Below are 115,343 nucleotides of genomic sequence, written 5' to 3'. Positions count from 1 at the left end.
CGTTCCCGATACTCCCTAGGTGTTACACCAAGTATTTTTTTTACGTAACGGGTAAAGAAAGAACGGCTTGAGAAATTCATTTCATCGGCAATTTCGGAAATATTGAGGTTCTTATTTTGCAGGTAAAGGAGTATACGTTCTTTTGTGTACCGTTGTATCCATTCCGAAGCGGTGATCCGGGTGTTTAGTTTACAAATGGAGTTGAGATATTTCGGCGTGATATTTAGCCGATCACTGTAAAACTGTACTTCACGTTTGTTCATGCAATGCTCTTGCACCAACTGTACAAACCTTTCATACAGGCTACCGCTCTGCAAACTCCGCTTTCTTCTATCCAGTTCATCTTCAAAAACATGCCACATTTCGAACAAAAACAATTGCATTTGGAGTTTGAGCGCTTCCTTGTAAAACCGGTGGTTAATTCTACTGATTTATCATACAGCAATTCAAAATTCCGGAGGATTTTCTCCCGGTCTCTTTTATCTGGGTGTAAAATTGGATTTTCCCGTGCGTGAATATAGCTATCGATACTCACTGTCGCACTTGGTAAACTGGTAGTCAGTAAATCTTTGTCAACAAATAATATTGTTGCTTTAAAATTTGTTGAAACAGATAACTCTGAAATAGGCAGGCCTGCCAGCCAGAAGATAAATTCGCCTTTTTTACAATGGAATTTACGACCATCGAACACGAATTTTATCCAGCCACTTTGGCAATAAATATGGGTGTGAAACCGATTTTGAAAATCTTCAGGAAACTGAGCCTTTAACGGTGGTTTGTAAAGGATAACTTTTTGATTTACTGGCATATTTATTAAAAACTAAAAAAAACATCAATAATAGGTGATATGTGATATTATTTGCGACATAAATGTAACTAAATACCTTTTAATTTAAGTTATTTTTGCACAAAATAAGCGACAAGACAATGACTACTAAAGATATTTTCGAACGATTAAAAAATGGCGAGACCATTTTGGCCAGCGACCCCGAAGCCTATAAAATGCGTGAAGCATCGTACCATACACAAAAATTGCTTGTACAAATGAACAACTCCACCGAGCCTAAGGAAATTAGGAATTTGCTAAGCCAGATAACTGGTTCGGAGATTGATGAAAGTGTCGCCGTATTTACACCGCTGTACTTCAATTATGGAAAGCATACCAAAATCGGTAAAAACGTATTCATCAATTTCGATTGTACATTTTTGGATTTAGGTGTAATTACTATTGAGGATAATGTATTAATTGCACCCAAAGTAAGTTTACTATCTGAAGGTCACCCTATTGCCCCCGAAAATAGACACGCACTTGTACCTGCCGCAATTCACATCAAAAGAAACGCCTGGATCGGCGCAGGGGCAACCATTTTACAAGGTGTAACTGTTGGCGAAAATGCCATCGTGGCCGCCGGTTCGGTGGTTTCAAAAGATGTGCCTGACAACACGATTGTAGGTGGCATTCCTGCAAAGGTCATCAAAGATATCAACTCCTAAATCACAACTTTCATGTCAAATAATATCAAAAATTCACAAAGAAAATTTATTCAACAAACAGTCATTGCCGGTACTGCCTGTTTTTGTGGCAACATTCAACGACAATCCAAGTGCAAATTCGCTCAGAGCTATGTTACCACTTACAATTAATATGATCGAACTAAATAATAACGAAAAATATTACAATTTACCAACCAATTCTTCCGTCGGCGGTGATATTAAATCGGGCGACTTAACACTTTACGGAAGCAATACGCCCGTCCTTTTTTATAAAAACTTCAATACTCCATACAGTTATACGCAACTCGGGTATATTGACAATTCTTCAGGATTGGCTGCAGCATTGGGAAAGGGAAATGTGGTTGTCAATTTGAAAAATAATTAACATAAAATGGGGAGAAGCTGTGACGGATGAAGTGCATAAAAGTGTGGAATATTCTTGGCGCTAGATGAGACTCAGTTATTCTTGATGCAACAATGGGCTAATGGTTATTTCATTAGCACCCCTAATTATAATCAATATCCCGTAAATTCGAGGGATACGGCAAGTGTCGGTAATTGCGTCGGCCTGCCAATGTGCCCTGGAATTCAAGTCACATGGAGTCTTCAAAACCCGATCATTTATGACAGCCCGTATAGAATTTTACAATACGGAAACGAACAGCGATATGCTACGTATGGATTAACTCCCTCCAGAGACGAGTGTGAAGGTGGTGGTTGTGAACCGGGTGATCTCACCAAAAGAATGGCTTGTCCGTGGCAGGCAGATTTCTTCCAATGCACGATCCAGTTGATCAATTTCACAGACCCTTACATAAATAAGACCGGTGATCCGGCGGCTCCCCTGCCCCCCACCTACTATTCTTACTGGTGGCCGCCTCAAAGTCCATGGGACGTCTTGGTAGGTGAATTTACTGCGGATGGTCAAGTTGCAACTAATGTTCCTGCTGGTCAGCAAATGAATTATGCCCGTGGAATAAATAGCTTTACACAAATGGTCACATATTGGTATGCACTGGGTTTTATCAGGGATAAAAATTCACACAGTACTGGGTTTCCTTTCTTTGTAGAAACTGAAAGAAACAATGAAATATTTACTTATGACAACGTTCCTGTCAGTCAAATTAGCGGGAATAAAGAGGATGATGAAACGACAATTCCTGTTTTCTATATTGAAGAAAATCCACAGATTATAAAAAAGAGAAGCGAAAAAGGCCGATTATTGATGGCTCATTTGGAAGAAGTTGGATTTAAAAAGATTGAAATAGTGGGTGAACGTATGCCGTTACCGCGCTCGGGAACCCGAAATAGACGATAAAAGATGCAAAACACTCTAGAAACTGATGTTTTAATTGTCGGTGGAGGTCCCGCAGGGACTTCCGCCGCTTTAAGTTTACTTAAATATTCGGATCTACAAGTCGTGATTATAGAGGAGACGAACTTAGAATCAATAAAAATCGGTGAACAGGTCAATTCGAGTATTTTTGATTTGATGAAATATATAGGCATTGAAAAGGATCATTTCAAACAGGATAATTTTATCAAGGGATACAGTACAACTGCGGCCTGGGGAAGTGAAAGGATGTTAGTGAGAGACTCCATTTTTAATGCGGATATTGAGAGTTTTCAACTAAACAGGGAAGAATTTGATTATATGCTTTTGGAGAAAGTATCAGACCAAGGTGGTATTATTTTTCCAAGAACAAAATGTCTCAACTTTGATCAGGATGAGGAGAACTGCTGGACAGTAAGCTTAAAACACGATGCAAAAGGAAATTTTACTGTAAAGGCAACCTTTCTGATAGATGCTACCGGAAGACTAGCTAATGTCGGCAGAAAGCTAGGTGTTGAATCTAAAAGATATGATGAACTTACCGCAATCGGAAGGTTTCTTTATTTCAAAGAAGCGCAGCACATCAAACAAGACATTGTGATCGAATCTACCGAAGACGGATGGTGGTACTGTGCCACTTTGCCCAATCAAACAATGACACTAACATTCTTTTCAGACGCAAATATCATCCAAGAAAAAAGACTTAAAAAAATAGAAAACTGGAATGCATTATTGGCAAAAACAACCTATATCAATCGTAAAATCGCTGCTGCAGATTCGATAGGAAAACCGTGGATAAAAAATGCTTTTTCTCAAGTTACGGATATTCTTTCCAAAAAGAATTTTTTGGCTGTAGGGGATGCGGTAGCTTCATTTGATCCCATTTCTTCTATGGGCATTGGGTTTGCAATGACCTCTGGATGTAACGGAGCTAAAGCAATTATAGACGCCTATTTAGGACATACAATGACTTTTAACAACTACCAAGAAAATATAAACAAAATATACAATCAATATCTTAAAACCAAAAGATCTTTCTATGAGAAAGAACAACGCTGGAATAATTCTGCTTTTTGGAAAAAAAGATTTTGAGTGAAAATAAAAAGCCATTATTGATTTTTGAAAAAACAATAAAACTTGTTTTCGTTACCTTAGCACATATAATATATGATAAATATAAAGGTATGTCGAAATTAACTGAACAGCGGGAAAAGCTTCGCCTGACACAAGAAGAATTATCAGAGAAGTCGGGTATTTCTGTAAGAACCATCCAGCGGATCGAATCCGGACAAATACCGAAGGGGTTTACACTCAAAGCTCTTGCAAAAGCGCTGGAAGTGGAGGAGTCATACTTTGAATTTCAGGAAATTTCTGACAATAAAAATCAGGCTACGATGAGATGGAATAAAATCGTAAATCTCATTACGTTGCTATTTATCTGCCTTCCACCGCTGAACATTCTCATCCCCCTTATCCTGATTTTATGGAAGAAAAAAATGAACCTCATCAATAAAAAACTGCTGTCTATCCAAATCGTTTGGACCTTGATTGGAATTGTACTATGCATCTTTGTTTTGATTCTTAACGATTGGTTTGGAGTGGAAAGTAACGTAAAAATACTTATACCTATTCTTTGGATCGGTGTGAATGGATTGGTTATTATCCGAAATGCAATCTCTCTAAGCAAAGAAAACACAGACCGTATACTACCGAATATCAATATTTTATAACCTTTGTCGGGTATCTGTCGGATGCCTGTCGGGGCATTGGCGGGCATAATTTTCGTGTTTTACAGACAAGCTTCATTTCTTTGATCAAAAATGTAAAACATGAAAACAACAGGTATGAAACAGATCATTTCAATAGCTATGATACTGCTTATTTTAGGCGTAAACTTCAGCTATGCTCAACAAAAAATCAGGACGATAAAATCTACTTCGACAAAAACCTGGATAAATGATGGGGCTCACGTGAAAATGGATTGGCGTCTGGAACCGGAAGCTCATCCTGATATTTATTACGTGAATCTACCTTCACAAAAAAGTGTTATAAAATTTAAGACAGACCAAGAGCAATTGAACATCCTTACCAAGCCAGGTAAAAAATATGATTTTGTGGTATTGCTCAACGGGAAAGACAGCTGTCACATTCAGATTTCGTCAACACTGCCCCCAGATGTCTCTACCCTCAAAACCAAAGCGACATATCCAGTACGCATACCTTTCAAACTACTCAATTCCAAGATCTTTTTCGAAGGACAAATCAACGATAAAAACGTACTTCTACAGTTTGACTTAGGAGCAGGAACCAGCGTTGTTAACAAAAAATCTTCAGATAAAATCGGGTTGGAGTTTTCTTCATACAAAATGGTGAGCAATACACACGGAGTCAACAAAGAAAGGACAAGTCTGGATAATCAATTGACTATTTCTGATTTGCAGTGGAATGGAATTCCGCTGACCGAAGTTGGAAATATGGACGATTTCGAAGATATAATCATAGGAAACGGATTTTTTCGGGATAAAATTATCGGAATCGATTATGATAAGAACGAATTTACTATTTATGACGAATTGCCAAAACAAGCCAAAGATTATAAAAAAATGCCTGTATATTATGTGCAAAACCGCCCTATGTTTAAAGCTGATATTTTTCATAACAACAAAAGATACCAAGCTTGGTTTCTCTTTGATACTGGCAGAAACGGCGCTATGCTGATCGGGAATGATTTTACCGGGTTAGAAAATAATTGGGCAGATTTGCAGCCGCTGACTGTCGTCAACGGACGAAAAATAATTCGTCTAGATGCTCTCATCGCGGGTGTAGGATTCAAAGATATCGTGACCAATGCGTCCAATCCTGCAATACCAAATAACAAAGCAAGCTTATTTGGAAATCAGATCCTAAAACATTTTAATGTTATTTTGGACAACAAAACTGGAACGCTGTACCTAAAAGCGAATTCGCTTTGCAATGAACCTTATTTTAACTACGACAGCTATTTGAAACAAATGTCAAATAAATAGAATTTCGCAATATACGCTATAACATTTCTTAGGATGAGGCAAAGTCAAATTGAATTAGTTGGTCCATCCTCTTCCGATTCTAAGAAAGACCAACCAGGCGAGAAAAAGATAATAAAATACCTAAAAGCTTAGAAAAAGAATTAGATAATGTACTTGATTAGTAAAAGACGCCATACGGATTTTAAAGTTTGTACGTAAAATGTAACAGGATTTCGCAAGAATCGGATTTTAATATTTATTTGACATAGTTAGTTTTACAACATAATATGGGGATAATTAGAAAGAAAATCATTAAAGTAATTAGAATATGCATATTAAAAGCGATCCCGCTATTTTGTATTTCGGCACACCGGTAGCTCTTATCAGTACCAAAAATGCGAATGGTACCGATAATCTCGCTCCCATTTCCTCAATTTTCTGGTTAGGTTGGCGGTGTGTCATTGGTCTTGGTGCATCATCTCAAACAGCCAAGAACTTAATGGCTACAAAAGAAGCTGTTTTAAATTTACCTTCAGTAAATGAAGTAGAGGCTGTAAACCGGCTTGCTAGAACCACGGGCTCTAATCCTGTTTCACAAACTAAAATATTAAAGGGATATCGCTTCGAAGAAAATAAATTTGAAATTGCAGGATTGACAAAGTTACCTTCCGAAACCGTCAATGCCCCTAGGGTAAACGAATGCCCGGTACAAATGGAAGCTGTTGTCAAAGCGATTCATAAATTGGCAGCGGATGAAAATATAGAGCAGGGAAAAATTATCACGTTTGAACTAAAAATAAACAGGATATATTTGGATACATCAATTATTATGGATAGTAAACCGAACAGAGTCGACCCCGACAAATGGAAACCTTTGATTATGAGCTTCCAAGAGTTTTATACGATTGGAAATAAGGTGCATGAATCGACTCTTGCAGAAATCCCTGAACAGATGTACTATACACAAGATAGGGACTTGTTGAAAGAGTAAGAAATCCAGTCAAAGGGATTTGCTATTGCCACTATAATACCTCCTTCTGCCACCTCGGTAAAAGCTCTTTCTATAACCACACTCCCCGCTAAATATCGCTGGCAATATGGGTTAGTGCATAGTCAATACCCCTCATAATAGGCTGGCCGGTGGATTGCTATCTACAATATAGTGAGCTGATCCAACTGTCCACATCAGCTACCGTCAGATTACATTAGACAAGAAAATTGCCGTAGCCAACAACAGATTTCTGAAAGCGATACTGCAAAAATAAAAAAGGCCGAGTCCTTCAAACTCGACCTTAAAAAACTAATCTAACCCTCCCATAATCCTTAACTTCTATTCATTGGACGATATCGTGTGGCAATAGTTTAATAGATATCGTAAATAGTGAATCGAGGACTTCACAAATGGGTACTTGGATAACGTGCTTTACTATGACAGGCGATCTTACCGCGGGTCTATCCTTTGATTTTTCTGATATTTGCTTTTACAAATTGGCCTTGCAAATCGAATATTAGACTATCTCTACCCAGAATATCAATTCTGTAAATATTATGTTCTTTTTCAATGTATTGAATCAGACTTGCAGGGTGATTTTGGATAATGTATGATAAAATATTTTTTCTGATATCCTGGGAAGACAATTTTCCTTCCGTCCCTCTTATTAAATTCCAATTAGTCATATAACTCAAGTTTTAATTTTTAAATATTGTGATAACCTAAGCTAAATATCAATTTAGGAAAGAATTGGGAAACCTTCTTCAGTTCTGGAATTGGGATAAACAAAATTCAAATATAAGCGGTGCTTTGTCGTCATCATCGGTAAATATGAAGAATTTTAGATTAAATTGAATAGAAATTATTTTAAGAAATACAATTAATGATTTACTAATACTCAGTTAACTTAAGGCGTCGATATTTGTAGCACTACCATAGCATAATTACTATGAAAAAGGAAGTGTTAACCGTATTGTCAGATTCCATACTTTTGCGCCGCTTTATTAATGGCGATCAGGGGGCATTCGATACGCTGTTTAAGCGTTACCATAAAGCGTCCTTTCAATATTGCTTTAAGTTTATCCGGGATAAACCTATGAGTGAAGAATTAGCTATGGATGTCCTCTTCCGGATTTGGAAAAACAGAGAAAAATTACCTGAAAATATCGAGTTCAGCTTTTATCTCCGCCGGGCGCTCAAGAATGCGGTCTATAATCACTTCCGTTCCAAATTAACTGAAACAGTACACATAGATAATATACCCGAAGAAAAGCTGCTATCAAGCAGCATGGTAGATACAAATATCTTGGATGCTGAGATGATCAAGATATATGAAGAGACCATCAATCATCTATCTCCTCAAAAACAATTAGTCTTCCGTATGAGTCGGGAAGAAAACCTAACTTATGCACAAATCAGTGAAAAGTTGGGTATTTCGATCAATGTCGTGGAAAAATACATGGTTTCCGCCTTGGCCATATGCCGCCGCCAACTTGCGGAGAAACTGGTTTCAGTACTTGCCATCCTTTCATTGAACCTCTTTTTTTAATCATCTCTCTGGCAGCCCGCTACCCGATCTCAAGCTGCACTAAGGATAACCGTAAACGGACACCTATCCACGATTTTATTCTACTGATTTTCAATACACTACAATTTACTTTAAAGCTCATTGGGTGGTATGAGAAAAAAAATGTGTTTGTGTTTATGTATACGCATTCTTTTGTTGACAGCAAAAATAGTCTTAAAGATTGCCCAATAACGCACGAGAAATAATTTCAGTGGATGAATGTAAACCAACGGCAGCGTAAGCTGCTAAAAAAATACCTTTTAGGTGACATAACAGATCAGGAACGACAGGAAGTAAATCTCCTGATATCCGATCCGGAGAATAAAAGTTTGTTTGACGATGTCATGGACGAATTAATACCGGATCTGTTGCCTGAAACAAACACCGAACAAGACGAGTTGAATGACAAGTTATTGGCTTTCAAGACGAGGCATGCCATTCCGATGTCCCAGCAGGAATTTAGGACTGGATTTCCAAAAAAGTGGGGTCCCTATATAGCCGCAGCCGCAGTCTTGATCATGGTTTCTTTTGGCTTATTATTCCATCTTGACAACGGCAGTGAAAACCTGAAAAAGCTGGCGCAGAAAGATCATCAAATCGCGCCAGGTAGCGATAAGGCGTTACTGACCCTCGCCGATGGATCGACAATCGCGCTGTCTGATGCCAAGAGTGGAAAATTGGCCTACCAATTCGGTGTACATGTCGAAAAAACTGCCGCAGGTGAAATTGTCTACCATAGCGAAAATCAAGCTACAGTAAGATCGCTAGCCTTCAATAAGGTATCCACACCCAATGGAGGTCAGTATCGAATCATTCTCCCTGATGGCTCTAAAGCTTGGTTAAATGCAGCTTCTTCCTTAAGTTATCCGACCCGTTTTGACCAGCGCGAGCGACGGGTAAAAATGACCGGAGAAGTCTATTTTGAAGTAGCAAAACTAAAACGCCCACATAGCCACGAGGCGCTACCTTTCGTCGTTGAGACCGACAAACAACTGATTCAGGTCTTAGGTACGCAATTCAATATCAATGCTTATCAAGATGAGCCCACTATAAGAACCACACTGGTGGAAGGCAGCGTCCGTGTGACATCTTCCCTGGATGGTGCATCTGTATTATTAAAACCTGGGCAAGAATCCTTGCTCTCGGATAAACTAACTGTACATACTGCGGATATTCAGCGACAACTGGCCTGGAAAAATGGAGAATTTGTATTTAAAGGCGAAGATCTTGACAAGATGCTCAAACAACTCGCTCGTTGGTATGACCTTGAAATTAACTGTCCGTCGCAGTATAGTAAAATTAAATTTACCGGAATCATATCCCGTTCCATACCACTTTCTTCTATCGTAGACATGATCGAGTCTACAAAAGAGGTCAAAATAAAGATTGTAGGAAGGAGGTTGACAGTGAGCGATTAGTTACCTAAAAATGAGCTTGCTTAATAAAATAGCCAAAGGTGTTTGCACCACCTTTGGCCGAATAGTTAAGCTACCAAAGTAATGTCCTAACATCAATAGATAATTTAACTTCAACAAAAGTATGAATTTTTATCAAATCATGCGTGTTATGAAAATCACCATGGTATTAATGACCTGCTTTTTTGTACAGGTAAGTGCTTTTACATATGCCCAGCGTGTCACGCTGGAAAAACGTAACAGCAGTATATATCTTGTGCTGGAGGAGATCAGGAAGCAAACCAGCTTCAGTTTTCTGTATAATACAGCTATTTTTAACAATGCAAAACCCGTTAATATTCGTGTAACTAATGTCAGCCTAGACCAGGCATTAAAGGCTTGTTTTAGTGGACAGCCTTATACATACCTGATCAAAGACCAATATGTTAGCATTTCAAAACTACCTGACAATAAAACCAGTACACCGGACAGGTTTCAACAGCGGCAGGTAAAAGGTCGGGTCACCAATACGAGCGGTAAACCGCTTTCGGGTGTTTCACTGCGCGTCAAAGGTGCACAGGCTGCCACATCGACAGATGCAAATGGAAATTTCTCGATTACGATTACCGCAACCGGAGCTTCGCTCCTATTTACTTTTTTAGGTATGGAGCCCCAGGAGATCAAGGTCGGATCCAATGACAGTATCCTTGTAAAAATGAGCGAAGCGTCTGAAAGACTTGAGGAAGTAGCCGTAAGTGTACAAGCCCGTCGCCGCACCAATACGGAAGTAGCAGTACTCGAAGAGCGAAAAAATTCTTCTATCGTGCAGGATGCCATCTCGGCACAGCTGATCGAACGCACAGCCAGCATCACCACAACGCAGGCCCTTTCCCGGGTAACGGGTGTCACCGTAACCGACGACAAGTATGTCGCCGTACGCGGACTGGGGGATCGCTCCGTTATCGGTCAACTGAACGGTGTCCGTCTCGCATCCTCCGACCCTGACAAAAGTTCCATTCCTTTGGATCTGGTGCCGGCTTCGCTGTTGGATAATATCACCGTATACAAAACCGTTACACCCGATAAACCCGCCGATGCTGCCTCTGGGATTGTGGAACTTAAAACAAAGTCAGTACCGGATAGCATGACTTTTGAGCTTATCGCGCAAACGGGATTCAACTCCAATATTGGGATAGGTGGCCGATACAATAGTTTCTGGAACAGTGACATGGGCCTTCTCGGTACCAAGATCAATCATAAAAACTTGACATCAGATTTTCTGAACCTTTCCACTCAATACCCCAAAGGACTCGGTGATATCCATAATCTGATTGCAAACAGTGGCTACAGTCCGGCAGCAAGAACAGAGGTCCAACGGATCAACGGCATCATGCAAAGTTTTGATCCAGTCATGACCACCAAGCACCGACGTGCTCCCCTCAATCAACTTTACTCCGCTACGTTTGGAAATTCATATAAACTATTTGATGACAAGCATACCCTAGGCGTGATTCTCGGCGGAAATTACTACCGACGCACAACAGACATATACAATGGAGATCTCACCCAGTATAGTATCTACCAGGGAGTTGTCACAGGTAACCCTGATATCTACAGCTACCGTCATATCCCAAACTATATTACACCAAACAGCCTATATATGGGGAAATATCAATCCTATAAGGAGAATACGGGAGTAGAGACACTTAATTATGGCATGCTCGCCGGATTAACGTATCGGTTCAATCCTCGTCATGAGATCAGTGCACAGTATGTGGGAAGCTGGGGCGGGGAATCAAAGGCCACCAACATGAGGGGAGCGTATGAATATACTGGACTAACCGGAGATGTTTATAGTACCATCTATTCCTTGAAGCAAACGCTACGTGATTTGCAGACTTTTAATTTTCAGGGGGAGCACAAGTTCTTAAAATCCAGCTACTCTCCGCGACTGAGTTATAATCTCTCTATGTCTAAATCTAGCCAAAATGATCCTGATTTTCGCTATGTCTCATTGATAGACTATGTCCCAGTAGGTGGCACCTATTACATGAAACCAATCGTGGGTACGACAGGTGGAGCAAATAGCGAATGGGCGTACACCGAACATCTTTATGCCTTAAGCTCTGGTTATGTAAACGGCTTTGGTACTTATGGAACCATTCAGGCCGAACCGAATGGTCGACGCTGGAGAAACCTCAACGAAGATAGTTACAACCATAAAGCGGATCTTGTTATTCCCTTTCCTTTTCTCGGTCAAAAGCAAGAATTAAAAACCGGTGTTAACTACCTTTATAGGGAGCGCCATTTTACCGAAAATATTCTCTTTCTCCCTGGTTCTAACTTCAACGACCACGGACGGATTACACTTCTTGATGTGGAGGGTAACCTCAATCGGATGGTCAGCAATGAAGTAATCGGCGTAAAAGTACCCTCCGGCAGTACCGGTGAAGGTGAAATTCCCGTAGGTGGCTTTTTGTACAACAGCAAAAAATCACCCAATAATTATAAAGGTTTCTATGAAACCCGGGCGGCGTACGCCATGCTTGATCTGCAGCTGCCCCAAAATATCCGCCTGACGGGTGGTATACGGGTCGAAAAAACAAATATTCAGACGCGGGTAGACACCAAAGATGTTTACGTGGATCCCAAACTGGCTTCTGTCGACGAGGAAGGTAATATCTTGGTCACTCCTTTTGGAGATGCCAACTCGGTATATAAGACGAAATACGTTCCGTATTACTCGGCCAACCTGACTTATAAATTCAGAAAAGATATGAATTTTCGCCTGGCTTACAACAGTACCCTGGCACGACCTGAACTTCGGGAGATTACCAACGTCTTTGAATTTGACCCTTATCAAATGGGCTTAATCGTTGGTAACCGGGATCTGATCAATCAGAAGACGCAGAACCTCGATTTTCGATGGGAATGGTTTCCGGAGGCAGGTGAGGTATTTGCCATTTCAGCCTTTGGAAAACAAATCAACAATCAATTGGTCAAAGTATTCAGCCTGAAAACGGAGGGCCTCGCGGCGACCTATCCTGAATTTCCGATCATACAGTTTCAAAACGATAAAAATACTGGGCGTGTCTGGGGATTGGAATTTGAAGCCGTAAAAGACCTGAGTAAATTCTGGGGACAAAAAGATGTGCTTTTTTTTGGATCAAATCTGTTGATTGCGCAAAGCGAAATCAAAAAATCCGAAGAAAGACTTGCAGCAAACCGGTTTATCGACCGCCATGCTCCACTCAACAGCCCTTTGTTTGAACAGGCTCCTTATTCCATCAATGCTTGGCTAAATTACAACAATAAAAAAACCGGAACAGATCTGACCACGACATTCAATATGGTTGGTGAACGCCTGATCCAGATCAACCTGACCGGGGAACCGGATCTGTATACACAGCCGGCACCGACGCTTGATTTTGTCTTTAGCCAGAAAATAGTGCCCCGGTTGACCTTTAAGGGTTATGCCAAAAACATCCTCAACCCAGCGATCAAGACCGTATATGCCAACCCCAACACCGGTGGCAAATGGTATGGAAATGAATACATAAACCGCAGCTACAAACGCGGAAGTGAAGTGATGCTTGGTTTTACCTATAATCTATTCTAGCATATGAAAAGTAGTAAAAAAATATTCGTCCTGCTCTTGCTCGGACTCTTTGTATCCTGTTCTAAGGACAAATTTGTCGAAGAAGTAGATAACAGATACAGCACCGAGGCCTCCAAAAGTTCCAATGTGCGCATCGTTAACCTAGGCGGTTCAAATCAGGTAATTGTAAACGGAGACAGTATTACCAATTTCGTTATCCGAAACGGAGAAACGGATCCTATGGCTGAGAAGTACCCTCCTACCAAATATTTCCCCGTAGATGGTCGCCTCGGAATGCTGTGGAATGTCCCCCAGGACCTACTGAACGAACAAAACAGTGCGGATATAGAGGTTACTTATCTCGCCTATCAGGGAATTGGCATTGGTCTTCAGAAGAAATTTAAAATCCAGGATAAGGGGAATTCAGTAGATTATTACACGTTGTTGGGTGATTATTATAATGTAGGTCTCCCGGAAGTAATCGAAGTGCCTCGAAGTGTAGAGTCACCACGTACCCCCGAGAACTGCAAAATCCGAATTATCAACTTCACTGAAAAACCGGGTGAGAGCCAGGCCACACAGGAAACAATAGAAGATCTATACGGGCCTGTAAGCCTGGCATGGTCGGATGGAACAGCAATCAACAAAGCGCTCAGCCATGTTCCTGTGGGCAAGGTATCGGACTATGTGGAGATCCCTTATGGAACCTACCAGCTTAAAGTACTTACGGAAAACCAAAGACAATTACCCTCTACCGGAAGTCTTATAATGGACTATATGACTTCATCCATCAGTTATATTGAAAACAGAACAGCGGTCATCCCTACTTACCTCACTTACAATCCGATCGCCAATTTTAAACCTGGTGGTGTATATACAGTAGTGGTTTACTCTCAGCCTTTTGATTATCCAAATATCAATGACCCGGAGTATACGCACAAACAGGTGCAGAATGGATTCCAAATTATAGCGGATATGAACCCGCCAGTGAACAATACTTATGCGCGTATCCAGTTTGTCAATGCCAGAGCTGAAGCTGGGGCTGTATCCCTCAAAGTGGGCAATAAAAGTACAGATGCCGTCTCATTCGGCACATATAGTGGATACATCGCTGCCATCCAGGGGAAACTTCAGTTTGAAGCCTTACTCAACAATACAACTCTGGCAGCAGTAGACTATGATGTAAAAGCTGGCGACAACTATACCGTATGGCTTTATAGCACGGCAACAGGCAAAGACAGTCTGGTCGTATCGCACAACAACTTATCTGGTGTCACTTTTGGTGGGCAAAGCGGTACACAGGACGCTACTTATGAACGGTTTAAAACTAATTTTTATACTGATGTTCGTTTTTTCAATTTTAACACAGCTTTTCCCTATGCTACTTTCACCTCCGATAATGGAAAACCGTTTAGCAATAACGGATGGGCATTTGATGAACGATCTACAGAACAATTGACCCCGGGTTACATTCCTTGGGTGAATCCTTATGTCAGATTAGTACAAATGGGCGGCAACACCAAAATACAAACACAAAAAATAATGGTTTATCATGCCACCGAAAATACCACACCCGGAACATGGGCAGACGAGGTAGCCATCTATACAACCCAGGATCTGATTGCGAAGCCAGAGCTTTTCGCGATACGTGGCGCGTTGCCCAATGCCGATATCGGCTCCTACAGCATTGCCTTGATCGGCAAGCAAACGCAGGATCCACGCTATAAATCCAGAATGATGATCGTTAAACATACCAAATAAATGGGACTATTTAGACAAGTCGTTATGAGCAATGACACTTTTAACAACAACCTGGTGTCCAAAAAAAAGAAAGCACCTGGAAACGGAACTCCGTTCGGCATGAACAGAAATCCGATAGGCTACAAAAGCAAAGCATTTTTCCTGTTTTTTATCTTTTTATTTTTTGCTTCCTGTACAAAGATAGATTATTACGAGGTCGAAAATCCAGCTTACTTAAGGGTATTCAACAACCTCAACTATGAGGTTAACCTTGGTGACAAGGGGCTTCTCGTACCCTATTTGACTATGCTTATTGATCCCGAATTTGATCAAAACGGTATCCCGGTAAAGGCAGCTATCGTCGGTGATTTTTTGGATAAACGCGTACGATATGCGGCACCCTATCCCACGCACAGTGCCGGAAGCACCAAACGAAACAATCCCGAATATCCGGGCAAGGAAAATGTCTTGGTAGGTCCTATCATAAATGGATTTGATCTCTCCAGTTGGGCTCAGGTCCCTTCAGGCTCCCATAGGATAGTTTTTTACTTTAGACCTGTCAATGACATTCCATTTTTTCAACTGAGCGATGATCTGAAAAAAAATGTTGCCATTGAAGGCAACTATGACCTGAAAGATCGGGAAATCTATACGCTACATGTGATCCAAAAAGATTTCAAAACGAAAGAGAACGGGCTGATCTTGCGTCAGGAGAATTTCCAGAAACTGCCTTTCTCTGATTCATCGGTCTACCTCAATTTTTATAATATGAGTGCCAAAGGTTTTTTAACCTCTGAGGATAGAAAGCCAAATGGCATGATCACTCTCGCAGATGGCATAAAAGACGAAATGAATGTCTATCTATCCCTCTATCCACAGGAAACAACTACATATACGAGTGAAACAGCTTTACCAGGATATCATGCACGGTTTCTTCAGCCGCTGTACCGTAATACCGAAGAGTCTACCGTAGCTGATTATTTTAGTTTTCCATTATTTGCAGACAGCACAAAAACCATTACCACCAATATGGTACAGCAAGTCACTTTCCTGGCACCAGGGCTAACCTTCATTGAAATGGGGATCGGGGGAACTAGTATGCCCAAAGGCTTATGTTCCCACCTAAGCTTCTATGGCCTCAACGAACTTGTACAACTTCCAGGTGTAAGCAATTCAGCACGGTTCCCGAGTATGTTTATCAATACACATTCGGGCCTTAATAATCCTAAATCGTTTCCTGCTGTAAATACCATAGAAGTCGTCAATGGAGAGGCTTATCTCACAACAATTCAACGAAAGTTTGATCCACCTATCTATAAATAATTAAGCTGATGCAACTAACGAAAATAAAAACATATATCCTCTTTCTACTGAGCTGCCTACTCTTGCAGTCTTGTAACCACGATGAATTTATGGTGTATGAAGGAAACACAGAAACGCGGAACGTCGGGGATTATATCGGTAACAATTTCGATCTGAGCTTATTTCATGCCGCTTTGGTAAAAACAGATCTATTAAATGCGGTGACAGGAAGTGAAAAGGTCACCGTATATGCACCAACCAATGCAGCCTTTAATGCCTTAGGCATTTACCGTGCCTCGGATTTCGACAAGCTCAATCGGGACAGTCTGACGACCATGATTCAATACCACATGTTAGGTAAAATACTATCCAGCGAGGAGATTCCGGTCAAGACACTCGATGCAAAATATCCCAATATGGCAGGCAAAGATCTCATCATTTCAAAACATGCCGGAACCTCCCAATGGGATAAAACGCGTGTATTTATCAATGGCGCTGAAGCAATACGTATGGATATTGCCCTGACCAATGGTATATTGAATATTGTCAATGCTTGTTTCAAATATCAGGAAGGAAATGTACAGCATTTTCTTTCGAAACGACCTGAATATAGCGTTTTTGTTGCAGGCCTCAAAAAGTTCGGTTATTGGGAGCGGCTTGCGCAAGGCGAATGGTCTGTGGTGGCACCCGACAATCAGGCATTTGAGAAAGATGGCATCACGCTCGATAGCATCAGCCGAATGGATCCTAAAAAATTCTACAATCGCTTTATGGGGGTCTACCTGTTCGATACCCGTATTTTCTTAACTGATTTGGAATCATCTGGTCAATCTCTGGCTCCGTCCATAGAAGGGGATATCCGAATGAGCCGAACAATCTTTTACAATGTAGATATCCGCTGGTTTGCTGTCCATACACAAGAAGCGGGTCAATACGGACGATTCACAGCACTATCCCCCAATAATAAGGTCAATTATCTCACAGACAACGGTACCGTGCATAATATCGAAAAATTATTGTTCCGGCCGGATGAAGCTGTTTTAACAAACACTGGAAATTAAAAGCGTCTACTGATGAATAGAATCATAGCATTACTACTGCTGCTTATCGCGGTGATATCCTGTAAACAGGAAGAATATATGCCCGAACCCTATGGAGAAAAGGTTCCTTATGTGGAGAAAGATAAAAAGAGTCTCGATGCACTCCTGATGGACTCTAAAAGCCATTTGTTCAAAATAGCGCTGGATGGAAGTACCGTGCGTACCTTATTGGACAAGGAATGGAAAAGCCTCCCGCTTACTTTTTTAGTCCCAAGCGATGCAGCTTTTACGGCCACGGGTATGACACAGGAAAAACTGAAAAACATGAGTACTGCGGATTTGGATTCAATCGTCCTCTACCATGTGTTAGCTGATAAAATAGATACAGCAAATGTACACGTTACATACGGAAACATTCGGTTGAGATCTAAATTAGAGGATAAAGAACTAAGGCAAGGCAATCAATATGCTTCTTCAGCCTATAGCTATTACCATTATTTAGCCATTACAGCAAAGAAAATCTTGCTTAATGGAAAGACCGTGGGGGATTATCGTATAGAAAATGCGGTAGAGGCTGACGTCATCTTTATCGATACTTTTCTTAAAAAACCGGAGAAAACGCTCTGGCAAACCATGAAAGCAGAAAGCAGGCTTTCCATGTTTTTAGAAATTGTGGAAGCGAACGATGACTCCTATGCACAGTATTTTAATTTGGACGAAGATCCTTGGTTTGTCTACAATATGGAAGAAGCGGTCATGAAAAACCAATTGGACTTATCAGTTGATCCGTATAATCCGGGCGCTACATATATCAGCCATCAAACCTCTGTTTTTGCCCCTACCAACGAGGCTTTTATCAAAGCCGGTTATGAAACTGCTGCAGAGTTTATTCGATTAAATGATGCGCATTGGAAATATAGAGGGCAGTACCTCAGGTTTTCGGATGGCGCTCCCTATAATTACAGAACCTTCCACAAAAACGATTCTGTCCTGACGTATCACCACGGTTGGGGCCAGCGTTACTATCCTACAGACGGCGGAGGCAGTGGTTTCTCCACCGTATTTTTTTCAAATGACTTAACGAACGAATACCTAAGCGATTACATCCTGCAGATGGAGAGCTACGATCCCAACAGCCAACCTCGTATGACCTGTCCTTACCGCTTTTCACGCGAAAATGGTAAGCTGAAAATAGGTCTGAAAGATGCGCGAAAGGGAAGCGAGCCAGCTACAGTCATTGAGCAGGATATTTTAACGCTAAATGGACCACTCTATCTTGTGGACCGCCTGTTTATACCAAACAAATTTTAAGAAACTATGCAAAATATCATTAAATACGTGTTGATCGCTACTTGCTTCCTTGCATGTAGCGCCTGCGAAAAAGAGGATACCAATCACTATTCGTATGACGCCAATCTGATCAGTATGATTATTGCAGACAATGCAAACCTGTCTAAATTAAACGCAGCCAATAAGCGGACCGAGTTGTATGATATGCTGCTACAGAAAGGTCCTTTCACGCAGCTTGCCCCCTCTGATGATGCCTTTAAAGTCGACGTAAATTTGGTGGGGTTAAATCGCCTGACCAAAATCATGCGATATCATGTACTCAATGGGGTCTATGATTTCAACAAAATCCCTTTTCAGTTCAACCAGGAAATCTACTCTTACACCGGTGGAAAGATGTTTGTTACCAAATGGGTAAAGGATCGGGATACTGTCCTTACCATCAATGGTGCTATTGTTACTCCAGTAATGAAAAATGCCAACAATGGCAAAATACAGGTAATAAATCGCTTACTCGAACCTTATCTTTTTGACTATCTAAGCGACGCCGTAAAAAACGAGTATGACATCACCCTATTTAATCAAGCACTGGAAAGGGTCCCTGCGATCAAAAACTTGTTGCAAAAAACGGGGGCCTATACCGTTTTTGCTCCCAATAATGCTGCGATGATCAAGCAGGGTTACGGCACTTTGGAAATCATTAATAAGAAGCCTGTGGATGAGTTAGAAAGACTATTGCGCTACCACATCGTACCGGACCGTAGATTCTTATATGATTATGTGCTGACAACGCCTACAGATGGCAATACCAATATTAAAACAACAGAAACAATGCTGGATGGCGATAACCTCACAGTGACGCTGGTATTTAACATTGGAACAGGATTGTACAATACAATAACACTTTTAGGCACCCGAAATGCAACCGAAACAAATCTAATCAGAGAAAACGTACTGGCTGGCAATGGCGTACTGCACATCATTGACCAAGTCCTTTTAAACTGATCCAATCAAGTGTAACGGATTCATATATAGCGATGAAAATCGATACTTAAAAAATAACAATACACAAATGAATACTATTCAACACATCATAAGTCTTGCCGTCTTGTCAGCGTTGTTGCTATTTTTCTCCTGCAAGAAAGATAGTCCCGGTGATGAAGTCAGCGCAAACCTGTCGGTAGAACATTATTTCCCAAACAGTGGCAAAGCGGGTACCCTGGTCACCATTAAAGGGACCGGTTTTAGCGAAAATATCGAAGAAAACATTGTGGAGTTTGCTGGTGTACGAGCCGAGGTCTTTTCCGCGCAGTCAACATCACTGGTTGTCGTGGCTCCGGAAGCAGCCACTACCGGAAAATTGACAGTAAAAGCTGGTGGTCACACCATCGAGGTCGGTAATTATACTTACCAGCGCCTGAGTCTAAAGCGGGTATGGCCTGCCAATGGCCCTGCCAGCTCCAATATACGGATCACGGGTGAAGGGTTTGGAAGCTTGCAGCAACCTGCAAGAGTGACCATTAATGACTCCACAGCTTTGGTCGTCAATATATCCGATACGCTTATTGTAGCAAAAGTACCAGCCGGAGCAGGTACCGGAGCAGTCAAGGTGTTTGTGGATAATATGGTGTCCACAGGCGAGATTTTTACGTATCAGGAAATCAAGGCTATCAGACCCTTGACTGGTGGCAAAGGCACTAAGGTTACCATCAATGGCGAGGGGTTTGAAAGCGTAAAGGAAAATAATAAGGTCTATTTTAACGACAAACAGGCTACAGTGATCGAAGCAACGCCAAAGCAACTTATTGTACTCGCTCCGGAGGGGATCGAAAGTAATAAGGTATCTGTTATTATCAATGGACAGAAAACGGTGAGCGCGGCAATATTTAGTGTGGTTCCCCTGCCAAAGATCGCTGCAGTATCGCCTTTAAGCGGCCCAGTTGGTTCCATTATCACCATTAAAGGAAGTACGTTCAGTACGGTTAAAGAGGAAAACAAAGTATTGATCAATGGCAAGGAAATACCTCTGGAGACGAACCCCACCAGCACAGAGCTTGTGGTCCGATATCCGGCCAATATTGGAAGTGGAAAGATCGAAGTACTGGTCAATGATCAGAAGGTCGTAGGCCCTGAATTTGTGAACCAAGAATTGGGCATTACCAAGGTAAGTCCCGAAAGTGGTCTGGCAGGAACAGAAATCACCATTCAGGGAAGTGGCTTTTCCAAGGATTTACTCGGCAACAGAGTATCTTTCAATGGTGTACCGGCACAAATTATCTCTGCCAGCGAAAGTGTACTCAAAGTGATTGCTCCAGCGACATTGAGCACAGGTCCACTTAGCGTACAAGTAGGTAATCTATCTGCTCGAGCTCCCCTAGCCTTCCGTCGTTCAGGAGTAACAACCGTAGCCAAAAGTTTTATGACACTCGATTATAACTATTCAAAAATAGTCATTGATTCAAAAGGAAATCTATATGTAAATAATCCTACATCCATTATGAAGGTTACACCCGAAGGTGTAAGCGCTGTATTAGCAACTGGTTTTAATGGTATCATGGGAATGGACATCATGAATGATATAATCTATGTCGTCGAATCAACTGTTGCCAAGAAAGTGACGCTGAATGGTCAAGTGACTACCATTCCGACTGCAGCAATTGCTCCGAGAGGAATTACAGTCGACAAAAATGGTAATTTCTATTATCCCAATTCCTGGAATGGTATACTTAAGGTTGCCTTACCTACGGGTACGGTGCAGAATATGAATACAGGAGGAGCTTCTGACAAGTGTCGGATTGCAATCGCAACCGATGGAACCATTTACCACTCTTCTGATGACTATCAAGGAATGATTACCAGAACACTGCCTGGTGGTCGAGGCGTCAACTGGATCGGTCAATACGAAGGCTATGGTTATCAGGACGGGCCTATCTCTACTGCTCGGATCGGATACGGTCCGGCAGCACTAAAATTGAATGCCCAAGGCAACTTAATCATCATGGATGGCAATAACAATGCTATCCGAGAAGTGAATCTTCAAGAACAGATAATAAGTACGCTCGCAAAGGTAGAACGTGGTTTTGCGGATGGTGATCTGAGCACGGCAAAATGGGGTATCATTAGTGATATAACAATAGACAAGGAGGGTAATATTTATTTGCTCGATGTTACAGGAAGTGCCATCCGTAAAGTGATATTTAAATAGCTGGAATAAAAAATAGTGAGCCCAAAAGAAAAATAACGAAATGACAACGATATATTTAAAACGGTGGCGCGATCCGATTATGACGATCATATTCTTGCTGCTGAGCACGCTGTTTGCGACAGCGCAGGAAACATCCGGATCGCTAACGGGCCGGATAGTGAGTACCCATGGCCAAGCCATGGGCGGCGCAACGATTTTAGCGGTACATACCCCTTCTGGCACACGCTATGCCATTTCTGCCGATGCTGATGGCCGGTATACCATCAACAACATGCGCATCGGTGGACCATACAGCGTAACGGTCTCTACAGTCGGTATGCAACAGACTATCCGATCGGATATCTATATCCGCTTAGGCGGTGCACAGCTACTCGATTTTGTATTAGGCAATGATGCGCAAGCCTTGGAGGAGGTTACCGTCACAGCTCGTATGGCTGGTAAACATGCAGACACCTATGGCACAGGCAAGAACATCAACGCCCGGCAGGTACAGGGTATGCCTACAGTCAGCCGATCCCTTACAGATATAACGCGGCTTACACCACAGGGAAGTCGCGACAATAGTTTCGGAGGCACCAACTTTCGCTACAACAATGTCACAATTGATGGTGCTATCAACAACGATGCCATTGGATTCTCCCCATCATTAGGTGGACAGACGGGTACTTCGGGTATGACCGGGAGTTCTACGCGAACCAATCCGGTTTCGTTGGATGCCATACAGGATATGCAGGTATATCTAGCTCCTTATGACGTGAAAATTGGAAACTTTACTGGCGGATCAGTCAATGCTGTCACCCGTTCGGGCACTAATAAAGTGGAGGGTTCTGTCTATGGTTTTGGTCGCAATGCCAGCCTCATAGGAAAGGATCGTGTAGGCACGCTCGGCAAGATGAACAATGACTTTTATGACTATCAAGCTGGTTTCCGTATCGGATTTCCGATCATTAAGGATAAACTGTTCTTTTTTAGCAACGAAGAGTTGACCCGCCGCCAGGATCCTGCACAATTGGTGGTAGGCAGCAATGAAACCCTCCATATCCTGAGTCTAGAGGATGCAAACAATATCGCCGGCACTGTACAGAGCCGATACGGTAACATCTTTGATGCTGGTACCGCAGGATCGTACACCAACTGGTCCAAATCGGTCAAATTCTTCAATCGCCTAGACTGGAACATCAGTGATCGTCACCAACTGGCGATCCGTAACAATACCATCCACAGTTCGGCGACACATATGGACCGCGACCAACAGGATTTCCGATTTTCCGGTATGGCTTTTAAACAAACAAACAATCAGAGTTCTACCGTCGCCGAATTGAAAAGCCGTTTTTCTAACTCACTTTCAGGAAATGCGGTCGTCGGCTATACGCTGGTCAACGACAGCCGGGATCCATTGAGTGATCCAAGCTTACCGCAGGTACAGATTCAGGGACGGACCCCTGGGAGCACCATCTACATCGGGACGGACCGGGAGGCCAGCATCTTTGACATGCAGCAAAAGACCTGGGAGCTGACAGCCAACCTGAACTGGAATATCGGACGTCATAAATTGCTCTTTGGTACACACAACGAACTATACGGCATCCGCTATGGATTTGTAAATGCCTGGAATGGCCGGGTGGATTACAACAGCATTGAAGATTTTATCAGCAACACCCCCTATCGTGTACGCGGTAGCTACAACTACAGCAACAATACCAGGGATTATATTCTCGATAATCCAGCTGCAGACTTTAACGTAAACATGTATAGCTTGTATATACAGGATGAGATCCGCCTTAGTGAACGGTTGCGGATCACACCGGGATTGCGTGCTGACTTGGCACATCTACCAACTATGCCCACATTAAGCGCGAAGGTAAGTGATATCTGGGCAGATCCGAATTTCGGAACGACTTATAGCTATACCCCATTGAATCGCATCAAAAATGATTTCCTGAACCGTATACAATTGTCACCACGTGTGGGCTTCCGCTGGGAAGCTACCGAAGACCGTCGTCTGGTACTACGCGGAGGTGCTGGGCTCTTTACCGGCCGCATTCCCTTTGCATGGCTGGCCTATGCCTATTATAATACGGGCGACAGCTATGGCGCATTTGACCAACGTGCCGATCAAAAAGCTTTCACACCGGGTTCGGACGCTATTAAACCTAGCCCAAATGGACTGGCGGAATTTATTGGGCAGAATGGAGCAATCGTTAATAATCCCAATAGTGGAAAAACACAAGTGGACCTGGTGGACAATGGCTTTACCTTGCCACAGGTACTCCGTGCCAGCTTGGGTGTAGATTTTGAAACGACAGATAACTGGAAGTTTACGATAGAGGGCATGTACACCCGCAACATCAGTGACGTTACCTTTCAGCAACTGAACACCAAAGATAATCCATTCTGGTATGGATATGACAGAAGTAAACAGCAGCCTGTATACGCCGGTACAGTAGACAACCGTTTTTCCAATGTGTACCTCCTGTCCAATACTAGTCAGGGGTACCGCTACAGCATTACCGGGACTATCGCCAAAAACTACAAGGATCTGAACGCTACGGCAAGCTATACCTTTGGACAGTCAAAAGATGTCTCAAATGGTGTTCGGAACTCCATGGAATCCAACTGGCAGTTGAACCAATCATTGATTCCGAATGATCCCAAACTTGCATACAGCAACTTTGACATCCGCCACCGGATAGTAAGCAACTTTAGCTATACACACAAATGGAAATCGGCAGGCCGTACGAATATCAACCTTTTCTTTTCGGCGCAGTCTGGATCGCCCTTTACCTATGGAATCGTGAATGGCAACATACAAGGGCTTCCGCAACAGGTATCGTTGGTATATATACCGACACAAGGGGAAGCTATAAACTATTTCAAGGATGTGGAGGGTGGTCTGACAGCTCAGCAACAAGCTCAAGCCTTCAACGCTTTCATTGATGGCAACGAATACCTGTCATCAAGACGTGGGGATTTTACCGAGCGGAATACCGGCCGCACCCCATGGAACATACAGGCTGACCTGAGGCTGGCACATGACTTACCTGCTAGGAAGAGTGGGCAGTTTCTAACAATTTCGGCAGACATCGTAAACCTAACAAACTTGCTTTCAAAGGAATGGGGTGTACAATACTTCTCACCAAATACGTTCAATTCAACCAGTTCGGTGGGATTGACCCCGACACTGTTCCCGCCACAGCAGCATACGGGCAACTGGCCGATATTCACTTTTAGTGATCCTGGTAGCCCTTATAGTATTGATTATTTCAATTCGAGAGCACAGGTCCAATTGGGAATTAGATATACATTTTAGAAATTAACATTGAATTTGCTAAGCTACAAAACACTTGGCAGTACAATACTTGGGTCGGCCCTATAAGATCGGTCCAGGTATTGTCATATTAAATCGTTAAACAATGGACATTGTTAAAATTACAATAGCGTAGCAAACAATGGCTCTATTATACGGTCCCGTTTCCACTCAATGTTCTCATATTATTCACTGTTCGGATCGGGTTTTAAGGACATCTTCGCACAACGGATAACCTCAATGGAAAGACATTCGTATTCGACAAGCACTAAAAATGACTAAGTTGTAACTAAAAGCCACTTGATTCCACAAGCGGCTTTTAGTTCTTCTAATAGTATACATTTCAGCTAATATTGTTCAAGATAAGTGGTAGAAACTAACCTATTCATCTTTCTTTGTTTAAGGAACTGAAAAATAGATCCGATGATAAAAAGTACAAAAAGAATCAGGAGTGTTTGCGCGATTATTGGATCTTTGCTATCGCTGGCCAAAGGATCTGCAATCGGGACACGGGTAAAGGTCTCATTCACTGTCGGTACAAGTGATAGAAAAAAACTAAATGATAGTAAGAAGTTTTCAAAATATCTCGCTTTGAGACTAGCCTTTTTGCGCGAAAAAAGAAAATATGCCATCGCAACCAAAAGAATGATAAAGAGTGAAAACACATGCCCAGCATTGAAACCTCCATGCTTTGAAATACCCAAAGCCGATAGTGAGGTGACAATGGTTGCATAAAAATATATCCTTCCAGACAAGGTGGCGAGACTGATTTTGCCATATCTGATAAATCCTGCTACTGCAGCTACAATCGCTAAAATACCGAGGATGGTATGAAAGATTCCTACACTTGATAAACTCATTTTTTTACAATTTAATAATACACCAATGAATAAAGCGGCTTTGCCTAAACCGCACTGTCCCCACCATGCCATTCCTCTCTCCAAAATATAGTGAGAAATAATGCCCTGGAAGGAACACTACAAATTTGCATTGGAAAGATTAAAGAGATTTGGGGATTTGGTTCAACTATTTAAGATTTTGGCTCAAAAAACTTTACGCGGTCGCTGGAAATGCGCAGCTAAAAAATATTGAAAAGCGCACTACCTACTGCTGATGTGCCCAATCAGCTATGGTATGACATGCTTTTTAATTACCTATCGGTTTATACTCCTTTCTGCTCTTGCCTGTAAGCGGTAGGGCTAACATGATATTTATCGCCAAAGCTTTTAGTAAAAGTGGCCAGGTCATTAAAACCACAATCAAAGGCAATATCACTGACACGTTTATCTGTTATTGCGAGCAACTCGGCAGCTTTTTCCAATTTTTTGGTTCGGATATAACTGCCGGGGCTATCGTTATATAATTTTGCGAATTCACGTTTGAAAGATGATACGCTAAGATTATTTAGCTCAGCCAATTGATCAATCGTTAGCTGGGAAAATAAATTTGCTTCAATAACTTGCTTAAATGAATAGCTCATTGGCGAAAATAACTGTGACAAAATCGATTGAATTGCTTCAGCGTTCTGGGACTGTGCCAGCAATAAGATGATTTCTTTCAATTTAAGCACCAATATATCTTCATTTACAAGCGCAGGGTTTTCAAAATAGAAGAGCAACCCTTCTATATACTTTTGGATCAGAAAATCATTGCTTATTTTTTCATTTGATTTATTTGAAATAAGCTGCTTAGGCTTTTGAAACAGTGTAGGCAGTTCGCGATCATAGATCTGCTTCAGGATATCTGGATAAAAGGTAACGATAATGACCTGACAGCCTTGTCCCGGTTTAGCATTGTGGATTTGGTTTCCAGAACCGATGCAATTGAGCAGTAAAGCATAATCCGTAGGAAAGTTAATTTGTTCATCGTTTCGTTGATAACGAAACTCTCCTTCTAAAACATATAGAAAACAGGCTTGCTCAGCAACCGGGAAGTCATACCTAAAGGGTGCAGACAGATCAATTTTCTGGATCAAGGGTTTACCAAACAGTTCGTATTTTTTATAATCATTCAGCATCGTCGTAAATTTACGGATTAATTCTGATCCATGCGGATTGGATCAAGTTGCTAGGCTCACGGCCGATTCAAATCGTTTCTGATCCTTTCAATTGACAAAAATAGAATCAAGAGATGCCCATTACAGCACTCTTGACTCCAATTTCTATTCCACTGGATATTCTCTCAAGATTGAACTTATTTTCTTCTTTTTGTCGATATTTTCGCTGCTCTTGATAATTTCCTCGTTTATCCATTTGATTTTATTCAAATCCATTTTTTCGACCTTGCGATCATAAGTGACCAGCCCATTGATTTCATGCTCCACATCTGAAGTCTGCGTATAAATAGCCGAGCTTAACCCCCTGTAAATCATACGCTGCTCAATTTCATTGAGCAAGTAAATATAAGTATCTGTCAATACATCCTTATTGATCAATATTTCGTAGGCATTATTAGGTACAGGCCATAAGTGATTGCGCACAAAAAGACCTTTCCCTCCAAATTCACCTAAAGATGCGGCGCGGTGTGCATCCGGTTTAGGGAAAGCTTTATCTTCCATTTTTCCGTAATGGTGCATGTCCACAAAATCACCATTACCAGGATCACCTTGTGCTGGCCTATAACCCGGTGCATAATTAAATCCCGAGTTGCCATTGACCAGCCTTGAGGGGTCATATTCCTTGGTCCATTGGGTGATATCCGGTACTTCAAAGGCGCCCCAGTTTTCATTGAAAGGCACCCAGGTAACAATAGAAGGCACACTGACCAGCTGATCCATCATCTGTTTGAGTTCAGTCCGGAACTGCTTACGTACAGCGACAGAATCGGTATCATCTGGATACCATAAGTTTGGCATATCCTGCCAGACCATTAATCCCAACCGATCGCAATGATAATACCAGCGCATGGGTTCGACTTTGATATGCTTACGGATGACATTAAAGCCAGCCCGTTTTGCAAGCTGGATGTCGTAAAGTAGAGCTTCCTCTGTGGGTGCTGTAAAAATTCCATCCGGCCAGTAGCCCTGGTCTAATAACCCAATCTGAAATTGGAACTTTCCATTTAACAAGGTTCTGTTTATACCGTCGACCTTCCCGATATTAATGGAGCGCATCGCGAAGTAAGAGTCTACCCGATCCACTGTTTGCCCGTCTCTATCTTTCAGTTCTACGTTCAGCTGGTATAGAAAAGGGTCGTCCGGGCTCCATAGATGGGGACTGCTGATCGGGAGAAAAAAAGTTTCATCAGCCTTTCCTTGTGCTTTAGCAACCTCCTGTTGTCCATCATTTGCCCTGGCAACAATCGTCAGGTTTTTATCTTGCGCGAAAGCTGTAATCTGTAATCTATTATTTTTTAGGTCGGGAATCAGCTTGAGCCGAGTTACATGCTTTTGCTCTACAGGTTCCATCCAGACCGTTTGCCAGATGCCCGAACTAAAGGTATAGTCTCCTTTATCACCATTCTTTCCAGAGGGCATTTTACCATCATTTGGATCATAGGCTCCCACGATGAGGCTGTTGTCGCCAGGTTTTAAAAAGTCCGAAATATCAAAACTAAATGCACTATATCCCCCCGTATGGTTACCCACCTTTCGACCATTGATATATACACGAGCATAGTGATCTACCGCACCAAAATGTAATAAGACACGTCGCCCCTTCCATGTCGGTGGTATCACAAGAGTTCGTCTATACCATAAGAATTTTTCGGCGCTTCGGGCAATTCCGGATAGTTCTGCTTCGGGAACAAAGGGTACCCGGATCTTTTCTGTCTTTGCAGGAAAAGCTGGCGGGGTATCGGCTGTTCTTGGATCTGTATGTGTATTGCCACCAATATAGTCCCATATCCCATTGAGGTTTTGCCACTCAGTGCGCTTCATCTGTGGACGAGGATATTCGGGGAGTGGTATTTCTGCTTTCAAAGCATGCGCAGTCCAGGCTGTAGGAAGTGTAAAGTCTGCCAATGACTGTGCTTTTAAAACATGAGGAAATAACCATGACATCAATGTCAACATTAACAGACTAAATTTTGTTGGGTTTATCATTCGGTTTAGTTTTAATCAGGTTTATTTGACACAACGCAGCATGAAAATAAAGCCCAAAATCGGCACTATTTTTCTGCTGAATCGCGCTTCGTTTTATTCGGTTCGGATTTAAAGCTGTAATTTAAAACTTTTCCACCCATTTAAAACGAAAATAACACAAATAATACAGAAATAACAAAAGCTAAAACGTTAATTCAAAATCAGACTATGAATTCCTTAAAGAAGCGCAAAAAGCGGATAAAAACACTGACCGCGACGCATATGTTTAATATTGAATCTAAGGGCTAGGGATGCTTAATCAGTCGTCTTGATGGACTAATGTAGTGAACACAAACTTATACTGGAAAAACAATATTGATCTCGTGTATGAGCTCTGCCGGTACAAATATTGAGCTAACTGGAATTCATAGTCGTGTGGATAATTAGCAAAATAATTATATCTTTAATACTCCAAATTTTTAAATTTTATGAAGGCACATACGTACGAAACACAATCAACTATTACTCCTCAAAAAGCATTAGACTTCTTAAAAGAAGGCAATCAACGCTTTGTCAATAATCTAAAGGCAAACCGGGATCTTCTCGAACAGGTAAATGCTACCCGTGAAGGTCAGTGGCCATTTGCCGTAGTATTAAGCTGTATAGATAGCCGCACTTCTGCTGAACTTATATTTGACCAAGGGCTGGGTGATATTTTCAGTATCAGGATTGCCGGAAATTTTGTCAATCAGGATATTCTTGGTTCAATGGAGTTTGGTTGCAACGTCGCTGGCTCCAAACTCATTGTCGTATTAGGCCACACCAAATGTGGTGCATTGAAAGGAGGATTAGATGCTGCACAAATCGAAGGATTGGGAATGGACAACTTGAACCATTTAATTAACCATTTTGATCCCATTATCAATGAAGTAATAGATGAAAACGAAGAACGCTCATCTAAAAATAGCGTATTGCTGGAGAAATTAAATCAACAGAATATTAAACACGCTATTAAAGATATTCGCAAGCAAAGTTCAACACTTCGGAAGCTTGAAGAAGAAGGTAAGATTAAGATCGTTGGTGCAAATTATGATGTCGAAACAGGCAGCGTAAATTGGTTGTAGAGTTATTTCAGAAAATGCTATTAACGCCGTTTTAACAATTAAAATCTGATAATTTGTTCAAAGATAACCTACGTCACGGGGTAGGTATGTATCATGCTAAAAATATAAAAAAAGCCGCTTGGTAAGTATTCGAGCGGCTCCAATTTTTATTTAAAATGTATTGAAGCAGTTGGGTTTCGTACCAATAAATTCACAAGCTTTACTTGGTTAAAGGTATGAGTTTCAAAAAAAGTCTTTCAAGTAAATAAATGGAGATAACTTAAAACGCTTCTTCCCGAATATTTTGTTTGTGCATTTTTCCCCAATCCGAAAGTGCCACAATGACGTTTTTTAGCGTTCTGCTGTAATCGGTAGAAATATATTCTACTACCACAGGTGTTTGATCAGCATGTACAACTCTTTTCACAAAACCATTCAATTCAAGGTCTTTCAACTCGTTAGAAAGCACTCGTGCCGAAATTCCCCGAATATTTCTCTGAAGCTCATTAAATCTAATATTTCCGCTTTCCTGTAGAACAATAATAATTTTTAATTTCCATTTTCCGCCTATAACATAAATTGCATCTTCGACAGAGGAGAGATTTTCGGAACATTTTTCAGCCGTTATTGGCTCTTCTAAATCCATTGTATTTTCCATGAGATTCGACTTTAAACTAACCAAAAGGTTACTACTAACCTTTTGATTACTACTAACTTTTAATAAGCGAATATACATAATTTTGCCAAAGAAATTTTAATAAAGAAAAAATGAAAAATATACTTCACATTATTTCAAGTCCAAGAGCAGAGACTTCCGCAAGTAGAAAGTTAGGGAATGCAGTTATTCAAAAAATTCAAGAAAAGTATTCCGATAGCATTGTAAAAGAACGTGATCTTACAAAAAGTAAAGTTCCACTATTGGAAGAGGTACATATAAATACCTTTTTTACACCTGCTGAAAATCATTCTGAGGAACAACAATCGATCAGCAAATATTCGGAAGATCTGATTTCCGAATTAAAGGAAGCTGATATTATCGTTATTGATTCTCCAATGTACAATTTTTCAGTTCCTGCAACTCTGAGAGCCTATTTCGATTTTACTTCAAGAGCGGGATATACCTTTAAATATGATGAAAATGGACCAAAAGGTTTGCTAACCGACAAGAAACTCTATGTTGCTTTTACTTCTGGAAATATCTATTCAGAAGGACCATATCAGCTATACGACTCTAATATTCCTTACATCAAAAATATCTTTGGGTTTTATGGTATTTCAGACATCAGTGTTTTCCGCGCTGAAGGGCTTTCAATCCCCGGAATTATGGAAACATCATTGGAAAAAGCAATCAACAATATCGCCATTGATTAATGCAATGATTTGATAGAAAATTAATCCTTGTCATTCAAAATTTGACAAGGATTTTTTATACGCCAGAGCTAGCTCACTAAATTCCCGATGTTTCAACGGATTAGGCTCTCTAGGAAGAAGACGTTAAATTCATCCCCTAAATTATAAACTTCATCGGAAAACCGAAGTTATTCTCAAAAAATATTACATGGAAACTTTATTTTTGAAGAATGGTTCAAATAAAAAGAATAAATGTAAAAAGACTCGTTATCTTTTTCTTCTCAACACTGATATATGCTTTGTGCCAAATGCTTTTCAGCATTATTTTAATGAAAGAAGATTTATGGAATAATTTCCATAAACAATTATCGGCTCATTATGTGGTAATCTTTGCGATGTGTATAGCAGATTACCGTTTATTGTTGATTTTGAACAAATATCTACCTTATTCCAAAAATATATTTTTGCGTATTGTGGCAGACATTTTAGGTATAACCTTAATATGCCTGATATTACTATGGATTTTCAATTTTTTGATATACGATGTATTTCTTGTTCCTAGGGACGGATTACCTTCCTTTTCCGTCAAATTTGCGTTTGCGATGGCCGCAAATATCCCTATTTTGTTGGTATTCGAATTAATTCATTACTTCCAATCCGAGCAAAAAGCCATCGCGGATTCCGAGAAAGTCAAACGTCAAGTTCTACTGTTCCAACATGAAACGCTAAGGTCACAGATAAATCCTCATTTTCTGTTTAATTCCCTAAATGTACTGTCTTCATTGATATATATAAATCAGGAAAATGCCAACAAGTTTACCAAAGCGCTATCTAAAACTTATCGATATGTACTATCTCTTACGCAACAGCCGGTGGTGTCTATTGCGGAAGAATTGCTCGCTTTGGATTCGTATATATTCCTGATGAGAATGAGGTTTGAAAATGCTTTTACTTTTACAGTAAATAAAATAGCGTTCAGTGAACAAAACAAAATTATACCGCTTACTCTTCAACTATTGATAGAGAACGCATTCAAGCACAATATCGCAACCGAAGAGTCAACATTGAATATTACAATTAATATTGATAACGATTATATTACGGTCGAAAACAATATCCAGCCGTCAGGCAGTACTGACAAAGGCGGGATCGGATTAAGATATATTACCAAACAATATAAAATCCATGCTAAAGAAGTAAAGGTAGAGCATGCCGAACACATGTTTATTGTAAAAATCCCTTATATACATTCATGAATTACCTGATAGTAGAAGACGAGCGTTTTGCATACGAGGAACTGAGACGTATGATGATAAAATTACGTCCAGATTATATCTTGGAAAAGCAAACTAAAACGGTGGTAGATACCATCGGATTTCTCAAAGAATCTAATGTTGATTTGATTCTTATGGATATCCGCCTCGCAGACGGCAACTGCTTCGAAATATTTAACCATGTAGAAATTACTATACCAGTTATATTTACGACAGCTTATGATGAACATGCCATCAAAGCGTTTAAACTTAACAGTATCGATTACTTATTAAAACCATTTGATGAGAATGAATTAGAGACTGCATTAACCAAATTTGAGAACATTTTTCATAACTCCCCTTTTAAAAACAATACGAATAATTTTGAGCAACTGCTGTCATTTAAAACCAAAAATCGTTTCCTAATATCCAAAGGAGAAAACTATCATTATATAGAAACCAAGGATATTGCTCACTTCTATAGTGAAGATGGGGTCGTATTCCTGCATACATTCAACGATAGACGATATATCATTAATTATACATTAGACCAATTGGAGCAGCAGGTTGATAGCCGTTTGTTTTTCCGTGTATCACGTAATTGCATAGGGAACGTAAAAGCCATTGAAAATGTCGCAAAATACTTTAACAGCCGACTGAAACTTTCCTTTTCGCCGGAATGCCCACATGAGGTTTTGGTGAGCCGTGTACGCGTACCGGACTTTCTAAAATGGATGGATGGCATCCTGCAATAACTTGTTGCAGAAAAATCTATCCTTCGGATATTGCATTTCATTTATTGGATTCTAAAGCCTATCGTTTACACATTCCATACATGCACCGTTCATCGTTCTTTTGTTCAGAATTAAAAAATAACTTCAAAACTTTAGAACAATGAAAAAGAACGTATTTACATTTTTTATCGGATTAGGCGCATTGATTTTCTCCGCTCAATTATCAGCACAAGACAACCCTGTATCAATCGGTTTCAAAGCCGGAACAAGCCTTTCCAAATATCGGCTAAGTGGTAATATGGAAGGATTCAATAGTAAAATGAACATAGGCGGTTCGGTCGGCGGTTTCATTAAATATGATCTAAGTCCAAATTTTGCGCTGCAATCGGGTGTCGATCTGTATTACAGAACCTCTAAGCTGGAGACTATAACAGATAAAACATCTAATAAAATTAAATCTTTCGGCGTGGAAATTCCACTATACGGAATTGTACAGGGCGAAATAGGGAGCGGAAAAGCCTTTATAGGAGCTGGTCCGTATATCGGCTATGGAATCATGACGAAGTCTGATGGTGTCAGCCTATTCAAAAATAGCAGCGCAATAAACAGACCAGCTATGAACCGCTTTGATTATGGTCTGGGTGCTATTATCGGTTATGACTTTGATAAAAATTGGCAAATAAATGCAAGTTATCAATTCGGGCTGGCAGATTTGCACAAAGCCAAAGGAGGCGCGATGAAAAACAATGGTGCATCCCTGGGATTAGCCTATAAATTTTAAGAATCAGAAATCTACTAGAAACAGATTACGTACCGAGGTTCAGAAGCATACCAAAAGCATAACACCTGATGCCCGGTGCGTAATAGCTGCTTACATTGGTGCACTTAAGAATTTATTCCATTCTTTCTATACGCAATTTCATCCTGTAGATTCTGAAATCCATGGTTAATAGCTTTCAGTATTACCTCTTTCATCATTCTTTTGTTCGAAAGACAAAGCAAGTATAAATATAATTTTAAAATCGTGAAGTCAATAATATTATTCTTAGCAACATTAGCTATGCTGTTATCGCTAGAATCAAACGCACAGCAGGTGTCCTTCAGGACAGAGTACATTGGAAATTCGGGCTACTATTATTTACCTCCTGGCGAGAAACCGAGAGAAAAAATTGGTAATGCAAAGGGCTCAGCCATGATCTATCAGGGAATGTTCAGTATGCCCTTATCCATGAAATTGAATGAGAACAATCGTCCGACAGCTTGGGGAATTGGTTTTGGAGGTGCATATGTCTCCTTGAAAAACCGAAACTTTTCGCAACCCATGGTGTCTGAAATTATGAATTTACAGTTGGGCGTTTATCATTTACGCCCCTTAAACGACAGGTGGTCTATGCGGGCAAGTGCAGGAATGGGCATTTTTTCTCCTACTACCGATTTTTCCAAAATTACTTTTAAAAATATGCTCGCAAGTGGCGGCCTTGTTTTTATCCGTCATCTGAATCCGAATCTGGATATTGGCGGAGGTGCGGCGATCAATAGTTCTCTGGGGTATCCTATGATATTCCCCGCAGTTTATGTTAAATGGAAGCTCCAAGGGAAATACGATGTAAATGTTGAAGTGATCGAGGGACTCGAGTTATCCGCAGGTTATCAGTTCAACGAGAAACTCAGACTGGCATATGCACTTGAGATGAATGGGCAGGTTGCCCTTCTGCAAAAGGACGGTAAAGATGTGATATTTTCCCATCAATATATTGTTACTGGATTCCGCCCCGAAGTAAAAGTTGGGACGAAAGGGGTAACACTTACTGGCATGGCAGGCCTAAACCTGTACCGCCCCGCTACTTACAGCGACAGAACTTTGAAAGGGGTATTTGCAGGTGATAATGACTATCATTTTTCGGTCTCTCCCTATGCGTCCATTGGTGTAAAAATAAATTTTAACCAATGAAAATGAAGCAAGCCTTACAGACTGTTGCATATAGAGGTATATATATAGTTATCTATGCCATGAGTTTGTTACCAATCGGATTTCTATATGCAACGGCTTCTTTTACTTTTTTCATTGTTTATCACTTTATTGGGTATAGGAAAGCGGTAGTACTCCAAAATATTGCACGTTCATTTCCCGAAAAACGATATGGAGAAGTACACGCTATCGCAAAAAAGTTTTATGCTTGCTTTTTCTCCTATTTTGCTGAAATTATAAAAAGTATCTCTGCTCCAGCAAAGGAGCTTGATCAAAAAATAACATTTGAGAATCTAGCGTTGGTAGATCAGTATATAAACTCGGACCGAAACGTTATTGCCTGTTTAGGACATTGTGGCAATTGGGAAATATTAAATTTCATGCCATACAAAATACGCCAGCAAATCTACGCCATTTACAGACCCCTTAGGTCTGTAACGATGGACAGATTGATGATTAAACTAAGGTCACGTTTTGGTGTGAAGCTATTAGCTGATCACACAGCAGTGCGCCATATTCTATCCAAAAACTCAGCCCCAGCTGTTTATCTTTTTCTTGCAGACCAAAGTCCGCGCACAAAAGATGAAAATTATAAATTTACCTTTTTGAATCAGCAAACATATTTTTTTTCAGGTCTGGAGAAATTGGCTCGCAAAGGGAGTACCTCAGTTATCTATCTGCATATTACACAGCTATCAAAAGGAAACTACAAAATTGCTTGCATTCCGATATGCTCTCATGCAGAACTTACGGCAGAAGGCGAAATAACCCAAAAGTACGTCGATCTACTAACAGAAAATATTAGGGAAGAACCGTACGGTTGGCTGTGGACACATAAACGGTGGAAACGATGACAATTTTTCTTAAAGCAGTTTTCGAGGACTGGCTTTGAAATGTGGTGTGTAGTTTTAAAAGTATTTGAAAATGAAATATTTATTGATTAATGATAAAAATCAGCAAAAACAAGCTTTAATCGACAATATTGCAGAGTTTTTATGGAACAATGGAAATGAGATATATGTTCGTGCCGATTTGGATAAAAATGAGGATTATCGAGTTATTAAGAGTCAATATGATTGTATAGTGTACTTAATTTTTAGGGATGATTCGATAGAATCTTTTTTCCCTAATGCAGATACTGAAGCGAGAAACAGCCTTAATAAAAAATTTGTACTGATTTTCTCAAAAAACGGTGTATACTGCAATGCCCTGCCCTTTCCGCATAAAATTTTTCATTTTGACGGGTTGAACCAACATGAGCTGACACGTTTTTTCCTTTGGTGCGAAAACTTAAAACTATTTATCACATAGTGACTGAACACAACTTACCAAAATTCCTATTACCGTAAACTCAAATTTTAAGATAAGTTCCATGTACTCAAATATAACCTACAACGATATAGCCATTATTTTAACATGGCCAAATGCCACAATTCGTGGAGACGAAAAATGGATGATGTTTTTTAAAAAAATCGGCATTGTAAAGAATTTAAATTTTAAAGTCGGTCACACTGGTATCGTTTTAATTAAACGGGAAACCGGTGAAATGCTTTATTACGACTTTGGACGTTATATCACACCTCGGGGATACGGACGTGCACGATCCAAATTTTCTGACCCTCACTTAGACATCAATCTAAAGGTAACGTTTGAAAACGAACACATTGCTAACCTTGACGAAATTGTCGAACAGTTTGAAGCATTGAAATCTGTCTTTAATGGAGCGGGTATTCTTTACTTCTCTATCGCACGTGACATTAACTTTATGCTCGCCAAAACTTATGGTGACGACTGTGTACGTCAAGGGAGTTACCCATATGGTGCAATATCACATAGTAATAATAATTGTTCACGCTTTATTGCCCGTATGCTGAGACGCGCGTCTATACGATACAATTGGAGTCACAGCATCAATTTTCCTGAAACAATTAAAGCAAGCCCAATTAGCAATGTGGTTAATGTAGTGCCTGACCGGATGATATATTCTTATTCAGAGGAGCAAGGTTTAAAACGTTTTAAAATGAATCGTTTGCAGTCCCTAGGATTTCTATTGAAGAATCTGGGAGATAGTGTAAAACTAAAAAAAGCAAAGCTTCTGCCCAATGATAAAAGCATTGGCTCAATGAGCTTTTTTTATAAACCTACTACTGTACCTCATGATGCACAATATCTCGGCGGTGTGGGTGATGGGGCTTGGTTTTGTATACGACCCGCATACAAGGATAAATGCGTCATCAAAAGGTTTACCTCAAATGGGGAATTGGAGTACGCTGTATTAGGTAAAATAAGCCAACCGATCGAACTATCTCAACCGTTTGAAATTTCGTATGATAGCAACTTACTTTTTACTCATGTCAAGCAAAGCGGATGTAAAATTCGTATTAATCACGTACAACGGCTTCCTATCGAACGTTTGTCTAGGCTAAAAGAATTTATTCTTAAAAAGGTCGAAGGGTGAAATGTCCGACGACTGTCTTCAATGGAATAAGGTGCAGCTGTTTACTATCGTCGATCTTATGCTTACATTTTTTTCTCATCTCGAATTCGAGACGAGAGTACATATGCTCCTATTCAAGCATATATACCAGCCCCAAAATTAAGATATGTTTATATCCAAAAAACACAATACTTAGTCAGCTATTTATTTCAAGTATAAAATGGCTCGTATTGCGTAGTTAATCAGTTAACTGTAATAGGCTTAGTGAAGTTCTTTATATAAAAAGATTTGTAGACTATGAACAAAAACCAAATAACGCAAGATCCGCATCAAGGTACGCAGATCATTGCATTCGCGATTGTATCACAAACGGGCCCGGAGAATCTTCCGAACGATATACCAAATAGTCCAGAAGAAGAATTTCCCGAAAACGAACCCGATGAAGCTCCCGAAATGCCTGATCAGGATGATTTAGGCTTTGACGAAGAGGTAGGAATTGAGGGCGAAAATGCATTTCCAGAAATTGATGAACAGGAAATTGACGATCAAGAAATTGGCGAACAGGAAGAAGCGAATGACGCAGAGGGACTTCCAGCCCAGCTTCAGGCACCGCCCTCAGACTTAGATGAAACAACTATCTAGATCGAACATCGCATTATTAGGCACCGCATATGGGCTAACTTTAAATATTAGCCCATTGCTTATTTTTTTAATCCATTTTAATTCTTTTAAAGTTTATCAGGAATTATCTGGGTATATTTTTTTAATTTTATGCATCACACGTGACACCATAGCATCACAGTAGATCAGATTAAACCCAAAAATTTCTTCTTTGACATAAAACTTCTCAATTTCCTTTCGCAAATAAGCTTTAGCCCTATTTACACGGACTTTCACGTTGCTTTCGCTGATTTCTAAAAGTTCTGCAGTCTCGCGAACACTTAATCCATTGATTTCTCTTAGAGTAAAAGCAGTCCTATACTCCTCCGGAATATTGAGTAGACTTTTTTCAATGACTGAATTTAGTTCTCTGTTTATCACAATATTTGATGTTTCGGTATTATGAAAATTTTCAATAACCTGACAGTTATTTTCAAGCGATTCCATATGTTTTGAATACCATTTTTGGGTCTTACGATAGCATTGGTGAAGCATTATTTTGGAAATCCAGGTACGGAAAGATGACCTTCCTTCAAATTGATGAAGATGAGTAAACGCCTCGATATAGGTATCTTGCATCAGGTCTTGCGTATCTTCATGATTGAAACGGTACATTCTCCCGATCCGGTACAAGTACGGATTATTCCGCCGAATAATTAATTCAAAAATAGCTGTCTCTTTATTCAGAACCTTTTCAATTAATTCCTTGTCAGTATATTTTACTTCTGTTTTCATCTATTATCAGTGATCGAAGCTAATCTCGTCATAGAAAAAGCTGAAATAGCCATCACTAAATCCCTCACGGCAACATCAGCAAAATTCCAGCCAGCTAATAATGTCAATGCAATTAAAACTAGCCATGCTGAGACTATTAAGCCACCTACACTAGGTTTTACAAATACTAAAATCCCAGCAATAATTTCAATAATTCCAACAATTATCATGAATGTAGCCCCAGAAAAAGGTAGCATATTGAGAATAGAAGGATTGATATACTGAGTCCAGTCACACAGTATATGGGTGAACTTATCCAACCCCGCTACCACAGGAACTATAGTAAAAGTAAGTTTTAAAATATTGAAAACGAGTTGGACATTTTGTTTTAGTTGTATAGTTTCCATTTTATTTATTTTATAAGGGTTAAACCTATGCTTATAAAACAATTGAGTATGGCTAAAACAAAAAGGTTACAATTTTAAATGTTATTTGATAGTTCTGCAGCTAAAATGAGGGACTTTAGCTTCTTTGCTATTTTTCCCCAACTGATCAATATAAAATACCTAGGAAATTTAGACAAGTTGTCCTTTACAACTTATCACCTCTAACCAATAATTAAAGATTATATTGTTTCTGAAATTAAGCTATTTGCATTGGCATTCGCGACCAAAGGAAAGCAAGATAACTTCAACAGAATTAAGTTATCTTGCTCGAGTTTCAGAGAATCCATCAAGCTCAGCTCGGATAAATTAGGTCAAAACTTCTTTTATGTGAAGTCTTGCATCTTAGTAGCCTTCCCTGTCTATTTACTATAAATTATTTCTCAGATACCCGTGAAAATTATCTTGAAACTGCAGACCATTGCCTAGTCTATATTTACTTAATTTGTTGTTTAGCGACAGCCCCCAGAGGACAAATTCAGTCAGGAAATATTGATCTTCGGGTTTGGTATGTGGTTGGTACTCCTCTATCAAGGTGCGAATAGGTATGACTTGATCTAACAGGCGCCGGTAATCTGTTTCAGAAAGTTCGTCGGACAGTTCAATACCCTCTGACTCTGAGAACCAACGAACAATATCATCGTACGGATAGCGTTCGTTTTCTTTTTCCAGTTTCTCAACTTTGGGAAACAAGATCGGGAATAAACTTTTTACAGCATTTTCGATTAACTGCATAGCGACAGTAGCTGCGCCCTCTTGTTCGCCTTCGTAAACGAGTTCTACTTTACCCGTTATTGCTGGCACGATCCCCATAAAATCACTTAAGCGAATAGCAGTGGCTCCCCCGCCGTTTCTAAGCATTCGTAATTCTGCAGTACTTAATAAATTTTGGAATGCCGTAATGCTCATCCGCGCGCTGACGCCGCTTTTCTCGTCAACATACTCACTATCTCGAGCCTCAAAACTGATCTGCTCAATTAATTCACGCGCTAATTCAGGAACGTATATATGTTCCTTTTGTGCGGCTTCTAAATTAGCCTCTTGAGCAGTGATTGCCTTCGCTATCTCAACTGACGTAGGATAATGTGTTAAGATCTGTGATCCTATCCGGTCCTTCAGCGGCGTCACAATACTTCCTCTGTTGGTGTAATCTTCCGGATTGGCGGTAAACACAAACTGTATATCTAATGGGAGGCGCAACTTAAATCCGCGAATCTGGATGTCCCCCTCTTGCAATATATTAAAAAGTGCAACTTGAATCCGGGCTTGAAGATCGGGCAGTTCATTGATAACAAATATCGAGCGATTTGCGCGCGGAATCATGCCAAAATGAATCACGCGATCATCGGCATAACTCAATCTCAAATTGGCTGCTTTGATAGGATCGACATCGCCGATTAAATCAGCTACAGTCACATCTGGTGTAGCAAGTTTTTCGGCAAAACGGTCACTTCTATGGAGCCAGTTTATCGCTGTATCATCACCATTTTCCTTCAAAAGTTCCACTGCATACCGGGATATAGGTTGATAGGGATCATCATTGATCTCTGAGCCTTGTACCACTGGCACATACTCATCCAGGAGATTAACCATAAGCCGTGCTAGACGTGTCTTAGCCTGACCACGGAGCCCAAGGAAATTAATATTGTGCTTGGAGAGAATAGCTCTTTCAAGTTCGGGAACAACCGTGTCCTCATAGCCATATACGCCTGTAAATACAGTTTCTCCTTTGCTTATCTTTGCAATCAGATTTTGCCGTAATTCTTCTTTTATCGTCTTCGGTTTGTAACCTGAAGCTTTCAATGCACCAAATGTTGTAATCTTCGTATAATCCATATATTCTTATAATGACGCGCAGAAATCGCGCTAGATTAGTATCTTGTTATCGTTAAAGTAATGTTTTATCGTATCCTTTTTCTACGATTTTCTTCGTAATCCTCAAAAATCATCTGTCCCAAATCTCCAAGTCCTGTGTAATAAGCCTTACCCTGATTTGACGCCGTAAATTCGTCCACAAATAACTGTAGATAGGAATCTGAGGTAATCATAAAGGTGGTAATAGGGATGCCCAACTTTCGAGCCTGTGCTGCCATGCTATAGCACTTGCTGGTAATAAATGGATCTAAGCCCATTGGATTCTTATAATAGGTACCGTCTGGCATGTTTAAACAGCTCGGTTTACCATCGGTAATCATAAATATTTGCTTGTTTGCATGTCGCTTCCGTCTAAGTATATCCATCGCTAACTGTAAGCCAGCAACAGTATTTGTATGAAAGGGCCCAACCTGCAAATATGGTAGGTCTTTTATAGATATTGGCCATGCATCGTTACCGAATACGATGATATCAAGAGAGTCTTTGGGATACCGAGTGAGGATAAGCTCTGACAAGGCCATGGCCACTTTTTTTGCAGGTGTGATCCGGTCTTCCCCGTATAGAATCATGCTATGGCTGATATCGATCATTAACACCGTACTCATCTGCGATTTATACTGCGTATCCTCTACAACTAGGTCATTTTCTGATAACGCGAACTCTCCTATCCCATGATTAATCTGTGCATTCTTAAGGCTCTCCGTTAATGCGATTTTCTCTAAGCTATCTCCATACTGATAACTTCTAAAATCGCCCATATTTTCGTCGCTCCGCCCTTGGTGATTCGTCTTATGATTGCCAGAATTTCCTTTTCGCATCTTTCCAAAAATCTGTTCCAATGCATTCTGTCGCAAAGCTTTTTCCAACTTCGAGGTGATGTCTACGCTGCCGTCGCCACCAAACTCCAATCTCTCCCTGATGTATCCTTTATTCTTCAAATCTGCAATAAAATCATCTATCGTGTAATCTGGAGTAGTCAGTTTGAACTCTCTATCCAATTGACGTAACCAATCAATTGCCTCATCAAAATCGCCCGCAGTATGCGTAATCAGCTCTTTGAAAATACTAAATAATTTATCAAAAGGGGTTTGAAACGGCTCTTCATATTGCGTAAAGAAAAAACCTCTATTTCGTTTCGTGCTTTTCATGCATTCACTTTTATTTTGATGAAGAAGCTATCCGCATAGTTGAAATTCGGAATAGCTTCATTAAGTGAATTTACGAAATAATAATCCTTATTAAGAGCCTGTCATTCGTATAAAAGAAAAACTGATTATCGCATGACAACAAACGATCCCATTTACACCGTAATCGTTAGTGATTGAATCAATCTTTCGACAAATTTGAGATCGTAAGTAAAAATCAATGGACTACCAGGAAATGTCCCTGATATTTAAATTTTTAATACACCTTTATTTTCATCTCCTTCAAAACTGATTGGTTTCATAACCGGATTATATTTTTTATTGCCTTTAATAATCCATTGAGAGATTTTAGTTCTCCCTATATGTGCTCTTCCTTCATCTAACATGATTCCTGTTTCGCAAAAACAATTGGAATAAGCGATACTATCAAATTTATTTTGTGCAGTAATGAGGTCTGCTATTACTTGAGGTAAATCCATCTCTTTACGAATTAAATTGTTGGGATCGTTCCGCCATCTATGATATATTCCGTTCCCGTTAGATAGCCTGCTCGGGGAGATACAAGAAATCCTATTAATTCTGCTATTTCCTGAGGCTGAGCTGGTCGTCCATAGGGAATTCCTCCTAATGCATTCATTACACTTTGTGTTGCTTCTTCTAGTGAAATGTTGGAGCTTTCTGAAATTCGTTCCATCATTCTTATGGATGCATCTGTCATAATCCATCCCGGTGAAACGGTCAATACACGTACTCCTTTTGGGGACACTTCTTTTGACAAACCCTTACTATAGTTAATTAATCCTGCTTTTGCAGCTGCATAAGGAAGTGTCGAATCATAAAGTGGTAATCTTCCCTGAATAGAGGCCATATGAATTATTACCCCCGTTTTCCTTGTTAGCATTTGAGGTAAAAAGGCTCTATCTAAACGGACTGATGCCAATAAGTTCGTTTGAATTGCTTCTATCCAATCTTTATCATCCAAAACGGCAAATCCTCCCGCCCGAGTTTCAGATCCTCCCATATTGTTAATAAGGATATCTAGTTTACCAAATCTGTCCAATAGCGCGGTGGACACTTTGGCCGTGCCTTCTGGCTTACTTAGATCCGCAGAAATAAAATGCAGATCGTTAGGTGACTCAGGTTCGTTCCGTGCTGTAATGATAACGGTGGCCCCCGCCTCTTTTAACCGCTCCGCAATAGCTTTACCAGCACCTTTGGTTCCGCCGGTTACCAAAGCAATTTTGCCGGATAATTCGTTGTAGTACTCAAATTTTTGTTCCATTTGCATTTTCTTTTGAACAAAGTTCTTGTATAATACCGGTCTGTACAAGTACGGAATTACGAATTGCATAGGGATAAATTTTTCCCCTATTGTGCCAATTGGAACATAGGGTTAACTTTGCAATATGTACGAAAGAAAAACAACACCAAACTTAAATTGCGGCCTCGATCTCATAGGTGAAGTCTTGTATGGCAAGTGGAAAATGCGTCTCCTTTGGTTTATCAACGAAGGATATCAGCGACCGAGTGAATTACAGCGAAAGATACCTGATGCTTCAAGAAGAGTATTGAATATCCAGCTGAAAGAACTCGAGGAACACGAACTGGTCAGCAAAAGGATATATCCTGTCCTCCCACCAAAAGTTGAATATAGCCTGACGGACTTCGGTCTGTCTCTAATCCCCATAATCGCTGCGCTCGGACAATGGGGAGATAAAAATGATCATAAACTGAGAGAAGTAATCACGAAGGCTTTACATAATCCCATTATATGTGAAAATATCGACTGATACAATTTTATTTTTTTATATTATTACCTTACAAATCGATTTACTATTGATTGCGAACAATAATTGGTTAAAGTTATTTACAAATATGGTTTATTAGGGACCAATGACGTTGTCACAATAGTTGATCACGGATAGAATATGTTTGAAGTATCCTTTTGGCAGTGAAAATCTACCTAATAGTTCTCCAGTTAAGGCACACTCATTTCTTGGCACAAATGTGGTTCTAAATAGATTAAGTAAACTTATGGTAATATATGAGCCAAACTAACTTATCAATCGAAATTTTAAATTATGGACTCCAGCTGTCACTGGAATTTGGAGAAAATTGGCTGAAACCAATTAACGAAAGGTTAGGTACCAAATTTCCGTATCTCAATAACCAGCAGCTTGAGGAATGCAATATAATTTGCAAAAAAGTACATCAAGTGGCTCACCGGTATATAACCGATAATCCAATTTATTCGGATTCAGGAATTAATTTTGTAGATTTCAATAAATTTAGACAATTTATGTTCACAAAGTATGATTGGTTATCGAAAACAAATCTACAACGTCTTTACAGCCAAAGTTGTTATTACGCCTATAAATAAAATATGGCCTGCTTGTTACTCAAATTAAGGTTACATTTAATGAATAAGGCATTGTCAATGCTCATTTGAGAATAAAAAGACTATTTAGCCTTATCATTTTCAAATTTTTTGTAATCGGCATCAAGCTCGTCAAATTCATCATCCGAAACAGACATTTTTTGGCCATCTGCTATTCCCGCTATCCGATTGAAGATATCGACTGTTTTTCTGATAATTTCTTTTGGAAATTCATTTAACTTCCCCTCTTCAATCAGTGATCTAAAAAACTTTAACTGTTTTGTATAAAAAGGTTCATCCTGATCCAAAATAGCATCATGGATCTTTCTTAAGGTATCTACATGAAAGTATAATTCGTTCTTTTCCATCCGTTTAAATTATTTGTTTATCAATTATTTCTTGATCAAAGTATTCATACTGCCTTCGCCGATTTCAGTTGTGATGATATAACTTTAACAATTCCTATGACAAATTAGTTCCTATAAACTGAAATTTAATACCGTGAGCTTTTGCTTAACCAATATATTGGCGAGTTCGTCCATCATGATACCAATCCTCTGGAAAATTCAGAAACCAAAAAATTTAGCAGATTTTTTTAGATAGGCTAAAACATATACTAGTTAATTTAGGTGCTCCATTCGCTGATGGAGCACCTGTACTGATTAGTTAACGTTTCTTTATTTTCTTAGCCTCTTCAGAAATTTTTGCAAAAGACTTGTCTCTTCTGCGCTTTTCATGTTCAGAAGCAGCAAAATACCAGGATTCTTTTCGCAACTTAAGATAACTATGATAAACATTTTCTGCTAGAAGACCGTTGTTTACAGCTTCGATAACTGCGCAGCCAGGTTCATTAACATGTGTGCAATTTTCAAAACGGCAGGATGTTACCAAATCGGACACATCATAAATATGTGCTAAAGTCTCCGGATTGTCCGAAGCTAAACCAAATTCCCTAACCCCTGGTGTATCTATTAAAATCCCATTATCTCTCATCAGTATCATCTCCCGTCGGGTGGAGGTATGTCGCCCTTTGCCAGAAGATTTACTTATCTCAGACGTTGAAAATACCGTTCGTTCACATAGCGCATTGATCAAAGAACTTTTCCCAACACCTGATGATCCCACGAGCACGACAGTTTCGCCCCGTTTAATTGATTCTTGTACAGGAAGGATAGTTTCAGGTAAAAGGATACTTGTGAAAAATATTGGTATTTGCCGCTCAATATGTTTGAGCGCCACATCTATTTGTTGGCGATTGAATATCAAATCAGATTTGGTTAGAATCAATACCGGCTGAATATTTTCTTCTAAAATCTGAACCATAAAACGTTCTATTCGACGAACATTGAAGTTGGCATCGAGGCTTTGTACAATAAATGCTTTGTCAACATGGGATGCAATAGCTTGGCGCTCGGATTCCGTACCACTTCTTCTTCGGTATAAGGTATGTTTACGTGGTAAAATATCTATAATTATAGCTCTATTATCCTCAAAAGGTTGGAAGATAATCCAATCGCCAACACATGGAAACTCGAAGGAAGGCCTCCCGTACAGCACATTGCCCGCCAGCTCACATAAAAGTCGCCCACTTTCGGCAATGACTTCGTAATTGGTCTTGTTTACTGCAGCAACACGGCCATGAAAAAGATTTTTATATTGTGTACTTTCTTTAAGTCGGAACAGGTCGTCGTTCCAACCATATAATGATAAGTTATTCACTACTTAATTATTTAAAATATTGAAATAAATTGATTAAATCCTTTGTCATCGAATGACTTGTAACATAAAAATCCCCTTTGGTAATGTGATGACTACCAAACCTAAGATTTAAGAAACAGGTCACCCGGTATTAGGCAATCATTCCAATCGTTAAACTATAATATGTGAATAGCTTCTTTTGCATAGGGTATAAAGATAAATAATAATTTTAATATTCTCCTCCTTAAAGCTTACATACGCTTAGTTTAGTGAAATTCCTTAACATTACTTTCTTTATCAATAATAGCCGATCTTGAAAAGATACTCTAGTCATAAGGGTTCCATAATTGATAACCTCAAATTTATCCTTTGCATTGGTGATATTTATCTATTTAATAATGAAATTGATTATCGAACTGTAAACTCATATACTTTACTTTTTTCTGTCATAATATCATAAAGTGAAGTCTCGGGAACATTAAATCTTCATTTTTAGATTTTTATCAACGGTTTTTTGTCTTCTATTACTTATTACTTTTGTCCTAACCCTCTCGAATTATCAACTGCAGGTTTTATGTAAGGATGCTCCTTTTTTATTTGACGCCATACACGCAAGGTAGTATATGTTGTATCTTTTGGAATCAACTTTTCTTGCGCCTGCACAGGACATCTCGATAATAAGAAACAGATGATGCAACTGTTGGTTAATACGATCGCCAGACTATCTTTCCATTTCATTGAGCATCTTTTTAATGTTCCAATCTCCCATTACCTTTTCTAACTCATACACACCGCGTTTAGCAGCAGATAGCTGGTGCGACCAAGTTGTTCGTTTCGAAAGATCTTTAGCTCCACCGCCCCTAGAGCCTAATTCAGCATAAAAAACGGTTTTTTCTTTCTGAGGGAACAGTTTGTCCCCCTTCCATTCATTCCAACCTTCTGGCACAATATGCTCCTCTAAATAGCAGTCTATTAAAACAGTCTGGGCATAGGGACGCCAAGGCCTTCCCAAAAATACTTTACTGACAGACGTATCCGATCTCAAAAAATCACACTGATGAAAGACATATCCATAAGCTTGTCCAATCGGTGTAGATGCGGCTGTGACGTAGGAATTTCCTAAAGAGATCATCTTGCAATTTGCAAAAAATGATGTCCCAGGGCCAAAAATAAAATCTGTAGTTCCACTGATATAACAATTGGAGAAATAACTTCTACTGTTTCCTTTGCCAAGGTATAATGTATCCTGAAATCCCAATAAACGGCAATTTACAACGGCGATACAATCGCCTTCCAGATGAAGGGCTACAGCTTGCCCCACAGGTCCGGCTGCATTTTCGATACTGATATTCTTTATTAAAACGCCACTGGCCCTTACCAATAATGTATAACTGCTGAATGTGCCCAATTTGGTCTGTCCTGTCTCATCCGGACATTCTGTTATCTTACCCGCATAGTCATCAAATACAATTTTCGTTTCCATGGCGTCTTCTCCAACAAGTTGAAGATTTTCCAAATAGGCTGGAATTACTATCTTTTCCTGGTAAACGCCTTTCTTTACCAAAATCCGGACGGAATGATCACCACGGAAAGCGCGCACCGTATTGATTGCTGCTTGTATACTTTTAAAATCTCCATTTCCTTGTTTATCTACCGTAATCACTTCCGTTGGCGCGCATCTTACCTGCCCGCTACACAGCAATAGCAGTGAAAAAATTAAACATAAATAAAGTAGTTCTTTTATCGCGATACGTTTATTCATCCCTTTGTTGTTGATTATTTTTGATTGTATTTATTTGCTTATTCGAAACCAATCTACCTCCGCATACCCACTGTCATTAATCTGTTTATCCCGACTAGCATACAAGCCAAGAGTAGCACCTATCCATTTCCCAGGTTTAGCTTGGAAGGATTTCTCTACCTCCAAATACTTTTTTCCATCAGTACTATACGACCAGCTACAATTATGTCCATCTTTGACCTGTACACGCAGGTAAACAAAATCATCTGACAAATCAGTCAACAGACGTGTGCTTTCTTCGTTACCGGCATAAGATTTCATACAACTTCCATAATATAGATGAAAGACTCCATTATCTCTACGAATAAAAAGTTGGCTATAATCCTCACCCACAACTACAAAACCCGCTTTTTCTGCTAAATCTTTTTCATTTGGTCGTAGCCGAATCTTAGCCGTCGCAACGAAATTATCAGCAGGAAATTTTTGTGTCAAAATATTTGGCAGAGCCATTAGATTTTTGCTCCCATGAGGAACCTGCTGACTATAGAGACGCAGGCTTCCTTTCTGTGACGGCATTAACCAATTACCGTCAGGATTAGCCTGCCATTGCCATTGCAGGCCCAAGTTAGGTGTTTCAAATTCGTCTGACTCCTGTGGATTTACTTGTGGGAACAGTTGCTTGCCAACATTCGGCTTTGTATAGGTCATAACTGGTGTGCCAATGCCATCTCCATCTTTGTCTTCTCCTATGACAGGCCAATCTGCTCTCCATACCATGGGTTGTAAATGCACAACACGTCCCATGGCATCCTTGTCCTGAAAATGAAAAAACCAGTCTTCGCCACTAGGGGTATCCACCCAAGCCCCTTGGTGAGGGCCATTTACCGCTGAGTTGTTCTGCGCCATCACAATCTTGCGCTCATAAGGTCCATATATATTTTTTGACCTTAGGATAAGTTGCCAGCCTGTTGCTACACCGCCTGCTGGAGCAAACAAATAATAATACCCATTTCGCTTATAAACTTTCGGTCCCTCTATGGTTGGATCCAGCTCGTGTCCATCATAGACTATTGTGCCTCTGTCCAATACACTTGTTCCCTCGGTGTTCATCTGAGCGATTCCAATCACACTCTTCAATCCCGCTCGGCTGCCCGCGTAGGCATAAGCTAAATAGGATTTGCCATCTTCGTCCCAAAATGGACAGGGATCAATTAATCCTTTTCCTTCAAAAACCAAACTTGGCTTGGACCATGCCCCTCGAATATCTTTCGTCTTAATCTGGTAAATGCCAAAATCTGGATCGGGGTAATAGATATAAAACTCATCATTGTGGTAACGTATCGACGGCGCCCATACTCCCCCACCATGCTGTACTTGATTAAATACCGATTCAGGGACCTGTCGCTTTAGAGCATGTCCAATTATTGTCCAGTTAACCATATCTTTTGAATGAAGAATAGGCAATCCAGGACTATGGTTGAAGCTAGAGGCAATCATGTAATAGTCCTCTCCGACACGTATAGCATCTGGATCTGAATAATCCGCATTTATTATAGGATTTTTAAACTTTCCATTACCCAAATCGGGATCCCAGACCTGGGAGTTATAGTATTGTCCAAATGTAAAAGAAACTGAACTCAACGTGAGGTAGCCTAATAAAGCTGTACGTTTCCATCTATTTTTCCAAATGTCTACCATAAAATTTGTTTATAAAGGTTTCTATTGTAATTCGATTTTTCTGCAAATTCATCCCAGCTTCAGATTCTCCAGCATCATTTTTTTGACCTGAGTACCCTTCTTTTTGCCTCATGTCTGAAGCTTTACCTCCTACAAGCCATAGTTCCAAAATAGCCTTCTTTTGACTCCTCAATAAAAAAGAACAAAAATTTTGAATTTTCATCAAAATAGAGAAACGATACCTTTTATACTATGAACAGGAAACTTGGTTATCACACCAAGATAATTATTATTTAGATTTTCCTTTCGAGATTTCTACGCAATCGTTCTCATTAATAATCCTATTCATCGGTTGAATTAGGTTAAGTGTAGATCTGCAAGTAAATCATCAGGGCCGTCAAAGAGTAATTTAAACAGCCCTGAGCAATGGAATTAAAAACTGAACTACCTCGCGACACCAACACAACTAAAATCATAAAGCATGCTAAAGCAGCTCTTCGTGCTGCACAAGATAAGCAAGTGCTTCTTTAACTGCTTGTTCGCTACTTTTTGGATTAAATCCTAGTTCCATTCGAGCCTTAGAAATATCAAAGTCTTGTTGGAGTCCAGAAAACATAGCAATATCTTTAATGGTGATCAACGGAGGGTTCCCCTTTAGCTTTGCCGTAAATTGCATTAGTCCGGCAATCGCATAAAGCACAAACTTAGGAACAGCGGCCGGAATACTAAGTTTTAGTTCAGGATAAAGTATTTGTGCTAATTTGGTGGTATCTGTAATACTCATACACTTTTCATTGGTAAGTATATACCGTTCTCCCGCTTTCCCTTTCTCTGCCGCTAGGTAGCAACCTTCGGCTACATCTTTTACATCTACCCAATTAAGAGTAATACCAGTGTCTACTGGTATCTGTTTGGTCAAAATCAATCGTAACACGCTGTAGGAAACATTTAGAGGAAGAAAGGCCTCACTGCCAATCATCGCTCCAGGCATTACGGAAACCAGTTCTACACCGAGTTCTGCTGCCAATTTAAAAGCCAGTCTTTCGCCATCGTTCTTAGAATTATAATAGGCATCCCTGCGATCAGAATTGTAACCATTACTTTCTTTAATTGGCAAATTATTGTAGTCCAAAGCTGCTATGGAACTCACATAAATGATTCTTTTGACTCCAGCCTCAGCAGCAGCTTCAATAGTATTACGTGTTCCATGCATATTCACCTCGTAGATCTCTTTCTGAGGATCTTTTGCCCATAGCTTAAAAGCTGCACCTACTGCATAGAAGGTCTCGACGCCACTAAGTGCTCGTACGAAAGAAGCTTTGTCAGTAATGTCTGCTTGGACGACTTCGCAATTCAGCTCTTTGAAACAATTGTAGTTTCTATTATTACGCACCGACGCTCGTACGTCAAAGCCTTTTTTTATTAATAGTCTTACTAGATTATTGCCCAAATGTCCGTTAGCGCCGGACACCAATACCAAATTTTTATTTGTCATGTGTATGGATTTTAAATGATAAGGCAAAGTTCCGCCTCGTAAATTTAAAATCGCTTCACAAATGTTACTTAAAGATATTTCTGCGGATACGACTCAAACTTTTAGCGTTCATACCCAAAAAAGAAGCAATATACTGCATTGGTACATTGTGTAATAATTCCGGATGCTCTGTCATCAATTTCAGATATCGTTTGTCTGCAGTAAGAGTTGCAAGCTCCTTCGACCTTTGCTCATTATACGACAATGACTCCTGAAACACATAGATGCTAAAATCTTTGAATGAAGGTATTTGTATTAAAAGGTCTAGGTTTTTCTTGCTAATGCGCAATAATTCACATTCGGTAATACATTCTAGATTTTCATCTGATCGGGTTTGACTATTGAAATTTATATACGAGGTGATAAAACCTGGCGGGCAGTTAATATGTGTAGTCACTTCATCCCCCTTATCATTATAATGAAACAAACGAACAAATCCCGATACAACAAAATATAAATAAGTTGGAATCTTTCCCTCCTCTTCGAGGATATGGTTTTTGGGACACAAAACGGGTTCCGTAAAACGCTTGCACAGATCCTTTTCCAAATCAGAAAGAGTGACATGTTGTGTAATAAGTTCGATAAACTTTGCGTGCATTATTGCTATTAAATTGCTTCTCTAGTATTTTTTACCGATCAATAACTCTTGTATTGACAGTTGTGCAAATTAGCAAAAAGGTTGCTCATTGCAAGTAAACGTATGATCAAAAGGATTGTGCGAAAGCATTTAAATTGTCTAAGCGATATCTTGTATTTTACAAATGCAATTGAAAGTTGCAAATCACCATTTCATTGCATGTAGCAAACAAACATTTCATAGAATATGATAACTCAAACTAACGCTAAGTGTTTAGCAAAAAAACTTAAAAGCGCATTTCCCAGTATTCGAGGTTTTAGCGTTTCAACCTTTTTGGAAATCATATGAATTTCTATTTTTTGCCATATTTTTTTCTTTTTAACCAGGTAATACCGACAATCTACTTACCCACCTTAGCCTGATGTTCCTTTTCGACAAATAAACCATCAAGAAAAAGATACCTATCTCTAAATTCTTCAGGAGATGCCTGTGCCTCAATATTTAAGTTAAGTATATTCATAAACTTGTCTGTTGCTGTGGTTTTTGGCCATATAGCAAGATCCTCCCCATTGGGATTGCCGGTTTTAATGAAATTCATAAAATAGCGCTGTCCGAGCTGTGATACTTTGTAATCTTCTTCCGTCCAAGCAAAAACATCATTGCTCTTCAGGTTTCCCAATAGGTATTCGATATCGCTGGCATGAGAAGCTCCCAGTAGAGCTGGCGGCAGATTCCCTTTGTCCGTAGCATTGGCAGATTTTTTACTTATCCCTCCAGCAAGTCCTGTCTGCACATCGCTATAGGCTGGACTCATCGGCGGGCGTGCCTTGCTAAACGTATAGACGTATACTGGCTGACCACTATTCTTTCGTTGTAGCTCGAGCCACTTCCAAGTACTATAAACAATAAAATTATCGCTGGCCAGGGCAGTGGCTGACTTGATAACCTCATTTTCTGTTTTTCCGGGATACAATTTGAGTACGTCATCAGCTTTAGCGCCGAACTGCTCCCGTACTAACCTTTCATAGTTGCCCGGTGATGGATAGGATTTTCCCATAAAGGCAGCATAAGGAGCTTCTGTAGAGGTCCAGCCGGCAAGCAGGGGAACTTTCGACTGTTCTCCCCCTTCAAATATCTCCAGCGGTGATTTAGGAAAAAAATAGCCGTCTACGATCAGACGTGTCATAAAAGCACCGGGCTCGCTTGCGCGGTCTAGTAGTTCATTTGCAGGAATTTTACGCAACTGACTAAGGTTTTGCGCATTTACCTTGGTGGCAAATGCGATACCTTGTTGTTCTTGCTCTACAAGGGAAACAGTACCATATCTCAAATTAAAAACACTTCCACTTTGACCAATGGCACGCTTAAACAGTCCCTTGGAAAGAGGACTAGCCATCTGGGCAGATACAGACATGCTTCCGGCTGATTCACCCCCAATAGTAATTTCATCAGGATCCCCACCAAAAGCGGATATATTTTTTTGAACCCATTTTAATGCAGCATACTGATCTAAAAGACCATAATTTCCCGAGGCATGTCTCGATGATTCCTTGGTCAATTCTGGATGGGCAAAAAAACCAAAGATTCCCAAACGGTAATTGACTGTAACAACAATTATCCCTGCTTTGGCAAAACTCTCGCCATCGTAACGGTTTTCTGATCCATCTCCCGCATTGAAACCACCACCATAAAAATAAACTAAAACAGGAAGTTTACCTGTAATTCCTACTTTTGGTCTCCAAACATTCAGGTAGAGGCAATCTTCGCTTATACCCGGAGAGCGAAATCTCATATCACCATAGATTGGTTTCTGCATCGGTGAGCTTCCAAAACCATCCATCTTACGAATTCCTGTCCAATGATCGGCTGGTTGTGGCTCCTTCCAGCGAAGATCGCCTATGGGTGGTTTTGCATAAGGAATTCCACGAAATGTTTCCACTCTACTGGACAACGTAATTCCTTCTATAGCTCCCTCGTCAACCTTTACCTGGGGCCTTTGAGCAAAAACAAATGATATAGCCAGGCAAACGGCAATGGTAAAAAAAGTCTTTATCATAATAATGTTCTTTTTAACTCATGCTTTAATATTCAGCAGGTTAAAATACTAAATAAAATTAAAACAAATACACTAAGATCCGACTGGATGTTGCAATCGCCTTAATAATTGTTACGTTCCATCTCTTTATATTTTATATCTTAAAAGAAACAAAGGTATACATGCTATCTCTTAGCTTTGTAAACGTCCTAAGTTGGTTTTCCATCCTATAGCTTTTTGAAGTTTGCGTCTTTACATCCTACCCAAACAAAAAAAGAGCGTATCCAATTGCAGAATACGCTCCTTTAGCAGGCTATAGGAACTTTGAGAATATAATAGGGGTATTTAACCTTGAGCCGTCACGGCAACTTCAATCCCTTCTTGTCAAAGTTTTAGCTTCTCATCGTACTGTTATTTTACAAATGGTCGCACTAATTTTCCGAAAACAGTCGTAAGGGCGTGTTTTCAGTTTCAAAGAGTTTGATAATAGCAGAGGAAGTAACTTCCACCTGACCAAAAGTTTCAGCAGTAGAAACAGTTTTTCTTATGGACTAGGTTTGTAATAATCCTAGTATGCCAAATGTTGAAAGCATAACCATTTGGTTCCTCCAAGGCCATGTGGATCTCAAATGCTTTCACTTCGGAAGCAAACGTTTCACTTAATCCCTCAAATTTAAATTTGGATGCGTTGTAAAGTCCCATTGCCGCGAAGCTTGCCAAGCCTAATATCGAAGAAACCTGAACGATATAGCTGCTTTCTGATTCCTCATGATTGGTAGGTAGTACTGCTTGATTAAGCCATCAGCAAGCGAATATTACTATTGATTCTGAATTACCAATTACTCTTGCTACATTTGTTTTCAAAATTAAACACAATATGCCAAAAGAAACAAAAGCGGGCCTTTATCAAGGAACCATAGAAAAAGATGCGAATGGAAATTACTTTTGTGGCCCTTATCTATTGGATTATCAAACCGTAGAAGCTTATTTTAAATTAGGTGATCGGGTCAGCTTAAAAAGTATCATCAAAAATACCAGTCGTATGAGTATGGAAACCTATCCAGAAAAATCAATAAAATTTTCATTTGCAACGGAAAATCACAATAATGATTAGCACAATATGAGCTAATCTTTCGATACAGCACTCATCTTGAATACAATTCACCTTTTTCATGCGCTCTTTACTTTAAGACAGGGCGTATGAAAGCACGTGAATAACTGACTAACTTCTAAAAAAGTCGTTTTCTGTAAATTATAAGTTCTCCACCATAGAGAAAACTAAATTGATAATCAACTTTTAGAGACGATAAAATCCTGATAAACAATTTCGAATTCCTACTGTTAGGTAAAGAACAGATATATTACTTATGCCTCATTTTATTATAGACTGCTCACAAGATATTCTTCAAATGATAGCTCCCGAGGAACTCATGGATACTGTGTACGATACCGCTGACGCAACAGGAATTTTTGCCACCAACGACATAAAGGTCAGAATTCAGTCCTACCAGCATTATAAACTTGGAAATAATAAAAGTAATTTTCTACATGTCTTCGGCTAAAATGATCCATCTCATTTACGTTTGAGATATGGATCACGATGATCGCTAATCATTCTGCTTACCTTGGTGTATATTCAAAAACGGAGATAACATGAATACAATGAAAGCCGCACGATGGTATGCAGCAAAAGATATCAGAGTAGAATCAACGGAAATCCCTGAACCGAAGACTGGTCAAGTTAAAATAGCTGTTCATTTCGCAGGAATCTGTGGATCTGATCTACATGAATATGTACACGGTCCCCAATTAATTCCAGTAGATCAACCTTATCCACTAAATGGGCATCAAGGAACCACCACATTAGGCCATGAGTTTTCAGGAGTTATAGATGCGATAGGTGAAGGTGTCCATCATTTAAAAGTAGGCGACCGTGTGGTCGTAGAACCGATTTTTAAGAATTTCGATAGTCCTTTTATCGCAAATGGCGCATATAATTTATCTGAACCATTGGGATTTGTAGGTCTATCCAGTAATGGTGGATTTGCTCCGTATGTTGTCGTCGAAGATTATATGGTGCACAAAATACCAGATAGCATGTCGTTCGAAAAGGGGGCATTAGTGGAACCTGCTGCTGTAGCAGTTTATGCAGTGCTCCAAAGCGGGCTTAAAATCGGAGAAACTGTATTAGTCTCTGGAGCTGGTCCAATAGGTTTACTATGTGTTCAGGCTGCGCTTGCCGCAGGTGCAACAACAGTTATTGTGACTGATATCGCAGACAAACGTTTAACGAAAGCTAAAGCCATTGGTGCTACCCATATCATCAATGCAAAAGAAGAAGGTATACCACAAAAAGTTAAGTCCATTACGGGGCTCGGAGTAGATGTGTTTCTTGATTGCGCGGGCGTACAAGCGTCTTATACAACAGGAATTGATAGTTTAAAAAATGGCGGAACGGCTGTTTTAGTTGCACTTTTTGGCAAACCTGTTGCCACTGATGCACTGGATCAGGTGCTGCGGGAAATCACAATTAAAGGTATTATTGCTTATCGTAATATCTTTCCCCAGGTTATCGCCCTTATCGATAGTGGACGTATGCCAGTAGAAAAACTTGTGACACGCAAAATAATCTTAGACAATATCGTTTCAGAAGGATTTGAAGCTTTGGTTAATGATCCCACCGAAGTCAAAATATTAATTGATATACAGAAAAATTAACGCCATCAGGATACGGACGATACGAGAATAATAAGCATCCTATCGAAAAAATAATGTGATAGATATAAATCTGGCCCCTTGGATGTTCCAGGCGGCCAGATTTATTCCGTTTGCCAAATCTTTTTGTAAATGACTTATTTTTTATTTAGTATTAGTCGTCAACGGAAAGATAGCACTCTCTACATGCGCTTTCTCAATCAAGCGTTGCAATTGCTGTACTTTTTTCGGATTGCTGTTCGCTACATTGTTCTGTTCTTTTGGATCTTGTTTGAGATTGTACAGTTCCTTAGCCGGAGTACCAGTAGTTACTTTCTGCAAAATGAGTTTCCAGTCGCCTTTTCGTAAGGCCTGACGTCCTCCATCTTCATGGAATTCCCAATAGAGATAATCATGTTGTTTTTGTTGTTTATTGCGCCCCAATAAAGTAGGGACAAAAGAAATCCCATCTGTATATTTGGGTTTATCTGCCTCAGCGAGTTCGACCATCGTTGGCATAATATCCCAAAACGCCCCCAGATAGTTTGATGTCTTCCCCTCCGCTATTTTTCCCGGCCAATAGGCGATGAACGGCGTCCTGATACCTCCTTCATACAAATCGCGCTTATTTCCACGCAAACCTCCAGAACTATTGAAAAAATTAGGATCTGCTCCTCCTTCTTTATGCGAGCCGTTGTCACTTGTAAATATGATGACCGTATTGTCAAGCAAGTGGTTTTGACGTAGTTTTTCTACAATTTGACCAACATAAGCATCCATTCGACTTACCATACCTGCATACATTGCATGCGGTTTCTCTACACTAGCATAACCTGGAACAGTTGCCTGTGGCCCGTAATCATTTCCTTTGTGTGGTTTTTCATCAAATGAATTGGCATATTGCTGATAATACCCATCTTCTGGGCCAGAAAGTTCGGCATGGGGCAGCACGGTAGGTACAAAGAGAAAGAAAGGTTTGTCTTTATTCGCATCAATAAAGGCGAGGGTTCTCTCTTGGATCAAAGCTGGCGCATATTGGCCTTTTGCCAACAACCCATTACCTTTAAGCTCAATACGTTCTTTATTATGCCAAAGGTGGGTAGGATAGTAACGGTGGGATTGACGTTGGCAATTGTAACCATAAAACTCATCAAATCCTTTCTGATCCGGAGCCCCAGTGGTATTCACCATTCCTAAGCCCCATTTTCCGAAAGCCCCCGTCACATAACCCGCTTTTTGCAATAGCATCGCAATGGTCTGTACCGAATCTGCCAGCGGTTGCTGCCCCTCGGGTTCGATTTCCTTATTCCCCCTAACGTAAGTATGGCCAGTATGCTGTCCCGTCATTAGGGCAGATCGTGAAGGAGCACAGACAGAGGTACCTGCATAAAAGTTATTGAACTTCATCCCCCTACGCGCCAATGAATCTATATGTTTAGTCTCAATTTTTTGTTGACCATAGACACCAAGATCTCCATAACCAAGATCATCTGCCATAATAAAAACAATATTGGGTCTTCTATCTTTATTCTGCGCATATGTGAATTCCGTGATAACCAATAAGAAGACTGCTATTGCTGTCTTCTTGATATCGAATAATTTTAATAAGTTCATGTGTATCTAAGTTAAGTAAACGAATAGAATTTGTACACAAGAAATCGCTAATTTAGCTGAGAATATTTTGTCAAATCTCAGCTAAACTTTGAAAATATTTGTTCCGTTACTCTAAAAGCAACGATATTGTCCTAAATACAGTATCAGGATATTACCAATACATCGATAAATAATTCATGGACGCTAACTTTGTTTTAGTATTATTGTTCCAAAATCATAATTAATACGGTTATAAAAATAATTAGAAACCAAGTTGATCTCAATTTTATTGCAGAGCTTCTGAAACAGCATAACTATCTTCTAACAAGGTGTATTCAACGATTTTGTGGTTGTGTATCCTCATGTGAATAAAAAAAATGGAGTCGACCAACTTTCCAGTTTCTAGCATCTTGGAAGTGAAATTTCCTTTTATAATAACCTGATCTCCATTGGTCAGTATCGTTTGTATTTCGGCAGTCACGGGTTCTACAGCTGACCACAGCAATTTGAAAAGTTGTCTCACCTCCGGTTTTGAACCTCTCCTTCCCAACCATTTTATCTTGGCTGTATTTCCAGGAATTTCAAGATCGAATTCGTCTGCAAAAAGATCTACTAGATTGTTTAACTCTCTTCGCTGCAAATACCCTAAGAAATCAGCGATAAATATGTTTATATCTTCCATCTCAAATCCTGTTTAAGTTTTTACTTTGTAAATAAGCCATCATCCCAACCCATCCGGCAACGGCCAGGATCATGAAAGATCCTATTGTACTGATGATAGAAAACAAGATGATAATAGCAATAGCACTAGCAATTACCCAAATGATATCCAATGTGATGATAAACTTGGTCCAGCCTATCGGGATATTTCCCTTCATAGCCGTGGCTAAAACAAATAGTGAAAACACGATGAGGAAAATACCCGTCAGGATAAACGGGGTATTATCCCCTATTTCAAATAACTTTGTAAATACAGATGGCAGAGTGGCCAATAAAACTCCTGTCATTCCTGAGCTGATCGCATTAGTCAGCAGTACATTTTTTAGTGTCATAATTTCTCTTTTTTATTATTTCAAAAGTACTGCTGTATTCATAGCGTTGAGTTACCTATAGACGACAAGGTATTGACATTATACGACAACCTGATACAAATTGTAAAACATATCAGTACATTTACAACATGAATTACAAACAGATCATGTTACAAGCCTTAATTGCTTTTTGTGAGGATCGAGGTTTGGATAGTACTAAAATTGTCGCATTATCGGGCTTTTCAATTGCTCAGTTAATGAATAGTCGCAAATTTGCGATTACTGATCAGCAGATCGAAAACCTATGGAAGAATATTGTTGAGCTTTCCAAAGATAAACTGATAGGCCTACATTTTGGAGCAACCATGCAGTTAGCTGCCCTAAACACTGTAGGGCAGATCATTCAGACAAGCAGCACCGTCAGAGATGCACTGCTTCAAGTACGATCGCTCATGCATTTCGTCACGGATCTTTATTCAATGGAAATAGACTTAAGTCCGAAAACATGTGTCATCACATACCATAAAAATGAAGGTTTTGATCATTTACCTACTACCCAAATCCAATTCGGAGACTTCTTAATCGCGCTCACAATCTATGAATTAAAAGGGCTACTTCTTAAAAATCTGAAACCTTCCATGGTAGGCCTACCTAATTTCGAGAGAGAACACCATTTGGCTTATGAAACAATCTTACAATGTCCGGCCAGAAAATCAGCTCATTATATCGTTGAATTTCCAAAGGAATACTTGGATTTTCAAATTATTACCGCCAATTACGAGATACAGACTTTGCTAATCAACCAAATAAACCAATTACAAAATCCAAAGGAGTTGTCCGGATCTCTTTCCAAAAGAATATTTAACTATCTTATTACCAACTCCTACCTCTACTCTCTCTCAATAGAGGCTGTAGCAGGAAACTTCAATGTAAGTGTAAGGACTTTACAACGTAAGCTCAAAGATGAAGGTGCGTCATATTTACAAATTGTTGAAGAGGTTCGCAAATCACTAGCCATACATTATATGCGGAACAGCACTTCCTCTGTAAAAGAAATATCAACCATTTTGGGCTATGCGGAACCGAGTGCTTTCGTTCGCGCCTTTAAAAAATGGACTGGAAAAACACCTACTAAATATAGAACATCTTATCACTAAGCTATTCGCAACTTGTAAGTAAATGCCCTTCAATAACCTGCTACGAAACTGCAAATTGATGTACGATTCACCTGTCTGCTCACTACATTGACATTTCCAAGTCCAACAAACTATTGCTTACCGTATTCTTCTTTTTTCGTTGTCACAAATATCAAACTGGGATAGCGTAGCCATTTTGCGCATTCAAAAAAAGCTTATATCTAACTTATTTTACAATTATTTCGACACTGCTACAATCAAGAGTGTAGTCTATGAGGATAGCAAATAGAAAGCCCCTTTGAAAGGCATCCACTTCATTCAGAACACATCTTAACACGATCCATACGAGTAAAAAAAATATAAATTAATAGTATTTTTAAAATCGGGCTCATCTCTAGGTTCAACTATTAAATAATGTTTAGCAATACCAAATTTGTTAAAAAATTCACTTTACCCTATCATCGTTCATAAACAAATCTTCGAATATAATTTTCCACCTCAATGATATCCAAAGGTTTAGCCAAAAAGCCATCTGCTCCACATTCTAATGATATACTTCGTCCATCGGAGCTGCCAGAAATCATGATAACCGGCAGTTTGCTATATTTATCTGAAGCTCGGAGTTCTCGAAGTATTTGATCACCATTTCGATTTGGCATATGGATATCAATAAAAAGTATATCAACTTTTATACGATCCAATACCGCAGACAGTGCCTCTGCATTCGCGGCCGTTGTCACTATTGTATCACCATCTTCTATGATCATAGAAAATGCATTTAAGATCTCTACATCATTATCACAAACTACAATTTGTCTTTTCATCGCAATATTTTTTAAGCGGTACAATAATCATTCATCGATTTTTAAGCAACACAGCTCATTCATTGCATCACCCTAACAATGCTTCAGCTAGTATTTAGGGTGGACATGGAAACCATCACTGTTAATTCCGTCATTCTTAATTTAAATGGAGTAAGCATTTTTTCTAAGTATAAACATTTACAGTGTGTATTTGTTCGCTCATTATAAATTTGATATCTATTTTTAAGCAGATAGTTTAAAAAAACTTATAGTTTAAAAGCGAGAACAATTTTCCTTTTTATTTAGCTTGTATTGGATATTATAATTTTTTTTAGTAAATTAAATAAAGGAAGGCTCAGTAAAAAACGTGTGCATCGAAACCTATATATCACTGGGCATAGAAAAGCAACCGCTACGTTTTCCACGATGAATTATATAAATGGTAACACGATAATTGAGAACGGAAGGACATTTATGAATATGAAAATTATTGGGTCAGGCAGCTATCTTCCGGACAATGTAATAAACAACTCGCATTTTGAAGATCGTATTTTTTTGGATGAAACTGGTGAACCGATTAAATATCCAGAATCCATTATAGGTAAGTTTAAAGATATTACTGGAATTGCGGAACGCCGCTACGCAGGTAAGAATCAAGTGGCGTCTGATTTAGCTTTTATCGCAGCGGAGCGAGCAATATCAAATGCGGAAGTGGATAAGGAAACGCTTGACTACATCATAGTTGCACATAATTATGGCGATGTGCAGTACGGAAAAACTCAATCGGATACCGTACCAAGTTTAGCAACACGTGTGAAGAAAAAATTAGGAATAAGAAATCCGAGTTGTATCGCTTATGACCTTCTATTCGGCTGCCCAGGCTGGAACGAGGGGATGATACAAGCAAATGCATTTATTAAATCGGGTATGGCAAAACGCTGTATGGTCATCGGCACCGAGACACTCTCGCGTGTCGTGGATCCATACGATCGTGATTCTATGATATATGCTGACGGCGCTGGTGCAGTTATTGTAGAGGGAACTGCTGGCGAAGCAGGATTGCTCTCTTTTGAAAGTGCAACTTATGCATATGATGAGGCTGATTATCTTTATTTCGGAAGTTCCTTTAACAGCCAGCACCAAGAAGGCACGCGTTACATTAAGATGAAGGGACGAAAAATATATGAATTCGCATTAAATAAAGTACCATTAGCAATGCAAGTTTGCGTGGAGAAAGCGAAGTTAGATGTTACTTCAATCAAAAAAATATTAATTCATCAGGCTAATGAGAAAATGGATGAGGCTATAATTTCACGATTTTATGGTTTATATCATATGCAAGCACCTAAAGGCATCATGCCCATGTCAATCCATAAATTTGGGAATAGTAGTGTGGCAACAATTCCAACCCTGTATGATTTAATCATACAAGGAAAGATTGAAGATCATTCACTTGAAAAAGGCGATATAATCTTGTTTGCCTCAGTAGGTGCTGGGATGAATATTAATGCGTTTACTTATAAGTTTTGATGGCCTATGAGTCCTTTACACTCTTCGCTGATTAACCGCTAGGTTTCAACCTGTTAATGATGTAAGTATAACGAACGAAATATATAATATTAAAAAAGCGAGCAAAAGCATGGTCTAATACTCCATCCTTTATACTCGCTCCAAATTAATAATCTACCATTATTTTAAGCTAAACAACCTTCTAAAAATTGTTTATTTCTTTTTCTTTCGGAAGATATTATCTGTTAAATCTTTGGAGACTGAGTCCTTCTCTTTCTGATAAGATGACTGCGTTTTCTCCTTTGTACTTTTTTCCTTTTTTTGATCTTTACTCATAATCTATAAACTTTATATTGTGAGGGATACCCAATAACCATTAATATATTAAAGTTGTGGGTGTTAAACTTTATTGCGGTTGGTTCTAAACAAAAAATTTCGAAATTGTGTAATTGAGGAAATTTAAAGATAAAACAAGAAGTTTTTATCATATTGGGTTTACCGAATGGGTTATGTAAATAGTAAACCTTCTTCTTAAAGATACAAATAATAATTGACATTAAACCATTTACAAGAAACAATTGATAAATAGACATATGTCGACTTCATTCTCACCCAAGAAACAATCCTACTATATGGCGCCTTCAAGTTGTTGTATAATTTTTTAACATAAAATTACTTGCCTTAAGGCAAGTAATTCAACAAGAATTTCATTTAGTTTTATACCACAAATCCACTTTTCTATGCACATCTTTTTTTCAGTGTTCACGTTGTCATGTATCATTTTATTTGGGCTGGCCTCCCCTAATAAAATGGTAATCATTCCCATTATAGTATGGACATTGGCACTCTCCGCAGTTTCATCGCTAAACATTTTCCTAGCATTTCCGCCCTCTTTTATACTTATTTTGGTAAGTATTCTCTTACTCAGTATAAGCTACTACAGGTTATCAAAAAATGCCAATTCAAACGTTTACTACCTATTAGGTATTCATATCATTAGAATCCCTATTGAGTTCATTATTTTCCAACTTTTTAAACATAATATGCTTCCCATCGAAATGACTTTTCTTGGATGGAATTACGATCTTTTTTTCGGTATCACTGCCATTTTATTTTTAGTATCCAGTAGTTTAAATCCAAAAACACTGAAATCTGTGCTTTTCAAAGCCTGGAATATTCTGGGAATCTGTTCGTTATTGGAGGTCGTCGTTATTGGCATATTATCGTCGCCATTACCTTTACAGGCAATGGCTTTTGATCAACCTAATATCGCTGTTTTGCAATTTCCATATGTCTTACTTCCGACTATCATTGTGCCCATCGTTATTTTATCTCACTTTCAGCTTCTGGGACACGCAAATACCACTGAAAATCAACAAAATACATACAATCGAAAAATAAAATAACGTTCAACTAAGTTATTATGGAGTTTCTTGTAAATTGAATACTGTACCTGCAGGATCCGTAATCCAATGCATATTTTCGGGTAATTCCTCGATTTCGTCACAAGTTTCCACCCCATTAGACAATAGATAATCGGTCGCTTCAGCTATATTAGGAACAGTAAGCTGCAACCAAGTTTCGGAATGGGTATAATTGTCAACACAATCTAGCCAGATAATATTATTTCCAAATTTCACCTCATGGGTGCTAGAGACAGTTGGATTATCGATAGGCTTCTCCTCGACTTGCAATTTCAGGATATCTCTATAAAACGCTACTGTCTTTTCGTATTTACTTTTAGGAATCTTTATAGCGATATTAATCCCTGCTTCAAATTTTGTACTCATTTTTTTGTTTTTGATTAAAGACAAAATAGTAAAATAATTAGTCGAAGTGCTTGCCCTATGACAAGATCTAATCCAGAGTACCTCAAATTATAACCTAAGTTTTAACATTCTGTTCGAATATTTTGTTATCGCTCAAAACAAATGACACGAAGATTTAACATAAAAATAGTACTTTAGGTATATCAATCTGTTTTCGGTTTATTCCCTATTATAAGGCAAATTTTTATATGATTCCACAGTTATACGCTTACCTAAAAATTATCGCTATATTTCTTCTCCTAGATATTTTAATATACTTAAGGCTACGCCGGCTGACTGTAAGGAGATCACATTTATTATTTGGTACCATCATCTGGTGGACACTGAATATCGCCGAATATGCAAGTATATTTTTGAATTTATTTTTTGAATGGAGCAATTTTTTTACCGCTTTATCCATGTTCTTCCCTATTTCCTTATTATTGGGAAAAATACTCCTGCTTTTCTTTATCGGAGCCGATGTACTATCCCTTACCTTTAAAAATATTAGCAAACGCTTAACAAAAAAAAGGACGGTAGCGGACCCACATCCCAACAATAAGCCTATAGGGAGATCCGATTTTATTCTCAAAAGTGGAATTCTGCTGAGCAGTATTCCCTTAGTCGCATTGACTCGCGGATTTATGTTCAATCTTTATGACTACCAGATCAAACATATTGATTTAATTTTATCAAACCTTCCAAAATCTTTCGAAGGCATTACCATCGCTCAAATCTCGGACATACATGCTGGTAGTCTCTATGATTCTAATACGGTAAAAAAAGGTGTTGACCTTTTACTTTCTCAAAAACCTGATATGATCTTTTTTACCGGTGATTTGGTAAATGACTTCGCTGAGGAGATGGATGACTATCTATCCATATTTGATAAATTAAAGGCTCCATTGGGCGTGTTTTCTATTTTGGGAAACCATGACTATGGAGACTATCATTTTAATAGATTCCATTTTAATCGTGAGTCTAAATTGACGAAAGAGCAAAACTTGGCCGATGTGAAAGATATCCATCGTAAGCTTGGTTGGCATCTTCTTTTAAACGAATCAAAAGAGATTAGCTTAAATAACGAAAAAATCACAATCATAGGTGTGGAAAATTGGGGTATAAACAACGTGCACAACTATGGAGATCTTGATCTAGCGATGTCTAAAGTAGCCCCCTCTTCACCTATCAACTTATTGCTTTCCCATGATCCTTCTCATTGGAGAACTGAAATATTACCAAAATATCCAATGATCGATGTTACCTTCAGCGGACACACACATGGTGGACAATTTGGATATAGCAATCCCGATTATCAATGGAGTCCAATTAAATATGCATATCCTGAATGGGCCGGACTGTATCAGGAGAAACATCAATCACTTTATGTGAATGTTGGTTTTGGTTACCTAGATTATCCAAGCAGAGTGGGAATAATGCCTGAGATTACAATATTCCACTTAAAAAATAAGGTATCATGAACAAGGTGTCATGCTATAATTCATGAATTATAGCATGACACATCAAAATTAAATGCAGATCAATCGAAAAGATAACTTTCGATCGATATTAAGGTCGCAATCATTATTTATCCAGTGATGCCATATCGATAACAAACCGGTATTTTACATCGCTGTCCAATACGCGTTGGTAAGCCTCATTTACATAATCGATGTCAATCAATTCTGTTTCCGGAAGAATATTATGTTTTGCACAAAAATCAAGCATGTCTTGTGTTTCCTGTATTCCACCAATACTGGATGCAGTTAAAATTTTATTTCCCCCCATAATAGAGCGTCCATTGATTTCCATTGGTGCTGCTGGGATACCGACACAGATATATACACCTTTGGTCTTTAACAGTCCTAGATAGAGATTGTAATCATGCGGTGCAGAAACCGTATCAATTATAAAGTCAAAATAAGTAGAAAACTCCTTCAGCTCCGAAGATTCATGCGTATTTAAAAATTTATGGGCACCTAAGAGCGCCGCATCTGCTTTTTTTCGGGGCGAATGGCTAATCATCGTCACCTCTGCTCCCATGGCAACAGCGATTTTCACAGCCATGTGACCTAAACCGCCTAAGCCCAAAACACCAACTTTATGTCCCTTGCTGATATTCCATCTTTTCAATGGTGAGTATGTGGTAATCCCCGCACAAAGTAAAGGGGCCACCTTCTTGATATCAAGCGACTCAGGCACATGCAAAACAAAATTCGCATCGGCGACAATATTGTTGCTGTAGCCCCCATATGTACAGGAGTGATCGTGCATCACATCCGTACTGTTGTACGTCCACACCGTTTTCTTCTCCGAACAAAACTGTTGCTGATCCGATTTACAATTGTCGCATTCACCACAGGATGCCACCATACAACCTACACCAGCGAGATCACCTTTTTTAAACTTGGTCACCGCGCTGCCTACCGCACTGATGCGGCCAACGATCTCATGCCCCGGAACAATCGGATATTGCGTCCCACCCCATTCGTCGTGGACCTGATGAATATCAGAATGACAGATACCGCTATACAAGATATCGATTAACACATCATTTGAACCAAGTTCTCTTCTTTCAAATTCCCAATATTCAAGCGGAGAATTATTGTCTTTCGCCGCGTAACCTTTTGATTTAATCATTCTTTTGTACTTTTATAAAACACCAATCGGATCTAAATCACCTATTCCAATAGATAAGATCCTTTCACTACGATGTGCGAAGTTAATGTGAGACCATCCCAAATAAAGAATCTTTCAAACATTATTGACATTGAACAAACAATGAAAACAAAAAAAATGTTCTCGGGTCAGCAGTATTGAATAGTCAATTTGATTCCTTTCAAATTTTAATCCGTTTCAAAATCAACCTTCTAATCCTAATGACTTTCATGAGCTTTCTTTATGGGTTCAGGTAAGCTTTTCTCCGTCCATTCGCTGTTTGCTCGTCCACAAAAATTTATTTAAGTTAGATCGGTCGCCCATTAAATACTACAGATTTAGTTAATTATTTCACCGTTCCCTGTGATCAGCCGCTCACGAAATCTTTGAAGATCTTCCGGGCTCGGTCTGTCCCAGTCTTTTACTTCACCAACAATTTTCAAAGCAGCTGTGGATCGGTATGAGCGCGTCGGATTACCCGGGAATTTTTTATCTGTTAGATTCGGATCATTTTCAAAGATGCCCATCGGTTCAATAATATAGACACGTTCGCGGCCTTCTCCTTTTGCCAAAGCAGCAGCGAGTCCGGCACCGTTAACTAAACCAGTAAAATAAATATGATTCATGGTCAGTTCAGGCTGATAATTCGAATTCCCGCCAGCAGTCAATAGATCGCCTACTTTTAGGTCAGCTTTGGTGCCATGGTAAAAAGGCCCGGTATCCGATGGTTTTTCGTTCAGGGTTGCAGCCAACTCAGCATATCCAACTGACTTTTCGCTATCTCCCAGATCTTCGTAGCATTTGGCAAGCTTCAGATACAGGTTTGGTAGCGCACTCTTAACTGTATCGTCATTTAGTTTTAACGCATGTATCAAGGCCTTTTCGAGCCATGTTAATCTGTCTGAAGCAATTTTTTGATGCCGGGCCACATAATAAGCCGCAAGAAAGTGTTCGTGATGGTTCGTAGCTTCATTCCAGGCCTGCAGGAATAATTTAAGGGCTTCTTCAGGCTGTTTAGTTTCTTCCATGTTCATTCCCTGAAGACAAAGTTTAACAACATTGTTGAAAGGTGAAAATTCCATATATGCACTATTTTTGATTGCTTCGCCGAATTTACCGTAGCACATGGAGACTTCAAATCCACATGTAGAGGTATCTTATGTATTAAAGTTACACATTCCACCCCTTATATTGTCGCGATTGCACCGCATTCGCATTTTTAAACTTCACTAAATTTGGATTAATAATCAAACACTTGAGACAATGAGAAAGATCAGAATTTTCGAACACATCTCGCTTGATGGCGTCATCGAACATGATGGAGATTACATTTACGGTGCATGGACAACAGCCTATAGAAGTCCCGCGGGAGCGGAAATGCTCTTTCAGACTTATGGACCTGACTTTGACCTTCTTTTGGGCCGTCAGACCTATGATATCTTTAGCAGCTTCTGGCCCAATGCAGGCAATTTTCCAATGGCCAATGCAATAAATGCTGCTACGAAACACGTCGCAACTCACCGTCCCGACAGTTTAATCTGGGGGCCTGTAAAAAATTTAGGCACCCACATTGAAACTGCTGTTCATACACTTAAATTAACAGACGGTCCCAATCTGATCGTTGTGGGAAGTTCCACACTGACCTCCCTTTTACTTGAACGAGGTCTCGTCGACGAGGTCGTCCTCATTACTTACCCGGTTCTGCTGGGGCATGGCAAACGCTTACTGTCAGACAAGGTAAATGCGCAAAAACTCGCTTTTATTGATTCAAAGGCAACCCTTACAGGTATTTTCATTAATAGATATCAATATATTGGATCACTAGAAAGACAATAGTTCACTAGGACAGATGTTATTTACATGAATATGTCTGGTTTCTTGTATATTTGATTTTAAACAAATCATTTCTATGAAAAGAACCTTATTATTCATGGCTATTATCTGTAGCTCCACCTTTGCCTTTGCGCAAAAAATTACGTACAAAGTCAATACACAAACGTCAACGATCAAATGGGAGGCAAAGAAAGTCGTCGGTGGTCATGTCGGTACCATAGCCTTGAAAGAGGGAACGATCCAAACTGATAAAGGTAAAATTACCGGAGGTGGATTTACCATTGATATGAATTCTATGGCTTGTACTGATGCGCCAAAACTAACTGGTCATCTTAAAAACGAAGATTTCTTTGATGTGTCTAAATATCCAACGGCAAAATTCGTTATCGCCAAAGTGGATAACAGCAAGGCTACTCCAATAATCACAGGTAATCTTACAATCAAAAACAAAACGAAAGCCATATCTTTTCCAGCAAAAGTAACCAGCACCACCGATGGGCTTTCGGCTGAAGCATTGGGTGTGAAGGTAAATCGACTGGATTTTGATATCCAATATCGTTCAGCAAGCTTTTTCTCTGACCTCGGAAATCGGGCTATTGAGGACGAATTTACATTGGATATTCAGATCAAAGCCACAAAATAATTTTCAGAACAAAAGAGGTTGTTGCAACCTCTTTTAACCAGCTATCATTGATTGCCTAAATCAATTCAATCCCCTGTGCAATATATTTATTCATCTGGGGGCTCGTTGAATCGTTCTCCGTGACGATGATATCAAGTTTTTTGGTCTCATCGATGATAAAATTTGACTCCGTATCAAATTTATCCGATGTACACAATCCAACGATCTGGACACTCTGTTTCATCATTGCCCGCTTTGTTTCGGCATCCTCCTGATAAATGCATGATAAATTTTCGGGAGTAATCGAACAAACACCCAAGAAATATAGATCAGCCCTAAAATTAGCGATACTTTCCAACGTCGTATTGCCAAATGTTGTAAAGGCCGACTTGTATAGTCTGCCTCCCAAAAATATAATCTCTATCAAAGGATGATCCTCAATCACACTCGCGACAGGAAAGCTATTCGTAATGATCGTAACCCTAAGATCCTTCGGTAAAATTTTAGTTAACTCTAAAATGGATGTACCTCCATCGAAAAAAAGTACCTGATCATTTTTAATTAATGATAGTGCTTTTTGCGCAATGATCCTTTTCTGTTCCAGTCCTGCCTTCTCGCGATCACGGTAATGGTATTTTTTTTGCACAATGCTGTGCGCTCCTCCCCTTACCCCGCGAAGAAGATCCCGATCATTCAATTCCTTAATATCTCTCCGTATGGTATCTTCGGATACCGAAAGCTTTTTGCTCAAGGCCTGAAATGTAACCGACCCCTCCCTATTGGTGATATCTAAAATGGTTTGTAGACGATCGTACTTTAGCATAGGAACAAATATATAGATTTAACAGAATAAAATGAATTGCAAAAAATTGCTATAATTGCAATATTTTGCAATTATATAATTACATTTGTGCCATAATAAAGATAAAACTTATGATAAAAAAGACAATTTCCATCGATATGGACGGTGTACTCGCAGACATCCAACGGCATTATCTTTCACATTATTTTGAAGAAACTGGTATACGGATAAATGAGAATGATATCGTAGGGTTAAAGGAAGCAGATTGTTTACCTGATAAAACGGCAGTCTTAAGATATTTGCATAAGCCGGGTTTTTTCCGCAGCATCCCTGTTGCACAAGATGCACAAGAGGTGGTGAAGGAATTACAGCACTATTATGACATTTTTGTCGTATCCGCCGCGATGGAATTCCCAAATAGTCTTTTAGAGAAACGGGAATGGTTACAGGAAAATTTTCCGTTTATTTCCTGGAAAAACATTGTATTCTGCGGAAGTAAAGGGATTATAGACACCGATTTTCTCATTGACGATCATCTAAGAAATCTAGACAGCTTTTCCGGAAAAGGGCTTTTATTTGATACATTTCACAATGTCAATGAGCACCGGTTTGAAAGATTGAAGAACTGGACGGACGCACATCGTTTTTTTACCGCTGACCTGTAAAATAAAACGTCCAACGGCTAAGCTACAGCAGGCCAATCACAAAAGTAATTTGCCAGCTATAGCCTACTGGAATTTATTCTCCCATCTGAAATTTCCAATAGATCCAATAAGAAACTGAAAGCGAAAGCATGAGAAAAGCAACCACCATAAGGGAGGTTGAAATTCCATAAAATTGTGCGACTCCCCCCAGTAAAGCTGGTCCCAACAATTGTCCCGAATGCCCTAAGGTAGACATAACCGGAATACTTGCCGAAGCCCCTACTCCTTTTAAATTTCCGACATGACTAAATAAAATCGGAACGATATTCGCAGCCCCGACGCCCAGAAGAATAAACCCTGCCAATGCCCCCCAATAAGAAGAAGATAAAACAGCTATCAACAGACCAAATACGGCTAACAGACCTCCGCCGACAACCACAACACGATGATCTAACCGAACAACAAGTACATCACCAAAAAGTCGCATTGTAGCCATGGCGATAGAAAATGCCGCATATCCTATACCCGCAATTTCAAGTGGTGCTTTTTTTTCCTCATGCAAAAATACGGCACTCCAATCCAGCATCGAACCTTCGGAGAGATAAGCACAGAAACAGAGCATACCCAAAAACAAAACATGCAAATTGAACCAACCTGCCCATTTGGACTGGCCCACTGCCATTTCCTTATCGTCGTGATGGCTATTAATGCGCGTTTCATCATCATGCGCGTACAATCTACGGTACATGACAAACATAATGATAACAATCAACAAGGAGATCAACAACATGGCATAAGTTGCCTGAAATCCCAGTTTTATCAAAAGCCCTAAACCAAGTGATCCAGTTAATCCCCCAACACTAAAGATACCGTGCAGACCGGATAAGATTGGCCGGTCAAAAAGTTTCTGGATCAGGATCGAATGTGCGTTTGCCGAAACTTCTATTCCCCCCATGCACATACCAAAACAGAATAGCGTAATCCCCATGGTCATTATGGAATTAGCAATTAACAACATCGGCAAGATCAGTCCAAGTGTGATGCCCGAAATAAAGATAATTTTTCTTGTTCCAAACTTATTTAGAAGAACAGTCGAAAATGGCATGATAAAAAGAGCTCCACCACCGATAAGAAGCATCAAAAGTCCCAACACACCATCATCTATACCGAGCCTCTGTTTAACATAAGGAACGACAGGCGCCCAACTGGCAAGCCCCAGCCCGCACACAAAAAAGATAAACCTCACAGCATTTCTCGCTGTATCCGGACGAATGGGCAATGATTTAATTTCCATATAAAGTGAGTTAAACTAAAATAGTATAGCGATAGACATGTCTAGGCTTAGTGTACACAACTATCAATAATAAATCACAAACAAAGCATATTATTGCATAATATTGCAATAATTGCAAAATAAAGCAATAATATGATTAAATTGAACAAATGACATCCATACACAGCAGGATCCCCGAATAGAATTACGATTTCCATAATGATTTTACACAATAAAGTTCAAGGCCTATTTTGCCATAATGGTGATTTATCCTTAAATTACTGGCATAAACAATGTCTTTTCTACAAAAAAGGCTTTATAATGAACCATAAAGAACAGCTATTTCACGACATGAATTATAAAACTATAGGCTATTTTCTTTCATCAACGCTAATTATCGGATTACTTTATACGAATGGCTGGTTTGATGTATCTTACACCTTCCGACAGTTTCTGGGGATTATATTCCTAATATTGTATTTCGTAGGGACGATCTTTCTTGTCAAAAGACCGATTTTGAAGGATAGAACGTTAAGAAAACATCTCTTGGTCAGATTGAGTGTCCTCCTATTTATTGCCCTGATCATTGTTATTTCACAATGGTTTATACATAAAGAAAATGATCGTCTGGGTGCGGGTTATTTGCTCTATTTTGAGCTACTCGGTTTTGGAATACCACTTATTATTTATACTGCGATAGAATCAATGCGGTTACTTGCTAAAAAGAAATATGCAGCATTATGCATCAATCTCTTCTTAGTGATAGGAGTCTATAGTCTTGTTATTTTCAGTGGGCTCTTCGGGTTCTAAATAGATGGAGTTGTTCGCAACGCTAGCCATAAATATCTAACCTTCTAAAAATAAGATAATTAAATATTTTAATCTGCAATAAAACACACATAAAAAACATGCTAGTTAGCGTATTTTCCAAGACATCTAAAAAACCGCATACTTACGATTCTAAAATTATACTAAACAGATCGCCAATTTACTTCATGCAGAACCTAAAAGAGCTTCCCCCGCTGACAACTGATTGCTGTAACTTTTGTCCGGTAAACAAAAATTTTCGTGTATTTTTAATGTTCGCCGTTCCAACACCTTTGTGAAGCCAACGGCCGTAAGTCGTCCTTCTTTAGGAATAAACGGGATTATTCCCCATAAATAAACTAAAAATATGCAAACTCGAGCAGAAAAATTACAGCAGATTATTGATTGGGCACAAAACAATACGGATATCCGGGCAGTCCTCCTGACAAGCTCATTGGTAAATCCTCTGGCCCCAGTCGATGAATTAAGTGATCTAGACATCGAACTTGTATTCGATGACAATACCACGTATGTCGCCAATAAGAATTGGCTAAATAACTTTGGCATCCCTATCGCAATGATTGAAGAGGATGAAAGCTACTTTGATAGCAAACATGCCATGAAGATGGTTTTATACGCAGATCACACAAAAGTTGATTTTAAGTTATATAGTAAGCCTAATTTTTTGGAAGAGGTACACCAAAGCCCGTTATGTGAAGACTGGGATATTGGTTATCAAGTACTCCTTGACAAAGAGGGCATAACAGAAGCGATCCAAAAACCCTCCTATCGGGTGTCAATCATAAAAAAACCTACCGAGCAAAAATTCAAACAGCTACTCAATGATTTTTGGTGGGACTGTACTTATGTCGCCAAATGTCTTGTCAGAAAGGATATTTTTTATGCAAAATTTATGTCCGAAAACAATATACGTACCGATTATATGGTACCGCTGATTGAGTGGTATATCGCTAGCCAGCATGATTGGAACATCACAACCAATAAACATGGACGCCTATTTAAAAAGTACCTGACCGAGCAAACCTGGGACAAAGTAACCCAAACCTTTTCAGGCAGCGATATCAACGAAAACTGGACGGCATTATTTGCAATGACCGACTTCGTCGCAGCGATCGGCAGGGAGCTCGCAACTAAGTTAAGCTATGAATATCCCGCAAAACTTGAAGTGGATGTCAAAATATATCTCAAGGCGCTAAAAACAAAAGAAATAGCTTGCAGCTCATCCCTATAGCTATAGTAGTACGTCAAAAATACATCGGGCGCTTAAGCTTAGTTATTGTTAATAACCGGAATCGAGAGCAATATCAGCCTATTTTGCCATTCTTTTCTTTTACTCATTTGACTGATTTTTTAATATCTTTAATTATCATATTTTCAAAAATTTAAAAGTATCGTTATGACAGTAAAAACACTAACATTGAATATGTTCTTTTTGCTATTGACCTTCAGCGCATTTTCGCAAAACAATGCAGGTTTAAATTCGCTATTAAATAAGAATTCAGAATTTATTTTTCCGCAAACAGCACAGAAGATTGAAACCGCATTAAACACGAAGACCATTTACTACGAAGATGCAAATGAAGAAAAATACGCCAAATGGCTAACAAAATCCGGACTAGAACTGTATGCTAGTCTTGGAAAAAATAATGCTATTAATGAAATATTTTTTGACATTCCGGACGATAAACCGCTCATCGTAACGGGACTTCCTTTCGATCTTGGGATCAACAAAACTACCCTGGAAGAGAGTACAGCCAAATTTAGTAAATATGCTGCTAAGAAACAAAAAATGGAGGCGGGAAGCACATTTCCGGATGGTACGAGACTCACCTTTAAAAAAGGAAAGCATTATGCTACACTAATTTTTGACAGCAATGACTTATTGCGATTTTTAGGTCTTACAACTGAACTCATTGCCGCTGGAGTAAATTAAGCAACCTCACTTTGATTCATATCAAAGTCTATATCGGAGAGAGATGGCCCGCCAGATGTGATTTGCTAGATCCTGATCCAAATCATTTTGGAGAAAAGACCAGCTCTCTTTTTTCTTTACCAATGTCTGTAGCCCACCATCTAACAACACTTCCAGCGCTGTCTCGTCTTTGGTAGGGCTTTTTTTTAACAGTTGAACCTGAAAATCCTTTTCTTTAAATGTAATGCGAAATATCTGCCCTTTATAAGATGTATTTAACTGTCCGATCGTCTCTTCCATGAAAAGCAAGCCAAAATTTAGTAATCTATCAAAAAAATGTTCCGCTTATCTAAAAGCTCATAAACCAATAGGGGGCCTAATACACCGCCATCGCGAATCTAACAATAGATCGATTGGTAAGCATTATAGTGCGAATTAAACATGTAAATATACAAAAAAATATTAAAATACTAATTATTTTAGTTAAACAATTAATATATCATCCTTTTGAAGAGAGGCATCAGCTGTTAAATATCCATGATTGTATCAAGTCCTCGCTTCAAGCCTTTAAAGGTCGATAGCTTGTTGACGGCAAGCAAAACTCCTTTTAGATAAGGTTCTGCCCCATTCCCCGCATCATGTCGAAGGATCAGCTTTTCATCTTTTTCACCAAATATCACTTCTACACCTAGCATATGCCCTGGCAATCGCACCGAATGCACCTGTATGCCGTTTATACTTGCACCACGTGCATCTTTCCGTCCAATGGTGTCTTCAATTGCGACGGCCAGATCAGGTTTCCGAATTTTGGCCAGGCGATAAGCAAGTTCCGCGACAGTTCCACTTGGAGCGTCAGGCTTGTCTTCCGAGGCATAATCTATCACCTCAAAGTGAGAAACGAACTTCGCTGCAATTTCAGCAAACTTTTGTAGCAACACCGCCGTTATTGCAAAATTACCCGCAGCCAGAATAGCGGTATCATTGTCATCTGCAACCTGCGCAATTTCCTTAAAATCCGAATCAGATAATCCTGAAGTTCCCAATACAACCCGCTTCCCCCGATTTAATGCAGCAATAACATTATCCTTTGCAATTTCCGGATTTGTAAAATCAATCATGACGTCAAAATCCACGCGATCAAGAGCGACTGAGATAGTATCAACTACTACTTTTATCCGTTTTTATGAAATCCCTATTTTATCAATACTGCAAATAATAATACAGTTGCGTACCTAATGAATAAGCTAATCCTAGAAATATCATGACAGGCAAAACATATAATAAGCAATAATATTTGGCAATAAAATCAAAAGATCCCTTCCTGCTCCTTACCCCCTCTTTTTCAAAATAGTTTTCCAGATCTTGCTTTGCCGAAACTGGAAGATAGTGAATATACTGCTGACCTGTTTTTAACGTTATTCGCAATACAAAATATAACCTTAGAGAATCAAATATGCGAAAGAATTCAATATCTTGAATAGCAATGTTTTTCCCATTCACAATGATTTGGTTTTCCTCAAAAATCATATCATCTGCTCTTGATTTTATTTTTGACACAAATAATGAATACGGGAAACCTATGACTACGACTGCATTCCATAAAGGATGAATATTGCGAATTAGTAGTGCGCTAGCGAACATGAGAGCAAAAGAAATTAAAGCGGCATATAAGCTATACAAAAGTATTCGGTCAAAGTTAAAGGTTTCAGCTTGTAGTGGCTGTTTCATATACAACTATCTTTTTTGGATTAACAGCAGGCTATTTTTCAAATTGCCCCTTATCAAAGCCTAACGAGTCTTATTTTATCTGTCTGTTGGGATAAAGCTAGCTCACTACCGCCACAATAATAGATTTATTTACAATTCGCTATTATCCTTTTACAATATGCCTGTTTTCATAATTTTAAGGGTTATGTATCAGCCTACAACCTGCTCTCTCAAATTTTCAACCAATTGATTGTTTTCAATACCCCATTTATCAATGACTGCTATGACTGGCAATAAGCTAATCCCCAAGTCAGTCAGACTATACTCGACTTTAAGCGGAAGTCCTTGATAAATTTTCTTCACGATAATACCAGCTTGTTCCAATTCATGAAGCTGCATATTGATTACTCTTGGGCTCGCACCATGAATAGCACGATGCAATTCACTGGGACGTTTTATACCTTTGTTGATACCATCCAATATACAGGCTTTCCATTTTCCACCAAGTATTTTCATTGTGACGACTATGCCACAGTTAAGATCTTCGGGAATCTTTCTACTATACATAATTTCATAATTTTCATTAAAACTACTGAATTTTGCAATTCCATAGGGAATAATTTTTCCCTGGGTGAATCCTTTTTCCCTTATTGTCAACGTACCAGCTTGTCCCCATATTTGTTGTATAAAAATAAATAAAGAAACAAATGGAAACATTGAAAAATCAAATCAGCATTATCGGCCTAGGTCCAATGGGTATAAAAATAGCGCAGCTCTATCTACAAAAAGGTTTTCAGGTCACTGTATTTAATCGAACAGCAGCTAAAGCAGATCAACTGGTAAAAGAAGGTGCTCGATTAGCGAAAAGCATCAACGAGGCCATTGAGGCGAGCCCAGTGAGTATTGTTATCGTTCATAACTATGCGGTAGCGAATGATCTTTTTTCTTCAATCGAAACGGAGATTCCATTAGCGGGCAAACTCATTGTACAATTGACTACAGGTACATCGCAGGAAGCACGTTTAAGCGAAACCTGGTTTAATGGTAAAACTGCCGGTTACCTTGATGGAGCGATACAGGTTGCGCCAGAACAGATGGCGCAGCCCGATACAACAATACTGTTTTCAGGCAATAGCGGAAAATATCTCGAAATCGAAGATACATTGAAAATTTTGGGTGGGAATCTAAAATATCTAGGCGAAAATATTGGTGCAGCAGCAGCCATGGATACGGCTACACTTTCCTATATCTATGGCGCAGCAGCAGGTTTTCTACATGGTGCTTTAATTGCCGAAGCTGAAAATTTTGACGTTAGGGAATATGGCAATATCATCGCAGAAATTGCTCCGGGAATGGGCGAATTTTTAAAACATGAGGGGGCTGTGATCAGTAGCGGAGATTTTAAACTTTCCCAAAGCCCACTTGCCATCTCGGTAGAGGCAACAGAAAGAATCCTTGCAACAGCAAAATTAAGTGGAATAAATAGTGAATTTCCCCAGTTTGCAGCAAATTGGCTCAAAAGAGCAAAAGATGCAGGCTATGAACAGGAAGAATTTGCTGCTGTGATTAAGACATTGCGGACACCGCAATAACCAGAACGCTTCACTAAAAATTAGCTCAATACAAAAAACTTTATAATCGGATAGCTTTATTAAACCAAATCTGGTGATAAAGCTATCCGATTATAACTAAAATTTACAACAGACCAGTTAAAGAATATAATAATATTCCTCCGCAGGTGCTGTTGGCTTTTGGGTCGGTTCACCAATCGCTTCCAGCAAATTCATCTCGATGGTCTGACAGATTGTTGTCATCGGTGTATCCATCGGTTTATTTTCAAAAGGATCCTGCATCAAGATCGCCGTACGTTCAATGATGATAAATATAATCGGGATCCCGATCGTCAGCATCATTTTTACCAAGATTACATCATCATTCAGGCTAAAGGGTAATAAGAGCGCAAATAAATAAATCAAGAAATGGATCAGTTTACCATAAGACACTGGAAAGACTGTGTTTTTTATCCGTTCGCAACGCCCCATTGAATCAGAAAATCGTGTTAAAATCTCATCCACAGCAACTTGTCTAAATTCAGTGATCAACCCCTCTTGGGCCAATAAGCGTAAATGCTTTGCATGGCCAGTTAAAATTCCGTAAGCCACATTTGTATCATTGATCTGATAACTTTCCAGATAGTCTCCTACCCTTTTTGAATGGGGCTCTTTTCGCAATGATTCGCTCAAGGCATAATTCCATATAATCTGTCTTTCGACAAACATTTTTAGGTGTATGTCCTGATCTCTGGTAATAAAAGTTTGCAGAAGACGTATTAAACTACGCGAATCGTTGACAATTGCTCCCCATACAATACGTGCTTCCCACCATCTATCATAAGATTGTGCAGTTCGAAATGCTAACAGAAGCGATATTGCTGTACCTACAATCGCAATTAATGACAATGGAATCTGCAGTGTCAAAAAATCTTTATGCTTCGCCAGCAGCCCGACCAAACAGCCGAAAAAAACTATTCGAATCAAATCTGTCTGAATGGCCTTTAAAAAGTATGAAACCGAAATTCTCCTATTGAGTAACATATCACTAATGGTCTTTAGTTGAAATAATACTTTATATAAATCCGAAAGTTATTTTTTTGTTTTACGACAGGACAGACAAAACGTTAAAAAGCTGCAATAAAGCGTATTATTTTCACTTCTTTCTCCAGCTCTTCATTGACGTTATCGAAACATTTTTCCAGTAAAAAATTAAAATAACAACGTGTTACACAAGATTTCCTTAAATTGTATCCACTTGCTTTTAACAGGTGTAAGTTGCTATGGATATATTGGATTTGAATAAAGATTATTGGGACAATCGCTATAAGAACATGGAGATCGGGTGGGATATTGGTTATGCATCACCAGCGATTATAAAGTATGCAGAGACCGTAATTCCCAAAGACGCATCTATTTTAATTCCCGGTTGTGGCAACGCGCACGAAGCTAAGGCACTTCTGGAGAAAGGCTTTGAAAATATCACCTTGCTTGATATCGCACCGACATTAGTTGATCAGGTTCAAAAAGCATTTGGTGTAATTCCGCAGCTTCAGATTATCTGTCAGGATTTTTTTCAGCATGAACAACAATATGACTACATTTTGGAGCAGACCTTTTTCTGTGCATTGGATCCTGCCCTACGGGAAAACTACAGTAGCAAAATAGCTTCACTGCTCCAACCGCGCGGTATTCTCGCAGGTCTATTGTTCGATAGGGAATTTCCTGTACAAGGGCCCCCATTCGGTGGAAACAAACCTGAATATCAGCATTTGTTTCTTTCAAGCTTTGATATTTTAAAAATGGAGACCTGTTTCAATAGTATACCGCAGCGACAAGGAAGTGAGCTTTTTATCGAATTAAGGCAAAAACAATTTATTTTCCGGGCATGACTTGATAAGTTGGATCATCCTTAATATTAACGACAGCAATTCCCGTTGCATTTTTGAGGAGGGAGCGACAATCTTCACTGAGATGCCACAGTTCCACTTTCTTCTGTTGTGAAGCATAACGCTCAGTAATTTTATTTAGCGCATCCACAGCAGACATATCCACGACCCTACTTTCTTTAAAGTCCACAATGATATGATCAGGATCCTCCTGAATATCAAACTTATCCAAGAAATTTGCTGTGGACCCGAAAAACAATGGTCCATATATTTCATAATGTTTTATACCTTCTGGGTCAACATATTTTCGCGCCCGTATACGCTTCGCATTATCCCAGGCAAAGACCAATGCAGAAACTACTACACCGACAAGTACCGCCAAAGCCAAATTGTGCAAGAGGACCGTTATACCGGCAACAAGAATACCAACGAAAATATCCGATTTCGGGAACTTATTGATAATCCGAAAACTCACCCATTGAAAAGTGCCAATAGCGACCATCATCATCACACCGACAAGTGCAGCCATGGGGATTTGCTCAATAAAAGGTGCGCCGACCAATATAATCAATAAGATTGTCATTGCGCCTATAAAAGCGGATAACCGCGTCCTTGCACCTGCATTCAAATTCACCAAGGTCTGTGCCACCATCGCACAACCACCCATTCCACCAAAAAATCCATTGATTGCATTTGCCAGCCCTTGCGCCATGGATTCACGGTTTGCATTTCCTTTACTAGCAGTAATTTCGTCGACCATATTAAGAGTCAAAAGCGATTCTACAAGTCCTACTCCCGCCATGACCAAGGAATATGGGAAGATTAATTGCAATGTATCCCAGCTCCAGGGGATATTGGGCAAATGAAAGTGAGGGAGGGATCCGCTTACCGATGCTATATCAACCACTTTCTTGGTTTCGATACCTAGTAATGATACCAGACCAAAAACAACCAAAATAGCAATTAATGAAGCGGGAACCGCCTTTGTGATCCGAGGAAAACCGATAACAATCAGCATTGTCAATAAAGTAAGCCCTCCCATAATATATAAAGTCGACCCCGACATCCAGACCATATCCGTTCCGTTGCTCGCCTTAAATTGTACAACCTGCGCCATAAAAATAATAATGGCTAACCCATTCAAAAAGCCGTACATAACAGGTTGCGGGATCAAACGGACAAATTTTCCCCATTTGAAAAGACCAACAAAAAATTGTAGTATGCCCGCCAAGATTACTGCTGCAAAAAGATAGTCAATACCATGACTTGCTGCAAGCGCCATCAGAACAACAATAGTTGCCCCAGCTCCACCAGATACCATACCCGGTCTTCCTCCAAAAATAGCAGTCACAAGTCCCATTAAGAAGGCAGCATAAAGGCCCGTTAAGGGTGGCAAACCAGCTAGTATCGCAAACGAAAGGGATTCAGGTATCATCGTCATGGCTACCGTCAAACCAGCAAAAAGTTCGTTTTTAAAATTGACGGACCGGATGTTAAAAAATTCAAAGGTATTGTTCATATCGAAATCAGTTGAACATTATAAAACGTTGCAAAGGTAACAATCCATACCGTATATCAGCAACTTGCAGGTTGCTAAAAGGAGAAAGAATCGCAATCGTAAAAACAGTTTTACGCTATATTTGTTATTCAGTACAACTCTTATTGCAACACAGCATATTGACCGATATGAAACTATATCTAAGGCCTTATTGTTCTATTTTATTTTTGCTTTTGAATGTATTTAAGACCTTTTTTTGTGCATTGATCTTTTCCTGTTTTCCAGCGATGGCCGCTATTCAAACGAATCAAAATAACGTTCAATATGCGGTCAGAGATACAGCACATACGCTTGGTAGCATGTGCCTAAAATCATCAGCAGATAGTGTCAATCAGCTCTTCAGGAACACAAATTCAAGAGATAGTATCGCCGTGTCGAGACAACAGGCAAAATGGATTTCCGATCAGATTCATGCCAAATTATCCAACAGTACCTTAAATTTTCAAAAGAAAAACTTTCTACGCGCCGGAATAGAATGGTTTTCTATTCAGGCTATACCGGCCTCGGTCAATTATTTCATTCGAAAAGATCCGGTCTCCCATATATCTTTCAAAAATTTCTTCAGCCATTTAAAGTTTTCGGCCTGGACTTGGGACGATAATCTCTTCGCCACCAATCAAATCGCCCACCCCTACCACGGACAGTTCTATTTCAATTCATTCCGGTCCAACAACTTTAGCTTCTGGCAGTCCTCAATAGCGACTGTGGCAGGGAGCTACATATGGGAGACAGCAGGCGAGACAGAACCACCTTCGGTCAACGATATCATTAATACCGGTTTTGGCGGAACGATTCTCGGTGAGATGACACACCGCCTTTCACATCACATTCTTGCCAGACCCAGCGTCACGAAAGGACAGCGAAATAAAAAAGAAATATTAGCAATGTTGATCAATCCAATCAACGGCTTGAACCGTCTGCTTGACGGCCGTTGGGGAAATACAGCGAAAGGCATCGTCATCGATAGCTCTCAGGTTCATACAGAAGTCGAATTAGGTATTCGAAGATTTGATGCCAAAGAGCATAATGTCATCAGCCGGGGAAAGAATGATATCTATGCCCGCATTAAACTGATTTATAACAACGAAAATGTCGACAGAAAGAAACCTTTTAACGACTTTATCCTCAATCTTGAAATCGGATCTGATGACAGCTCAATCGTAAATGCTGTCAACATATATGCCTCCCTTTATGGGAATCGTATATTATCCGATTTAACCGGCAGACATCGCGGAATTGTATCAGCTCACTTTGATTTCCTGCGTAATGAGGCTTTCTACTATGGATCGCAAAGTATCAATTACAATGTTTTTTCCAATTTTAACATCGGTAAACACACCAAACTGACTACGGTCTTGGGGGGAGGACCAGTAGTTCTGGCAGCAGTACCTGATCCATATCTTCATTTCGGAGAAAGCCGTACCTATGATTATGGTCCCGGAGTGGATGTGCGTACCGCAGCAACATTAAGTACGCTTAATCGCTTTAAATTTGGAATAGACTACCGTGGCGGTTATTTTGTGACTATCAGTGGCAATAAATCCCATCATTATCTTCATACTGTATCAACCAGCGCTTCGGTACGGATCTGGAAAAACTTTGGCATTAATCTCTACTCAGGATATTTCAGGCTGGAAGGTCGTTACCGGGATCATGACAAAGTGAATAAAGATTATCCTTTTATACGTTTGGCCTTGGCTTATAATTCTGAATATTAATTTGCCCAATATTTCTTCAATGCATCTTTCAGACGCGGGTCATAGCCATAAATATCAGGGTAAGAAACGATTTTACCGTCATCATCAAGCCAAGTAGTATAATAAGTAAGGTATACAGGCATCTGACGTTTAAGCGTTACCCACCTCGATTTGGAAATGGAGTCAGTTGTAATTTCTTTTGCGATCTTCTCGGCTTGCTTCTCGTTATTCACCAAGTAGCTGGCCAAGTCAACGGGTTTTTCAACACGTACACAGCCGTGACTCACAGCACGGTTGGTCTGCCCAAACATTTGTTTGGCAGGTGTATCATGGAGGTAGATCGAATAAGCATTTTCAAATAAAAATTTCACGTTCCCCAGAGAATTATCTGATCCCGGATTTTGCTTAAAACGGAATTTCTCAACCGAATCCGCATGCCAATTTACCGTACTTGGATCAACCTGCTTTCCCTTATAGTAAGCCACCATATTACGCGAGGCCAAATAGTTTGGATTATTCCTTACACTGGCCAATAATTCTTTTTTTACAATACTGCTCGGGATATTCCAAACCGGGTTGACCTGCATCGCATCCAGAATACCTTGCATGACCGGGGTTTCGTGGTTTTCACCTTTGCGCGTATAGGCAGGGTTAGCAGTTTCACCAACACATACGTTCATCAATTGACTGGTTTTACCATCTTCCATGATATGTAAGCGTTGTTCAGGAATATTGACAAAAACATATTTCTCCGGAAAAGACGTCCCCATCCAGCGTAATTTTTCCAGTACCATCAGTACGTTAATCCTTTGTGTGTTATCCAGATTACCATTTTCCAACAAATCCTGAAATTGCGTGTAATACTGATTTTTCGGCTGAATATTAGCCATCAACGGGCCCATCTTGACACTGTCCAGCATGTGAATCACCTTTGCATAATTCATGCGATTTTGCGGCACAAAATATCTTCCGTACAGGCGCTTCGGATTAACCACACCGTATTTCATACTGCTGACATAAGCCACAAAACCATCTGTCCCCAAAAGATCGAGCTTGGCTAAAAGAGGGTAAGATTCTGCGACATCCTTTGGTTTCAGTTTGCGCAGCGAAAATAACGTCTCTTTTATCTCCGCAGTGTGGAAGTAACTGCTACGTATCCCATGTTCTTCACTTTGTTCAAAATAACTCAATAGGGTATCAATGCTTCCGTCAAATAGATGTTCAGCGATTAAAGTCATTCCTGCAGTAGAATCAGACAATTTCTTCATCCAGCTCGGGTTATGCAGGTTGCTTTTCTGTTTACCATACACTTCCTGAAACACCTTCACATAAGCTGTTGTATCAAACTCCTTATAAGATTTTTGTTCAAAACCCTGTGCGAGCACATCACCATAAGTGGGCGGATTCTCTTTACAAGAAAAAAATACTATTGAAACAAAGGAAATAAAAACTAAAAAACGTGACATACTACAAATAATGAAAAAAGAAATGGCTTCGCAATAATGAAGCCATTTTCTGGAACAAATATAAATAATTCTTACTGGCAAACGAATCTTCCCTGTCATCGAATCACTACATAATGAATTACTGATATTTTAGGAGGAAATCCTCAAGGAGTTTCACCATTGCCGTATTCCCTAAAAATGCCGCTGTTCGTTGATGTAGTGTCTTGGGTTCAATATCTAAAATACGTTGGTATCCATTCGTCGCCCTCCCTCCTGCTTGTTCAATAATAAACGCTATTGGGTTACATTCGTACATCAATCGTAATTTCCCGTTCGGGTGTGCTGAAGTCGTCGGATAAAGAAAGATCCCCCCTTTCAGCAAATTGCGGTGAATGTCAGCAACCATCGACCCAATATAGCGCGATGCATAGGGACGTTGGGTAGCTGCGTCTTCCATTTGACAGTATTTGATGTATTGTTTGACACCGTTGGGGAATTTGGAGTAATTTCCCTCATTTATCGAATAAATATGCCCCGCTTCAGGAATCTTCATATCGGGATGAGACAGGCAGAATTCCCCGATGGAAGGATCTAAAGTAAAACCATTCACCCCTTTGCCCGTTGTATATACCAACATGGTTGAGCTTCCATAAATGACATAACCTGCGGCAACTTGCTGGGTTCCGTGTTGCAGGATATCGTTGCTATTACATGACACACCGGTATCCGAAAGCCGGCGATAAATGGAAAAAATTGTCCCTACAGAGACATTAACATCGATATTACTCGAACCATCCAATGGATCTATACAAACAATATACTTTGCGTTTTTTGAAACCCCAGATTGCATATAAACTGGATTTTCATGTTCCTCCGAGGCAACGACACAGCATTCTCCACCACTTTGCAGTGCTTTAATAAATTGCTCATCGGCATACACATCCAACTTCTTCTGTCCCTCCCCCTGTACATTAATCTGCCCTGAGTCCCCCAAAATATCAACCAATCCAGCCTTGTTGACTTCTCTGTTAACAATCTTTGCTGCTATACCGATATCACGCAAGAGCCTAGACAGCTCACCTTTTGCATATGGAAAATCGGCTTGTTTTTCAATAATAAATTGTCCTAGTGTTGTTATACCACTCATAATAGTGTTTATTGGATATTTTTTGTTGTACAAAGCTAAAAAAGTAAAATAGATTTTAGCAAAGCTATCTCCCTGTCCAGCTAAACTTTAGCACATAAAATACGCAATCGATTGCGCATATCGTTGAAAACTTCCTTCTGCTAAAACGATTATTAACTACAAAAAGATAACAAAGCGGTAAAAGAAGTAGATATCTTCTAAATCCTCAGAAATAAAAAAAAACAAAAAATGATAAGTATTTGGTAATTTTGGCAAAATATATTGATACAATGCAACAACTTATACAGCTCGTTGAAAAGGAAAAACTAAGTACTCAGCCCGTTACGCAACACACCTTGATCATTGATGATAAGCAAGTTATTCATGGGGCACTTTTTTTCGTTAAAACAGCACGCAAGACTTTTAAAATAATGGTTCCCGCTCCTTTTTACGAGGCTTTGCTCGATAATCAATTAACCATACAGCGCTTAATAAAACATCCTGAAGCCATGTTACTTTCCTGAGGAGTTATTTTACCAAAAAAGAACATCATATTAACTCATCCACGCACAATGTTTGCGTCAAATTTATCCCATCTCCGCTTTTTACACTTGCAACAGTTCTAATTGATGGGAAACAAATAACTCCATTAGTTTGTTTATTCCACGGTGCATCAGGGCAATTGCTGATCCAATACACTGATTTTCTTATCGTAATGATGGATCAGCGGATGGAAATATTACAAAAAAACATTGTAAAAGTACAACATTAGCCAAGCGATAAGCCTTAAATTTATTGTATAATAAAATGCTATGCAATACCAATATAAACTTTCAGGCATGTCCTGTGATGGATGTAGAACGACCATTGAAAACGCGATTAATCAGCTTCCTAAAGTCCAGGCTAAGGTCTCGCTAGATCCACCATTGTTGACGATAGAATCTGAGCAAGAAATTTCAGCAGATCAGATCCAGGAGATGCTATCCAGATTGGGTAACTATCAAATCAGCGAACAAAGCGAGCCAACAGTTTCCTTATATACAGCTACATCCACAGCGCTGTCCCCCACAGGCAAGTACTATTGTCCGATGCACTGCGAAGGAGAGAAAACATATGACCTACCAGGACGTTGCCCCGTTTGCGGCATGTATCTCGTACCAGTCGAACAGGTTCGAAGTGAACAACAGCATAACCATACAGACCATTCGGATCATTTCGGACCATCTGCTGCAAACAAAGCAATGGAGCCTGAACGGCAGCGACATACCATCGCAGAGGATCATAATCATCACCCCAAGCATGGATCTTTCACACAGGAGCACGATCATCATGGGCATATGCATCAGCACAATGAACAGTCCGTTGCTGCAGTGTCCAAGCAGCAACATGCAGGTTCTGCAGGAAAATACTATTGCCCGATGCACTGTGAAGGCGACAAAGTTTATGATCAGCCGGGCAGCTGTCCGGTTTGTGGAATGAATCTTGAAAAAATTCCTGAATTGAACAAAATAACACAATATACCTGTCCGATGCATCCCGAAATTGTCCGGGACCAACCCGGAAGCTGCCCGATCTGCGGTATGGATCTTGTTCCCATGGCTGGTGGAAACGACGACGAAGAAGACCGGACATATAAAGATCTCCGCATGAAACTGTGGCTGTCTATTTTGTTTACAGTTCCAATATTTATTCTTTCCATGGGAGAAATGCTTCCGGGTAATCCCATTGGTAAAATTATACCGCCAGATTTGTCCGGTTGGATACAATTATCATTATCCTTGCCCATCGTTTTTTATACCTGCTGGTCATTTTTTCAACGTGGCTGGGTTTCTTTTAAAACTTGGCGTCTAAATATGTTCAGCCTGATCGCCCTTGGAGCGGGTGCGGCATTTCTCTATAGTCTTGTAGGTTTATTCTTTCCCCAGATCTTCCCTACTGACCTAAAAAATCATCATGGTTATATTGCCTTGTATTTCGAGTCGGTCACAGTCATTTTAACGTTGGTACTTCTAGGTCAGGTGATGGAAGCCAAGGCACATTCAAAAACCAATTCAGCGATCAAAGAACTCATTAAACTTAGCCCATCGGACGCTACCCGGGTCGACAATGGTGTTGACGTAAAAATTGGAGTTGATCAGATTCAGATTGGAGACACCCTGAAAGTCAAACCCGGAGATAAAATACCTGTAGACGGTCAGATCACAAATGGTACAACGAATATTGACGAATCCATGTTGACAGGTGAACCCCTGCCTGTCGAAAAACAGGAAGGCGACAAAGTAAGCTCAGGTACGATCAACGGTGAACGGCTTTTTTTGATGAAAGCCGAACGCATCGGCTCAGACACCCTATTGGCTCAGATCATTCAGATGGTCAATGATGCCAGCCGAAGTAAAGCACCGATACAACGTCTTACGGACAAAGTATCTGAAATATTTGTCCCAATAGTGATCGTTATCGCTTTGTTGACATTCTTTGTCTGGTGGATATGGGGCCCTGCACCATCATTAGCGTACGGATTTGCCAACGCATTGGCTGTTCTTATTGTTGCCTGTCCTTGTGCCCTTGGTCTGGCAACACCGATGTCTGTCATGGTAGGGGTCGGCAAGGGGGCCAAAAATGGCATTCTGATCAAAGATGCAAGTGCTTTAGAAAAAATGAACCAAGTAGATGTCGTATTAACGGACAAAACAGGTACAATAACCGAGGGTAAGCCCGCCGTTGATGACATTCAACCCACAGGAATCAGCAGCATCTCCGAAATACTGTTTTTGGCAGCTTCGTTAAATAGCAACAGTACCCATCCACTTGGTCAGGCCATTATTAAACGAGCCAAAAAAGAAGGAAATAAAGCTGAGCAACAGGTTGCCAATTTCGAAAATATTGCCGGGCAAGGCATTAAAGGCGAGCTAAGCGGTCAACCGATTGCTCTAGGCAACCAATTGTTGATGGAAAGTATGGAAATAAATATTCCCGAGGAGATACGCAATACTGTAGCGCAGGCACAATCCGATGGCAAAACAGTCTCTTATCTGTCAAAAGGCGTTGATTTACTTGGCTATTTCAGCATTTCTGATCAGATTAAAGCCTCTTCCAAACAGGCCATACAGTACCTGCTCCAACATGATGTGGATGTTATAATGCTCACGGGAGACAATGCACATACGGCAAAATCTGTCGCCGAGCAAGTTGGGATCAAGCATTTCAAAGCAAATGCATTACCAAAAGATAAATTACAAGAGATACACCGTTTACAGGAGCAAGGACATGTTGTTGCGATGGCTGGTGATGGCATTAACGACGCTCCTGCCCTCGCACAGGCCGATATCGGTATCGCAATGGGGACAGGAACAGATGTAGCCATACAAAGTGCATCGCTGACCTTATTGCAGGGCGACCTAACCGGCATTGCCAAAGCCAAAATACTGAGTCATAAACTACTTCGAAATATCAAAGAAAATTTAGGCTTTGCTTTCATTTATAATATTCTAGGTATCCCATTGGCAGCAGGGCTTCTCTATCCAAGCTTTGGTATCCTATTATCCCCGATGATAGCGGCAGCAGCAATGAGCTTTAGTTCCGTTTCGGTGATTTTAAATTCCTTACGCTTAAACCGCGCAACGATTGGTATAGATAAAAACTAAACAAAAGAAAGCCGCTCGATAGCATTGAAAATAGATAATTAACTATATTCGCGATTCCTAATGACATATATTTATCATCATTATGCGCAACATATTTTTAATACTTCTGACGGTCATCGTAACGCTGGTTTGTGTCAAGAATACACAAACTGTAAATATTGACCTTTTTATAGAGGGCAACGTAACGTTATGGAAACTCCTTCTGACCTTTTTTGTAATGGGTATTCTCTTCGCTTTTTTATTAAAGGGTGGTAAAAAGAAACAACAACGGGAAAATACAGCATTATCTGATCAATTAGAAGAAGATAATCTGGAACCTAAGTCCAAATTATCTGATGAAGATCGGGACTTTCTATCATAATGAAAAAAATAAACTGCTAAAAATGAAGGTTTAAACACATTAAACCCATTTTTATTATATAAATAGTTGTGAGAAAAAGAGATTAATCCTATCTTTGCAACACTTCAAACAAGGAACGGTAGTTTAAAAAAAGAAGTACGATTCCGTAGCTCAGCTGGTAGAGCAATACACTTTTAATGTATGGGTCCTGGGTTCGAATCCCAGCGGGATCACAAAGAGAAAAGCTAATCACAAGATTAGCTTTTCTTGTTTTGGTAATATACGAATTCGAAAGAAGGACCAGGTTTGATCCTAAGGAAGCTGCGATTAAAAACCCCTGATTTCATGGATATCAGATCCGTTACATTGCTGTATATTTGATATATTAGAAAAAAAATAATCAGATGCGGTACGTTTTTATACTCTTGATCACACTGACCTGTGCATTTACATATGCGCAGACCAAGCCCATGCCAAACAATTTGTCCTACCCCGATTTGATTCCGGTATTGGTAAATGATAGCGTATATGGATACTGTGACAGTGTTCTCGACATAAAACTTTCTCCCGTTTACGAAAGTGCAGAGTTATTTGAAGAAGATTTCAATTTTCAGATTTTTCACGTCAACAAACCTGAAATTGTAAAATATGGATCAGCGGAATACGCTTGGGTCCGACACAAAGGAGAGCGTTACCGTATCAACAAAAAAGGCGATCTGGTTTATAAATATGACGAAGCGGATTTCAAACCCGGAGAAACCCTCGTTCGGATCTTTCAAAAGTCCAGACATACAATAGATAAGGTGGACGAAACAACCCTATTTCAGCACATCAAAGACAATCAAACAGGTCAAATTGTGTTCCCTGACGATCAGTCCATCGCCGACTTTAAAGAAAAGAATAAAACTTTTATCGACGAAGGGATACGGCTCATCTATTATCCCAGCTTTACAGCATTACCTTATACGAATTTTACCAACGAACAAACGCAGCTCCATGGAATAAAAAATGAAGAAACAGGTGAAATCCTTCTAAAAGCACGCTATGCATCTATTGAAGAATGCTACAATAATCCCTTACGCGTACATCAATACCCGCTGTTAATTGCCTATCGTGGCGATCTAAATAAGGATGTCTTTGTTGGACTCAATGGAACCGAATATATACTATATTCAGCGCAAATAGAATAAAGGAATATATTTATTTCATTAACTTTATCCAGTACAGACAGGAGAACGATGGAAAAGCTGCTATTCGAAATGAACCAATACTTTCCGCTAAGTGAACGGACGATGGCGGCATTGAAACAGATCTGTCAAACCAAAAGCTTTAAAAAAAATGACTTAATCTTGCGTGCTGGCGATTATGCAAGATATTACTATTTTGTATCCAATGGATTATTAGGCTATTATAAACTAGATACAGAAGGAAATATCATTTATAAATTGTTTTTTGAAGAGAACAGCTTCTGCGCATCCACATCGGCGATCATAGAGGAGAAACCAAGTAATTTCAATATTGTAGCTCTCGAAGATGTACTGCTTATTCAATATTCCGCGAAGCTTTTCCGCGAACTGGTAGTACAATATCACGACTTGGCGCTTTTCCAAATCGCCTACCTTGAAAAAAATTGGGTCGTTAAAAAAGAACCTCTTGAAATTAATTTGAAATGGGAGTCTGCTAAAGAACGCTATCTTGAACTTTACAGCAATCAATCACTCTTCAACCGTCTCAAACAACATCATATTGCCTCTTATCTGGGCGTTACACCTACCCAACTGAGTCGTATTCGTAAAGAATTAAAATAATAATTCCATCAACATTTGTACATGTTTTTTAACAATATCCTTGAGAATTTTGCAGTGTACAATAAATTCTCAAGCAATGAAAACAGGAATTACCTTTCTTTTATTGGCACTCTTCTTCTCAGTTAGTGCCCAACAGATCGTCCACCAGCAAGTCTACAGTGCCAAGATGCGCAAAAACATAGATGCTATCATCGTTACACCTAATATCCAAAAAGATGTACGCTATAAAACCGTTTATATATTACATGGCTATAGTGGAAATCCCTCAAGGACAATCGAACAGGACATCCCAAACCTGTCCCAAAAAGCGATTGAATTCCAAACGATTTATATTATTCCCGACGGAAATTATAACTCATGGTATGTAGATAGTCCTTTGGATAAGCAGCGCCAATATACAACCTTTATCGGAGAAGAACTGGTCAGTTATGTCGATCAACATTTTCCCACCCAAGCAGATAGAGCTGCAAGAGGCTTGCTCGGATGGAGTATGGGAGGGTATGGTGCATTGCATATTGGGGTTGCCTACTCCCAAATCTTTTCCATTGTTGGTAGTTCCTGTGGAGCAATTGATTTCGACCGCTTTGGAAAAGGATATCAAGGCTATCAGGTGGATAAGGTACTCGGGGAGTTAAAAGATTTGTCCCCTAGTTTTCGAATCTATGACAATGTGGATAAAATGAGCCATAGTCGACAGCACTATATCCTGGATTGTGGAACTGAAGATACGCAAATGCTGGAAATGAACCGATCCCTACATAAACAGTTAACGACTAAAAATATCGAACACCTCTATATCGAGTCTCCGGGAGGACACGATACCGCTTACTGGCGTAAATCGTTAATCAATCAATTGGTCTTATTTCAAAATTATTTTGGCCATGAAGGATTATAAATCTATTCTTTACGTCGCAACTGGCGCCTGCAGTTATGGCCTGCTCGCTACTTTGGTCAAATATGCCAATCAACTAGGGATTAGTACCAGTGTATTAACTTTCCTGCAATTTTTGATAGGGTTCTTGTTTTTGCTGGGACTCAATTACTTGTCGAAACCACAGCAACAGGTAAGCTTGACTGTAAAATTAAAACTAACTGCCTGGGGAACGTCCTTGGGTTTGACGTCAACATTGTATTACCTTGCCATACAATACATCCCTATATCTGTGGGAATTATCCTACTCATGCAATCCATTTGGATAAGTTTAATTGTGGAGGCGTTCATCAGAAGGCAAATTCCATCAAGGGCAAAGATAGCGGGTGTCATTATCGTCTTATTGGGAACTGCGCTTGCAACCAATATCTTTACAGAAACAAAGGATTTGGATACAAGAGGTATATTATTGGGGTTTGGCGCTGGCATCAGTTATGCCGTTGCCATTTTTTCATCTAGTAACATTGCTAATAAGTTACCGAGTCCAGTCCGAAGTCAGTTTTTAGTACTTGGTGGGCTTCTCTTGATCATTGTATTTTGGAACATTAATATCGTCCAGCAGATGACACTGGAAGCCTTGCCGTGGGGGATACTCATCGCCCTATTTGGTACAGTTCTACCCCCCTTATTGTTTACCCGGGGTATTCCTAAGACCGGTATCGCTTTGGGAAATATAATTTCGAGCCTGGAGATTCCGGTGTCTACCATCTCCGCAGTTTTATTACTGAACGAGATTGTTTCCGGAATTCAGTGGGCCGGGATATTCCTCATCTTGCTTGCAGTCACCGTTATCAATCTTCGAAAATAAACACAAAGGAATCTCTATCTTGTTATTCAAAACTAGCAGATAGAGTTTCTTTATCCTCTCGCAAAAGAAGACATAATTCTTAAGCGCGATTAGACCAATCATTGACCAATTTCTCAAAGTGAAATTGATATCAATCCAAATTTAAAATAGTATATTGGGCGTCGTCAATAGCATCACGACGCCCAATCAACGCATGTGCATAATATGAAAAAGACCTTATCTCTTCTCATCCTACTTCCCGCTAGTCTGGTGGTAACGGTACCACTGACTACGCTAGCTCAAAAACTAAACAAGCCGAACGTCATCTATATCTACGCGGATGATCTTGGTTTTGGCGATCTGAGCAGTTATGGTGCCAAACAGATTGAAACTCCGCATTTGGATAAATTGGCCCAAGCCGGTACACGCTTTACCAATGCACATAGTACTTCGTCTACCTGTACCCCATCCCGCTTTGCTTTGATGACTGGTACCTATCCTTGGCGCCAGGAAGGAACAGGTATCTTGCCCGGGGACGCCAAACTGATAGTACCGACCGACAAAATTACGCTGCCAAAGGTATTTAAAAATGCAGGTTACGCAACAGCAATTGTCGGTAAATGGCACTTGGGGTTAGGAAGTGAGATTAAAAAAGACTGGAATGCAGCAATCAAACCTGGTCCTAACGATGTTGGTTTTGATTATTCTTTTATCTTTCCAGCTACTGCCGATCGTGTTCCGACCGTATTTTTAGAAAATGAGCAGGTTGTCGCAGTAGAAGCAAAGGATCCCATCCTCGTCGATTATGAAAAAAAAATAGGCAATGACCCTACTGGTAAAGAGCATCCCGAATTACTCAAAATGCAGTCCTCCCCTGGGCAAGGACACGATCAAACCATTATCAATGGCATCGGACGAATTGGCTATATGACAGGTGGCACACGTGCTCGTTGGGTGGACGAAGAGCTTTCCACAACATTTCTGCATAAAGCACAAGATTTTATTGCACAACATCAAGATAAACCTTTTTTCCTCTACTTCTGTTTGACCGAACCCCATGTTCCGCGCATGCCAGCGACACAATTTAGAGGCAAAAGTAAGCTCGGTTATCGTGGGGATGCAATCCTTCAATTAGACTGGACTGTCGGACAGATTCAACAACAATTACAGCTATTGGGAATGGAAAAAAACACCATTATTATCTTTAGTAGTGACAATGGTCCTGTATTGGATGACGGATATGTGGACGGTGCTGTGGCACAACTCAATGGACACCTGCCGGCAGGACCACTACGAGGTGGCAAATATAGCATCTTTGAAGGTGGTACGCGTGTACCATTTATCGTTAGTGGAAAAGGGGTAGCCAAAGGCGAGGTTTCCAATGCACTGATCAGCCAAATGGACCTATTGGCAACATGCGCACAACTATTGGGCGTGAAATTAAAAACTGATGAAGCAAAGGATAGTAAGGCCTTATTGAAAACCTTGACAGGAGAAGATCTCAAAGGACGCAGCACCCTGGTCCAGCATGCGCAAACATTGGCCATCGTCAAGGATGACTGGAAATATATTGCACCCAGCAAAGGTACCCCATATATGAAATTGACAGATACCGAAACTGGAAATCATCCCGAAGATCAATTGTACGACCTAAAAAATGATATTGGAGAAAAAAACAATGTTGCAACCGAGTATCCTGAAAAGGTGACTGAATTGAAGCAGTTATTGAAAGGAGAACAAAATAAATAAGCGAATAAGTCTCGCCCTTCCCCTAATAGGGTGAACACGACTTTCTGTGTAAAAACCGCAGTTGAATAAATAACGGCAACCTAATCACCTACAAAACAACACTTTATTTTAAAATAAAAAAAGCTTAGCATCCGGTCGGGCGACCTGCTAAGCTTTTATAAATACCTCTTTGTTAGAGGCAATCAACCTAAACCTATGACAAAGATAGTGCTTCAAATGATATAAACAAAAATTTTGTAATATTTTTTTTCAACTCCCATAAATTTGCTTTGGCATAGCTGTCACAAAAGGAATAGTAAGTGTATAATATACACACAATCTTTTTGCTATTTGTAATGGAGATTTTTTTATCATACCATATTAATGCAGTTTCTATTACAGTATTTATCTCGGTCATGAATTATATTTACAATAGATTATTCTGTCATCCATGCGTCTATTTTGTTTGTAAAAACAAGGTTTCCTTTGATTATTTAGTAACTTTGATCCAATCAAAAATTTTATTGCATGTTTACCGGAATTATAGAAACCTTAGGAAAAATAGAGCGTATTGAACATGAAAAAAGCAACATCCACTTTTATGTCAGCTCCCCGATCTCCAATGAATTTAAAATAGATCAGAGTGTAAGCCACAATGGTGTCTGCCTGACAGTAGTTGGATTGGATGATCAGGTACATAAGGTGACAGCGATCGACGAAACCTTGCAAAAAACTAATCTGGCAGAACTGAAAGCTGGAGATCTGGTTAACATTGAACGTTGTACTTTAGCTGGCGGAAGATTTGACGGACATATTGTTCAGGGGCATGTTGATCAGACCGCAACTTGCATCAAGAAAACAGATGAAAACGGTAGTTTTATTTTTACCTTTCAGTATGATCCATCCAAACAAAATATTACGGTGGAAAAAGGATCCATCACTGTTAATGGTATTAGCTTGACTGTTTTAGATTCCCGCGATGATCAGTTTTCCGTAGCGATCATTCCTTATACCCTCGAACACACCAATCTTCAACAGGTCGGAGTAGGCACGACTGTCAATCTTGAATTTGATATTATTGGAAAATACGTAACAAAAATTATGGCAATGCGCGCATAATTCAGCTTACCCTCTACTAGCATAGATTTATTTTGGGCGGCACAATAAGATATCCTCATGTCGCCCTATTACAACATACTAATTTATTCTAGATAGTGTCCCTGACGGATAAGTAATGCACGGTATTTATTAAAAACACTGGACTTGGATACAAATCCCATGTATTTATTTTCATCCCCAAGCACAGGCAATATCCAAGTGTCATCCTTGTTCATCTTAGCCATGACAATTTCCATGTTCTCGTTGATTCCAACGGTATCATTTGGTTTCTGTGCCAATTTTTCAAATGGGATATCCCCTCCTTCCACCTCTCCCAACAAGACAGAAAACAGAAACTCACTATAAAGGAGCCCCATAAATTTACCTTCATAACTTACCACCGGAAAAATATTGCGTTTGCTATGAATAATATCCGACTGTCTACTCTTAGGCGTTTCGTCAGGTCGCAAGATCACAAAATTGGTTTCCAGAACATATTTAATCCGCATCATGCTCAGCACCGAACGATCCTTGTCTTCATAAGAAATCAGATCGCCTGATTCGGCCAATACTTTCGTATAGATAGAGTATTTTAAGACAGTACGATTGATCAAGTAAGAAATTGAACAGACCAGCATCAAAGGAACCATTAAGGTGTAGCCTCCTGTCACTTCCGCGATTAAGAAGATACCCGTCAATGGGGCATGCATAATACCACTTAATGCTCCTGCCATTCCAGCAACCACAAAATTTGGCACATTTAATTCAGCGATTCCAGTCAGGTTGACTCCATAGGAAAAAGCAAAGCCCAATAGCCCGCCCATCACTAGACTAGGCCCAAATACACCACCGTTCCCGCCCCCATTTAACGTAAATAATGCCGCAAAAGATTTTCCAAATAAGGTCAAAATCGTATAGCCCAGCACTACCAATCCAATATCTTTATAATCAGAAAACAAGCTATTTTTTACGATCGCGTTAAATTGCCCATTCAGAATCTGCTGGATCGTGATATAGCCTTCACCGTAGAGTGCGGGAAATACAAAAATCATTAGACCCAAGGATATTCCGCTTACCCAAACTTTGCTGTAGGGATTCTTTATTTTGGAGAACCACTTTCCTACCGTATTAGAGACGCGGGCAAAATAGATCGTGTACAAACCGATCAATACCGCCAGTAATAAATAAAACAACAAAGCAGAGACCTGCCAGTCCGAATTAAATGTACTGAATAGCGGTTCACTATACAGGAGACGTGATACCACCGCAGCGAGCGCCGAAGAAATCAAAAGTGGAATAAAGACTGGAATGGAGAATTCTGGAAGCAATATCTCAATGGCAAAGATCATTCCCGCCAAGGGGCTGTTAAACGCGCCAGAAATTCCAGCCGCCGCGCCACAGGCTAAAAGCATGGTGACTTCTTTGTATTGCAGACCAAAAAAACGGGCGATATTAGAACCAATTGATGAGCCCCCTAAGGCAACCGGGGCTTCCAATCCACAAGACCCTCCAAAACCAACAGTGATCGCCGAAGTGACCACCTGCGAATAGATATTACTTGGATCCAATCGGCTCCCCTTGCGACTGATGGCATAGATAATCGGCGTAATACCGTGTTCCATCTTCTTGCCCTTTAGAAATTTCCGAACAAAAAACACACTCAGCAATATCCCGATTAAAGGAAAAATCAAATAAACAGAATATTTAACTTTCCAGTCAATGTCATCCTGAATCGTCGCCGCAATAAAATGCGTCAGTCTTTTTAATACAGACGCCATCAGACCACCAACAATACCGACTAAAAAGGCCAAGAGAATAATAAAGTTCCGGTTAGAAACTTTTTTCATCCGCCACTGATTAATCTGATCTATCTTCTTAAAAAAACGTACACTGAGATTTGTCATGTCTTCTTATTGAAAGCTCAACACTTCCTTTTTCTTTTTTGTTTTGAATTTATCGGGTACCACTGCTAATATTTCTTTTTCCAATGCCTGGATCGCATGTCGCTTCACATAATTCTGTGTCGTAACTAAAGAGATCTCGCGCACAGGCTCCGGCGATTTGAAATACCGGATCTTATCCAGTTGCTCATCCACATAATCTGAAATCGAAAGCTCGGGTAAGATTGTTATACCATCATTGATATCCACCATTCGTTTAAGTGTTTCCACACTGCCTGTGTAATATTCAAAACGTCCAGACAGATCCTGATTATGTTTATGATGACAAATATTGAGTACTTGTCCACGCATACAATGTCCTTCATTGAGCAGCCACAGCTTATCGTCAGCAATATCATCCCCACTCAGCACTTTCTTGGAAAATAAAGGGCTATTTTCAGAAATATAAGCAACAAAATTCTCATAAAATAAAGGCGACTCTAATATGCCCGGATCATTTAATGGTGTCGACAGCACGCCACAGTCTAAAAGACCAACTTTCAGCTCATGCACAATACGCTCGGTTGTATACTCCCAAATCTGCAATTGCAGCTTTGGATATTTCTCCATAAAAGTTGTTAATACCTTCGGCAACAGATACGGTGCAATTGTCGGAATGACACCCACTTTTAACGTCCCTTCGATCTCGCCCTTTTTATCCTGGACAATCTCATTGATCTTCCGGCTCTCGGTCAGGACCAACCTCGCCTGGAGAATAATCTTCTCACCAATTTCAGTGGGTACAACTGGCTGACGACTCCGGTCAAAGATTTTGGCTCCCAACGATTCCTCCAGTTTCTGGATCTGCATACTTAATGTCGGCTGTGTCACAAAACACTTTTCAGCTGCGGCGACAAAACTACGATAAGTATCAACAGCAATGATATATTCCAATTGGATTAAGGTCATGTTAAAATCTTTAAAGCCCAAAATTACGAATACTCCTGTAAAACGATGGCAAATACACAATTTTTTAGGGCGGACGATTGCATGTGCTACGATATAATACAATAAATACCTTGCCAAAAGTTGTAATGGCCCTGCAATTATGACAATAGTTGACAGAAAAGTCGGATTCATCAAAAAGCTTTTCTTAAATTTGAAGATTTACAACAGTTGATATTTAAAAATATTATGAATTTTATTCATCATACTACAATTGCATTAGCACTACTTTTAACCGCTACGAACATTCCGCTTGGTAAAGCAAATCCGGATGAAGGAATGTACCCTTTAAGTGACTTGAATAGAGCCGGGCTAAAAAAAGCCGGGTTAAAGATCAGTGAAAAGGATATTTATAATCCCGGTCAGGTTGGATTGGTGGACGCTTTGGTTCAGGTCAGTGGGTGTACAGGATCTTTCGTTTCCAATCGTGGTTTGATCATTACCAACCATCACTGTGCATTTTCAGCAGTTCAGCTCGCTAGTACTGCCATCAACAATTATCTAAAAAATGGTTTTGTAGCGCAAAATCAAGAACAGGAGATTGAAGCAAAAGGCCTAAAAATAAGAATTACAGATTCGTACGAAGATGTATCAGCTAAAATATTAAATGCTGTAGCCAATATCAGTGATCCGGTCGAACGCATCAATACCATCAAAAGAAAACAAGAAGAACTTGTCAAACAGGCCGAAAAGGAAGATCCAACGATCAAAGCCGAAGTATCCGAAATGTTCATCGGTAAGAGCTATGTATTGTTTCGCTACAAAACGATCGAAGATGTCCGTCTGGTATATATTCCACGCCAGAATATTGGCGAGTTTGGCGGAGAAACTGACAACTGGGTATGGCCACGCCATACAGGTGACTACTCATTCCTAAGGGCCTATGTGGGTAAAGATGGAAAATCAGCCCCCTATTCGCAAGATAATGTGCCATATCAGCCCAAAAAACATCTGAAAGTTAATCCAAATGGCGTCAATGAAAACGATTTCACTTTTATCCTGGGTTATCCGGGCAAAACATTTAGACACCGCCCGGCTCAGTATATTAAATACCAACAGGATTATTTATTACCATATGTTTCTAATCTTTACGACTTCCAAAATAGACAAATGGAAGAAGCTGGTAAAGACAATACAGATATCGCGCTTTCTCTGGCAACACGGATCAAACGTAACGCCAATGTGCTCAAAAATTATCGGGGTAAACTAAAAGGATTGCGTGGTATAGATCTTCTCTCGACCAAAAAACAAGAAGATGAGGCGCTAGCTGCATTTATTTTAAGCAAGCCGGAACTTAAAGATAAATATGGTCATCTATTAAACGATATTGATGCCTACTATCAGGTCAGTAATCAGGATGCATTGAAAGAACTTTGGATTAACAACATATATAACAGCACGAGTTTACTAAAAGTTGCCCGCGATCTCAATACTTTAAAAGCTGCAATAAGTAAAGAACGGTCTTCGCAGTCAGCCAAACAGTTGTTTGATTACAATGTTGAGCAGCTCAAAGAGAGCCTCAAAGAAAGTTATGAAAGTTACAACAAACAGGCAGACCAACGTATTTTAGGGAAAATGCTTGCCGACGCTGCTGCTTTCCAGGGTAAAAATCAGATTACATCAGTTCAAAAGCTCCAATTGAATAGCGAAACGGCCAATGAATATGCAACACAAATCATCAATGGCAGTAAGTTGAGCGATCAGAACTATATTTTAAATACAGTTTTGGCCAATGCAAATACTTTACAGCAATTTGATGACAAGCTATTGAATTTTCAAAATGAACTGAACAGTGATATTGTCATCTTCGCTGCCGAACAAAAAAGACGTGAAGGTGTTTTGAATAAACTGATGGGTGACTATGTCGCTGTAAAGGAAGTTTTTCAGTCTAAAAACTTTATTCCAGATGCCAATTCCACCTTGCGTCTGACTTATGGACACATCAAAGGCTATGCTCCTGCGGATGCAACTTATATGAAACCTTTCACGACTATTGAAGGCATTATTCAGAAAGGGAATCTCGGCCTGCCAGAATTTGATTACCCGCAGGAAATTAAGGCCGCTTATCTCAATAAAAACTTCGGCCCGTATCTCAAGAAAGACCTGGGATCCGTTCCAGTCAATATACTGTATGACATGGACACCACCGGTGGCAACTCCGGTTCGCCAATCATGAATGCTAATGGTGAGTTGATCGGTGTAAACTTCGACCGCGCTTACGACGCTACAATCAACGATTTTGCATGGAATGAGAGCTATAGCCGATCCATTGGCGTGGATATCCGGTATGTGCTTTGGGTTGCTGATAAGATTGATAATGCTCATTTTATTTTAAAGGAAATGGGCATATAATACGTTGCTAAAAAACACCTTAAAAAAAAGCACCTGAATCAAATTGTTCAGGTGTTTTTTTATATCGGAGTAAGCTAATAACGATAATAATTCGTTATTCTTCTGGCAAATTCAGCAACACATTTTTCAGTCTGACGAGCCCTTCATCTAGGATAGATCTGGAACAGGCAATATTCAGACGGATAAAACAATCACTCCCCTTACCATACATTGCCCCTACATTCACTTGTAAATGGACATCTTGCAATAACATCTGCCCCAGCTTTCGACTAGAAAGTTTGAAAGCCGAACAGTCTACCCAAACCAGATAAGTTCCCTCCAACGGAACAACTTTCAACGTTGGCAGATGCTCCGCTATGAAATTTTTCAAATAACTATAGTTGTCATGAATATAGACCAGGACCTGTTTCAACCAGTCCTCACCTTGCTGATAGGCTGCAATTAGCCCCGTAATCGCAAAAGGACTTATACTGGCTATCTCATTGACGAGAAAAGCATGCTGCACCTTCTTGTTGAGCAACGGATCCGCGACGATGACAGTGGCAGCTTGCAATCCCGCCAGATTAAAGGTTTTGCTCGGCGCAATACAAGTAATCGTATTGGTTAGAAATAAGGGATCGATCGTTCCAAATGGAATATGTTGATATCCTTCAAAAACCAGGTCGCAATGGATTTCGTCCGAGATAACGAGGACATCGTGCTTTAAGCAGATCTCCCCAAGGCGTTCGAGCTCCGTCTTGGTCCATACCCTACCCGCTGGGTTATGTGGACTGCAGAGGATAAAGAGCTTTACCTTTGGATCGCTCGCTTTAGCTTCAAAATCTTCAAAATCAATTTTATATTGCCCATCTTGGTACAAAAGATCGTTGGAAACAACTTCGCAACCATTACGTTCGATGGATGAAAAAAAACAGTGATAGACAGGCTCTTGTATCAGCACCTTATCGCCAGAATCTGTCAATGCGGCGACAATAGCTGATATTGCCGGCACTACTCCTAAAACAGGAAGTATCCATTCTCGCTGCAATTGAAAGCCATGTTTACGTTCAGACCAACCTGAAACCGCATCATAAAAAGCATTTGGAACTCTGGCATAGCCATAAACGCCATGTTGAACACGCTCAGTTAGCGCCTCTATAACTGGTTGCGATGCTGGAAAGTCCATATCGGCAACCCAAAGTGGAATTAAATCGGCATAGTTCTGCTGATTCCACTTGACCGAATCTGTGCCCCTACGGTTGATTATTTTATCAAAATTATAGATCATAAAGCAATTTACTCAAAAATAGTGCGTACTTCCAATACCACGATTGAAATTGCATACAAAGGAATTCAAATCCCACCCAAAACATGGCGGGCCTCACCTATCTGCAAAACAATTACTATCCGAAGCACTAGCTACTGGCAAAGACCGCAATTAGAACAACAATAGCGGCAAACATAAATCTAAAACAAGGCAAAAACAAAAAGATTATATTTACATAAATTTTAGGGACGACTATGGCAAGAAGCAACTTTTCATGGAAAAATAGAATCCGTAGTTTCAGCTATGCCTTCAACGGATTAAAAATAGTTTGGCAAGAAGAGCACAATTTCAGGGTGCATCTCGTTGCAGCAATTTTAGCGATAATGCTATCTTACCTCCTCCGGATAAGTCATTATGAATGGCTGGCGGTTATTTTCGCCATCGGTTTTGTCCTTGTCTGTGAGTTATTGAACACTGCTGTAGAACATCTCGCTGATTTTGTCTGTCAGGAAAAAAATCCTGGCATCAAACGGATAAAGGATATCGCGGCAGCAGCAGTCGTACTGAGCAGCCTAACGGCCTTACTGATCGGACTGATTATATTTATTCCAAGGATCTTGTTATTGTGCTGAGCCGCTTACATGTTCTAGCACAAATTTTTCATCAAAAGCCAATTTTCCAGGCTCAACAAATGACATTTTATTACCTTTTTCTTCCATTTCACCATAGCCTTCAACCGCCCGGTTTTTAGTGAATTTAAAAGCAACTTGACGGATAGATTGCTGTCCTTCGGAAGAAAAAGTGTAATCGGCCAATAATAAGCTATCTTTAAGTACACCGTCAATCGAACCGACGTTTCGGTCCTTTTCTCTCCAGAAATAATTCAGGTCGCCATGTACTTTATCACCATCGACCGCAATTGTTAACGAAATTGTATCTCCATTTTTGAGGTATTGATACGTGCCGTTATTTGCTATTGCTTCAGTAGCACTAGTGGTGTCTGACTGCCTTTGTGTTTCGTCAACTTTCTTTTTGCCAGTCTGCTGACAAGCGGCAGCAAAAATCAGTAATGACCATGCAAGATTGATTATTTTCATGTGAATATTTTTTTAAATATGAAGCTTAAAATGATAAAACTAAACATTAGAGGAAGTCATTTAGTATGACTTTCCAGACTTTAAAACAGTTTATATCCGCTGTTTTATTTTAATATAATAAATAGCAATCAAAACAACATATTGTTTTAAATAACTAAGATTTAATATTTTGGAATTCAGAAAACAAAAATTGCACCAGTATTGTTTATAAGTTATAATGCGATAAAAGATTAAAAATAAATAATTTAGTAACAATAAAATTATGCATAGCTTATTGTTAAGCTAATTTTTATTAGTAAATTGTACTCTATAAAATTCAGGAATGCTTAACCAATATTAGTATGAAAGATGTGAGCTTTAAGAAATTTGATAGTGGGTGTACATCCCTCACTAAATTATCCATTGAAACAGATTTGGCTATTATTGTTAAAGAGAATGTCTCTATTTCTGCCGAATCGAAAATAGAAAAACTTCGACGCTGTAAAGAGGAGTTATTGAAGAGCCTTTGGTTTGTTCAACGCCAGTGTTGATCTGAAATTCATTAAATTCAATCATTAGTCCGAACAATTATTTATTCTTGAAAGAAAGCCTCCCCAATATGATTTATATTGAGGAGGCTTTTTACAATATTGGATCTTTTCAACGCGCTCATAGCGACTTCAAATGCTTATAATTGGATTTTATAGTGTCCCAAACTTCTTCAAAATTACCTGAAAGCATCAATTTAGCCATGCTTTCAGTCATTCCCTTCATTTGACTAAAGGAAATTTTAGGTGGCATGGCCAAGGCATTTGGACTTGTATAAATATCAATCAGCACAGGTTCGTCTGTTATACGAAGCGCTTCGCTAAGCACACCATCAACCTCCTCTGGCTGAGTCACTGTATATGCACGGATTCCCATCGCCTGTGCGACCATGGCAAAATCCGGGTTGACCATATTGGTTTCTTGATCCTTCAAACCGGATACCTGCATTTCCAGCTTGACCATCCCAAGCGAACGATTATTGAATACAATCAGTTTTATCGGCAAATTATACTGCTTTATCGTAGCCAAATCCCCTAGCAACATCGAAAGTCCACCGTCCCCGCAGAAGGCAATAATCTGTCTTTCGGGATGTGTCAACGCGGCTCCAATAGCCATTGGCATGGCATTGGCCATAGATCCATGATTAAACGAACCAAGCATCTTGCGATCCCGCCGCTGATTGATATAACGCGCTCCCCAAACACAGGACATCCCTGTATCCACTAAAAAAATTGCATCATCACTTGCTTTTTGATCAATTGCATGGGCGACAAATTCCGGCTGAATTGCGCATTCACTTCCATAATCATCCACATAAATCATCAAATCTTCTTTTACTTTCTCGTAAGCAACCAGTTGCTTCTCAAGAAAACTTGAATCGCTTCTAGCCTCCACAAACGGTAAAACAGCTTTTAATGTATGCTCAATATCCCCCACTAGGCCATAATCCACAATCGATCTTCGTCCGAGCTTCTCTCCTTCGATATCGATCTGAACAATTGTTTTATTGGTAGGGATAAAATCTTTGTAAGGAAAATCAGTTCCCAAAAGTAGGATCAGATCTGAATGGTGCATACTCTGAAAGGCTGACGCTGTCCCTAAAAGTCCTGTCATACCGATTTCGTTAGGATTGCCCCGTTGAATATCCAATTTAGCTTTAAACGAATATCCTACAGGCGCATGAATTTTCTGGGAGAGCTCAACAATTTGTTGCTGCGCATTCTTTGCACCAACACCGCAGAATAAAGTTACTTTTTCTGCCTGATTGATATATTGTGCCAACCGGCCGATTTCCAGCTCAGAAGGCCGTATCTGTGGCTGCGTAAAAAACACTTTGGCGGATGTATTCATCTGAACAGCTTCCATTTCGGAAACATCACCCGGCAAGCCGATAACAGCGACATCTCTTTTCGAAATCGCCTGTTGCAATGCATTTTGAACCATACGTTGCACTTGCTCGGGCCGAGTAATCATTTGATTATAGCATGAACAATCATCGAATAATTTGATCGGGTTGGTCTCCTGAAAATAGTCGGTACCAAACTCATAGGTGGCGCAGGTCGAAGCAATTACCAACATCGGAACACGCGTCTTATGTGCCTCATAAACACCATTGATCAGATGCACATGGCCGGGACCACTACTACCGGCACAACAGGCGATTCCATGTAAATCTGCCTCTGCTGTTGCTGCAAAGGCACCAACCTCCTCATGCCGCACATGTATCCATTGCATGGTCCCATCCTCATGAACCGCCTCATTGAAAAAATTTAAACTATCCCCCGTTACAGCATAAATACGTTTGATTCCCGCATCCTTTAAAATACCAACGATTTGGTGTGCTACATTTTTCATACCCATATGATGATTTAAGATTTTAATAACGCGATGATGTATTCATTACGAGATCGCTTCCTTATAACAACAATATTGGGAAACAATGGTTTTGGGTATTCAGCATTGCACAAAAAAGATAAATGCCAAATCATTGGCAAATTTTTGAAAAAGCCGCCTAAATTGAAATGGATTGTGCAGAGAAATAACTTTATAAAACAAAGACCAGCTGCTCACCAAAAGAATCAGCTGGTCTTTTTCAAATCCATTATTTTTTCTTACTTGATTTTGTTGGACAATTCGTTTACAAATGCTTTTGCGTCATTAAGATCATCATTCCAAGCTGCATAGCGTCTTGATTTTTTAAGTTTGGCAAGTTTAGTATTCAACGTTGTCAAATTCCTTTCATCATTGGATTTCTCCAGTTTTTCTTTCAGAATACTTACTTTGGTATAATCTTGAATACCTTCCAACATACGTTCGTAGCGAATGGAACTACGACCTTGCGGATAAACGATATAAGTATCTCCGGCTGGCCATGTCCGGAATCTTGAATCTCGTAAAGGATCGGCAACCCAAGAATTAAAGGCCCAACGCAACGCGCCATCAAAACCTGCGGCAAGTGCATACCAGCCCATATAGGTAGATTCTGCTGGATCGGAAAACGTAAATTGATTTGGAAATTCATCCGAACAGCAAACATAGAATGTGGTAATATAGCCCTTCTTGCGTCGCTCAATCAGATCATTATGATCGAAAGGATCCCCTACAGCAACGCTTATATCCGTACTTTTTTGGTAGCGCTGGTAGCTTTTATGGTTATCCGCGAAGGCAATCCCGAACTCAGGAGCCACACGTTCCAAAAGTGCTACCGCTGGATCCATCTGCTCCCGCGGCCTTTCATCCATGGCGATATTCGTAATCTTTAACCAACCTTTAGCGCTGACATGTTTACTAAAATCCTTTAAGAATGGTGTCCAAAGTTCCTCAAATACCGATGTTCCAGGTTTTGCAACTACATTGACTAGTTCATTTTTGGCTTCATCAAAATAATGAACTTCGTTATTCCATGGTAATAGGGAATAACAATTGATCTGTTTATTAATTCCCAAATCCATCATAAACTGCACCCATTTGTCAAATACCGCATAATCGTAACTCCATGAGCCATCCTTTTTTTTCTTCCAGCTGATCATATCTGCATAGGGATCATAGGTTTGTACATTCCATGCATCCTTATTAAGGGTCGCCGTAATTACTTTCTGTCCCACAGCAGCCAGCTGTTTCATCGTCGGCTTTAAAGCTTCAAAATGCTCCTTACTCCACATTTTAACATTATTAACACGTGCTACAGCCGATGGATGTTGCCACTGGTCCAAATGAAAGGTCCACTGCGAGGCGGGTGGTAACACATGATCCTGAACATTCAGAGTCAGAGCCAACCTTTGCTGTACCTGCCCATTTTGTTTAACAGCAATTGTGGTTTTATACCGACCTGCAGCTGCTCCTGCTGGGACCTTTACCGTAATCCAAACGGGGCGCACGGTCTTGGATTCGAGGTTATAACTTTTTAAATCATCCAGCATATCCGGGGATAGGGCAGCCTTAAAGTCTTCAGGCTTGCGATAACCACATCCTTCCGCAAATTCATCTGTCATCACATAACGAACAAATCGCGCTTGTATAACATCTGCAGGAATGGTTTCCCCGGCAGTTGATTTTAATTCCTCGGTCGAAACAACGACATTTGCAGCAGCTGCATTTGTCCACAAGAGTATTTGTGCAGACACCTGCTCCCCTTTCCATGCATCTACCGCCATGTTGGGCTGGATGGCAATGTTGGGGTTTAAGGATTTTGGAAAACGTTTATCGATGGTCACAAACGAAGCATGTAAACCCGGTTTAACATTTGACCAATCCGAGCGTGTATCCTTTGTCGGATCCGGCATTTCACTAAAAGTTGTTCCTACGGCATAACGTCCCTGAGAAAAACCCTCATTATTGCCGCAAAATAATAGGCATGCAAATGCAATGGTAGAATAAATAGTAGTTTTAGGCATAACAGTTATAATTAACAAAAAAAAAGCAAACATTTTCTGTTTGCTTTAAAAATACTAAAATTTCATCTATCTACGCTGAACTTTGTTCAAAAATTGCAGAAAGTTTTGCATAAAGTGCCGGATGGTTCTTTTGGAATTTTGCAGGATTCTCGAAAAAGTATTCGGACGCAACCGCAAAAAACTCGCCGGGATTAGTCATGCCGTAAGTGTCTATATCGGATTGATGTGTTTTTATCTTGTTAATTTCTTCCCGTATTAAATTCATAAAAGGAATTACGGCGGTCTTATCCAATAAATAAGTTGGCAGGCCGTCTACTGTCCCATCTATTTTATCGATGAGATGCACAAATTCATGGATTGCTGTATTCTGCCCATCATTAGCATTTTTAAAACCATACTCCAAAGCTGATTTAGATAAAATCATCTGTCCATTCATGGCACCTTCGCCTACCATTCCCATGATATTTCGATCTGCATGTCCTTCAAACTGATAGTCTGCATTAAAATGGGATGGGTAGACCATAATGTTGGTTAAGTTTGGATAAGTCCATTTCTTAAATGCAAATATGGGAATAATTGCACTTGCAGCAATTAACATATAATCTTTTAACTCCACGGTCACCCCCACACCTTCTATTTTGACCGTATCCAAAAACGCTAGGCAACGTGTTTCAAACTCCTGTTTATCCTGGGCCGAAAGACGACCGTAGTAGTCAACCTCCTGCTCCAAAATATCCTTCCCCTCATTACTTAAGACACGTTTAATCGCTTTATTATTTTTAGCCGTGCGATTTAATAGGTAATAAACAACGTAAATGGTTATTGGGATGAGCAGTACAATAAAAATCTTTCCTAACATATTATTTTATCTTTATCCAACGTGGATCTCTGGCCTGCAAATTACGCAAAAAGCCTTTAAAATGAGATGTACCAAATAAAATTAAAATTTTCTGCTGTGGAGCATCCGCCACCAATGAGGCTAGATTTTCTTCTCTTTGTTGCATCACAAATTCTTTGTCAAACTTATTCTTGAGCGCTGCTTTTATCGGTTTACAGTTATAGGGTTCATTTAGCGGGGTATCATAATCGCAGGCGTCCAGCTGTATTGTACCATAACGATATTCAAAATCATCCAATAATTTGTTTTTAGGGATATCAGCATTGACTGCCGTTTCATAGTTAACCAGGAAAAAAGAATAATCCGGCTGACTGATAATACGCTGTCCCAGCTTACGATACAGAGGAGCTCTCAATACGCGGGAGGTATCGCCGGGAATTTCAATACATTGTTGCAGCCCCAGACGGTTGCCAGTCAATTTTCTAAACTTGCGGTCATACAGGTCACGTTGCGCTGCGCTATCCACCTGGTAAGCGATACTTTCATAAAAAACGACATATCCTGATTTTTGAAGAGAATCTACCATAGCCTGTACCTGATCATAATATACACGCGTACCTAAATGCCGCATCGGAATATAAATAATACGACGGTCACCGTTATGGAGTTCAAATTTTCGCGATGCATCCCGCAATACACCGGTACTCTGTACCATCAGGGAGGTATCGCAGGCAGCAAGTGCGATTAACACAAAAAGAAGGGAGATAATCTGTTTTAACTGCATTTTTTTATTACAATAACATGCAATTATAACAATATATTATCTCCCTTGTTTAATAAATTTATACTGTTGTCAATCCGATGGTGGTACCACTCGGGATAACAGCATTTTTCTTGATAACGACAATGCCATCACAGACGGTGTAAGTCTGATGATTAGCATTCAATAAATGTGGGCCACCATTGATACGTACATCATTTCCGATGCGACAGTTCTTGTCCAAAATGGCATTTTCGATATAGCAACGTTCTCCTACTCCCACAATAGGCATATTTTTCCTTTTCGCTTCGTCCATATCGGAAAAATCTTCGTAATAGTCCGACCCCATCATATAGGTTCCCCTTACCACAGACCCGATGCCAATACGTGAGCGTACACCGATCACCGAGCGGTCAACCTTATCCGCATGGATAATACATCCATCGGAAATAACGGAGTTAAGTAGGGTTGTCCCCGAAATCTTAGATGGTGGCAGCATCCGCGGTCGAGTAAAAACTGTATTTTTATCAAATAGGTTAAAGGCCGGGATATTATCGGTCAGTCCAATATTGGCCTCATAAAATGATCCTATCGTTCCGATATCTGTCCAATAGCCCTCATACTGGTAACTGAGTACTTTAATATTTTCGATCGCATCTGGAATAATCTCCTTACCGAAATCCATTCCACTATTTTCTTCCAGCAGCTGCTTCAGCACACCTTTACTGAATACATAAATGCCCATAGATGCCAAATATTCGCGTCCCTCCGCCTTCAAATGATCATTCACCTCCGAACCCCAGTCCTCTAGCTGATCCCGGTTGGGTTTCTCTATGAAAGAGGTTATATGGTTATGCTCATCAGATTTGAGGATTCCAAAACCTGTTGCATCTTTAGCATTCACAGGAATGGTCGCAATCGTCAAATCACCTTCATTTTGTACGTGAAAATCCACCAACGCATCAAAATCCATCTGGTAAAGCTGATCCCCCGACAAAATTAAGACGTAGTCATAATCTATGCTTGCCAACTTCCGGAACGATCTGCGAACAGCGTCAGCAGTCCCTTCAAACCATTTGTCACCATCATTAGTCTGTTCGGCCGCTAAAATGTCGACAAAACCCTTACTAAAAATACTAAAGTTGTACGTATTCTTAATATGCGAGTTCAACGAGGACGAATTAAACTGTGTCAACACAAAAATCTTATTGAATCCCGAATTTAGACAATTCGAGATGGGGATATCAACCAAGCGATATTTTCCTGCAATAGGAACAGCTGGTTTAGACCGTTGGTCGGTCAACGGATACAGACGCGATCCCCTTCCTCCACCCAAGACGATAGCTACTACATTGTGATGTGACATATCAAATTAAATTAATTGGTTATATAGACTTATGTATTTCGCTGCGGATTTATCCCAGGAAAAATCCAAACTCATTATTTTGCGCTGGTTGCCCTCAAATTCAGGCCTATTTTCATAATATTTAACAGCCCGGATAATCGCTGTTCTAATTTCTGTTGTTTCGAGTGCATCAAAACCAACACCATATCCATCGCTTTCCAAATCAATGACCGTATCTTTTAGACCACCTACACGGTGTACAATCGGCAAGGTCCCATATTTCATGGCGTAAAGCTGATTGAGTCCACAGGGTTCAACCCGTGAAGGCATCAAAAGAAAGTCTGCACTTGCATAAAGCCAGTGTGCAAGATTTTCATCATAACCAAAGAACACATCAAAATTTTCTATCTTTTCATCCACAAGTGTTTTTACTCGTGATTGAATCGCTGGATCCCCAGCGCCCAGTATAAATATACTTAATCTGTCCGGAAAATTTTCAGTCAAATCCAAAATTATATCAGGCAACAAATCCGCGCCCTTTTCCATTGCAAAACGTCCTATAAAAACCAGTAATGGAAGCTTCGGATCAATATTATACTGCTGAGCCAATGCCTGCTTATTTTTAAGTTTACCGGCAAACGCCGAAGCCATATCATAATTTTCAATCAAGGTATAATCTTTAGCTGGGCTCCAGATATCCCAATCAATTCCATTGACAATACCGACCGACTTATGGCGCTCATCATAAAACAGCTGCTGTAAGCCATTTGCATCCACATAAAGCTCTTCAAGATATCCCTCCGAAACAGTCGTATAGGCATCACAGCACTTGATTAATGCAGCAAGGGGATTGATCAAACCATCCCAGTCCAAAAGCCCCCATTTCCAGCTGTCAAAACCGGGCAGCAGAATCGCCTTGCTCCAATGAGTCCATCCCTGGTATTGGCCATTGTGTACCGTTGCCACAGTCTTTACATCGGCCAGGAAATTATAATCATTGCTATATTTCATCAGAAAAGGCATTAATCCGACATGATGATCATGGCAATGCACAATGTCCGGTACAATAGCTTTCGCCTTAAACCAGTTTAATATAGCATGCTGAAAAGCAATAAATTGCTCTCCCTCATCCGGATAACAATAAACCTCTTGGCGGTCCAATTTATTCGGTATTTTAATCAAATAAAGTTCAAACCCAAGTGTATTATCTTTTTCTCGAAAAACACTATAGTTCAATAATTCGGATCCCTGATAAAAAGTCCCCTCATGAATCATATCAAAGGAATGCTCCTTAACAAATGGGCGATCATACCAAGGCATAATGACGGCTGCATTCACCCCAAGTTTAGTTTGATACTTGGGCAATGCACCAACAACGTCCGCTAGACCACCAACCTTGGCAATTGGGTAACATTCAACACTTAAATGAAATACTTTCATCGCTACATATTTTTCCTCCATCGCTCAGATGGAACTTATCCTATTAAATTTATTTTCCACACATGCCTGACTTCCGGCTGCATCCCTTCACACGGGAACGCGTTCTGCGTGCTTCACGGCAGGAGTCTCTTTCAAGTCCTTCTTGCGTTTGAGAATATATCCACCAAGAGGCGGAAGGTCCAACTGAGCGGACTGTGCCTGATTCATCCAGTGTAAATGCTCACTTGCTACATGTTGGCTGCAGACTCCTGAACCGAAATAATGGAGATCATCCGAACTCAATACTACTTCCCATTCACCGGCATAAGGTAGCCCAATACGAAAATGTTCCCGGACAATAGGTGTCAGGTTGATCACGATCACCGTATCATCCCAGGAGTCAAAAGCTTTACGCCAATAAACCAAAACCGAATTTTCCCTGTCGCCGGCATCTATCCATTCAAATCCAGATGCATCGAAAGCCTTTTGAAAGAGACTAGGCTGCTGTCGATACGTCGCATTTAAGTCTGCTACAAATTTTTTCATTCCCTGATGCGGCATAAATTCCAACAGATGCCAATCAAGAGACTGATTCACATTCCATTCCGAAGTCTGCCCAAACTCTCCGCCCATAAACAGCAATTTAGTTCCTGAGAAAGTATACATAAATAGGTATAATGCTCTGAGATTAGCAAATTTCTGCCACTCATCGCCCGGCATTTTGTAGATCAGAGGTTGCTTACCATAAACGACTTCATCGTGTGATAATGGGAGCATGAAATTCTCATGAAATGCATATACTGTAGCAAAAGTGATGCGATCGTGATGGTACTTTCTATTGATCGGGTCCTCCTTAAAGTAATCCAGTGTATCGTGCATCCACCCCATCATCCACTTCATTCCAAAACCCAAACCTCCCGCGTAGGTCGGTTTACTCACCCCGGGCCAAGAAGTCGATTCTTCAGCAATCGTCTGTACATCCGGAAAATGAGCATAAACTGCCTCGTTAAATTCTTTTAGAAATTGTACGGCCTCGAGGTTCTCATTACCACCAAATTCGTTAGGTATCCACTCACCTGCATTTCGGCTATAGTCCAAGTATAGCATAGAAGCCACAGCATCTACACGAAGTCCATCAATATGAAAACGATCCAACCAATAGAAGGCATTGCTGATCAGAAATGAACGCACCTCATTCCGTCCATAATTGAAAATATAGGATTGCCAATCGGGATGAAAACCTTTCCGGGGATCTTCATGCTCATAGAGACTGGTCCCATCAAAACGAAAGAGCCCATGGGCATCCCCCGGAAAATGTGAAGGCACCCAATCTAACAGCACACCAATGCCCGCAGCATGTAATTCTTCGATCAAAAACATAAGGTCCTGTGCAGAGCCATACCGTGAACTTGCGGCAAAATAACCCGTGATCTGGTAGCCCCAGGAAGGATAATAGGGGTGCTCCATCACAGGCATAAATTCCACATGCGTGAAATTCATTTCCTTAACGTAAGCAACGAGCTGCACCGCAATCTCCCGATAGTTTAATAGCGTATCCGGACTCTCGGGATCCCTCACCCACGAACCCAAATGAAGTTCGTAGACTGACCAGGGTTGATCAAGCCTATTTTTCACGATACGCTCCTTCATCCAGTTGCCATCATTCCATTCATACCAGGTCGAATGGACAATGGACGCGGTCTTAGGTGCTACTTCCCATTTGAATGCGAATGGATCCCCTTTTTCCAGCTCTTCTCCTCCGGCAGTTTGAATACAATATTTATAGGTTTCGCCATTGGCTATTCCGGGTATAAACCCTTCCCAGATGCCACTGGTATCCCAACGGACATTTAAGGGATGACTTCCCTTGTCCCAAAAATTGAAGTTTCCAGTTACGGAAACGCATTTTGCATTTGGGGC

General features: G+C 39.8%; 104 protein-coding genes, 1 tRNA gene and 1 pseudogene (2 of these 106 cut by a window edge). 56 read left to right on the top strand and 50 right to left on the bottom strand.

Annotated features, from left to right (window positions below; all coding sequences use genetic code 11):
• On the bottom strand, nucleotides 1-383 hold the 5' portion of the coding sequence (locus B4A24_RS16505; RefSeq protein WP_293946188.1) for a helix-turn-helix domain-containing protein. The gene continues 7 nt to the left of window position 1, outside the view; only the first 383 of its 390 coding nucleotides appear in the window; its start codon is at nucleotides 381-383; the stop codon falls past the left edge of the window.
• Nucleotides 384-927: 544 nt separating this feature from the next.
• On the opposite strand from B4A24_RS16505, the gene B4A24_RS16500 reads away from it, so the two are divergent.
• The 7 genes from B4A24_RS16500 (at nucleotide 928) to B4A24_RS16470 (ending at nucleotide 6,823) form a co-directional block, all read left to right on the top strand.
• Nucleotides 928-1,494 carry a sugar O-acetyltransferase gene (locus tag B4A24_RS16500; protein WP_293946187.1) on the top strand — a complete coding sequence of 189 codons (567 nt, stop codon included), beginning with the start codon at nucleotides 928-930 and terminating at the stop codon, nucleotides 1,492-1,494.
• Nucleotides 1,454-1,879: a cyclophilin-like fold protein gene (locus B4A24_RS16495; protein ID WP_312399644.1), complete on the top strand. Its 426-nt coding sequence runs from the start codon at nucleotides 1,454-1,456 to the stop codon at nucleotides 1,877-1,879. The genes B4A24_RS16500 and B4A24_RS16495 overlap by 41 nt, the downstream gene beginning before the upstream one ends.
• Before the next feature lie 54 nt (nucleotides 1,880-1,933).
• Nucleotides 1,934-2,812: a LodA/GoxA family CTQ-dependent oxidase gene (locus tag B4A24_RS16490; protein ID WP_293946185.1), complete on the top strand. Its 879-nt coding sequence runs from the start codon at nucleotides 1,934-1,936 to the stop codon at nucleotides 2,810-2,812.
• 3 nt (nucleotides 2,813-2,815) lie between these two features.
• A complete protein-coding gene (gene lodB / locus B4A24_RS16485; RefSeq protein WP_293946184.1) occupies nucleotides 2,816-3,919 on the top strand; it encodes a lysine-epsilon-oxidase maturase LodB in 1,104 nt (367 codons plus the stop codon).
• Between the two features lie 92 nt (nucleotides 3,920-4,011).
• Nucleotides 4,012-4,557, top strand: a complete 546-nt coding sequence (locus B4A24_RS16480) for a helix-turn-helix domain-containing protein (protein ID WP_293946183.1) — start codon at nucleotides 4,012-4,014, stop codon at nucleotides 4,555-4,557.
• 99 nt (nucleotides 4,558-4,656) lie between these two features.
• The gene (locus B4A24_RS16475) at nucleotides 4,657-5,853 is read left to right on the top strand and encodes a retropepsin-like aspartic protease (protein WP_293946182.1); all 1,197 of its coding nucleotides are present in this window, start codon (nucleotides 4,657-4,659) and stop codon (nucleotides 5,851-5,853) included.
• Nucleotides 5,854-6,160: 307 nt separating this feature from the next.
• Nucleotides 6,161-6,823, top strand: a complete 663-nt coding sequence (locus B4A24_RS16470; protein WP_293946181.1) for a flavin reductase family protein — start codon at nucleotides 6,161-6,163, stop codon at nucleotides 6,821-6,823.
• A gap of 461 nt (nucleotides 6,824-7,284) precedes the next feature.
• Here the strand turns inward: B4A24_RS16470 and B4A24_RS16465 are convergent, their stop codons facing one another.
• A complete protein-coding gene (locus B4A24_RS16465) occupies nucleotides 7,285-7,509 on the bottom strand; it encodes a PepSY-like domain-containing protein (RefSeq protein WP_293946180.1) in 225 nt (74 codons plus the stop codon).
• Nucleotides 7,510-7,772: 263 nt separating this feature from the next.
• Here B4A24_RS16465 and B4A24_RS16460 point away from each other — a divergent pair, with 263 nt between their 5' ends.
• The 10 genes from B4A24_RS16460 to B4A24_RS16415 all read left to right on the top strand — a co-directional run bounded on the left by B4A24_RS16460 (nucleotide 7,773) and on the right by B4A24_RS16415 (nucleotide 25,266).
• Nucleotides 7,773-8,372, top strand: coding sequence for a sigma-70 family RNA polymerase sigma factor (locus tag B4A24_RS16460; RefSeq protein WP_293946179.1), 600 nt, complete (start codon nucleotides 7,773-7,775; stop codon nucleotides 8,370-8,372).
• A 233-nt stretch (nucleotides 8,373-8,605) separates the two neighbouring features.
• A complete protein-coding gene (locus B4A24_RS16455) occupies nucleotides 8,606-9,808 on the top strand; it encodes a FecR family protein (protein WP_293946178.1) in 1,203 nt (400 codons plus the stop codon).
• Between the two features lie 121 nt (nucleotides 9,809-9,929).
• Entirely contained in the window at nucleotides 9,930-13,403 is a 3,474-nt protein-coding gene (locus B4A24_RS16450; RefSeq protein WP_293946177.1) for a carboxypeptidase-like regulatory domain-containing protein, read from the top strand.
• Nucleotides 13,404-13,406: 3 nt separating this feature from the next.
• Nucleotides 13,407-15,143, top strand: coding sequence for a hypothetical protein (locus B4A24_RS16445; protein ID WP_293946176.1), 1,737 nt, complete (start codon nucleotides 13,407-13,409; stop codon nucleotides 15,141-15,143).
• A complete protein-coding gene (locus tag B4A24_RS16440) occupies nucleotides 15,144-16,445 on the top strand; it encodes a hypothetical protein (RefSeq protein WP_293946175.1) in 1,302 nt (433 codons plus the stop codon).
• A gap of 8 nt (nucleotides 16,446-16,453) precedes the next feature.
• Nucleotides 16,454-17,485, top strand: coding sequence for a fasciclin domain-containing protein (locus B4A24_RS16435; protein ID WP_293946174.1), 1,032 nt, complete (start codon nucleotides 16,454-16,456; stop codon nucleotides 17,483-17,485).
• 12 nt (nucleotides 17,486-17,497) lie between these two features.
• Nucleotides 17,498-18,775 carry a fasciclin domain-containing protein gene (locus B4A24_RS16430; protein WP_293946173.1) on the top strand — a complete coding sequence of 426 codons (1,278 nt, stop codon included), beginning with the start codon at nucleotides 17,498-17,500 and terminating at the stop codon, nucleotides 18,773-18,775.
• Between the two features lie 6 nt (nucleotides 18,776-18,781).
• Nucleotides 18,782-19,756, top strand: coding sequence for a fasciclin domain-containing protein (locus B4A24_RS16425; protein WP_293946172.1), 975 nt, complete (start codon nucleotides 18,782-18,784; stop codon nucleotides 19,754-19,756).
• A gap of 67 nt (nucleotides 19,757-19,823) precedes the next feature.
• Entirely contained in the window at nucleotides 19,824-21,956 is a 2,133-nt protein-coding gene (locus B4A24_RS16420; protein ID WP_293946171.1) for an IPT/TIG domain-containing protein, read from the top strand.
• A gap of 40 nt (nucleotides 21,957-21,996) precedes the next feature.
• Complete coding sequence (locus tag B4A24_RS16415; RefSeq protein ID WP_293946170.1) at nucleotides 21,997-25,266, top strand: TonB-dependent receptor; 3,270 nt, start codon at nucleotides 21,997-21,999, stop codon at nucleotides 25,264-25,266.
• 344 nt (nucleotides 25,267-25,610) lie between these two features.
• On the opposite strand, the gene B4A24_RS16410 is transcribed toward B4A24_RS16415, so the two are convergent.
• The 3 genes from B4A24_RS16410 to B4A24_RS16400 form a co-directional block, all read right to left on the bottom strand.
• Complete coding sequence (locus B4A24_RS16410; protein ID WP_293946169.1) at nucleotides 25,611-26,123, bottom strand: hypothetical protein; 513 nt, start codon at nucleotides 26,121-26,123, stop codon at nucleotides 25,611-25,613.
• Between the two features lie 302 nt (nucleotides 26,124-26,425).
• Nucleotides 26,426-27,280, bottom strand: coding sequence for a helix-turn-helix domain-containing protein (locus tag B4A24_RS16405; RefSeq protein WP_293946168.1), 855 nt, complete (start codon nucleotides 27,278-27,280; stop codon nucleotides 26,426-26,428).
• Between the two features lie 144 nt (nucleotides 27,281-27,424).
• Nucleotides 27,425-29,305 (bottom strand): glycoside hydrolase family 2 protein, encoded by a 1,881-nt coding sequence (locus B4A24_RS16400; RefSeq protein WP_293946167.1) that lies wholly within the window; start codon nucleotides 29,303-29,305, stop codon nucleotides 27,425-27,427.
• A gap of 467 nt (nucleotides 29,306-29,772) precedes the next feature.
• Here B4A24_RS16400 and B4A24_RS16395 point away from each other — a divergent pair, with 467 nt between their 5' ends.
• Nucleotides 29,773-30,408, top strand: a complete 636-nt coding sequence (locus B4A24_RS16395) for a carbonic anhydrase family protein (protein WP_293946166.1) — start codon at nucleotides 29,773-29,775, stop codon at nucleotides 30,406-30,408.
• A 259-nt stretch (nucleotides 30,409-30,667) separates the two neighbouring features.
• Here the strand turns inward: B4A24_RS16395 and B4A24_RS16390 are convergent, their stop codons facing one another.
• Nucleotides 30,668-31,045 (bottom strand): winged helix-turn-helix transcriptional regulator, encoded by a 378-nt coding sequence (locus tag B4A24_RS16390; RefSeq protein ID WP_293946165.1) that lies wholly within the window; start codon nucleotides 31,043-31,045, stop codon nucleotides 30,668-30,670.
• Between the two features lie 110 nt (nucleotides 31,046-31,155).
• Between B4A24_RS16390 and B4A24_RS16385 the strand changes: the two genes are divergently transcribed.
• The 9 genes from B4A24_RS16385 (at nucleotide 31,156) to B4A24_RS16345 (ending at nucleotide 38,772) form a co-directional block, all read left to right on the top strand.
• A complete protein-coding gene (locus tag B4A24_RS16385; RefSeq protein ID WP_293946164.1) occupies nucleotides 31,156-31,758 on the top strand; it encodes an FMN-dependent NADH-azoreductase in 603 nt (200 codons plus the stop codon).
• A gap of 308 nt (nucleotides 31,759-32,066) precedes the next feature.
• Nucleotides 32,067-32,993, top strand: a complete 927-nt coding sequence (locus B4A24_RS16380) for a sensor histidine kinase (RefSeq protein ID WP_293946163.1) — start codon at nucleotides 32,067-32,069, stop codon at nucleotides 32,991-32,993.
• Nucleotides 32,990-33,745, top strand: coding sequence for a LytR/AlgR family response regulator transcription factor (locus B4A24_RS16375; RefSeq protein WP_293946162.1), 756 nt, complete (start codon nucleotides 32,990-32,992; stop codon nucleotides 33,743-33,745). Before B4A24_RS16380 ends, B4A24_RS16375 begins: the two co-directional genes overlap by 4 nt.
• A 139-nt stretch (nucleotides 33,746-33,884) precedes the next feature.
• Entirely contained in the window at nucleotides 33,885-34,505 is a 621-nt protein-coding gene (locus B4A24_RS16370; protein ID WP_293946161.1) for a porin family protein, read from the top strand.
• 243 nt (nucleotides 34,506-34,748) lie between these two features.
• On the top strand, nucleotides 34,749-35,675 hold the full coding sequence (locus B4A24_RS16365; protein ID WP_293946160.1) for a DUF6268 family outer membrane beta-barrel protein: 927 nt from the start codon (nucleotides 34,749-34,751) through the stop codon (nucleotides 35,673-35,675).
• Entirely contained in the window at nucleotides 35,672-36,547 is an 876-nt protein-coding gene (locus B4A24_RS16360; protein WP_293946159.1) for a lysophospholipid acyltransferase family protein, read from the top strand. Before B4A24_RS16365 ends, B4A24_RS16360 begins: the two co-directional genes overlap by 4 nt.
• Before the next feature lie 70 nt (nucleotides 36,548-36,617).
• Entirely contained in the window at nucleotides 36,618-37,004 is a 387-nt protein-coding gene (locus B4A24_RS16355) for a hypothetical protein (RefSeq protein ID WP_293946158.1), read from the top strand.
• A gap of 61 nt (nucleotides 37,005-37,065) precedes the next feature.
• Nucleotides 37,066-38,151, top strand: a complete 1,086-nt coding sequence (locus tag B4A24_RS16350; protein WP_293946157.1) for a DUF6695 family protein — start codon at nucleotides 37,066-37,068, stop codon at nucleotides 38,149-38,151.
• A 276-nt stretch (nucleotides 38,152-38,427) separates the two neighbouring features.
• On the top strand, nucleotides 38,428-38,772 hold the full coding sequence (locus B4A24_RS16345; protein WP_293946156.1) for a hypothetical protein: 345 nt from the start codon (nucleotides 38,428-38,430) through the stop codon (nucleotides 38,770-38,772).
• A gap of 96 nt (nucleotides 38,773-38,868) precedes the next feature.
• On the opposite strand, the gene B4A24_RS16340 is transcribed toward B4A24_RS16345, so the two are convergent.
• The 6 genes from B4A24_RS16340 to B4A24_RS16315 form a co-directional block, all read right to left on the bottom strand.
• Complete coding sequence (locus B4A24_RS16340) at nucleotides 38,869-39,525, bottom strand: sigma-70 family RNA polymerase sigma factor (RefSeq protein WP_293946155.1); 657 nt, start codon at nucleotides 39,523-39,525, stop codon at nucleotides 38,869-38,871.
• Complete coding sequence (locus B4A24_RS16335) at nucleotides 39,522-39,911, bottom strand: hypothetical protein (protein WP_293946154.1); 390 nt, start codon at nucleotides 39,909-39,911, stop codon at nucleotides 39,522-39,524. Before B4A24_RS16335 ends, B4A24_RS16340 begins: the two co-directional genes overlap by 4 nt.
• A 405-nt stretch (nucleotides 39,912-40,316) precedes the next feature.
• Nucleotides 40,317-41,783 (bottom strand): magnesium chelatase, encoded by a 1,467-nt coding sequence (locus B4A24_RS16330; RefSeq protein ID WP_293946153.1) that lies wholly within the window; start codon nucleotides 41,781-41,783, stop codon nucleotides 40,317-40,319.
• 65 nt (nucleotides 41,784-41,848) lie between these two features.
• Nucleotides 41,849-42,970, bottom strand: coding sequence for a vWA domain-containing protein (locus tag B4A24_RS16325; RefSeq protein WP_293946152.1), 1,122 nt, complete (start codon nucleotides 42,968-42,970; stop codon nucleotides 41,849-41,851).
• 245 nt (nucleotides 42,971-43,215) lie between these two features.
• The gene (locus B4A24_RS16320) at nucleotides 43,216-43,446 is read right to left on the bottom strand and encodes a nuclear transport factor 2 family protein (protein WP_293946151.1); all 231 of its coding nucleotides are present in this window, start codon (nucleotides 43,444-43,446) and stop codon (nucleotides 43,216-43,218) included.
• Nucleotides 43,447-43,457: 11 nt separating this feature from the next.
• Nucleotides 43,458-44,249 carry an SDR family oxidoreductase gene (locus B4A24_RS16315; RefSeq protein WP_293946150.1) on the bottom strand — a complete coding sequence of 264 codons (792 nt, stop codon included), beginning with the start codon at nucleotides 44,247-44,249 and terminating at the stop codon, nucleotides 43,458-43,460.
• 124 nt (nucleotides 44,250-44,373) lie between these two features.
• On the opposite strand from B4A24_RS16315, the gene B4A24_RS16310 reads away from it, so the two are divergent.
• Nucleotides 44,374-44,757, top strand: a complete 384-nt coding sequence (locus B4A24_RS16310) for a winged helix-turn-helix transcriptional regulator (protein ID WP_293946149.1) — start codon at nucleotides 44,374-44,376, stop codon at nucleotides 44,755-44,757.
• 670 nt (nucleotides 44,758-45,427) lie between these two features.
• On the opposite strand, the gene B4A24_RS16305 is transcribed toward B4A24_RS16310, so the two are convergent.
• From B4A24_RS16305 to B4A24_RS23920, 9 genes and pseudogenes are all read right to left on the bottom strand, one after another.
• Nucleotides 45,428-45,712, bottom strand: coding sequence for a hypothetical protein (locus B4A24_RS16305; protein WP_293946148.1), 285 nt, complete (start codon nucleotides 45,710-45,712; stop codon nucleotides 45,428-45,430).
• Between the two features lie 298 nt (nucleotides 45,713-46,010).
• Nucleotides 46,011-47,063 (bottom strand): ribosome small subunit-dependent GTPase A, encoded by a 1,053-nt coding sequence (rsgA, locus tag B4A24_RS16300; protein WP_293946147.1) that lies wholly within the window; start codon nucleotides 47,061-47,063, stop codon nucleotides 46,011-46,013.
• A 700-nt stretch (nucleotides 47,064-47,763) separates the two neighbouring features.
• Nucleotides 47,764-48,804, bottom strand: a complete 1,041-nt coding sequence (locus B4A24_RS16295; RefSeq protein WP_293946146.1) for a pectinesterase family protein — start codon at nucleotides 48,802-48,804, stop codon at nucleotides 47,764-47,766.
• Between the two features lie 30 nt (nucleotides 48,805-48,834).
• Nucleotides 48,835-50,481: a glycoside hydrolase 43 family protein gene (locus B4A24_RS16290; RefSeq protein WP_293946145.1), complete on the bottom strand. Its 1,647-nt coding sequence runs from the start codon at nucleotides 50,479-50,481 to the stop codon at nucleotides 48,835-48,837.
• Nucleotides 50,459-50,683 (bottom strand): hypothetical protein, encoded by a 225-nt coding sequence (locus tag B4A24_RS16285; RefSeq protein ID WP_293946144.1) that lies wholly within the window; start codon nucleotides 50,681-50,683, stop codon nucleotides 50,459-50,461. Before B4A24_RS16285 ends, B4A24_RS16290 begins: the two co-directional genes overlap by 23 nt.
• Nucleotides 50,684-50,944: 261 nt before the next feature.
• Nucleotides 50,945-51,931 carry an NAD-dependent epimerase/dehydratase family protein gene (locus B4A24_RS16280; RefSeq protein ID WP_293946143.1) on the bottom strand — a complete coding sequence of 329 codons (987 nt, stop codon included), beginning with the start codon at nucleotides 51,929-51,931 and terminating at the stop codon, nucleotides 50,945-50,947.
• A gap of 88 nt (nucleotides 51,932-52,019) precedes the next feature.
• Nucleotides 52,020-52,592, bottom strand: a complete 573-nt coding sequence (locus B4A24_RS16275) for a Crp/Fnr family transcriptional regulator (protein ID WP_293946142.1) — start codon at nucleotides 52,590-52,592, stop codon at nucleotides 52,020-52,022.
• A 379-nt stretch (nucleotides 52,593-52,971) separates the two neighbouring features.
• Nucleotides 52,972-54,627, bottom strand: a complete 1,656-nt coding sequence (locus B4A24_RS16270) for a carboxylesterase/lipase family protein (RefSeq protein ID WP_293946141.1) — start codon at nucleotides 54,625-54,627, stop codon at nucleotides 52,972-52,974.
• Between the two features lie 501 nt (nucleotides 54,628-55,128).
• Nucleotides 55,129-55,392: pseudogene (locus tag B4A24_RS23920) on the bottom strand (SDR family NAD(P)-dependent oxidoreductase); the annotation flags it as partial.
• A 91-nt stretch (nucleotides 55,393-55,483) separates the two neighbouring features.
• Here B4A24_RS23920 and B4A24_RS16265 point away from each other — a divergent pair.
• The 3 genes from B4A24_RS16265 (at nucleotide 55,484) to B4A24_RS16260 (ending at nucleotide 57,324) form a co-directional block, all read left to right on the top strand.
• A complete protein-coding gene (locus tag B4A24_RS16265; RefSeq protein WP_293946140.1) occupies nucleotides 55,484-55,720 on the top strand; it encodes a hypothetical protein in 237 nt (78 codons plus the stop codon).
• Nucleotides 55,721-55,973: 253 nt separating this feature from the next.
• A complete protein-coding gene (locus B4A24_RS23915) occupies nucleotides 55,974-56,168 on the top strand; it encodes a hypothetical protein (protein ID WP_312399633.1) in 195 nt (64 codons plus the stop codon).
• A gap of 91 nt (nucleotides 56,169-56,259) precedes the next feature.
• The gene (locus B4A24_RS16260) at nucleotides 56,260-57,324 is read left to right on the top strand and encodes a 2,3-butanediol dehydrogenase (protein ID WP_293946139.1); all 1,065 of its coding nucleotides are present in this window, start codon (nucleotides 56,260-56,262) and stop codon (nucleotides 57,322-57,324) included.
• Nucleotides 57,325-57,465: 141 nt separating this feature from the next.
• On the opposite strand, the gene B4A24_RS16255 is transcribed toward B4A24_RS16260, so the two are convergent.
• The 3 genes from B4A24_RS16255 to B4A24_RS16245 all read right to left on the bottom strand — a co-directional run bounded on the left by B4A24_RS16255 (nucleotide 57,466) and on the right by B4A24_RS16245 (nucleotide 59,945).
• Nucleotides 57,466-58,914: an arylsulfatase gene (locus B4A24_RS16255; RefSeq protein WP_293946138.1), complete on the bottom strand. Its 1,449-nt coding sequence runs from the start codon at nucleotides 58,912-58,914 to the stop codon at nucleotides 57,466-57,468.
• Nucleotides 58,915-59,179: 265 nt separating this feature from the next.
• Nucleotides 59,180-59,575: a nuclear transport factor 2 family protein gene (locus tag B4A24_RS16250; RefSeq protein ID WP_293946137.1), complete on the bottom strand. Its 396-nt coding sequence runs from the start codon at nucleotides 59,573-59,575 to the stop codon at nucleotides 59,180-59,182.
• A gap of 1 nt (nucleotide 59,576) precedes the next feature.
• Nucleotides 59,577-59,945: a hypothetical protein gene (locus B4A24_RS16245; protein ID WP_293946136.1), complete on the bottom strand. Its 369-nt coding sequence runs from the start codon at nucleotides 59,943-59,945 to the stop codon at nucleotides 59,577-59,579.
• A 128-nt stretch (nucleotides 59,946-60,073) separates the two neighbouring features.
• Between B4A24_RS16245 and B4A24_RS16240 the strand changes: the two genes are divergently transcribed.
• The gene (locus B4A24_RS16240) at nucleotides 60,074-61,081 is read left to right on the top strand and encodes an AraC family transcriptional regulator (protein WP_293946135.1); all 1,008 of its coding nucleotides are present in this window, start codon (nucleotides 60,074-60,076) and stop codon (nucleotides 61,079-61,081) included.
• A 437-nt stretch (nucleotides 61,082-61,518) separates the two neighbouring features.
• Here B4A24_RS16240 and B4A24_RS16235 read toward each other — a convergent pair whose 3' ends face one another.
• On the bottom strand, nucleotides 61,519-61,884 hold the full coding sequence (locus tag B4A24_RS16235) for a response regulator (protein WP_293946134.1): 366 nt from the start codon (nucleotides 61,882-61,884) through the stop codon (nucleotides 61,519-61,521).
• Between the two features lie 453 nt (nucleotides 61,885-62,337).
• Here B4A24_RS16235 and B4A24_RS16230 point away from each other — a divergent pair, with 453 nt between their 5' ends.
• Nucleotides 62,338-63,393, top strand: coding sequence for a 3-oxoacyl-ACP synthase III family protein (locus tag B4A24_RS16230; protein WP_293946133.1), 1,056 nt, complete (start codon nucleotides 62,338-62,340; stop codon nucleotides 63,391-63,393).
• Between the two features lie 192 nt (nucleotides 63,394-63,585).
• On the opposite strand, the gene B4A24_RS16225 is transcribed toward B4A24_RS16230, so the two are convergent.
• Nucleotides 63,586-63,708 carry a hypothetical protein gene (locus B4A24_RS16225; RefSeq protein WP_281358831.1) on the bottom strand — a complete coding sequence of 41 codons (123 nt, stop codon included), beginning with the start codon at nucleotides 63,706-63,708 and terminating at the stop codon, nucleotides 63,586-63,588.
• A gap of 707 nt (nucleotides 63,709-64,415) precedes the next feature.
• Between B4A24_RS16225 and B4A24_RS16220 the strand changes: the two genes are divergently transcribed.
• Nucleotides 64,416-64,778, top strand: coding sequence for a hypothetical protein (locus B4A24_RS16220; RefSeq protein ID WP_293946132.1), 363 nt, complete (start codon nucleotides 64,416-64,418; stop codon nucleotides 64,776-64,778).
• 15 nt (nucleotides 64,779-64,793) lie between these two features.
• Here B4A24_RS16220 and B4A24_RS16215 read toward each other — a convergent pair whose 3' ends face one another.
• Nucleotides 64,794-65,162, bottom strand: coding sequence for a hypothetical protein (locus B4A24_RS16215; protein ID WP_172395313.1), 369 nt, complete (start codon nucleotides 65,160-65,162; stop codon nucleotides 64,794-64,796).
• A gap of 227 nt (nucleotides 65,163-65,389) precedes the next feature.
• Here B4A24_RS16215 and B4A24_RS16210 point away from each other — a divergent pair, with 227 nt between their 5' ends.
• Nucleotides 65,390-66,661: a metallophosphoesterase gene (locus tag B4A24_RS16210; RefSeq protein ID WP_293946131.1), complete on the top strand. Its 1,272-nt coding sequence runs from the start codon at nucleotides 65,390-65,392 to the stop codon at nucleotides 66,659-66,661.
• A gap of 103 nt (nucleotides 66,662-66,764) precedes the next feature.
• Here the strand turns inward: B4A24_RS16210 and B4A24_RS16205 are convergent, their stop codons facing one another.
• Both B4A24_RS16205 and arr read right to left on the bottom strand, forming a co-directional pair.
• Nucleotides 66,765-67,820, bottom strand: a complete 1,056-nt coding sequence (locus tag B4A24_RS16205; protein ID WP_293946130.1) for an NAD(P)-dependent alcohol dehydrogenase — start codon at nucleotides 67,818-67,820, stop codon at nucleotides 66,765-66,767.
• 356 nt (nucleotides 67,821-68,176) lie between these two features.
• A complete protein-coding gene (arr, locus tag B4A24_RS23910; protein ID WP_409456467.1) occupies nucleotides 68,177-68,590 on the bottom strand; it encodes an NAD(+)--rifampin ADP-ribosyltransferase in 414 nt (137 codons plus the stop codon).
• A gap of 511 nt (nucleotides 68,591-69,101) precedes the next feature.
• Here arr and B4A24_RS16195 point away from each other — a divergent pair.
• Both B4A24_RS16195 and B4A24_RS16190 read left to right on the top strand, forming a co-directional pair.
• Nucleotides 69,102-69,674, top strand: coding sequence for a dihydrofolate reductase family protein (locus tag B4A24_RS16195; RefSeq protein WP_293946128.1), 573 nt, complete (start codon nucleotides 69,102-69,104; stop codon nucleotides 69,672-69,674).
• Nucleotides 69,675-69,747: 73 nt separating this feature from the next.
• Complete coding sequence (locus B4A24_RS16190) at nucleotides 69,748-70,314, top strand: YceI family protein (RefSeq protein WP_293946127.1); 567 nt, start codon at nucleotides 69,748-69,750, stop codon at nucleotides 70,312-70,314.
• A 55-nt stretch (nucleotides 70,315-70,369) separates the two neighbouring features.
• Here the strand turns inward: B4A24_RS16190 and B4A24_RS16185 are convergent, their stop codons facing one another.
• The gene (locus tag B4A24_RS16185; RefSeq protein WP_293946126.1) at nucleotides 70,370-71,116 is read right to left on the bottom strand and encodes a DeoR/GlpR family DNA-binding transcription regulator; all 747 of its coding nucleotides are present in this window, start codon (nucleotides 71,114-71,116) and stop codon (nucleotides 70,370-70,372) included.
• Between the two features lie 110 nt (nucleotides 71,117-71,226).
• On the opposite strand from B4A24_RS16185, the gene B4A24_RS16180 reads away from it, so the two are divergent.
• Nucleotides 71,227-71,760, top strand: a complete 534-nt coding sequence (locus B4A24_RS16180; protein ID WP_293946125.1) for a 5' nucleotidase, NT5C type — start codon at nucleotides 71,227-71,229, stop codon at nucleotides 71,758-71,760.
• A gap of 73 nt (nucleotides 71,761-71,833) precedes the next feature.
• Here the strand turns inward: B4A24_RS16180 and B4A24_RS16175 are convergent, their stop codons facing one another.
• Nucleotides 71,834-73,033 (bottom strand): MFS transporter, encoded by a 1,200-nt coding sequence (locus B4A24_RS16175; RefSeq protein ID WP_293946124.1) that lies wholly within the window; start codon nucleotides 73,031-73,033, stop codon nucleotides 71,834-71,836.
• 300 nt (nucleotides 73,034-73,333) lie between these two features.
• On the opposite strand from B4A24_RS16175, the gene B4A24_RS16170 reads away from it, so the two are divergent.
• The 3 genes from B4A24_RS16170 (at nucleotide 73,334) to B4A24_RS16160 (ending at nucleotide 75,773) form a co-directional block, all read left to right on the top strand.
• On the top strand, nucleotides 73,334-73,822 hold the full coding sequence (locus B4A24_RS16170; protein WP_293946123.1) for a hypothetical protein: 489 nt from the start codon (nucleotides 73,334-73,336) through the stop codon (nucleotides 73,820-73,822).
• Nucleotides 73,823-74,186: 364 nt separating this feature from the next.
• Nucleotides 74,187-75,071 carry an AadS family aminoglycoside 6-adenylyltransferase gene (locus B4A24_RS16165; RefSeq protein WP_293946122.1) on the top strand — a complete coding sequence of 295 codons (885 nt, stop codon included), beginning with the start codon at nucleotides 74,187-74,189 and terminating at the stop codon, nucleotides 75,069-75,071.
• Nucleotides 75,072-75,236: 165 nt separating this feature from the next.
• Entirely contained in the window at nucleotides 75,237-75,773 is a 537-nt protein-coding gene (locus B4A24_RS16160) for a hypothetical protein (protein ID WP_293946121.1), read from the top strand.
• A 21-nt stretch (nucleotides 75,774-75,794) separates the two neighbouring features.
• Here B4A24_RS16160 and B4A24_RS16155 read toward each other — a convergent pair whose 3' ends face one another.
• The 4 genes from B4A24_RS16155 to B4A24_RS16140 form a co-directional block, all read right to left on the bottom strand.
• Complete coding sequence (locus B4A24_RS16155; protein ID WP_293946120.1) at nucleotides 75,795-76,052, bottom strand: hypothetical protein; 258 nt, start codon at nucleotides 76,050-76,052, stop codon at nucleotides 75,795-75,797.
• 227 nt (nucleotides 76,053-76,279) lie between these two features.
• Complete coding sequence (gene dapB, locus B4A24_RS16150) at nucleotides 76,280-76,906, bottom strand: 4-hydroxy-tetrahydrodipicolinate reductase (protein WP_293946212.1); 627 nt, start codon at nucleotides 76,904-76,906, stop codon at nucleotides 76,280-76,282.
• A 46-nt stretch (nucleotides 76,907-76,952) separates the two neighbouring features.
• Nucleotides 76,953-77,480 (bottom strand): hypothetical protein, encoded by a 528-nt coding sequence (locus B4A24_RS16145; RefSeq protein WP_293946119.1) that lies wholly within the window; start codon nucleotides 77,478-77,480, stop codon nucleotides 76,953-76,955.
• Nucleotides 77,481-77,669: 189 nt separating this feature from the next.
• The gene (locus B4A24_RS16140; protein WP_293946118.1) at nucleotides 77,670-78,176 is read right to left on the bottom strand and encodes a winged helix-turn-helix transcriptional regulator; all 507 of its coding nucleotides are present in this window, start codon (nucleotides 78,174-78,176) and stop codon (nucleotides 77,670-77,672) included.
• Between B4A24_RS16140 and B4A24_RS16135 the strand changes: the two genes are divergently transcribed.
• A complete protein-coding gene (locus tag B4A24_RS16135) occupies nucleotides 78,167-79,051 on the top strand; it encodes an NAD(P)-dependent oxidoreductase (RefSeq protein WP_293946117.1) in 885 nt (294 codons plus the stop codon). The two genes, B4A24_RS16140 and B4A24_RS16135, sit on opposite strands and share 10 nt — an antisense overlap.
• 117 nt (nucleotides 79,052-79,168) lie before the next feature.
• On the opposite strand, the gene B4A24_RS16130 is transcribed toward B4A24_RS16135, so the two are convergent.
• Nucleotides 79,169-80,053: a bestrophin family protein gene (locus tag B4A24_RS16130; RefSeq protein WP_293946116.1), complete on the bottom strand. Its 885-nt coding sequence runs from the start codon at nucleotides 80,051-80,053 to the stop codon at nucleotides 79,169-79,171.
• 239 nt (nucleotides 80,054-80,292) lie between these two features.
• On the opposite strand from B4A24_RS16130, the gene B4A24_RS16125 reads away from it, so the two are divergent.
• Entirely contained in the window at nucleotides 80,293-80,901 is a 609-nt protein-coding gene (locus tag B4A24_RS16125; protein WP_293946115.1) for a methyltransferase domain-containing protein, read from the top strand.
• Here B4A24_RS16125 and B4A24_RS16120 read toward each other — a convergent pair.
• Nucleotides 80,885-82,417, bottom strand: coding sequence for a SulP family inorganic anion transporter (locus B4A24_RS16120; protein ID WP_293946114.1), 1,533 nt, complete (start codon nucleotides 82,415-82,417; stop codon nucleotides 80,885-80,887). The two genes, B4A24_RS16125 and B4A24_RS16120, sit on opposite strands and share 17 nt — an antisense overlap.
• Before the next feature lie 167 nt (nucleotides 82,418-82,584).
• Between B4A24_RS16120 and B4A24_RS16115 the strand changes: the two genes are divergently transcribed.
• On the top strand, nucleotides 82,585-84,174 hold the full coding sequence (locus tag B4A24_RS16115) for a DUF3943 domain-containing protein (RefSeq protein WP_293946113.1): 1,590 nt from the start codon (nucleotides 82,585-82,587) through the stop codon (nucleotides 84,172-84,174).
• On the opposite strand, the gene B4A24_RS16110 is transcribed toward B4A24_RS16115, so the two are convergent.
• Complete coding sequence (locus tag B4A24_RS16110; RefSeq protein WP_293946112.1) at nucleotides 84,171-85,619, bottom strand: L,D-transpeptidase family protein; 1,449 nt, start codon at nucleotides 85,617-85,619, stop codon at nucleotides 84,171-84,173. The genes B4A24_RS16115 and B4A24_RS16110 overlap by 4 nt on opposite strands.
• A 118-nt stretch (nucleotides 85,620-85,737) precedes the next feature.
• Nucleotides 85,738-86,745, bottom strand: a complete 1,008-nt coding sequence (gene fbp / locus B4A24_RS16105) for a class 1 fructose-bisphosphatase (protein WP_293946111.1) — start codon at nucleotides 86,743-86,745, stop codon at nucleotides 85,738-85,740.
• A gap of 269 nt (nucleotides 86,746-87,014) precedes the next feature.
• Between fbp and B4A24_RS16100 the strand changes: the two genes are divergently transcribed.
• The 10 genes from B4A24_RS16100 to B4A24_RS16055 all read left to right on the top strand — a co-directional run bounded on the left by B4A24_RS16100 (nucleotide 87,015) and on the right by B4A24_RS16055 (nucleotide 97,081).
• Nucleotides 87,015-87,248, top strand: coding sequence for a hypothetical protein (locus B4A24_RS16100; RefSeq protein WP_172395291.1), 234 nt, complete (start codon nucleotides 87,015-87,017; stop codon nucleotides 87,246-87,248).
• Nucleotides 87,249-87,536: 288 nt separating this feature from the next.
• Nucleotides 87,537-90,368, top strand: coding sequence for a heavy metal translocating P-type ATPase (locus B4A24_RS16095; RefSeq protein ID WP_293946110.1), 2,832 nt, complete (start codon nucleotides 87,537-87,539; stop codon nucleotides 90,366-90,368).
• A gap of 82 nt (nucleotides 90,369-90,450) precedes the next feature.
• Nucleotides 90,451-90,729, top strand: a complete 279-nt coding sequence (locus B4A24_RS16090; protein WP_293946109.1) for a LapA family protein — start codon at nucleotides 90,451-90,453, stop codon at nucleotides 90,727-90,729.
• A 139-nt stretch (nucleotides 90,730-90,868) separates the two neighbouring features.
• Nucleotides 90,869-90,941: transfer RNA gene (locus B4A24_RS16085), tRNA-Lys, on the top strand.
• A gap of 171 nt (nucleotides 90,942-91,112) precedes the next feature.
• The gene (locus B4A24_RS16080) at nucleotides 91,113-91,898 is read left to right on the top strand and encodes a hypothetical protein (RefSeq protein ID WP_293946108.1); all 786 of its coding nucleotides are present in this window, start codon (nucleotides 91,113-91,115) and stop codon (nucleotides 91,896-91,898) included.
• Between the two features lie 48 nt (nucleotides 91,899-91,946).
• Complete coding sequence (locus tag B4A24_RS16075) at nucleotides 91,947-92,516, top strand: Crp/Fnr family transcriptional regulator (protein WP_293946107.1); 570 nt, start codon at nucleotides 91,947-91,949, stop codon at nucleotides 92,514-92,516.
• A 76-nt stretch (nucleotides 92,517-92,592) separates the two neighbouring features.
• Entirely contained in the window at nucleotides 92,593-93,411 is an 819-nt protein-coding gene (locus B4A24_RS16070; RefSeq protein ID WP_293946106.1) for an alpha/beta hydrolase, read from the top strand.
• Nucleotides 93,398-94,255: an EamA family transporter gene (locus B4A24_RS16065; RefSeq protein ID WP_293946105.1), complete on the top strand. Its 858-nt coding sequence runs from the start codon at nucleotides 93,398-93,400 to the stop codon at nucleotides 94,253-94,255. Before B4A24_RS16070 ends, B4A24_RS16065 begins: the two co-directional genes overlap by 14 nt.
• Before the next feature lie 204 nt (nucleotides 94,256-94,459).
• A complete protein-coding gene (locus B4A24_RS16060; protein ID WP_293946104.1) occupies nucleotides 94,460-95,983 on the top strand; it encodes a sulfatase family protein in 1,524 nt (507 codons plus the stop codon).
• 507 nt (nucleotides 95,984-96,490) lie between these two features.
• A complete protein-coding gene (locus B4A24_RS16055; RefSeq protein WP_293946103.1) occupies nucleotides 96,491-97,081 on the top strand; it encodes a riboflavin synthase in 591 nt (196 codons plus the stop codon).
• 83 nt (nucleotides 97,082-97,164) lie between these two features.
• Here the strand turns inward: B4A24_RS16055 and B4A24_RS16050 are convergent, their stop codons facing one another.
• Nucleotides 97,165-98,907 carry a chloride channel protein gene (locus tag B4A24_RS16050; RefSeq protein WP_293946102.1) on the bottom strand — a complete coding sequence of 581 codons (1,743 nt, stop codon included), beginning with the start codon at nucleotides 98,905-98,907 and terminating at the stop codon, nucleotides 97,165-97,167.
• A 63-nt stretch (nucleotides 98,908-98,970) separates the two neighbouring features.
• A complete protein-coding gene (locus B4A24_RS16045) occupies nucleotides 98,971-99,909 on the bottom strand; it encodes a hydrogen peroxide-inducible genes activator (protein WP_172395265.1) in 939 nt (312 codons plus the stop codon).
• Between the two features lie 225 nt (nucleotides 99,910-100,134).
• On the opposite strand from B4A24_RS16045, the gene B4A24_RS16040 reads away from it, so the two are divergent.
• A complete protein-coding gene (locus B4A24_RS16040; protein ID WP_293946101.1) occupies nucleotides 100,135-102,297 on the top strand; it encodes a S46 family peptidase in 2,163 nt (720 codons plus the stop codon).
• Nucleotides 102,298-102,391: 94 nt separating this feature from the next.
• Here B4A24_RS16040 and B4A24_RS16035 read toward each other — a convergent pair whose 3' ends face one another.
• A complete protein-coding gene (locus B4A24_RS16035) occupies nucleotides 102,392-103,564 on the bottom strand; it encodes a MalY/PatB family protein (RefSeq protein WP_293946100.1) in 1,173 nt (390 codons plus the stop codon).
• Nucleotides 103,565-103,797: 233 nt separating this feature from the next.
• Between B4A24_RS16035 and B4A24_RS16030 the strand changes: the two genes are divergently transcribed.
• Entirely contained in the window at nucleotides 103,798-104,175 is a 378-nt protein-coding gene (locus B4A24_RS16030; protein ID WP_293946099.1) for a diacylglycerol kinase family protein, read from the top strand.
• On the opposite strand, the gene B4A24_RS16025 is transcribed toward B4A24_RS16030, so the two are convergent.
• From B4A24_RS16025 to glgB, 8 genes are all read right to left on the bottom strand, one after another.
• The gene (locus B4A24_RS16025) at nucleotides 104,164-104,640 is read right to left on the bottom strand and encodes a hypothetical protein (RefSeq protein ID WP_293946098.1); all 477 of its coding nucleotides are present in this window, start codon (nucleotides 104,638-104,640) and stop codon (nucleotides 104,164-104,166) included. The two genes, B4A24_RS16030 and B4A24_RS16025, sit on opposite strands and share 12 nt — an antisense overlap.
• 648 nt (nucleotides 104,641-105,288) lie before the next feature.
• Nucleotides 105,289-107,022, bottom strand: coding sequence for a thiamine pyrophosphate-dependent enzyme (locus tag B4A24_RS16020; RefSeq protein ID WP_293946097.1), 1,734 nt, complete (start codon nucleotides 107,020-107,022; stop codon nucleotides 105,289-105,291).
• Between the two features lie 257 nt (nucleotides 107,023-107,279).
• Entirely contained in the window at nucleotides 107,280-109,061 is a 1,782-nt protein-coding gene (locus tag B4A24_RS16015) for a DUF4091 domain-containing protein (protein ID WP_293946096.1), read from the bottom strand.
• 70 nt (nucleotides 109,062-109,131) lie between these two features.
• Nucleotides 109,132-109,920, bottom strand: a complete 789-nt coding sequence (locus B4A24_RS16010) for a zinc-dependent peptidase (RefSeq protein WP_293946095.1) — start codon at nucleotides 109,918-109,920, stop codon at nucleotides 109,132-109,134.
• 1 nt (nucleotide 109,921) lies between these two features.
• Complete coding sequence (locus B4A24_RS16005; protein ID WP_293946094.1) at nucleotides 109,922-110,683, bottom strand: hypothetical protein; 762 nt, start codon at nucleotides 110,681-110,683, stop codon at nucleotides 109,922-109,924.
• Nucleotides 110,684-110,741: 58 nt separating this feature from the next.
• Nucleotides 110,742-112,025, bottom strand: a complete 1,284-nt coding sequence (locus B4A24_RS16000; RefSeq protein WP_293946093.1) for a glucose-1-phosphate adenylyltransferase — start codon at nucleotides 112,023-112,025, stop codon at nucleotides 110,742-110,744.
• 6 nt (nucleotides 112,026-112,031) lie between these two features.
• Nucleotides 112,032-113,444, bottom strand: a complete 1,413-nt coding sequence (locus tag B4A24_RS15995) for a glycogen synthase (RefSeq protein ID WP_293946092.1) — start codon at nucleotides 113,442-113,444, stop codon at nucleotides 112,032-112,034.
• 87 nt (nucleotides 113,445-113,531) lie between these two features.
• Nucleotides 113,532-115,343: the 3' portion of a 1,4-alpha-glucan branching protein GlgB gene (gene glgB / locus B4A24_RS15990; RefSeq protein WP_293946091.1), read on the bottom strand. The gene runs 147 nt beyond the window's last position; the window shows 1,812 of its 1,959 coding nt (coding positions 148-1,959); its start codon lies beyond the right edge, outside the window; it ends in the stop codon at nucleotides 113,532-113,534.

It is taken from the genome of Sphingobacterium sp. UBA7249 (assembly GCF_002472835.1).
Lineage (GTDB): Bacteria > Bacteroidota > Bacteroidia > Sphingobacteriales > Sphingobacteriaceae > Sphingobacterium > Sphingobacterium prati.
Note: the sequence above shows the minus strand (reverse complement) of the source record. Positions and strands in the feature narration are given on the sequence as shown.

Coding starts and splice junctions, on each gene's coding strand:
- B4A24_RS16500 (WP_293946187.1), top strand. CDS start 928: ATGACTACTAAAGATATTTTCGAACGATTAAAAAATGGCGAGACCATT.
- lodB (WP_293946184.1), top strand. CDS start 2,816: ATGCAAAACACTCTAGAAACTGATGTTTTAATTGTCGGTGGAGGTCCC.
- B4A24_RS16480 (WP_293946183.1), top strand. CDS start 4,012: ATGTCGAAATTAACTGAACAGCGGGAAAAGCTTCGCCTGACACAAGAA.
- B4A24_RS16475 (WP_293946182.1), top strand. CDS start 4,657: ATGAAAACAACAGGTATGAAACAGATCATTTCAATAGCTATGATACTG.
- B4A24_RS16470 (WP_293946181.1), top strand. CDS start 6,161: ATGCATATTAAAAGCGATCCCGCTATTTTGTATTTCGGCACACCGGTA.
- B4A24_RS16465 (WP_293946180.1), bottom strand. CDS start 7,509: ATGACTAATTGGAATTTAATAAGAGGGACGGAAGGAAAATTGTCTTCC.
- B4A24_RS16460 (WP_293946179.1), top strand. CDS start 7,773: ATGAAAAAGGAAGTGTTAACCGTATTGTCAGATTCCATACTTTTGCGC.
- B4A24_RS16455 (WP_293946178.1), top strand. CDS start 8,606: ATGAATGTAAACCAACGGCAGCGTAAGCTGCTAAAAAAATACCTTTTA.
- B4A24_RS16450 (WP_293946177.1), top strand. CDS start 9,930: ATGAATTTTTATCAAATCATGCGTGTTATGAAAATCACCATGGTATTA.
- B4A24_RS16445 (WP_293946176.1), top strand. CDS start 13,407: ATGAAAAGTAGTAAAAAAATATTCGTCCTGCTCTTGCTCGGACTCTTT.
- B4A24_RS16440 (WP_293946175.1), top strand. CDS start 15,144: ATGGGACTATTTAGACAAGTCGTTATGAGCAATGACACTTTTAACAAC.
- B4A24_RS16435 (WP_293946174.1), top strand. CDS start 16,454: ATGCAACTAACGAAAATAAAAACATATATCCTCTTTCTACTGAGCTGC.
- B4A24_RS16430 (WP_293946173.1), top strand. CDS start 17,498: ATGAATAGAATCATAGCATTACTACTGCTGCTTATCGCGGTGATATCC.
- B4A24_RS16425 (WP_293946172.1), top strand. CDS start 18,782: ATGCAAAATATCATTAAATACGTGTTGATCGCTACTTGCTTCCTTGCA.
- B4A24_RS16420 (WP_293946171.1), top strand. CDS start 19,824: ATGAATACTATTCAACACATCATAAGTCTTGCCGTCTTGTCAGCGTTG.
- B4A24_RS16415 (WP_293946170.1), top strand. CDS start 21,997: ATGACAACGATATATTTAAAACGGTGGCGCGATCCGATTATGACGATC.
- B4A24_RS16410 (WP_293946169.1), bottom strand. CDS start 26,123: ATGAGTTTATCAAGTGTAGGAATCTTTCATACCATCCTCGGTATTTTA.
- B4A24_RS16405 (WP_293946168.1), bottom strand. CDS start 27,280: ATGCTGAATGATTATAAAAAATACGAACTGTTTGGTAAACCCTTGATC.
- B4A24_RS16400 (WP_293946167.1), bottom strand. CDS start 29,305: ATGATAAACCCAACAAAATTTAGTCTGTTAATGTTGACATTGATGTCA.
- B4A24_RS16395 (WP_293946166.1), top strand. CDS start 29,773: ATGAAGGCACATACGTACGAAACACAATCAACTATTACTCCTCAAAAA.
- B4A24_RS16390 (WP_293946165.1), bottom strand. CDS start 31,045: ATGGAAAATACAATGGATTTAGAAGAGCCAATAACGGCTGAAAAATGT.
- B4A24_RS16385 (WP_293946164.1), top strand. CDS start 31,156: ATGAAAAATATACTTCACATTATTTCAAGTCCAAGAGCAGAGACTTCC.
- B4A24_RS16380 (WP_293946163.1), top strand. CDS start 32,067: ATGAAAGAAGATTTATGGAATAATTTCCATAAACAATTATCGGCTCAT.
- B4A24_RS16375 (WP_293946162.1), top strand. CDS start 32,990: ATGAATTACCTGATAGTAGAAGACGAGCGTTTTGCATACGAGGAACTG.
- B4A24_RS16370 (WP_293946161.1), top strand. CDS start 33,885: ATGAAAAAGAACGTATTTACATTTTTTATCGGATTAGGCGCATTGATT.
- B4A24_RS16360 (WP_293946159.1), top strand. CDS start 35,672: ATGAAAATGAAGCAAGCCTTACAGACTGTTGCATATAGAGGTATATAT.
- B4A24_RS16355 (WP_293946158.1), top strand. CDS start 36,618: ATGAAATATTTATTGATTAATGATAAAAATCAGCAAAAACAAGCTTTA.
- B4A24_RS16350 (WP_293946157.1), top strand. CDS start 37,066: ATGTACTCAAATATAACCTACAACGATATAGCCATTATTTTAACATGG.
- B4A24_RS16345 (WP_293946156.1), top strand. CDS start 38,428: ATGAACAAAAACCAAATAACGCAAGATCCGCATCAAGGTACGCAGATC.
- B4A24_RS16340 (WP_293946155.1), bottom strand. CDS start 39,525: ATGAAAACAGAAGTAAAATATACTGACAAGGAATTAATTGAAAAGGTT.
- B4A24_RS16335 (WP_293946154.1), bottom strand. CDS start 39,911: ATGGAAACTATACAACTAAAACAAAATGTCCAACTCGTTTTCAATATT.
- B4A24_RS16330 (WP_293946153.1), bottom strand. CDS start 41,783: ATGGATTATACGAAGATTACAACATTTGGTGCATTGAAAGCTTCAGGT.
- B4A24_RS16325 (WP_293946152.1), bottom strand. CDS start 42,970: ATGAAAAGCACGAAACGAAATAGAGGTTTTTTCTTTACGCAATATGAA.
- B4A24_RS16320 (WP_293946151.1), bottom strand. CDS start 43,446: ATGGATTTACCTCAAGTAATAGCAGACCTCATTACTGCACAAAATAAA.
- B4A24_RS16315 (WP_293946150.1), bottom strand. CDS start 44,249: ATGGAACAAAAATTTGAGTACTACAACGAATTATCCGGCAAAATTGCT.
- B4A24_RS16310 (WP_293946149.1), top strand. CDS start 44,374: ATGTACGAAAGAAAAACAACACCAAACTTAAATTGCGGCCTCGATCTC.
- B4A24_RS16305 (WP_293946148.1), bottom strand. CDS start 45,712: ATGGAAAAGAACGAATTATACTTTCATGTAGATACCTTAAGAAAGATC.
- B4A24_RS16295 (WP_293946146.1), bottom strand. CDS start 48,804: ATGAATAAACGTATCGCGATAAAAGAACTACTTTATTTATGTTTAATT.
- B4A24_RS16290 (WP_293946145.1), bottom strand. CDS start 50,481: ATGGTAGACATTTGGAAAAATAGATGGAAACGTACAGCTTTATTAGGC.
- B4A24_RS16285 (WP_293946144.1), bottom strand. CDS start 50,683: ATGAAAATTCAAAATTTTTGTTCTTTTTTATTGAGGAGTCAAAAGAAG.
- B4A24_RS16275 (WP_293946142.1), bottom strand. CDS start 52,592: ATGCACGCAAAGTTTATCGAACTTATTACACAACATGTCACTCTTTCT.
- B4A24_RS16270 (WP_293946141.1), bottom strand. CDS start 54,627: ATGATAAAGACTTTTTTTACCATTGCCGTTTGCCTGGCTATATCATTT.
- B4A24_RS16265 (WP_293946140.1), top strand. CDS start 55,484: ATGCCAAAAGAAACAAAAGCGGGCCTTTATCAAGGAACCATAGAAAAA.
- B4A24_RS23915 (WP_312399633.1), top strand. CDS start 55,974: ATGCCTCATTTTATTATAGACTGCTCACAAGATATTCTTCAAATGATA.
- B4A24_RS16260 (WP_293946139.1), top strand. CDS start 56,260: ATGAATACAATGAAAGCCGCACGATGGTATGCAGCAAAAGATATCAGA.
- B4A24_RS16255 (WP_293946138.1), bottom strand. CDS start 58,914: ATGAACTTATTAAAATTATTCGATATCAAGAAGACAGCAATAGCAGTC.
- B4A24_RS16250 (WP_293946137.1), bottom strand. CDS start 59,575: ATGGAAGATATAAACATATTTATCGCTGATTTCTTAGGGTATTTGCAG.
- B4A24_RS16245 (WP_293946136.1), bottom strand. CDS start 59,945: ATGACACTAAAAAATGTACTGCTGACTAATGCGATCAGCTCAGGAATG.
- B4A24_RS16240 (WP_293946135.1), top strand. CDS start 60,074: ATGAATTACAAACAGATCATGTTACAAGCCTTAATTGCTTTTTGTGAG.
- B4A24_RS16235 (WP_293946134.1), bottom strand. CDS start 61,884: ATGAAAAGACAAATTGTAGTTTGTGATAATGATGTAGAGATCTTAAAT.
- B4A24_RS16230 (WP_293946133.1), top strand. CDS start 62,338: ATGAATATGAAAATTATTGGGTCAGGCAGCTATCTTCCGGACAATGTA.
- B4A24_RS16225 (WP_281358831.1), bottom strand. CDS start 63,708: ATGAGTAAAGATCAAAAAAAGGAAAAAAGTACAAAGGAGAAAACGCAG.
- B4A24_RS16220 (WP_293946132.1), top strand. CDS start 64,416: ATGCTTCCCATCGAAATGACTTTTCTTGGATGGAATTACGATCTTTTT.
- B4A24_RS16215 (WP_172395313.1), bottom strand. CDS start 65,162: ATGAGTACAAAATTTGAAGCAGGGATTAATATCGCTATAAAGATTCCT.
- B4A24_RS16210 (WP_293946131.1), top strand. CDS start 65,390: ATGATTCCACAGTTATACGCTTACCTAAAAATTATCGCTATATTTCTT.
- B4A24_RS16205 (WP_293946130.1), bottom strand. CDS start 67,820: ATGATTAAATCAAAAGGTTACGCGGCGAAAGACAATAATTCTCCGCTT.
- B4A24_RS16195 (WP_293946128.1), top strand. CDS start 69,102: ATGAGAAAGATCAGAATTTTCGAACACATCTCGCTTGATGGCGTCATC.
- B4A24_RS16190 (WP_293946127.1), top strand. CDS start 69,748: ATGAAAAGAACCTTATTATTCATGGCTATTATCTGTAGCTCCACCTTT.
- B4A24_RS16185 (WP_293946126.1), bottom strand. CDS start 71,116: ATGCTAAAGTACGATCGTCTACAAACCATTTTAGATATCACCAATAGG.
- B4A24_RS16180 (WP_293946125.1), top strand. CDS start 71,227: ATGATAAAAAAGACAATTTCCATCGATATGGACGGTGTACTCGCAGAC.
- B4A24_RS16175 (WP_293946124.1), bottom strand. CDS start 73,033: ATGGAAATTAAATCATTGCCCATTCGTCCGGATACAGCGAGAAATGCT.
- B4A24_RS16170 (WP_293946123.1), top strand. CDS start 73,334: ATGAACCATAAAGAACAGCTATTTCACGACATGAATTATAAAACTATA.
- B4A24_RS16165 (WP_293946122.1), top strand. CDS start 74,187: ATGCAAACTCGAGCAGAAAAATTACAGCAGATTATTGATTGGGCACAA.
- B4A24_RS16160 (WP_293946121.1), top strand. CDS start 75,237: ATGACAGTAAAAACACTAACATTGAATATGTTCTTTTTGCTATTGACC.
- B4A24_RS16155 (WP_293946120.1), bottom strand. CDS start 76,052: ATGGAAGAGACGATCGGACAGTTAAATACATCTTATAAAGGGCAGATA.
- B4A24_RS16145 (WP_293946119.1), bottom strand. CDS start 77,480: ATGAAACAGCCACTACAAGCTGAAACCTTTAACTTTGACCGAATACTT.
- B4A24_RS16135 (WP_293946117.1), top strand. CDS start 78,167: ATGGAAACATTGAAAAATCAAATCAGCATTATCGGCCTAGGTCCAATG.
- B4A24_RS16140 (WP_293946118.1), bottom strand. CDS start 78,176: ATGTTTCCATTTGTTTCTTTATTTATTTTTATACAACAAATATGGGGA.
- B4A24_RS16130 (WP_293946116.1), bottom strand. CDS start 80,053: ATGTTACTCAATAGGAGAATTTCGGTTTCATACTTTTTAAAGGCCATT.
- B4A24_RS16125 (WP_293946115.1), top strand. CDS start 80,293: ATGGATATATTGGATTTGAATAAAGATTATTGGGACAATCGCTATAAG.
- B4A24_RS16120 (WP_293946114.1), bottom strand. CDS start 82,417: ATGAACAATACCTTTGAATTTTTTAACATCCGGTCCGTCAATTTTAAA.
- B4A24_RS16115 (WP_293946113.1), top strand. CDS start 82,585: ATGAAACTATATCTAAGGCCTTATTGTTCTATTTTATTTTTGCTTTTG.
- B4A24_RS16110 (WP_293946112.1), bottom strand. CDS start 85,619: ATGTCACGTTTTTTAGTTTTTATTTCCTTTGTTTCAATAGTATTTTTT.
- fbp (WP_293946111.1), bottom strand. CDS start 86,745: ATGAGTGGTATAACAACACTAGGACAATTTATTATTGAAAAACAAGCC.
- B4A24_RS16100 (WP_172395291.1), top strand. CDS start 87,015: ATGCAACAACTTATACAGCTCGTTGAAAAGGAAAAACTAAGTACTCAG.
- B4A24_RS16095 (WP_293946110.1), top strand. CDS start 87,537: ATGCAATACCAATATAAACTTTCAGGCATGTCCTGTGATGGATGTAGA.
- B4A24_RS16090 (WP_293946109.1), top strand. CDS start 90,451: ATGCGCAACATATTTTTAATACTTCTGACGGTCATCGTAACGCTGGTT.
- B4A24_RS16080 (WP_293946108.1), top strand. CDS start 91,113: ATGCGGTACGTTTTTATACTCTTGATCACACTGACCTGTGCATTTACA.
- B4A24_RS16075 (WP_293946107.1), top strand. CDS start 91,947: ATGGAAAAGCTGCTATTCGAAATGAACCAATACTTTCCGCTAAGTGAA.
- B4A24_RS16070 (WP_293946106.1), top strand. CDS start 92,593: ATGAAAACAGGAATTACCTTTCTTTTATTGGCACTCTTCTTCTCAGTT.
- B4A24_RS16065 (WP_293946105.1), top strand. CDS start 93,398: ATGAAGGATTATAAATCTATTCTTTACGTCGCAACTGGCGCCTGCAGT.
- B4A24_RS16060 (WP_293946104.1), top strand. CDS start 94,460: ATGAAAAAGACCTTATCTCTTCTCATCCTACTTCCCGCTAGTCTGGTG.
- B4A24_RS16055 (WP_293946103.1), top strand. CDS start 96,491: ATGTTTACCGGAATTATAGAAACCTTAGGAAAAATAGAGCGTATTGAA.
- B4A24_RS16050 (WP_293946102.1), bottom strand. CDS start 98,907: ATGAAAAAAGTTTCTAACCGGAACTTTATTATTCTCTTGGCCTTTTTA.
- B4A24_RS16045 (WP_172395265.1), bottom strand. CDS start 99,909: ATGACCTTAATCCAATTGGAATATATCATTGCTGTTGATACTTATCGT.
- B4A24_RS16040 (WP_293946101.1), top strand. CDS start 100,135: ATGAATTTTATTCATCATACTACAATTGCATTAGCACTACTTTTAACC.
- B4A24_RS16035 (WP_293946100.1), bottom strand. CDS start 103,564: ATGATCTATAATTTTGATAAAATAATCAACCGTAGGGGCACAGATTCG.
- B4A24_RS16030 (WP_293946099.1), top strand. CDS start 103,798: ATGGCAAGAAGCAACTTTTCATGGAAAAATAGAATCCGTAGTTTCAGC.
- B4A24_RS16025 (WP_293946098.1), bottom strand. CDS start 104,640: ATGAAAATAATCAATCTTGCATGGTCATTACTGATTTTTGCTGCCGCT.
- B4A24_RS16020 (WP_293946097.1), bottom strand. CDS start 107,022: ATGAAAAATGTAGCACACCAAATCGTTGGTATTTTAAAGGATGCGGGA.
- B4A24_RS16015 (WP_293946096.1), bottom strand. CDS start 109,061: ATGCCTAAAACTACTATTTATTCTACCATTGCATTTGCATGCCTATTA.
- B4A24_RS16010 (WP_293946095.1), bottom strand. CDS start 109,920: ATGTTAGGAAAGATTTTTATTGTACTGCTCATCCCAATAACCATTTAC.
- B4A24_RS16005 (WP_293946094.1), bottom strand. CDS start 110,683: ATGCAGTTAAAACAGATTATCTCCCTTCTTTTTGTGTTAATCGCACTT.
- B4A24_RS16000 (WP_293946093.1), bottom strand. CDS start 112,025: ATGTCACATCACAATGTAGTAGCTATCGTCTTGGGTGGAGGAAGGGGA.
- B4A24_RS15995 (WP_293946092.1), bottom strand. CDS start 113,444: ATGAAAGTATTTCATTTAAGTGTTGAATGTTACCCAATTGCCAAGGTT.